At 71.6% G+C, this 110,741-nt stretch carries 112 protein-coding genes and 5 pseudogenes (1 of these 117 running past the window's edge); 49 read left to right on the forward strand and 68 right to left on the reverse strand.

Annotated features, from left to right (window positions below; genetic code table 11):
• Positions 1–1,185: pseudogene (locus HN013_RS14025) on the reverse strand (hypothetical protein); the annotation flags it as partial.
• Positions 1,186–1,600: 415 nt separating this feature from the next.
• On the opposite strand from HN013_RS14025, the gene radA reads away from it, so the two are divergent.
• Together radA and disA are read left to right on the forward strand one after the other, a co-directional pair.
• Complete coding sequence (gene radA / locus HN013_RS14030) at positions 1,601–3,067, forward strand: DNA repair protein RadA (protein WP_171166457.1); 1,467 nt, start codon at positions 1,601–1,603, stop codon at positions 3,065–3,067.
• 97 nt (positions 3,068–3,164) lie between these two features.
• Positions 3,165–4,298: a DNA integrity scanning diadenylate cyclase DisA gene (gene disA / locus HN013_RS14035; protein WP_171166458.1), complete on the forward strand. Its 1,134-nt coding sequence runs from the start codon at positions 3,165–3,167 to the stop codon at positions 4,296–4,298.
• Positions 4,299–4,377: 79 nt separating this feature from the next.
• Here disA and HN013_RS14040 read toward each other — a convergent pair whose 3' ends face one another.
• From HN013_RS14040 to HN013_RS14050, 3 genes are all read right to left on the reverse strand, one after another.
• The gene (locus HN013_RS14040) at positions 4,378–5,220 is read right to left on the reverse strand and encodes a hypothetical protein (protein WP_171166459.1); all 843 of its coding nucleotides are present in this window, start codon (positions 5,218–5,220) and stop codon (positions 4,378–4,380) included.
• A gap of 192 nt (positions 5,221–5,412) precedes the next feature.
• Complete coding sequence (locus HN013_RS14045; protein ID WP_171166460.1) at positions 5,413–5,973, reverse strand: pyridoxamine 5'-phosphate oxidase; 561 nt, start codon at positions 5,971–5,973, stop codon at positions 5,413–5,415.
• Between the two features lie 113 nt (positions 5,974–6,086).
• On the reverse strand, positions 6,087–6,533 hold the full coding sequence (locus HN013_RS14050; RefSeq protein ID WP_171166461.1) for a hypothetical protein: 447 nt from the start codon (positions 6,531–6,533) through the stop codon (positions 6,087–6,089).
• Here HN013_RS14050 and HN013_RS14055 point away from each other — a divergent pair.
• The 6 genes from HN013_RS14055 to HN013_RS14080 all read left to right on the forward strand — a co-directional run bounded on the left by HN013_RS14055 (position 6,532) and on the right by HN013_RS14080 (position 11,911).
• Positions 6,532–7,500 (forward strand): A/G-specific adenine glycosylase, encoded by a 969-nt coding sequence (locus HN013_RS14055; protein ID WP_171166462.1) that lies wholly within the window; start codon positions 6,532–6,534, stop codon positions 7,498–7,500. The two genes, HN013_RS14050 and HN013_RS14055, sit on opposite strands and share 2 nt — an antisense overlap.
• A gap of 217 nt (positions 7,501–7,717) precedes the next feature.
• Positions 7,718–8,266 (forward strand): SigE family RNA polymerase sigma factor, encoded by a 549-nt coding sequence (locus HN013_RS14060; RefSeq protein ID WP_171166463.1) that lies wholly within the window; start codon positions 7,718–7,720, stop codon positions 8,264–8,266.
• Positions 8,254–8,934, forward strand: coding sequence for a hypothetical protein (locus tag HN013_RS14065; protein ID WP_171166464.1), 681 nt, complete (start codon positions 8,254–8,256; stop codon positions 8,932–8,934). The genes HN013_RS14060 and HN013_RS14065 overlap by 13 nt, the downstream gene beginning before the upstream one ends.
• Before the next feature lie 16 nt (positions 8,935–8,950).
• A complete protein-coding gene (cseB, locus tag HN013_RS14070) occupies positions 8,951–9,658 on the forward strand; it encodes a two-component system response regulator CseB (RefSeq protein ID WP_171166465.1) in 708 nt (235 codons plus the stop codon).
• Positions 9,659–9,702: 44 nt separating this feature from the next.
• Complete coding sequence (cseC, locus tag HN013_RS14075) at positions 9,703–11,001, forward strand: two-component system sensor histidine kinase CseC (RefSeq protein WP_171166466.1); 1,299 nt, start codon at positions 9,703–9,705, stop codon at positions 10,999–11,001.
• A 70-nt stretch (positions 11,002–11,071) separates the two neighbouring features.
• The gene (locus HN013_RS14080) at positions 11,072–11,911 is read left to right on the forward strand and encodes a hypothetical protein (RefSeq protein WP_171166467.1); all 840 of its coding nucleotides are present in this window, start codon (positions 11,072–11,074) and stop codon (positions 11,909–11,911) included.
• 77 nt (positions 11,912–11,988) lie between these two features.
• On the opposite strand, the gene HN013_RS14085 is transcribed toward HN013_RS14080, so the two are convergent.
• Positions 11,989–12,714 (reverse strand): M23 family metallopeptidase, encoded by a 726-nt coding sequence (locus tag HN013_RS14085; RefSeq protein WP_171166468.1) that lies wholly within the window; start codon positions 12,712–12,714, stop codon positions 11,989–11,991.
• A 343-nt stretch (positions 12,715–13,057) separates the two neighbouring features.
• On the opposite strand from HN013_RS14085, the gene HN013_RS14090 reads away from it, so the two are divergent.
• Both HN013_RS14090 and HN013_RS14095 read left to right on the forward strand, forming a co-directional pair.
• Positions 13,058–13,408: a trypco2 family protein gene (locus tag HN013_RS14090; protein ID WP_171166469.1), complete on the forward strand. Its 351-nt coding sequence runs from the start codon at positions 13,058–13,060 to the stop codon at positions 13,406–13,408.
• Positions 13,405–16,656 (forward strand): serine protease, encoded by a 3,252-nt coding sequence (locus tag HN013_RS14095; protein ID WP_171166470.1) that lies wholly within the window; start codon positions 13,405–13,407, stop codon positions 16,654–16,656. Before HN013_RS14090 ends, HN013_RS14095 begins: the two co-directional genes overlap by 4 nt.
• Positions 16,657–16,731: 75 nt before the next feature.
• On the opposite strand, the gene HN013_RS14100 is transcribed toward HN013_RS14095, so the two are convergent.
• Positions 16,732–19,257 carry an ATP-dependent Clp protease ATP-binding subunit gene (locus HN013_RS14100; protein WP_004949520.1) on the reverse strand — a complete coding sequence of 842 codons (2,526 nt, stop codon included), beginning with the start codon at positions 19,255–19,257 and terminating at the stop codon, positions 16,732–16,734.
• Between the two features lie 500 nt (positions 19,258–19,757).
• Between HN013_RS14100 and HN013_RS14105 the strand changes: the two genes are divergently transcribed.
• The gene (locus HN013_RS14105; RefSeq protein WP_171166471.1) at positions 19,758–20,474 is read left to right on the forward strand and encodes an SCO3374 family protein; all 717 of its coding nucleotides are present in this window, start codon (positions 19,758–19,760) and stop codon (positions 20,472–20,474) included.
• On the opposite strand, the gene HN013_RS14110 is transcribed toward HN013_RS14105, so the two are convergent.
• The 11 genes from HN013_RS14110 to HN013_RS14160 all read right to left on the reverse strand — a co-directional run bounded on the left by HN013_RS14110 (position 20,405) and on the right by HN013_RS14160 (position 28,753).
• On the reverse strand, positions 20,405–20,743 hold the full coding sequence (locus HN013_RS14110; RefSeq protein WP_171166472.1) for an Lsr2 family protein: 339 nt from the start codon (positions 20,741–20,743) through the stop codon (positions 20,405–20,407). The two genes, HN013_RS14105 and HN013_RS14110, sit on opposite strands and share 70 nt — an antisense overlap.
• 165 nt (positions 20,744–20,908) lie before the next feature.
• Positions 20,909–21,445, reverse strand: a complete 537-nt coding sequence (locus tag HN013_RS14115) for an amino-acid N-acetyltransferase (protein ID WP_171166473.1) — start codon at positions 21,443–21,445, stop codon at positions 20,909–20,911.
• A 9-nt stretch (positions 21,446–21,454) separates the two neighbouring features.
• Positions 21,455–21,850: a BlaI/MecI/CopY family transcriptional regulator gene (locus HN013_RS14120; protein WP_171166474.1), complete on the reverse strand. Its 396-nt coding sequence runs from the start codon at positions 21,848–21,850 to the stop codon at positions 21,455–21,457.
• Between the two features lie 123 nt (positions 21,851–21,973).
• Positions 21,974–22,159 (reverse strand): hypothetical protein, encoded by a 186-nt coding sequence (locus HN013_RS14125; RefSeq protein WP_171166475.1) that lies wholly within the window; start codon positions 22,157–22,159, stop codon positions 21,974–21,976.
• 49 nt (positions 22,160–22,208) lie between these two features.
• A complete protein-coding gene (locus tag HN013_RS14130; RefSeq protein WP_249375005.1) occupies positions 22,209–22,961 on the reverse strand; it encodes a hypothetical protein in 753 nt (250 codons plus the stop codon).
• An 86-nt stretch (positions 22,962–23,047) separates the two neighbouring features.
• Positions 23,048–23,845 carry a type III pantothenate kinase gene (locus HN013_RS14135; RefSeq protein ID WP_171166476.1) on the reverse strand — a complete coding sequence of 266 codons (798 nt, stop codon included), beginning with the start codon at positions 23,843–23,845 and terminating at the stop codon, positions 23,048–23,050.
• Entirely contained in the window at positions 23,845–24,834 is a 990-nt protein-coding gene (gene nadC, locus HN013_RS14140; RefSeq protein ID WP_171166477.1) for a carboxylating nicotinate-nucleotide diphosphorylase, read from the reverse strand. Before nadC ends, HN013_RS14135 begins: the two co-directional genes overlap by 1 nt.
• Positions 24,831–26,519: an L-aspartate oxidase gene (locus tag HN013_RS14145; protein WP_171166478.1), complete on the reverse strand. Its 1,689-nt coding sequence runs from the start codon at positions 26,517–26,519 to the stop codon at positions 24,831–24,833. Before HN013_RS14145 ends, nadC begins: the two co-directional genes overlap by 4 nt.
• The gene (panC, locus tag HN013_RS14150; RefSeq protein ID WP_171166479.1) at positions 26,516–27,394 is read right to left on the reverse strand and encodes a pantoate--beta-alanine ligase; all 879 of its coding nucleotides are present in this window, start codon (positions 27,392–27,394) and stop codon (positions 26,516–26,518) included. Before panC ends, HN013_RS14145 begins: the two co-directional genes overlap by 4 nt.
• The gene (locus tag HN013_RS14155; protein WP_171166480.1) at positions 27,391–28,365 is read right to left on the reverse strand and encodes a Rossmann-like and DUF2520 domain-containing protein; all 975 of its coding nucleotides are present in this window, start codon (positions 28,363–28,365) and stop codon (positions 27,391–27,393) included. Before HN013_RS14155 ends, panC begins: the two co-directional genes overlap by 4 nt.
• Positions 28,366–28,498: 133 nt before the next feature.
• Positions 28,499–28,753, reverse strand: a complete 255-nt coding sequence (locus HN013_RS14160) for a hypothetical protein (protein ID WP_171166481.1) — start codon at positions 28,751–28,753, stop codon at positions 28,499–28,501.
• A gap of 99 nt (positions 28,754–28,852) precedes the next feature.
• Between HN013_RS14160 and HN013_RS14165 the strand changes: the two genes are divergently transcribed.
• Both HN013_RS14165 and HN013_RS14170 read left to right on the forward strand, forming a co-directional pair.
• Complete coding sequence (locus HN013_RS14165) at positions 28,853–29,971, forward strand: DUF5937 family protein (protein ID WP_171166482.1); 1,119 nt, start codon at positions 28,853–28,855, stop codon at positions 29,969–29,971.
• Positions 29,972–30,046: 75 nt separating this feature from the next.
• On the forward strand, positions 30,047–30,544 hold the full coding sequence (locus HN013_RS14170) for a tyrosine-protein phosphatase (RefSeq protein ID WP_171166483.1): 498 nt from the start codon (positions 30,047–30,049) through the stop codon (positions 30,542–30,544).
• Positions 30,545–30,722: 178 nt separating this feature from the next.
• Here HN013_RS14170 and HN013_RS14175 read toward each other — a convergent pair whose 3' ends face one another.
• On the reverse strand, positions 30,723–31,400 hold the full coding sequence (locus HN013_RS14175) for a response regulator transcription factor (RefSeq protein ID WP_171166484.1): 678 nt from the start codon (positions 31,398–31,400) through the stop codon (positions 30,723–30,725).
• Between the two features lie 45 nt (positions 31,401–31,445).
• Entirely contained in the window at positions 31,446–32,651 is a 1,206-nt protein-coding gene (locus HN013_RS14180; RefSeq protein WP_171166485.1) for a sensor histidine kinase, read from the reverse strand.
• 121 nt (positions 32,652–32,772) lie between these two features.
• On the opposite strand from HN013_RS14180, the gene HN013_RS14185 reads away from it, so the two are divergent.
• Both HN013_RS14185 and HN013_RS14190 read left to right on the forward strand, forming a co-directional pair.
• Positions 32,773–33,792, forward strand: a complete 1,020-nt coding sequence (locus tag HN013_RS14185) for an SAM-dependent methyltransferase (protein WP_171166486.1) — start codon at positions 32,773–32,775, stop codon at positions 33,790–33,792.
• Between the two features lie 12 nt (positions 33,793–33,804).
• Positions 33,805–34,947 carry an NADH-quinone oxidoreductase subunit D gene (locus tag HN013_RS14190; RefSeq protein WP_171166487.1) on the forward strand — a complete coding sequence of 381 codons (1,143 nt, stop codon included), beginning with the start codon at positions 33,805–33,807 and terminating at the stop codon, positions 34,945–34,947.
• A 191-nt stretch (positions 34,948–35,138) separates the two neighbouring features.
• Here the strand turns inward: HN013_RS14190 and HN013_RS14195 are convergent, their stop codons facing one another.
• The 4 genes from HN013_RS14195 to HN013_RS14210 all read right to left on the reverse strand — a co-directional run bounded on the left by HN013_RS14195 (position 35,139) and on the right by HN013_RS14210 (position 39,042).
• Entirely contained in the window at positions 35,139–36,269 is a 1,131-nt protein-coding gene (locus tag HN013_RS14195; protein ID WP_171166488.1) for a hypothetical protein, read from the reverse strand.
• A gap of 187 nt (positions 36,270–36,456) precedes the next feature.
• Complete coding sequence (locus HN013_RS14200) at positions 36,457–37,443, reverse strand: ABC transporter substrate-binding protein (protein WP_171166489.1); 987 nt, start codon at positions 37,441–37,443, stop codon at positions 36,457–36,459.
• 130 nt (positions 37,444–37,573) lie between these two features.
• Positions 37,574–38,305, reverse strand: a complete 732-nt coding sequence (locus HN013_RS14205) for an ABC transporter permease (RefSeq protein ID WP_171166490.1) — start codon at positions 38,303–38,305, stop codon at positions 37,574–37,576.
• Complete coding sequence (locus HN013_RS14210; RefSeq protein WP_171166491.1) at positions 38,305–39,042, reverse strand: ABC transporter permease; 738 nt, start codon at positions 39,040–39,042, stop codon at positions 38,305–38,307. Before HN013_RS14210 ends, HN013_RS14205 begins: the two co-directional genes overlap by 1 nt.
• Positions 39,043–39,181: 139 nt before the next feature.
• Between HN013_RS14210 and HN013_RS14215 the strand changes: the two genes are divergently transcribed.
• A complete protein-coding gene (locus tag HN013_RS14215) occupies positions 39,182–40,351 on the forward strand; it encodes an ABC transporter ATP-binding protein (protein ID WP_171166492.1) in 1,170 nt (389 codons plus the stop codon).
• A 147-nt stretch (positions 40,352–40,498) separates the two neighbouring features.
• On the opposite strand, the gene HN013_RS14220 is transcribed toward HN013_RS14215, so the two are convergent.
• From HN013_RS14220 to HN013_RS14245, 6 genes are all read right to left on the reverse strand, one after another.
• Positions 40,499–40,987, reverse strand: coding sequence for a DUF3180 domain-containing protein (locus tag HN013_RS14220; RefSeq protein ID WP_171166493.1), 489 nt, complete (start codon positions 40,985–40,987; stop codon positions 40,499–40,501).
• Between the two features lie 50 nt (positions 40,988–41,037).
• On the reverse strand, positions 41,038–41,631 hold the full coding sequence (gene folK / locus HN013_RS14225) for a 2-amino-4-hydroxy-6-hydroxymethyldihydropteridine diphosphokinase (RefSeq protein ID WP_171166494.1): 594 nt from the start codon (positions 41,629–41,631) through the stop codon (positions 41,038–41,040).
• Complete coding sequence (gene folB, locus HN013_RS14230; protein WP_171166495.1) at positions 41,628–41,996, reverse strand: dihydroneopterin aldolase; 369 nt, start codon at positions 41,994–41,996, stop codon at positions 41,628–41,630. Before folB ends, folK begins: the two co-directional genes overlap by 4 nt.
• 374 nt (positions 41,997–42,370) lie before the next feature.
• Complete coding sequence (locus HN013_RS14235) at positions 42,371–42,880, reverse strand: nuclear transport factor 2 family protein (RefSeq protein WP_171166496.1); 510 nt, start codon at positions 42,878–42,880, stop codon at positions 42,371–42,373.
• On the reverse strand, positions 42,877–43,758 hold the full coding sequence (gene folP, locus HN013_RS14240) for a dihydropteroate synthase (protein ID WP_171166497.1): 882 nt from the start codon (positions 43,756–43,758) through the stop codon (positions 42,877–42,879). The genes HN013_RS14235 and folP overlap by 4 nt, the downstream gene beginning before the upstream one ends.
• 108 nt (positions 43,759–43,866) lie before the next feature.
• Positions 43,867–45,720 (reverse strand): phosphatidylglycerol lysyltransferase domain-containing protein, encoded by a 1,854-nt coding sequence (locus tag HN013_RS14245; protein WP_171166498.1) that lies wholly within the window; start codon positions 45,718–45,720, stop codon positions 43,867–43,869.
• A gap of 171 nt (positions 45,721–45,891) precedes the next feature.
• Here HN013_RS14245 and HN013_RS14250 point away from each other — a divergent pair, with 171 nt between their 5' ends.
• The gene (locus HN013_RS14250; RefSeq protein ID WP_171166499.1) at positions 45,892–47,004 is read left to right on the forward strand and encodes an esterase family protein; all 1,113 of its coding nucleotides are present in this window, start codon (positions 45,892–45,894) and stop codon (positions 47,002–47,004) included.
• A 60-nt stretch (positions 47,005–47,064) separates the two neighbouring features.
• Here the strand turns inward: HN013_RS14250 and folE are convergent, their stop codons facing one another.
• The 6 genes from folE to dacB all read right to left on the reverse strand — a co-directional run bounded on the left by folE (position 47,065) and on the right by dacB (position 54,833).
• Positions 47,065–47,673, reverse strand: a complete 609-nt coding sequence (folE, locus tag HN013_RS14255; RefSeq protein ID WP_171166500.1) for a GTP cyclohydrolase I FolE — start codon at positions 47,671–47,673, stop codon at positions 47,065–47,067.
• A 171-nt stretch (positions 47,674–47,844) separates the two neighbouring features.
• Entirely contained in the window at positions 47,845–49,848 is a 2,004-nt protein-coding gene (gene ftsH / locus HN013_RS14260) for an ATP-dependent zinc metalloprotease FtsH (protein ID WP_171166603.1), read from the reverse strand.
• A 289-nt stretch (positions 49,849–50,137) separates the two neighbouring features.
• Positions 50,138–50,677, reverse strand: a complete 540-nt coding sequence (gene hpt / locus HN013_RS14265) for a hypoxanthine phosphoribosyltransferase (RefSeq protein WP_004940393.1) — start codon at positions 50,675–50,677, stop codon at positions 50,138–50,140.
• A gap of 118 nt (positions 50,678–50,795) precedes the next feature.
• Positions 50,796–51,824, reverse strand: a complete 1,029-nt coding sequence (gene tilS, locus HN013_RS14270; RefSeq protein ID WP_171166501.1) for a tRNA lysidine(34) synthetase TilS — start codon at positions 51,822–51,824, stop codon at positions 50,796–50,798.
• 184 nt (positions 51,825–52,008) lie between these two features.
• On the reverse strand, positions 52,009–53,157 hold the full coding sequence (locus HN013_RS14275) for a zinc-dependent metalloprotease (RefSeq protein ID WP_171166502.1): 1,149 nt from the start codon (positions 53,155–53,157) through the stop codon (positions 52,009–52,011).
• Positions 53,158–53,390: 233 nt separating this feature from the next.
• Positions 53,391–54,833: a D-alanyl-D-alanine carboxypeptidase/D-alanyl-D-alanine-endopeptidase gene (gene dacB, locus HN013_RS14280; protein WP_171166503.1), complete on the reverse strand. Its 1,443-nt coding sequence runs from the start codon at positions 54,831–54,833 to the stop codon at positions 53,391–53,393.
• A gap of 86 nt (positions 54,834–54,919) precedes the next feature.
• Between dacB and HN013_RS14285 the strand changes: the two genes are divergently transcribed.
• Positions 54,920–55,417 (forward strand): inorganic diphosphatase, encoded by a 498-nt coding sequence (locus HN013_RS14285; protein WP_049716339.1) that lies wholly within the window; start codon positions 54,920–54,922, stop codon positions 55,415–55,417.
• Positions 55,418–55,443: 26 nt separating this feature from the next.
• On the opposite strand, the gene HN013_RS14290 is transcribed toward HN013_RS14285, so the two are convergent.
• Positions 55,444–57,105, reverse strand: coding sequence for a threonine/serine exporter ThrE family protein (locus HN013_RS14290; protein WP_398979699.1), 1,662 nt, complete (start codon positions 57,103–57,105; stop codon positions 55,444–55,446).
• A 121-nt stretch (positions 57,106–57,226) separates the two neighbouring features.
• Positions 57,227–58,102 (reverse strand): VTT domain-containing protein, encoded by an 876-nt coding sequence (locus HN013_RS14295; protein ID WP_171166505.1) that lies wholly within the window; start codon positions 58,100–58,102, stop codon positions 57,227–57,229.
• 225 nt (positions 58,103–58,327) lie between these two features.
• Here HN013_RS14295 and HN013_RS14300 point away from each other — a divergent pair, with 225 nt between their 5' ends.
• Positions 58,328–58,696: a YbjQ family protein gene (locus HN013_RS14300; RefSeq protein ID WP_171166506.1), complete on the forward strand. Its 369-nt coding sequence runs from the start codon at positions 58,328–58,330 to the stop codon at positions 58,694–58,696.
• A 61-nt stretch (positions 58,697–58,757) separates the two neighbouring features.
• On the opposite strand, the gene HN013_RS14305 is transcribed toward HN013_RS14300, so the two are convergent.
• Complete coding sequence (locus tag HN013_RS14305) at positions 58,758–59,516, reverse strand: MerR family transcriptional regulator (protein WP_171166507.1); 759 nt, start codon at positions 59,514–59,516, stop codon at positions 58,758–58,760.
• Positions 59,517–59,680: 164 nt separating this feature from the next.
• Between HN013_RS14305 and HN013_RS14310 the strand changes: the two genes are divergently transcribed.
• Entirely contained in the window at positions 59,681–60,307 is a 627-nt protein-coding gene (locus tag HN013_RS14310) for a Uma2 family endonuclease (RefSeq protein ID WP_249375008.1), read from the forward strand.
• Positions 60,308–60,342: 35 nt separating this feature from the next.
• Complete coding sequence (locus HN013_RS14315) at positions 60,343–61,758, forward strand: glutamate decarboxylase (protein ID WP_171166508.1); 1,416 nt, start codon at positions 60,343–60,345, stop codon at positions 61,756–61,758.
• A gap of 17 nt (positions 61,759–61,775) precedes the next feature.
• Here HN013_RS14315 and HN013_RS14320 read toward each other — a convergent pair whose 3' ends face one another.
• The 4 genes from HN013_RS14320 to HN013_RS14335 all read right to left on the reverse strand — a co-directional run bounded on the left by HN013_RS14320 (position 61,776) and on the right by HN013_RS14335 (position 65,091).
• Positions 61,776–61,991 (reverse strand): DUF4287 domain-containing protein, encoded by a 216-nt coding sequence (locus tag HN013_RS14320; protein WP_171166509.1) that lies wholly within the window; start codon positions 61,989–61,991, stop codon positions 61,776–61,778.
• 38 nt (positions 61,992–62,029) lie between these two features.
• On the reverse strand, positions 62,030–62,581 hold the full coding sequence (locus HN013_RS14325) for a DinB family protein (RefSeq protein WP_171166510.1): 552 nt from the start codon (positions 62,579–62,581) through the stop codon (positions 62,030–62,032).
• 98 nt (positions 62,582–62,679) lie between these two features.
• On the reverse strand, positions 62,680–64,146 hold the full coding sequence (locus HN013_RS14330) for an aldehyde dehydrogenase family protein (protein WP_171166511.1): 1,467 nt from the start codon (positions 64,144–64,146) through the stop codon (positions 62,680–62,682).
• Between the two features lie 81 nt (positions 64,147–64,227).
• Positions 64,228–65,091, reverse strand: a complete 864-nt coding sequence (locus HN013_RS14335) for a helix-turn-helix transcriptional regulator (protein WP_171166512.1) — start codon at positions 65,089–65,091, stop codon at positions 64,228–64,230.
• A 317-nt stretch (positions 65,092–65,408) separates the two neighbouring features.
• Between HN013_RS14335 and HN013_RS14340 the strand changes: the two genes are divergently transcribed.
• Positions 65,409–65,897, forward strand: coding sequence for an ATP-binding protein (locus tag HN013_RS14340; protein WP_171166513.1), 489 nt, complete (start codon positions 65,409–65,411; stop codon positions 65,895–65,897).
• Positions 65,898–65,910: 13 nt separating this feature from the next.
• Here HN013_RS14340 and HN013_RS14345 read toward each other — a convergent pair whose 3' ends face one another.
• The 3 genes from HN013_RS14345 to HN013_RS14355 form a co-directional block, all read right to left on the reverse strand.
• Positions 65,911–66,150, reverse strand: a complete 240-nt coding sequence (locus HN013_RS14345) for a DUF397 domain-containing protein (RefSeq protein WP_171166514.1) — start codon at positions 66,148–66,150, stop codon at positions 65,911–65,913.
• Positions 66,151–66,512: 362 nt separating this feature from the next.
• Complete coding sequence (locus HN013_RS14350; RefSeq protein ID WP_171166515.1) at positions 66,513–67,397, reverse strand: NAD(P)-dependent oxidoreductase; 885 nt, start codon at positions 67,395–67,397, stop codon at positions 66,513–66,515.
• A gap of 236 nt (positions 67,398–67,633) precedes the next feature.
• Entirely contained in the window at positions 67,634–67,957 is a 324-nt protein-coding gene (locus tag HN013_RS14355; protein ID WP_171166516.1) for a UBP-type zinc finger domain-containing protein, read from the reverse strand.
• A 307-nt stretch (positions 67,958–68,264) separates the two neighbouring features.
• Here HN013_RS14355 and HN013_RS14360 point away from each other — a divergent pair, with 307 nt between their 5' ends.
• Complete coding sequence (locus HN013_RS14360) at positions 68,265–69,299, forward strand: rod shape-determining protein (protein WP_171166605.1); 1,035 nt, start codon at positions 68,265–68,267, stop codon at positions 69,297–69,299.
• 134 nt (positions 69,300–69,433) lie between these two features.
• Positions 69,434–69,889: a tellurite resistance TerB family protein gene (locus tag HN013_RS14365; protein WP_171166517.1), complete on the forward strand. Its 456-nt coding sequence runs from the start codon at positions 69,434–69,436 to the stop codon at positions 69,887–69,889.
• A gap of 91 nt (positions 69,890–69,980) precedes the next feature.
• Here the strand turns inward: HN013_RS14365 and HN013_RS14370 are convergent, their stop codons facing one another.
• From HN013_RS14370 to HN013_RS14390, 5 genes are all read right to left on the reverse strand, one after another.
• The gene (locus HN013_RS14370) at positions 69,981–71,099 is read right to left on the reverse strand and encodes a type III polyketide synthase (protein WP_171166518.1); all 1,119 of its coding nucleotides are present in this window, start codon (positions 71,097–71,099) and stop codon (positions 69,981–69,983) included.
• 11 nt (positions 71,100–71,110) lie between these two features.
• Complete coding sequence (locus HN013_RS14375; RefSeq protein WP_171166519.1) at positions 71,111–72,319, reverse strand: cytochrome P450; 1,209 nt, start codon at positions 72,317–72,319, stop codon at positions 71,111–71,113.
• A gap of 505 nt (positions 72,320–72,824) precedes the next feature.
• Entirely contained in the window at positions 72,825–73,097 is a 273-nt protein-coding gene (locus HN013_RS14380) for a DUF1876 domain-containing protein (protein ID WP_171166520.1), read from the reverse strand.
• 69 nt (positions 73,098–73,166) lie between these two features.
• Entirely contained in the window at positions 73,167–73,409 is a 243-nt protein-coding gene (locus tag HN013_RS14385) for a hypothetical protein (RefSeq protein ID WP_171166521.1), read from the reverse strand.
• Positions 73,410–74,050: 641 nt separating this feature from the next.
• Positions 74,051–74,323, reverse strand: coding sequence for a DUF1876 domain-containing protein (locus tag HN013_RS14390; protein ID WP_171166522.1), 273 nt, complete (start codon positions 74,321–74,323; stop codon positions 74,051–74,053).
• Between the two features lie 154 nt (positions 74,324–74,477).
• Here HN013_RS14390 and HN013_RS14395 point away from each other — a divergent pair, with 154 nt between their 5' ends.
• A complete protein-coding gene (locus HN013_RS14395) occupies positions 74,478–75,566 on the forward strand; it encodes a helix-turn-helix domain-containing protein (protein WP_171166523.1) in 1,089 nt (362 codons plus the stop codon).
• A gap of 16 nt (positions 75,567–75,582) precedes the next feature.
• On the opposite strand, the gene HN013_RS14400 is transcribed toward HN013_RS14395, so the two are convergent.
• Both HN013_RS14400 and HN013_RS14405 read right to left on the reverse strand, forming a co-directional pair.
• A complete protein-coding gene (locus HN013_RS14400) occupies positions 75,583–75,729 on the reverse strand; it encodes a hypothetical protein (RefSeq protein ID WP_171166524.1) in 147 nt (48 codons plus the stop codon).
• Positions 75,730–75,947: 218 nt separating this feature from the next.
• Positions 75,948–76,310, reverse strand: coding sequence for a DUF4180 domain-containing protein (locus HN013_RS14405; protein WP_171166525.1), 363 nt, complete (start codon positions 76,308–76,310; stop codon positions 75,948–75,950).
• A gap of 517 nt (positions 76,311–76,827) precedes the next feature.
• Between HN013_RS14405 and HN013_RS14410 the strand changes: the two genes are divergently transcribed.
• Together HN013_RS14410 and HN013_RS14415 are read left to right on the forward strand one after the other, a co-directional pair.
• Entirely contained in the window at positions 76,828–77,325 is a 498-nt protein-coding gene (locus tag HN013_RS14410) for an N-acetyltransferase (RefSeq protein WP_171166526.1), read from the forward strand.
• Positions 77,326–77,648: 323 nt separating this feature from the next.
• The gene (locus HN013_RS14415) at positions 77,649–78,827 is read left to right on the forward strand and encodes a Cmx/CmrA family chloramphenicol efflux MFS transporter (protein ID WP_171166527.1); all 1,179 of its coding nucleotides are present in this window, start codon (positions 77,649–77,651) and stop codon (positions 78,825–78,827) included.
• 81 nt (positions 78,828–78,908) lie between these two features.
• Here HN013_RS14415 and HN013_RS14420 read toward each other — a convergent pair whose 3' ends face one another.
• The gene (locus HN013_RS14420) at positions 78,909–79,352 is read right to left on the reverse strand and encodes a GNAT family N-acetyltransferase (protein WP_171166606.1); all 444 of its coding nucleotides are present in this window, start codon (positions 79,350–79,352) and stop codon (positions 78,909–78,911) included.
• Positions 79,353–79,626: 274 nt separating this feature from the next.
• On the opposite strand from HN013_RS14420, the gene HN013_RS14425 reads away from it, so the two are divergent.
• From HN013_RS14425 to HN013_RS14445, 5 genes and pseudogenes are all read left to right on the forward strand, one after another.
• Entirely contained in the window at positions 79,627–80,031 is a 405-nt protein-coding gene (locus tag HN013_RS14425; protein ID WP_171166528.1) for a peptidase inhibitor family I36 protein, read from the forward strand.
• Between the two features lie 209 nt (positions 80,032–80,240).
• Positions 80,241–81,005, forward strand: a pseudogene (locus tag HN013_RS14430) (ABC transporter ATP-binding protein); the annotation flags it as partial.
• A 207-nt stretch (positions 81,006–81,212) separates the two neighbouring features.
• A pseudogene (locus HN013_RS14435) lies at positions 81,213–81,935 on the forward strand (ABC transporter permease); the annotation flags it as partial.
• 14 nt (positions 81,936–81,949) lie between these two features.
• Positions 81,950–82,741, forward strand: coding sequence for a MerR family transcriptional regulator (locus HN013_RS14440; RefSeq protein WP_171166529.1), 792 nt, complete (start codon positions 81,950–81,952; stop codon positions 82,739–82,741).
• A gap of 112 nt (positions 82,742–82,853) precedes the next feature.
• Positions 82,854–83,333: pseudogene (locus HN013_RS14445) on the forward strand (WHG domain-containing protein); the annotation flags it as partial.
• Between the two features lie 56 nt (positions 83,334–83,389).
• On the opposite strand, the gene HN013_RS14450 reads toward HN013_RS14445, so the two are convergent.
• Positions 83,390–83,620, reverse strand: a complete 231-nt coding sequence (locus HN013_RS14450; RefSeq protein WP_171166530.1) for a hypothetical protein — start codon at positions 83,618–83,620, stop codon at positions 83,390–83,392.
• A 182-nt stretch (positions 83,621–83,802) separates the two neighbouring features.
• Positions 83,803–85,173 carry an ankyrin repeat domain-containing protein gene (locus HN013_RS14455; protein WP_249375009.1) on the reverse strand — a complete coding sequence of 457 codons (1,371 nt, stop codon included), beginning with the start codon at positions 85,171–85,173 and terminating at the stop codon, positions 83,803–83,805.
• A gap of 1,223 nt (positions 85,174–86,396) precedes the next feature.
• Here HN013_RS14455 and HN013_RS14460 point away from each other — a divergent pair.
• The 4 genes from HN013_RS14460 to HN013_RS34130 all read left to right on the forward strand — a co-directional run bounded on the left by HN013_RS14460 (position 86,397) and on the right by HN013_RS34130 (position 88,079).
• A complete protein-coding gene (locus tag HN013_RS14460) occupies positions 86,397–86,702 on the forward strand; it encodes a hypothetical protein (RefSeq protein WP_171166531.1) in 306 nt (101 codons plus the stop codon).
• A gap of 73 nt (positions 86,703–86,775) precedes the next feature.
• A complete protein-coding gene (locus tag HN013_RS14465; protein WP_171166532.1) occupies positions 86,776–87,057 on the forward strand; it encodes a hypothetical protein in 282 nt (93 codons plus the stop codon).
• Positions 87,058–87,256: 199 nt separating this feature from the next.
• Positions 87,257–87,517: a hypothetical protein gene (locus HN013_RS14470; protein WP_171166533.1), complete on the forward strand. Its 261-nt coding sequence runs from the start codon at positions 87,257–87,259 to the stop codon at positions 87,515–87,517.
• A 145-nt stretch (positions 87,518–87,662) separates the two neighbouring features.
• Positions 87,663–88,079, forward strand: coding sequence for a Tn3 family transposase (locus tag HN013_RS34130; protein ID WP_398979703.1), 417 nt, complete (start codon positions 87,663–87,665; stop codon positions 88,077–88,079).
• Positions 88,080–88,137: 58 nt separating this feature from the next.
• Here HN013_RS34130 and HN013_RS14480 read toward each other — a convergent pair whose 3' ends face one another.
• A complete protein-coding gene (locus tag HN013_RS14480; RefSeq protein ID WP_171166535.1) occupies positions 88,138–88,629 on the reverse strand; it encodes an SMI1/KNR4 family protein in 492 nt (163 codons plus the stop codon).
• 85 nt (positions 88,630–88,714) lie between these two features.
• On the opposite strand from HN013_RS14480, the gene HN013_RS14485 reads away from it, so the two are divergent.
• The gene (locus HN013_RS14485) at positions 88,715–89,242 is read left to right on the forward strand and encodes a transposase family protein (protein ID WP_171166536.1); all 528 of its coding nucleotides are present in this window, start codon (positions 88,715–88,717) and stop codon (positions 89,240–89,242) included.
• 68 nt (positions 89,243–89,310) lie between these two features.
• On the opposite strand, the gene HN013_RS14490 is transcribed toward HN013_RS14485, so the two are convergent.
• Positions 89,311–89,742, reverse strand: a complete 432-nt coding sequence (locus tag HN013_RS14490) for a VOC family protein (protein WP_171166537.1) — start codon at positions 89,740–89,742, stop codon at positions 89,311–89,313.
• 693 nt (positions 89,743–90,435) lie between these two features.
• On the opposite strand from HN013_RS14490, the gene HN013_RS32985 reads away from it, so the two are divergent.
• Entirely contained in the window at positions 90,436–90,585 is a 150-nt protein-coding gene (locus HN013_RS32985; RefSeq protein ID WP_249375025.1) for a hypothetical protein, read from the forward strand.
• Here the strand turns inward: HN013_RS32985 and HN013_RS34135 are convergent.
• A complete protein-coding gene (locus tag HN013_RS34135; protein WP_398979641.1) occupies positions 90,560–90,772 on the reverse strand; it encodes a DUF6255 family natural product biosynthesis protein in 213 nt (70 codons plus the stop codon). The two genes, HN013_RS32985 and HN013_RS34135, sit on opposite strands and share 26 nt — an antisense overlap.
• Entirely contained in the window at positions 90,769–90,984 is a 216-nt protein-coding gene (locus HN013_RS14500) for a hypothetical protein (RefSeq protein WP_171166538.1), read from the reverse strand. Before HN013_RS14500 ends, HN013_RS34135 begins: the two co-directional genes overlap by 4 nt.
• 98 nt (positions 90,985–91,082) lie before the next feature.
• On the opposite strand from HN013_RS14500, the gene HN013_RS14505 reads away from it, so the two are divergent.
• From HN013_RS14505 to HN013_RS14530, 6 genes are all read left to right on the forward strand, one after another.
• Entirely contained in the window at positions 91,083–91,895 is an 813-nt protein-coding gene (locus HN013_RS14505) for a helix-turn-helix transcriptional regulator (RefSeq protein ID WP_171166539.1), read from the forward strand.
• Complete coding sequence (locus HN013_RS14510) at positions 91,892–92,080, forward strand: DUF397 domain-containing protein (RefSeq protein ID WP_171166540.1); 189 nt, start codon at positions 91,892–91,894, stop codon at positions 92,078–92,080. Before HN013_RS14505 ends, HN013_RS14510 begins: the two co-directional genes overlap by 4 nt.
• A gap of 228 nt (positions 92,081–92,308) precedes the next feature.
• Positions 92,309–93,391, forward strand: a complete 1,083-nt coding sequence (locus tag HN013_RS14515; RefSeq protein ID WP_171166541.1) for a hypothetical protein — start codon at positions 92,309–92,311, stop codon at positions 93,389–93,391.
• Between the two features lie 483 nt (positions 93,392–93,874).
• Complete coding sequence (locus HN013_RS14520; RefSeq protein WP_171166542.1) at positions 93,875–94,822, forward strand: hypothetical protein; 948 nt, start codon at positions 93,875–93,877, stop codon at positions 94,820–94,822.
• Positions 94,823–95,018: 196 nt separating this feature from the next.
• The gene (locus HN013_RS14525) at positions 95,019–96,128 is read left to right on the forward strand and encodes an acyl-CoA/acyl-ACP dehydrogenase (protein ID WP_171166543.1); all 1,110 of its coding nucleotides are present in this window, start codon (positions 95,019–95,021) and stop codon (positions 96,126–96,128) included.
• A gap of 517 nt (positions 96,129–96,645) precedes the next feature.
• Positions 96,646–97,143, forward strand: coding sequence for a cupin domain-containing protein (locus HN013_RS14530; protein ID WP_171166544.1), 498 nt, complete (start codon positions 96,646–96,648; stop codon positions 97,141–97,143).
• 56 nt (positions 97,144–97,199) lie between these two features.
• Here HN013_RS14530 and HN013_RS14535 read toward each other — a convergent pair whose 3' ends face one another.
• Positions 97,200–98,834, reverse strand: coding sequence for an IucA/IucC family siderophore biosynthesis protein (locus HN013_RS14535; protein ID WP_171166545.1), 1,635 nt, complete (start codon positions 98,832–98,834; stop codon positions 97,200–97,202).
• Positions 98,835–98,876: 42 nt separating this feature from the next.
• Here HN013_RS14535 and HN013_RS14540 point away from each other — a divergent pair, with 42 nt between their 5' ends.
• Positions 98,877–100,394, forward strand: coding sequence for an IucA/IucC family protein (locus HN013_RS14540; RefSeq protein WP_171166546.1), 1,518 nt, complete (start codon positions 98,877–98,879; stop codon positions 100,392–100,394).
• Positions 100,395–100,401: 7 nt separating this feature from the next.
• Here HN013_RS14540 and sigJ read toward each other — a convergent pair whose 3' ends face one another.
• On the reverse strand, positions 100,402–101,313 hold the full coding sequence (sigJ, locus tag HN013_RS14545) for an RNA polymerase sigma factor SigJ (RefSeq protein ID WP_171166547.1): 912 nt from the start codon (positions 101,311–101,313) through the stop codon (positions 100,402–100,404).
• 87 nt (positions 101,314–101,400) lie between these two features.
• Here sigJ and HN013_RS14550 point away from each other — a divergent pair, with 87 nt between their 5' ends.
• Positions 101,401–102,177 carry an SDR family oxidoreductase gene (locus HN013_RS14550; RefSeq protein ID WP_171166548.1) on the forward strand — a complete coding sequence of 259 codons (777 nt, stop codon included), beginning with the start codon at positions 101,401–101,403 and terminating at the stop codon, positions 102,175–102,177.
• Positions 102,178–102,464: 287 nt separating this feature from the next.
• The gene (locus HN013_RS14555) at positions 102,465–103,451 is read left to right on the forward strand and encodes a pentapeptide repeat-containing protein (protein ID WP_171166549.1); all 987 of its coding nucleotides are present in this window, start codon (positions 102,465–102,467) and stop codon (positions 103,449–103,451) included.
• Positions 103,452–103,456: 5 nt separating this feature from the next.
• Here HN013_RS14555 and HN013_RS32990 read toward each other — a convergent pair.
• Together HN013_RS32990 and HN013_RS14560 are read right to left on the reverse strand one after the other, a co-directional pair.
• Positions 103,457–103,615: pseudogene (locus HN013_RS32990) on the reverse strand (ATP-binding protein); the annotation flags it as partial.
• 637 nt (positions 103,616–104,252) lie between these two features.
• Positions 104,253–104,789 carry a hypothetical protein gene (locus HN013_RS14560; protein ID WP_249375010.1) on the reverse strand — a complete coding sequence of 179 codons (537 nt, stop codon included), beginning with the start codon at positions 104,787–104,789 and terminating at the stop codon, positions 104,253–104,255.
• A gap of 395 nt (positions 104,790–105,184) precedes the next feature.
• On the opposite strand from HN013_RS14560, the gene HN013_RS14565 reads away from it, so the two are divergent.
• Positions 105,185–106,366: a GDSL-type esterase/lipase family protein gene (locus HN013_RS14565; RefSeq protein WP_171166550.1), complete on the forward strand. Its 1,182-nt coding sequence runs from the start codon at positions 105,185–105,187 to the stop codon at positions 106,364–106,366.
• Positions 106,367–106,611: 245 nt separating this feature from the next.
• Here the strand turns inward: HN013_RS14565 and HN013_RS14570 are convergent, their stop codons facing one another.
• From HN013_RS14570 to HN013_RS14580, 3 genes are all read right to left on the reverse strand, one after another.
• A complete protein-coding gene (locus tag HN013_RS14570; RefSeq protein WP_171166551.1) occupies positions 106,612–107,160 on the reverse strand; it encodes a hypothetical protein in 549 nt (182 codons plus the stop codon).
• A gap of 99 nt (positions 107,161–107,259) precedes the next feature.
• The gene (locus tag HN013_RS14575) at positions 107,260–107,469 is read right to left on the reverse strand and encodes a hypothetical protein (RefSeq protein WP_171166552.1); all 210 of its coding nucleotides are present in this window, start codon (positions 107,467–107,469) and stop codon (positions 107,260–107,262) included.
• A gap of 164 nt (positions 107,470–107,633) precedes the next feature.
• On the reverse strand, positions 107,634–108,302 hold the full coding sequence (locus HN013_RS14580) for a DUF4097 family beta strand repeat-containing protein (RefSeq protein ID WP_171166553.1): 669 nt from the start codon (positions 108,300–108,302) through the stop codon (positions 107,634–107,636).
• Positions 108,303–108,525: 223 nt separating this feature from the next.
• Here HN013_RS14580 and HN013_RS14585 point away from each other — a divergent pair, with 223 nt between their 5' ends.
• Positions 108,526–109,278, forward strand: coding sequence for a helix-turn-helix domain-containing protein (locus HN013_RS14585; protein WP_171166554.1), 753 nt, complete (start codon positions 108,526–108,528; stop codon positions 109,276–109,278).
• Positions 109,279–109,529: 251 nt separating this feature from the next.
• On the opposite strand, the gene HN013_RS14590 is transcribed toward HN013_RS14585, so the two are convergent.
• Together HN013_RS14590 and HN013_RS14595 are read right to left on the reverse strand one after the other, a co-directional pair.
• Positions 109,530–109,838 (reverse strand): hypothetical protein, encoded by a 309-nt coding sequence (locus HN013_RS14590; RefSeq protein ID WP_171166555.1) that lies wholly within the window; start codon positions 109,836–109,838, stop codon positions 109,530–109,532.
• A gap of 4 nt (positions 109,839–109,842) precedes the next feature.
• A protein-coding gene (locus HN013_RS14595; RefSeq protein WP_171166556.1) for a hypothetical protein crosses the window boundary here: on the reverse strand, positions 109,843–110,741 show its 3' portion. 679 nt of this gene lie beyond the right edge of the window; 899 of the gene's 1,578 nt are visible here — the last part of the coding sequence; the start codon falls outside the window, past its right edge — the gene reads right to left on this strand; the stop codon is at positions 109,843–109,845.

Raw genomic sequence — 110,741 nt, forward strand, 5'->3', positions numbered from 1 at the left:
CGGGCGTCCGCCCGGCGGGGTCGCCCGGCACGCCGCCCACAGGGCCAGGGCGGGCGCGGCGGCGACCGTCGCGACGACGGTGGTCGTGACGGCCCGGTGCCGCAGGCGGCTGAGCCGGTCCGCGCGGTCCGGGGGCGGCAGGGGGAACCCTTCCCTGTCGTAGCGGGGGCCGCCGGTGACGCCCGGGAGCCGCTGAGGACCCGGGTCGGCCCGCCGCAGGGCGGCCCGGACGGCGGCGAGGGGCGCCCCGACGAGCGGGAGCCCGTCACGGGCGGCGGCCGTACCCGGCCAGGGCGCGCCCGCGGTGACCCGCTCCGCCGTGCGACGGCACTCGGCGCAGTCGTCCACGTGCCGGACCAGCTCGCCGCGGACGGACGCTCCCAGTGGCGCCCCGGCGTCCCCGCCGCCCGCCGCGAAACGGGCGACGACCGGGCAGCGGCCCGAGGCGACGACGGCGAGCGCCGTGCGCGTCCGCTCCACCTCACAGGCCGCACCGGCGAGCAGGGCCCTGGCGGCGCCAAGGTCGAGCCGCAGGACCATGGCCACGTCGTCCGGGGCGAGTCCGTGCCGCACAGCCAGTTCGAGCGCCTCCCGCTGCGCACCGTCCGTCCCCGCCGCCTCCGGCCAGACCAGCCTTCCGAGCTCCGCCCGCTGCCGCGGCCCGGGGCAGCCCGGCGGCCGGACCTGACCCGCGGCAAGCCGGCGCTGACACGCCCACCGGGCCAGCGCGTAGCGCCACGGCCGAAGCCCATCGGCCGCCGGCGCGCGGTCCGCACGGCGCTCGGCGAGGACGAGGGCCTCGACGAGGGCCGCGGTGGCCGCCTCGGGGTCCTGGAGGAGGGAGAGGCAGTACGTGTAGAGACCGTCGAGGTGGGTGGCCGGGAGGGGCGGGCGGGTCGGGCCGGGGGCGGTGCCTGGGTCGGCGTCGGGACCAGCGTCGGGGCCGGGGTCATGGACGGAGTTGAGGCCAGGTCCGGAGCCATGGTCGGAGCGGCGGTCCGGGCCGGGGTCGGGCTCAGGGTTGGGGTTGGGGTGAAAGCCGGACCCGGAGTCGGGGTCGGAACCACGGCCCGCCTCGTGGCCGGGGGGCGTGACGGCCGGGGGCCGGGCGGCGCCGTCCGCGCGGTGGGGCGGGCGGGGCCCGCCGGTGGCGTGCGGGGGCTGCTCGTGCCTGCTCGTCATCATCCCGGCGACCGTAGGGCGACCCGGATGGGCGCTTCGCGATGCTCACCCGGGTTTACCCCGTACGGGGGAGCTCATCCCGGGAAGGGCGGCAGGAACCGTACGTCCCGGGCGACGTGACGGCGCGGAGCGCGCCGGGGCACGCCGGGGCGGCCCGGTGCGCGCCGTGGGCGGGACGCGCCGGGCGCGCACTGCGGGAGCCCTGCCCCATCCCCGCCCTTTCACCGTTTCCCGGGAGGGCCCGGCCCCCTGAGCCGCGCTGCGCGCGGCGTCCTCAAGCGCCGGACGGGCTGGATCCCGGGCGCTGCCCCGGCGGTCCCCGTGAAAGCGGCTTCGCCGCTTGTCCTCCAACTCCCCCAGAGGGGCCCCCGGCCCGGAACAGACCGCGTTGTCAGTGGTTGCCGCTACGGTGACCCGCATGGCTGCCCGTACCTCTCGCTCGTCCGCCAAGGACCGGCCCTCCTACCGCTGCACCGAGTGCGGCTGGACCACTGCCAAGTGGCTCGGCCGCTGCCCGGAGTGCCAGGCGTGGGGCACGGTCGAGGAGTACGGCTCGCCGGCCGTGCGCACGACCGCGCCCGGGCGGGTGACGTCGGCGGCGCTGCCCATCGGGCAGGTGGACGGCCGGCAGGCGACCGCGCGGGGCACCGGGGTGCCGGAGCTCGACCGGGTGCTGGGCGGCGGGCTGGTGCCCGGCGCGGTGGTGCTGCTGGCGGGCGAGCCGGGCGTGGGGAAGTCGACGCTGCTGCTGGACGTCGCGTCGAAGTCGGCCTCCGACGAGCACCGCACGCTGTACGTGACGGGCGAGGAGTCGGCGAGCCAGGTGCGGCTGCGCGCCGACCGCATCGGCGCGCTCTCGGACCACCTGTACCTGGCCGCGGAGACGGACCTGTCGGCCGTCCTGGGCCACCTGGACTCGGTCAAGCCCTCCCTCCTGATCCTCGACTCGGTGCAGACGGTCGCCTCCCCGGAGATCGACGGCGCTCCCGGCGGCATGGCCCAGGTGCGCGAGGTGGCCGGCGCCCTCATCCGCGCCTCCAAGGAGCGCGGGATGTCAACGCTCCTCGTCGGCCACGTCACCAAGGACGGCGCGATCGCCGGCCCCCGCCTGCTGGAGCACCTGGTGGACGTCGTCCTGCACTTCGAGGGCGACCGGCACGCCCGCCTGCGCCTGGTGCGCGGCGTGAAGAACCGCTACGGGGCGACGGACGAGGTGGGCTGCTTCGAGCTGCACGACGAGGGCATCACCGGCCTGGCCGACCCGAGCGGGCTGTTCCTGACCCGCAGGGCCGAGCCGGTGCCGGGCACCTGCCTGACGGTCACCCTGGAGGGCCGCCGCCCGCTGGTGGCCGAGGTGCAGGCGCTCACGGTGGACTCCCAGATCCCCTCGCCCCGGCGCACCACCTCGGGCCTGGAGACCTCCCGGGTCTCGATGATGCTGGCGGTGCTCGAACAGCGGGGCCGCATCAGCGCCCTGGGCAAGCGCGACATCTACAGCGCCACCGTGGGCGGAGTGAAGCTCTCCGAGCCCGCCGCCGACCTGGCCGTCGCCCTGGCCCTGGCCAGCGCCGCGAGCGACACCCCGCTGCCGAAGAACCTGGTGGCCATCGGCGAGGTGGGCCTCGCGGGCGAGGTCCGGCGGGTCACGGGCGTCCAGCGCCGGCTGGCGGAGGCCCACCGGCTCGGTTTCACCCACGCGCTGGTGCCGTCCGATCCCGGGAAGGTGCCCGCCGGAATGCGGGTGCTCGAAGTCGCCGACATAGCCGATGCGCTGCGCGTACTCCCCCGTGGACGGCGCCGCGGAAGCGCGGCCGACGACGGCGGGGAGGCTCCGGCGCGGGCCCGGCCGGAGGACGCCCCTCTTCAATCGGCTCGACGCCAGTAGACTTTCCCCTGGTCCCGCCCTCCCCCAGCACGCGACCGGAAACGGGGGCGCGGGGGCGGTCCGCGGCCACCGTTGACCATGCGACCGGAGGAGTGCAGTGGCAGCCAACGACCGGGCATCGGGCCCCGGCAGGGCCGGGGGCGGCTCCGGTGGCTCCCATGCCGACGGCCTGATGCGCGCTTCGCTGAGCGCCGTCGCGCCCGGCACGGCCCTGCGCGACGGCCTTGAACGCGTTCTTCGCGGCAATACGGGCGGGCTCATCGTCCTCGGCATGGACAAGACCGTCGATTCGATGTGCACCGGCGGTTTCGTCCTTGATGTGGAGTTCTCCGCGACCAGGCTCCGCGAGCTGTGCAAGCTCGACGGCGCGCTGATCCTCGACAAGGACATCACCAAGATCGTCCGGGCGGGTGTGCAGCTCGTGCCGGACGCGTCGATCCCCACCGAGGAGACCGGCACCCGGCACCGCACGGCGCAGCGGGTCTCCATCCAGTGCGGCTTCCCCGTCGTCTCCGTGAGCCAGTCCATGCGGCTGATCGCGCTGTACGTGGGCGGGGAGCGGCGTGTGCTGGAGGAGTCCGGCGCGATCCTGTCCCGCGCCAACCAGGCGCTGGCCACCCTGGAGCGGTACAAGCTCCGGCTGGACGAGGTGGCCGGCACGCTCTCCGCCCTGGAGATCGAGGACCTGGTCACCGTCCGGGACGTCACGGCGGTCTCCCAGCGCCTGGAGATGGTGCGGCGCATCGCCACGGAGATCGCGGAGTACGTCGTCGAGCTGGGCACCGACGGCCGTCTCCTCTCCCTCCAGCTGGACGAGTTGATCGCCGGCGTGGAGCCGGAGCGGGACCTGGTGGTCAGGGACTACGTCCCCGAGCCGACCGCCAAGCGCACCCGCACGGTCCCCGAGGCGCTCACCGAGCTCGACGCACTCACCCACACCGAGCTGCTCGAACTGCCCATCGTCGCCCGGGCCCTGGGCTACAGCGGCTCCCCCGAGACGCTGGACTCGGCCGTCTCCCCCCGGGGCTACCGCCTGCTGGCCAAGGTGCCGCGGCTGCCCGGCGCCATCATCGAGCGGCTGGTGGACCACTTCGGCGGGCTCCAGAAGCTGCTGGCCGCGAGCGTGGACGACCTCCAGGCCGTGGAGGGCGTCGGCGAGGCCCGCGCCCGCTCGGTCCGCGAGGGGCTGTCGCGCCTGGCCGAGTCGTCGATCCTCGAACGGTACGTGTAGCCGGTACGACGGGAAAGGGGCCCCGAGTGGGGCCCCTTTCCCGTCGTCTCTCGTCGTCCGTGCTCTCGCGGAGGTCTCGTCAGCCCTTGCCCAGGACGAACTGCACCCGGTCGGTGACCCCCGCCACCTTGACCTCGACCCGGTAGACGCCTGCTCCCGCCGCCGCCCCGGCCCCGGCCGACGGGGCCGCGCACTGGGGGGCGCTCCGCTTGCGGTCCCACTCCAGCGTGCGCTTGGTCTCGCCCGACCCGGGCACCTCGACCAGCACCTCGCCCCGCCCACGCGGGCAGTCGTCGGAGGCCCACACGTGCTGCGCACCGGACTGGTCGGTGATCTTGAGGGTGGCGGTCGGCGACCCGAGGTCGACCTTGCAGGCGCCGCTGCCGGAGTTCTTGACCACGATCTCGAACTTGGGCCGTTCGCCCGGCCCGTAGGAGCCCTTGACGCTGCGCACCGTCAAGTGCACCGACCCTGACGTGCAGTCAGGCACCGGGGTGCCCTTGGCCAGGACCTTGCCGTCACCGGCCCCCAGCACCCCCGCGGCAGGACCCGCCCCGGAGCCGCCCGCGCCCCCGGAACCGCCCGAGCCACCCGCGCCACCGGAACCACCGGCGCCACCGCCCGTACCGGCACCGCCGCCACCGCTGCCGCCGCCGACCGTGCCCAGGCCGCCGACGCTGCCACCGCCCGCACCGGCGCCGCCACTGCCGCTGCCGCCCGAGCCGCCCCCGGCGCCGCCCGACTCGTCACGGCCGCCGGGGCGTTGGCTGTAGTGCGTACCGGAGGGCGTCGGACCGGGGGTGATGGTGGCGCCGCCCGAGTCCCCGCCGCCCTTGGAGGCGCCGTTCTTGCCGTCGGACGAACCGTCCTCACCGCCGAGCGTGAGCAGCCACACCACCAGCAGGGCGAGAAGGCCGAGCACGGCAAGCGCAACTCCCCTCCGTCGCCAATAAATGGAGGAGGGAAGCGGCCCGATCGGATTGCGCAGTGATCCCACGCGAAAACTCTACGAGAGATCCGGCTGGGCTCCACCCCGTACCCGCCGTATGAGTGCCTACTTTTCTCATCATCTGCCCGGCGGCGCCTGGCTCCATGCCGTTTGACGCAGCAAATTTCACGCCGTTTCAGGAACCGGCGGCGGACCGGCGGCGGGCCGGCTCCACTCGGACTTGTGCCCGAACCCCCGCCCGTTGTCGACGAGTCGGAGCCAGTCGGGGCGCAGCTCCCACAGTTCGGCCCGCTCCAGCGCCTGGCGCAGCCGCTCCGAACCCTCCACGTAGGGGAAGCGGGAACGGTAGGCCGCCCAGGCCACCTCGCGGTCCGCGCCCTTGAGGGGGCGGCAGGTGCCGCGCCCCTGAAGTCCGGTGAGGGCGGTCCACTCCTGACCGTCGCGCTGCGCGGTGAAGGCGACACGGGCGCCACCCGCCGCCAGGGCGCGGCCGTGACGTGTGGTGGTGGAGGTGACAAAGAAGAGGGAGATGTCTTCAGTGTTCGCACCGTTGCCCGAAACATTCGCTCCCTCCGCCGCCCTGGCACCACTCACCGCGTAGAACACCGCGCACGCCTGCGGCCCCTCGTCGTCGGTGTAGGCGAGGGTGAGCGTGGTGTGCGCGTCGAGGGCCGCGCGGAGGTCCGGCGGGAGTCCTGCGGCCGGTCCGGTCTGCGTCTCCGTCATGATTCCATTCCACCGCGCCCGCCCGGGCGGGACCAACCGGGGCCCTTTCCCGAGCCGTTGCGCTCGTCGAAATCCCGTCGAATCCCGTCGAGTCCACCGGCCCGGCGACCCATTCAGGACCGGTGACAGACGAAGCGGCGGCTCCCGTTGCCCGCCGTCTCCACGATCGCGCTCGGACAGCCCTCGGGGCACACCGGCGCCGCGGCCGCGGTGTTGCGGTACCGCTCCGGCGGGTGCTTGCAGGCGGAGCAGAACCAGCCCGGCGCGAGACCGGGCACGGGCGTCATGTCCCACCACAGCGGGTTCGCGCACGCGCGGCAGCGGACGAGGGGCGGGGCTTTGCGGCGGCCTTCCACGCGGTCCATGGTCGGGCGCCGGTCCGTACGACGGGCCTCCCCGCCGGACGGGATCACCCGTACGAGGTCCCCGCACGTCCCGTCGTCACCACCGCCGACGCCGCCGTTGTCACCCCCGTCACCCCCGTCGCCACCCCCGCACGGGCCCGTGAAGTCGGCGTTTTCCCGCCCCGGGCACCCCCGTGCCAGGATCGGAGGCGCCATGACTACGACTCCCGCCCTGCCTTCGCAGGCCCAGGCCGCAGACTCCTCAGCCCCCGGGACCCACGAGGCCCCCGGGACCGACAAGGCCCCCGCAGCTCCCACCCTCCACACCCCCGTCATCGCCTGGTTCGAGGCCAACGCCCGCGACCTGCCCTGGCGGCGCCCGGAGGCCGGCCCCTGGGGGGTGATGGTCAGCGAGTTCATGCTGCAGCAGACGCCCGTCAGCCGCGTCCTGCCGGTGTACGAGGAGTGGCTCGCCCGCTGGCCGCGCCCGGCCGCCCTGGCCGCGGAGCCGCCGGGTGAGGCGGTCCGCGCCTGGGGCCGGCTCGGCTACCCGCGCCGGGCGCTGCGGCTGCACGCCGCCGCGACGGCGATCACCGAGCGGCACGGCGGCAAGGTTCCTGACGACCACGCGGAGCTGCTGGCGCTGCCGGGCGTCGGCGAGTACACGGCCGCCGCCGTGGCGTCCTTCGCGTACGGGCGGCGCCACGCGGTCCTGGACACCAACGTCCGCCGGGTCTTCGCCCGCGCCGTCTCCGGGGTCCAGTACCCGCCGAACGCCACCACCGCCGCCGAGCGCCGGCTGGCCCGCGAGCTGCTGCCCGGCGAGGAGGCGGTGGCCGCCCGCTGGGCGGCGGCGACCATGGAGCTCGGCGCGCTGGTGTGCACGGCCCGTACGCCGGTGTGCGGCCGCTGTCCGATCGCCGCCCGGTGCGCCTGGCGCGCCGCCGGCTCCCCGGCCCACGACGGCCCGCCGCGCCGCGGCCAGACCTACGCGGGCACGGACCGCCAGGTGCGCGGCAAGCTGCTGGCGGTGCTGCGGGAGGCCGTGGCGCCGGTGCCGCAGGGGGCGCTGGACGCGGTGTGGGACGAGCCGGTGCAGCGGGCCAGGGCGCTCGACGGCCTGGTCGCGGACGGCCTGGTGGAGCCGCTGGAGGACGGGACGTACCGGCTGCCCCTGACGTGAGGACGCCGGGGCGGACCGGACCCGGAGGCACCCTCCGAACCGGACAGAGCCGCTCTTTCCCCCCTCCTGTTACACAACCTATGGACAGCTGTGCACCATCCGCAGTGCTGCTGCACACCGCGTCGCAACAGCTCGTCCGTAGCGTCCTCTCCGTGCTGGAGAACTGTCCGGCGCACCAGGCAGGCACGGGGACGCAAGCGGAATGGAGGCTGCGAGTATGGCCAGCAGCGGCAAGGTTCTGGACTTCGAAGAGTACGTTCGCAACCGTCAGGACGCCCTCCTGCGCAGCGCGCGACGGCTCGTTCCGGACCCCATCGACGCTCAGGACCTGCTCCAGACCGCCCTGGTCCGCACCTACGGCCGCTGGGACGGCATAGCGGACAAGTCCCTCGCCGACGCCTACCTCCGCCGTGTCATGATCAACACTCGTACGGAGTGGTGGCGCGCCCGCAAGCTCGACGAGGTGCCCACCGAGCAGCTCCCCGACGCCTGCGTCGAGGACGGCACGGAGCAGCACGCCGACCGTGCGCTGCTGATGGACATCCTCGGAGTCCTCGCACCCAAGCAGCGCAGCGTCGTGGTGCTGCGACACTGGGAGCAGATGAGCACCGAGGAGACCGCGGAGGCGCTCGGCATGTCGACCGGCACGGTCAAGAGCACCCTGCACCGGGCGCTGGCGAGGCTGCGCCAGGAGCTGGAGAACCGGGACCTGGACTTCCACGCTCTCGATCGCGACGAGCGGGGGCAGGAACGGTGCGCGGCCTGAGAAAGGCGATCAGGGACGAGGCCGACGGTACGGACCCGGCCGCCCGCCCCGCACGACCCGCGTTGATCGCCAGTGGCGCGGTCACCGCGCTCGCCGCCGTCGCCGGACTGCTGCTCGTCGGCTGCAACGCGAGCAGCGAGGGCGTCCGCAAGGAGGGCCCTGCCCAGCCCCAGTCGGCGGCGAAGGCCGAGAAGCCCTCCGCGGCCCCCTCCGCCTCGGCCACCCGGCTGAAGGTCGACGCAGCGGCCCTGATCAAGTCGGATCCCAAGATCAGCGACGCGGTGAAGAAGAACTTCAAACCGTGCGTGAAGGACCAGTACCCGGTCGACGTGATCTACGGCCGGATGACCGACGGGTCCCGGGACGACGTCGTGGTGAACATCCTGACGTGCGCCGATGCCATCGGCATCGGTTCGTATGTGTACCGTGCCAAGGGCGACTCGTACGAGAATGTGTTCTCGTCCGAGCAGTCACCCGTCTACGCCGACATCGATCGCGGTGATCTCACGGTCACCACGCAGATCTACGGTTCGGGCGATCCGGTCGCCGACCCGTCGGGCGAGGACGAGGTGACGTACCACTGGTCGGACGGCAAGTTCCGGGAGACCGGACGCACGCACACCGACTTCAGCAAGGTGGGCGGCACCAAGAGCGAGAATTCGGGCTAGGAGGGCTGGGAGCGGCGTGGCCGATACGCATGTGCTCTTCGTCGAGGACGACGACGTGATCCGCGAAGCGACGCAGCTCGCCCTCGAACGGGACGGCTTCGTCGTCACCGCGGTGCCCGACGGGCTGCTGGGTCTTGAGCGGTTCCGGGAGCAGCGCCCGGACATCGCCCTGCTGGACGTGATGGTCCCGGGCCTGGACGGCGTCAGCCTGTGCCGGCGCATCCGCGACGAGTCCACCGTCCCCGTGATCATGCTGTCCGCGCGCGCGGACTCCATCGACGTCGTCCTCGGCCTGGAGGCCGGCGCGGACGACTATGTGACCAAGCCCTTCGACGGCGCCGTGCTGGTCGCCCGGATCCGGGCCGTGCTGCGCCGCTTCGGCCACGCCGGCGGCGCGGCGGGGGCCGGGGGCGACGAGCACGGCGGGATCGAGGGCGGTGGCCTGCTGCGCTTCGGCGACCTGGAGGTCGACACGGAGGGCATGGAGGTCCGCAAGGGCGGCGAGCCCGTCGGCCTGACCCCGACCGAGATGCGGCTGCTGCTGGAGTTCTCGGCGGCCCCGGGCACCGTGCTCTCCCGGGACCGGCTGCTCGAACGCGTCTGGGACTACGGCTGGGGCGGCGACACGCGCGTGGTGGACGTCCATGTGCAGCGGCTGCGCGGCAAGATCGGTCAGGACCGCATCGAGACGGTCCGCGGTTTCGGTTACAAACTCAGAGGCTGAGACTCCGTGACCCGCCCCCACCCGGTCGAGGAGTTCTCCACGCCATGGTGAAGCTCGCCCTCCGCAGCGGACTGCGCTGGAAGGTCAGCCTCGCCATCGCGGGCGTCGGCGCGCTGGTCGCCGTGGCGCTGAGCCTGGTCGTGCACAACGCCGCCCGCGCCTCGATGATCAACAGCAGCCGTGACGTGATGGACCAGCGCATCCAGCTGGCCGCGCGGTACTACGACTCCAACAACCGGACGATGCTGCACGCCAGGGTCGACGACCCGGCGCTCCCCAAGCAGCTGCGGGAGGCCGCCTCGCTCGGGCAGCGCGCCACCTACGTCCAGGACAGCGACGGCTCCGCCCCGCAGGTGTGGGCGGCCGTCACGGTGCGCAACGGCAAGATCCTCTCGATCCACCAGCCGTTCCAGGACCGGCTGAAGATCCTCGACGAGATGGACCGGGCGCTGATCATCGGCTCGGTCTCGGTGGTCCTGGGCGGCTGCGCCCTGGGCATCCTCATCGGCGGCCAGCTCTCCCGGCGGCTCCGCAAGGCGTCCGCCGCCGCGCGCAAGCTCGCCGACGGCGACCGCGAGGTCCGGGTGCGGGAGGCCATCGGCGGGCGGGTCCGCGACGAGACCGACGATCTGGCCCGGGCCGTGGACGGCATGGCCCAGGCGCTCCAGGACCGGCTGGAGGCGGAGCGGCGGGTCACCGCCGACATCGCGCACGAGCTGCGCACCCCCGTCACCGGCCTGCTCACCGCCGCCGAGCTGCTGCCCCCGGGCCGGCCCACCGAGCTGGTCAGGGACCGCGCCCAGGCGATGCGGACGCTGGTCGAGGACGTGCTGGAGGTGGCCCGGCTGGACGGGTTCGCCGAGCGGGCCGAGATGCAGGAGATCGAACTCGGCGAGTTCGTGGTGCGCCGGGTGCGGACCTTCTCGCCCGACGCCCGCGTCACCGTCGTCCGCCACGCGTACGTCTCCACCGACCCCCGGCGCCTGGAGCGCATCCTGGGGAACCTGCTGGCCAACGCCGCCAAGCACGGCAGGCCGCCCATCGACGTCACCGTCGAGGGCCGGGTGCTGCGGGTGCGCGACCATGGCCCGGGCTTCCCCGAGGATCTGCTGCGGGAGGGGCCCAGCCGCTTCCGCACGGGCAGCGAGGACCGCGCGGGCAAGGGCCACGGCCTGGGCCTGACGATCGCCTCGGGCCAGGCCCGGGTGCTCGGCGCCCGGCTGAACTTCCGCAACGCGGACCCCGAGGCGGAGGGCGGGGGCGGCGCGATCGCGGTGCTGTGGCTGCCGGAGTCGTCGCCGACGAGCACCGGGAGCTTCCCGGTCATCCGGGTGCCGGACTGACGGAGAGCCCCCGGCGGTCCCCGCTAGAGTTCCGTGCCGCAACTGAAAGCACGGAGGAGCAGGGGGATTCATGGGGCTCAAGGGACGGCTCGGGAACGTCGGCGGGGCGCTGGGCCAGGCGGCGAGCGCCGGCCGGGCGGCCGCGGAACGCGCCGCGACGGCCGGGCGGGAGGCGGCCGGCCGGTCCACGACGGCGGGGAGGGCGGCGGCGGACGCGGGACGCGACCGGATGGCCGCCGGCGGGGACTGGGTCATGGAGGCCCTGGCGCGCATCGGCGCCCCGCAGGCACCGGCCACCGAGCCCTGGGAGGTCTCCCTCGGCAAGCTGATCAGCAGCCACCCGCTGGTCCCGGACGCGCTGGCGAAGCCGCTCAAGCTCCTCAACCGGTTCGGCGCGGTGCGCGTCGGCCCCGACTCCGTCGGCTTCGACAGCGACGACATCCCGTGGGACAAGGTCACCGAGATCCGCATGATCGGCGGCTACCGCTCGCTGACGAAGGAAGTGATCGACGGGGCCTTCGACGGCGTCCGGCGCGTCCTGATCGCCGTCCCGGGCCGCGACTGGGTCCTGGACCGGGTCTCGGAAGCCCTCACCTCGCTCCTCTTCCGCCGCCTGCGCGGTGCGGACGAGTCGGGCACGGTGCAGGACGTGCTCGTGCCCGGCGAGATCGTGTACCGGGGCTCGCTCGGCCGGAAGAAGACCTGCCCCGCGAGCCTCTACCCCATCGCGTTCCTGCTCGGCAGCCCCGAGGTCGTGCACGGCCTCCTCACCACGGCCGAGGCCCACGGCGTCACGGTCGTCCGCCCCGAGGGCGGCCTGGACGTCGTGGAGCTGGCGGTGCTCAGGGAGCTGGAGGCGCGGGCCGGCGGCCAGGGCAAGACCCTGTCCCCGGCCGGCGGCGCCGAATGACGCCCGCCCCCTGAGACACCGCGGGCGGGGAACCCGCATGGGTTCCCCGCCCGGGGGTCACGTCGGCTCGGCCGACGTCAGAGCTTCTCGCCGTGGGCGCTCAGAACGCCGAGCGGCTCGACGGAGGTGCCGTAGTTCGGCGTCGTCCGGATCTCGAAGTGCAGGTGCGGACCGGACGAGTTGCCGGTGGAACCGGACAGACCGATCTGCTGGCCGGTGGTCACGGTCTGGCCGACCTGCACCGCGACGGACGACAGGTGGGCGTACTGCGAGTACGTGTTGTCGTCGTGCTTGATCACGATCGCGTTGCCGTAGGCGGCGCCGTCGCCGCCACCGTTCGCACCGGCCTTGACGACGGTGCCCTTGTGCACGGCCTTCACGGCGGTGCCGCTGGGCACGACCAGGTCCTGGCCGCTGTGCTTGTTGGCCCACATGGCGCCGTCCTTGCCGAACGGCTGGCCGATCACATAGCCGTCCACCGGCTTCACCCAGGCGTCGGCCAGGTTGCGGACCTGGGAACGGTCGGCCCGCTCCTTGTCGGCCGCGCGCTCGGCCTGCTTCGCCTTCTCGGCCTCGGCGGCCTTCACGGCGCGCTCCTTGTCGGCGACCTTCTTCTGCGTCTCGGCCTGTGCCTTCAGCGACTCCCCGAGGGTCGTCGCGGAATCGGCGGACAGTGCGGACATCTCGTGCACGACGGGCTCCGCGGCCAGCGCCACGCCCGCACCCAGTGCCAGCGACGCCCCCAGGCCGACGGCCAGAGTGGTGGCGGTGCGGCGGGTACGGAAAACGGTGCGCTTCGACATAAAGAAAAACCTCCAGGCAGGGATCGATCCCGGCTGCGGACCGGGATCGCCCTACCTTGATAGCCGCCGCTTCCCGCCCCGGCCAAGTGCCCTTTCTACGGCCATTCCTAGTAGTGACCGGGAGGGTATTCAGTCCATTGCCCCCCGGAATTCCGGGACCGCTCCCCGCGATTCCGGAGAACACTTCCCTGCTAATTCGCTTAGTACTCCCGAAATCCCCTGTGTGCCTTGTCACCGGCCCGGGACCTCCGCCTCGCCCGTTTCGGGACCAAGGACCCCCCGCCGCCGGTACGCTCCCGGTCAACACCCGTGTACGCACCGCGACGACCAGGGGGCCCAGGACATGACCGACGCATCTCCCTTCGAAGGCATCGAGCTCGCGGAGGCCGTCGAGGCCATCCGCACCGGCCTCACCAGCGCCGCCGCCACCGGCGCCGGCAAGGACCTGGGCTTCGAGGTCGGCGACATCACCATGGAGTTCGGCATCGAGATGCGCCGCGAGCACAAGGGCTCCGGCAAGGTCCGCGCCTGGGTCGTCGACGCGGGCGTGGACGCCACCCGCGGCTCCTCCCGCACCCACAAGGTGACCTTCACCCTCACCCCGAAGGACATGCGCACCGGCGACGGCTGGAAGGTCGGCAACCAGCGGCCCGGCGGGGTGTCGAACTTCGGGACGGTGGAGCCGGGACAGTGACGCCCGAGGACCGGGTGGTCGCGGTCCTGGGCGTGCGGCAGGGCAGCGGGGTGCTGCTGACGCCGGAGCTGATCCTCACCAGCGGCCACGTCGTCTCCCCCGGGACCGCCACCGAGGCGATAGCCCTGGGCAACCGTGAGCCCACGGCCTGCACCGTCGTGTGGTCCGGCGCGGCCGAGCAGTGCGACGCGGCCCTGCTGCGCGCCCACCGCCCCCTCGTCGACCCGGACGCGCTGCCCCAGCTGCGCTGGGGCGTCCTCTCCACCCGCGAGCCCGTCCCCGGCTGCCAGGCCCTCGGCTTCCCCGACGTCGAACGGTCCGCCGCGGACGACCTCGACATCGCCCAGGTCCCCGGAACCCTCCTCCCCGGCGCCGCCCGCGTCCGCGGCCGCTCCGTCCTGCGCACCGACCACCACCCGCCGGCCCCCGTACGCCCGGGCGCCTCGCCCTGGTCGGGCCTCTCCGGCGGCCCGGTGTACGCCGGGCCGCTGCTGGTGGGCGTCGTCGCCGAGGACCGCGAGGGCTGGCAGCACTCCGCCATCGAGGCCGTCCCGCTCTTCCAGATCCTCGGCAAGCCCGGCTTCACCGCCGCCCTCCGGAAGCACTGGCCCGACCGGCCCGAGGCGATCCCCCTGCACTTCCCGCGCGTGGACGACTTCGCCTACGAGGCGCGGTACGCGGCGGCGGTCAAGGCCCGCTACAGCCGCCTGGAGGTGTTCGGCCTCGACGACCTGGGCGAACACGAGAAGCGCTGGGACCTCGACACGGCGTACCTGAGCCTCCAGGCGGAAGCCGCCCCCGGCCGCGACCGGCTCCCGCAGGAGCCCCGCCGCGTCGAGGACCTGCTGGCCATGCACCCCCGCGCGATCCTCCGCGGCGAGGCCGGCGCCGGCAAGACGACGCTGGTGTGGTGGCTGGCCTCGCACGCCGCCTGCCAGACCCTGCCGAGGAAACTGGCCGCCCTGAACGGCCTCGTCCCCTTCGTCGTCCCCATGCGCCGCCTGGCCGCCCTCGGCATCACCGGCCCCTCCCCGGCCCAGCTGCCCGCCATCGCCATCCAAGAGGACGGCATGCCCGACGGCTGGGCCGGCCGCATGCTCGACTCCGGGCGCGTCCTCCTCCTGGTCGACGGCCTGGACGAACTCCCCCGCACCGACCGCGCCCCCGCCCGCCAATGGCTCGACGAATTCCTCCGCCGCTACCCGCAGACCCGCTGCCTGGCCACGGTCCGGCCGCGCGCCGTCGAGGACGGGTGGCTGGAGTGGCAGGGCTTCGAGGAGCTACGGCTGCTGCCGATGAGCGACGCGGACATCCAGGAGTTCGTGACGGCCTGGCACAACGCGGCGCGTCTGGGCAGACACGGGGAGGAACGCGACCGTCTCGACGAGCTGGAGCGCGACCTGAAGCTGGAGTTCCAGCGCAACAAGGTACTGCGCGACCTGGCGCGCACCCCCCTGCTGTGCGCCGTCATATGCGCCCTGCACCGCCGCCGCAGCGGCCTCCTGCCCCACACCCGCTGGGCCCTCTACCGCGCCGCCCTCGCGATGCTCCTCGGCAACCGCGACGTCCGCCGGGGCATCGGCAAGCCCGAAGGCATCCAGCTGGAGGCCGAGGACGGCCAGCTCCTTCTCCAGCACATCGCGATCTGGCTCGTCCGGAACGGGCAGACGGAACTCACCCGCAAACAAGCGGTCCGCCAGATCGAATTGGCCATGCGCGGCATGCGGCAACTCCGGGCGCATTCGCCCGACGACCTGATGGACCACTTGCTCAACCGCAGTGGCCTCCTTCAGGAACGCACGGCGGATTCCATCCAGTTCATCCACCGCACGTTCCAGGATTTCCTGGCGGCGAAGGAATTCCAGGATTCCGACTCGCTGGAGGAATTGCTCAGCCACGCGGCGGAGGAGCAGTGGCGGGACGTCATCCGGCTGGTGATCGGCCACTGCAACCGGCGCGAGGCGGAGAAGGTGATCCAGAACCTGATCGGGGCGGGTGACACGGCGACGGGGCGTGCGACGCGGTGGGCGCTGCGCACGCTCGCGGCGGAATGCGCGCAGGGGGCAGGGACGCTGGACGATTCGGTGTACGAGGAGGTGTGGGCCGGGGTGCGGGAACTGGGGCCGCCGGACACCTTCCAAGAGGTCATGACGCTGTCCTCGCTGGGCCGGGAGGCGCTCACCGTCATTCCCGGGCCCGACGGCCTGAACAACGGAGCGACGTCCGCCTACGCCGTCGTTCTGGGGCTTCTCGGCCCTGAGGCGATTCCCATGCTGCATCGCTACGGGAAGGCCGGTTCGGGGGAGGTCCGTGGACATGTGGTCGACGCCTGGGGGCTTATGCCCGCGGCACGGTACGCGGAGGACGTCCTGGCCCGCATGCGTCTCGACGACGTCGAAGTGGCGGTCAGCTCACCCAAGCAGGGCGCGCTGCTGCCGGCTCTCGGTCCCATCGGGCAATTCCGCTTCACCGGGAATCTCTGCGAGGAAACCCTCCGCTCGGCCTTGCGGGGCCGGACGGTCAGGAAGGTGTCCGTCGTCGGCAACACCGGGCTGACACATCTCGGCTTCCTGGACGAGTGTCCGGAGATCGAGGAGGTCTCCGTGACGCGCTGCCCGGCACTGCGCGACATTTCCGCACTGGCGGGCCTGCCGCTGAAGCGCCTCAGCCTGTTCGGTCACGGCCTCTCCCGCACAGCGCTGGGCGTACTGGCGGGCCTTCCGGAACTCGCCAGGCTCCAACTGGACAATCCCGGGGACGTTGGCGGAAGGATTCCCGCACCGCTCCCCCGCGTCACGTTCCTCCACGTCAGGGAGACCGTCCACGATCTGTGGCTCGACGGTATCGAAGCCTGGACCGAGCTGCGCAGCCTCGTCGTTTACGACCGGCTCGCCGATCCGGACGACCTCGGCCGACTCGGCGGCATCCCTCACTTCGAGCATCTGATCCTGTCGGACGACGCTCTCGGCGACCGGGAGCCGACCGTTCGGCTGCACCGCGTCCGCAAGGCGACCCTCCGCATGGAGAAAGCCGTCCTCACCGTGCCTCTCCACGAGCTCCTCCCGGAACTGGAGGAGCTCACCCTGCACGTCGCGACCCCCTCCCGAATGCCCGTCCTGGACCTCGACGTCCTCCACCGTCTCCCCGGCCTGGCCGTCACCGTCCAGACCGTCAACGGCACCGTGGGCGTCCGCGACGCCGACCGGTTCGCCGGACGCCTGGGATTCGACGTCAAGCGGATCTGGTGACGCGACCGGCCCCGGAACCGTCACACGGTCCCGGGGCCGGCAGCCCTGCTCAGCAAGCGCTACGCGCGAGCCACCTCACGCGTCCTTGGACAGATTCGGCCCGGCGCCACCGGCCGCCTGCTCCACCGGCGGAGTGTCCGGCAGAGCCGACTTCTCCTCGCCGCGGAAGGTGAACTTCTTCTCCTCGCCCTCGCCCTCGGTGCCGACGACCACGATGTGGCCGGGCCGGAGCTCACCGAAGAGGATCTTCTCGGAGAGGATGTCCTCGATCTCGCGCTGGATCGTCCGGCGCAGCGGACGGGCGCCCAGGATCGGGTCGTAACCGCGCTTCGCGAGCAGCTGCTTCGCGTCGCCGCTCAGCTCGATGCCCATGTCGCGGTCGCGGAGGCGCTCGTCGACCTTGGCGATCATCAGGTCGACGATCTGGATGATGTCTTCCTGCGAGAGCTGGTGGAAGACGACCGTGTCGTCGACACGGTTGAGGAACTCGGGCCGGAAGTGCTGCTTGAGCTCCTCGTTGACCTTGGCCTTCATCCGCTCGTAGCCGGTCTTGACGTCGCCCTGGGCGGCGAAGCCCAGGTTGAAGCCCTTGGAGATGTCCCGGGTGCCGAGGTTGGTCGTCATGATGATGACGGTGTTCTTGAAGTCGACGACCCGGCCCTGGGAGTCGGTCAGGCGACCGTCCTCCAGGATCTGGAGCAGCGAGTTGAAGATGTCCGGGTGGGCCTTCTCGACCTCGTCGAAGAGGACCACGGAGAACGGCTTGCGCCGCACCTTCTCGGTCAGCTGGCCGCCCTCTTCGTAGCCCACGTAGCCGGGGGGCGAACCGAAGAGACGCGAGACCGTGTGCTTCTCGCTGAACTCCGACATGTCGAGGGAGATCAGCGCGTCCTCGTCGCCGAAGAGGAATTCGGCGAGCGTCTTGGACAGCTCGGTCTTACCGACGCCGGACGGGCCGGCGAAGATGAACGATCCGCCCGGACGCTTCGGGTCCTTGAGGCCCGCACGGGTGCGCCGGATGGCCTGGGAGAGCGCCTTGATGGCGTCCTTCTGGCCGATGACGCGCTTGTGCAGCTCGTCCTCCATGCGCAGCAGGCGGGAGGACTCCTCCTCGGTCAGCTTGAAGACCGGGATGCCGGTGGCGGTGGCCAGGACCTCGGCGATCAGCTCGCCGTCGACCTCGGCGACGACGTCCATGTCGCCGGCCTTCCACTCCTTCTCCCGCTTGGCCTTGGCGGCCAGCAGCTGCTTCTCCTTGTCGCGGAGGGAAGCGGCCTTCTCGAAGTCCTGCGAGTCGATCGCGGACTCCTTCTCCCGGCGCACGTCGGCGATCTTCTCGTCGAACTCGCGGAGGTCCGGCGGCGCGGTCATCCGGCGGATGCGCATCCGGGAACCGGCCTCGTCGATCAGGTCGATCGCCTTGTCCGGCAGGAAGCGGTCGGAGATGTAGCGGTCGGCGAGGGTCGCGGCCTGGACCAGCGCCTCGTCGGTGATGGAGACGCGGTGATGGGCCTCGTACCGGTCACGGAGACCCTTGAGGATCTCGATCGTGTGCGGCAGCGACGGCTCGGCGACCTGGATGGGCTGGAAGCGGCGCTCCAGCGCGGCGTCCTTCTCCAGGTGCTTGCGGTACTCGTCGAGCGTGGTCGCGCCGATGGTCTGGAGCTCGCCGCGGGCCAGCATCGGCTTCAGGATCGAGGCCGCGTCGATGGCGCCTTCCGCGGCACCCGCGCCGACGAGCGTGTGGAGCTCGTCGATGAACAGGATGATGTCGCCGCGGGTGCGGATCTCCTTGAGGACCTTCTTCAGGCGCTCCTCGAAGTCACCGCGGTAGCGGGAGCCCGCCACCAGGGCGCCGAGGTCGAGGGTGTAGAGGTGCTTGTCCTTGAGGGTCTCGGGCACCTCGCCCTTGACGATGGCCTGGGCCAGCCCCTCGACGACGGCGGTCTTGCCGACGCCGGGCTCGCCGATGAGGACAGGGTTGTTCTTGGTACGGCGGGACAGCACCTGCATGACCCGCTCGATCTCCTTCTCGCGCCCGATGACCGGGTCGAGCTTGGACTCACGGGCGGCCTGCGTGAGGTTGCGGCCGAACTGGTCCAGGACGAGCGAGGTCGAGGGCGTGCCCTCGGCCGGGCCGCCGGCGGTGGCGGCCTCCTTGCCCTGGTAGCCGGAGAGCAGCTGGATGACCTGCTGCCGCACCCGGTTCAGATCGGCGCCCAGCTTCACGAGGACCTGGGCGGCGACGCCCTCGCCCTCGCGGATCAGGCCGAGCAGGATGTGCTCCGTACCGATGTAGTTGTGGCCGAGCTGGAGGGCCTCGCGGAGCGACAGCTCCAGGACCTTCTTGGCACGGGGGGTGAAGGGAATGTGCCCGGACGGGGCCTGCTGGCCCTGGCCGATGATCTCCTCCACCTGCTGGCGGACCGCCTCGAGCGAAATCCCGAGGCTCTCCAGGGCCTTAGCGGCGACACCCTCACCCTCGTGGATCAGGCCCAGGAGGATGTGCTCGGTGCCGATGTAGTTGTGGTTGAGCATCCGGGCTTCTTCCTGAGCCAGGACGACAACCCGCCGCGCACGGTCGGTGAACCTCTCGAACATCGTTAATCGCTCCTCAGAGCGGTCAGGCAGTAAGGGGTCGGTCCCCTCCCTGTCCTTCCGCATGCTAGTCCCGCGGGACGGGACAGCTCATTCCAACTGCCGACATCCGTCCGGATCACCCCCGCGCCGGCGGGGAAACCTGCTGCCGAACAGCCGACAACTCCTCCAACCCGATGGTGGGAGACGATGTTCCCGCAGGCCAGGCATATACGCTCACCGCCACTACGCCGATGGCGAACGCACGCTTGGCCCGGCCGGGCCGGCCGCACCCCCGGATCTCCCCGGCGGATACGCCCCGGGCCCTGCGGTACCGCCTCTCCCCACGGTGAAAGTCCTACCCCCGGGGGCGGACACTCCATGCGGCGCGGGCCCCTGCGCTCCGCTACGGGCGAACACCCTCGCACCACCGGGAGCGCCTGTGCGCCCCGTACACCTTGTACGGAGCGTGCCCGATTACGGACAGCGCGTAACCTCCGGGGGTCGGCTCAGTTGCACCGTTCATGGCCCCTGTCTACCCCGGCGTTCCCCGCGGCGCCCTCCCCGGCCCCCGGGCCCCGCAGGACGCCGTACCGCGGTCACCGGCCGGGCCGGAGGCCCGTCGGCGCCACTGGTACGAGCACGAGCTGGGCTGGCCCACGACGGACGGCGAGCCGCTGGGGCTGCCGACCGGGGTGCGCTTCGACGCCCTGGGCCTGCCCGCCGGCGCGGGCGCCGCGGTGCTCGCGCGCGTGCGGCCCACGGGGCCGGTGGCGCTCGACCGGCGGGCCGGGACGCTGTGGTTCCTGACCGCCGCGGGCAGCGCGGACGAGCTGCCGGAGCTGCTGCGCTGGCTGGAGTGGGACGGCATCGCCCTGGACCTCACGGCACGGGGCGACGGCGGCCGGATCCCCGCGCCGGTGCCCGTGGGCATCCGGTCCCGGCGGGGCGGGACGCCCGCGGAGAGCGGCCCGTCGGATCCGCGGGAGGCCGTGTGGTTGCGGCCTCCCCGGCCTGGGTGCGAGGTGGAGCCGACACTTCCGGTGACCGGCCTCGGGGGCGGCGGACGCGCCCCCGATCTCGTACGGCTGGTGAGCGCGGCGGCCACGGAGTGCCACCGTGCCCGGCTGCTGCGCGCCGGACGGTCGCGCAGGGGACGGCCGACGGGGGTTCAGCCGTTGGCCTTCTCGTACGCCTCACGAATGTCGGCGGGGACGCGGCCCCGGTCGTTGACGTTGTAACCGTTCTCCTTGGCCCACGCACGGATCTTCGCGGTGTCCTGGCTCGCACCCGCGGAAGCGGCACGGCCACCACGGCTGCGGCCGGCCGACCGGCCGCCGGTCCGACGGCCGTTCTTGGCGTACGGCTCCAGCAGCCCGCGCAGCTTGTCGGCGTTGTCGGTGGTGAGGTCGATCTCGTAGGTCTTGCCGTCCAGAGCGAACGTCACCGTCTCGTCCGCCTCGCCGCCGTCGAGGTCGTCGACAAGAAGGACCTGAACCTTCTGCGCCACGGGGGGATTCCTTTCATCAGCAGAAAAGGGATTACGGAGGAATAGCAAACCGCCTTTCCCGGAAAAACACAAACCCCCGGGGAAGGTTCAGTCGCCGTTCCGCACGGGAACGACGGCTTCCAGGACGGCACGATAGGGGCGCGATTCGGACATAGGGACCGGCGATCACAGATGCAGAAGCATCCGGCTGTTGCCAAGGGTGTTCGGCTTCACCCGTTCGAGACCGAGGAACTCGGCAACACCCTCGTCATAGGAGCGCAGCAGCTCGCTGTAGACATCACCGTCCACCGGTGTCTCACCGATCTCGACGAAGCCGTGCTTCGCGAAGAACTCGACTTCGAAGGTGAGGCAGAAAATACGCCGCACCCCCAGCCAGCGGGCCGTCTGCAGGAGCTTGCCGAGTACCGCGTGGCCGACTCCGCCGCCCTTGACCGCGGGGTCGACGGCCAGCGTGCGGACCTCGGCGAGGTCTTCCCACATCACGTGCAGTGCGCCGCATCCGATGACCGTACCGTCTTCGTCCCGTTCCGCGACCCAGAACTCCTGGATGTCCTCGTAAAGGGTCACCGTCGCTTTGTCGAGCAGGATGCGGTCCCGCGCGTAGGTGTTGATGAGCCGGCGCACGGTGGGCACATCGGAGGTCCGGGCCCTGCGGACCGTGACGACTTTTGCGGGGGCGGGGCTGTCAGATGCTGCGGGCATAAGCGGACGCTATCGCCCTGGCGGTGGCGTGCCCTCCCCGGGCTGGTCGAGTTGGACGACGCGGATCGCGTCGCGGAGGGCTTCCCGTTGTTCGGCCGACATCATGCCGAAGAAGGCGACGAGAGCGGCCGCGGGGTTGTCGCTGACGGACCAGGCTTCGTTCATCAGTGCGGCCGAGTAGGCGGCCCGGTTGGACACCGCCTCATATCGATAGGCACGGCCTTCGGCTTCCCGGCGCAGCCAGCCCTTCTGATACAGGTTGTCCATTACGGTCATGACGGTGGTGTAGGCGATCGACCGTTCCTGCTGAAGGTCTTCGAGGACTTCTCGAACAGTGACCGGCCGGTTCCACTCCCACACACGCGTCATGACGGCGTCTTCCAGATCACCGAGGCGTCGAACCACACGCGAATAATAGTGGGAGATGTCTCGAATGCCGGTTTATCGGGCCGCGAAAAGGGCGTGCGGCCCGGGAAATATCCACCCGGGCCGCACGCCCCGTACGCCGCCGGGTTTCCGGCGGGCGGTTCAGGCGCCGGCGGTCTTGGCCTCCGCGGAACCGGTGGCGGCTTCGGCGCGGGCCACGGCCGCGTCGACGATCGCGTCTTCCTTCGCCTTGTTCGCACCGCCTTGGCTCTTGACGATCGTCACGACCAGCGCGGTGAAAGCGATCGCCATCACCACGGGCGGGACCAGCGCGGCGACATAGTCCATGGCCGTCGGCTCCTTCTGGGTCTGGATTCGATTGGGCGACCCGTCCAGATTACGCGCGCGCCATCGGCGGCCCGTGACGGACCTCCGTATCGCCCCTCACGTGGCCCTCCGGAGCCCGGCCCCCGGCGGGCGGCGCCGGTTTGCGGCGGGGCGGGAAGACCTCGCCCGGGGTGGGGATGGGGCGGTCGGGCCGCGGGCCCTTGGGCGCCGGGGCGGCGGGCGGGGTCTTCGGCCGGTCCGGGGCGGCACCGGGTTTCGCGGGGGGCTTGGCGCCCGGCTTGGGCGCCTCGGGGCCGGCGACGGGACGGAGTACGCCGTCGTGGTCCCGGAGCCCCGGCCGGGCGGCCGGTACGGCGGGGGACGACGGCGGGGCGAGCGGCGCGCAGTCGGCGAGCCGGGCCCGTACGGCCGCCTCCGTGAGCCGTTCACAGCGCTGGAGGAGGGCCCGGCGGCGGCCGGTCTCGGCGGCGCCGGCCGGGACGGCGCACAGGGCGCGCAGGGCGGCCAGGTCCTCCGCCCCCGGGCGGTGGCCGGACGCCAGGGCGTCCTGGAGGCGTTCCACGTAGCCGGGCGCGGTGCCGGGCAGGGCGGCGCGGTAGCGGGCGAGGTCCGCGCGGAGGAAGGCGCGCAGCCTGCCGCCTTCCCTGGCCGCTTCGTCCACGGCCTGCGCGAGCCGGAGGCACTTCTGCTTCTCGGCGTGTTCGGTGCGGGGCTGGAGGGCGATGGCGAGGGCACGGCGGAGCACGCGCAGCTCGTCGGCGCTGAACGCCATGCCGCCGTGGGATCCATAGGGCGTAGGCATGGGCTGACTTTAAGTGCTAAACGGACAATTTTCGCTTAGCGCGGCCCGTGCGGCGTGGCTCAGACACCCCTCCGCCGACGGGCCCCCTACGTGCGCGCCACGTTCCGCTCGTACACCAGCCGCAGGCCGATCAGCGTCAGCCAGGGCTCGTGCTCGTCGATCACCGTCGCCTCGGCGAGCACCAGCGGCGCCAGGCCGCCCGTCGCGATGACGGTGACGTCGTCCGGGTCGTCCGCGAGCTCCCGCGCCATCCGGTTGACGACGCCGTCCACCTGGCCCGCGAAGCCGTGGATGATGCCGGACTGCATGGCCTCGACCGTGTTCTTGCCGATCACGCTGCGCGGCCGGGCCAGCTCGATCTTGCGGAGCTGGGCGCCCTTGACGCCCAGCGCCTCGACGGAGATCTCGATGCCCGGCGCGATGACGCCGCCCACGTACTCGCCGCGCACGCTCACCGCGTCGAAGGTGGTGGCCGTGCCGAAGTCGACGACGATGCACGGGCCGTCGTAGAGCTCGACGGCGGCGACCGCGTTGATGATGCGGTCCGCGCCGACCTCCTTGGGGTTGTCCATGAGGATGGGCACGCCGGTCTTGACGCCGGGCTCGACCAGGACGGCCGGGACGTCGCCGTAGTAGCGGCGGGTCACCTCGCGCATCTCGTGCAGCACCGAGGGGACCGTCGAACAGATGGCGATGCCCTCGATGCCGTCGCCCAGGTCGTCCCCGAGCAGCGGGTGGCGGCCCATGAGGCCCTGGAAGAGCACGGCGAGCTCGTCGGCGGTGCGCCGGGGGTCGGTGGAGATGCGCCAGTGCTCGACGATCTCGTCCCCGTCGAAGAGGCCGAGGACGGTCTGGGTGTTGCCGACGTCGATGGTGAGCAGCATCAGACGTCCCCCTCCCGCAGGTCCAGGCCGATGTCGAGGACCGGCGAGGAGTGCGTGAGGGCGCCGACGGCCAGGTAGTCCACGCCGGTGGCGGCGTACTCGTGGGCGTTGGCCAGGGTGAGGCGGCCCGAGGACTCCAGCCGGGCGCGGCCGGCGACGAGGGCGACGGCCTCGCGGGTCCGCTCGGGGGTGAAGTTGTCGAGCATGATCAGGTCGGCGCCCTCGGCGAGGACCGGCGGGATCTGCTCCAGGTGGTCGACCTCGACCTCGATGGGCAGGTCCGGGAACCGCTCGCGGACGGCCTTGAACGCCTGGGCGACGCCGCCCGCCGCGATCACGTGGTTGTCCTTGACCAGCGCGGCGTCCGAGAGGGACATCCGGTGGTTGACGCCGCCGCCGCAGCGGACCGCGTACTTCTCCAGGGCGCGCAGCCCGGGCGTGGTCTTGCGGGTGTCGCGGACGGCCGCGCCGGTGCCCTCCAGGGCGTCGGCCCAGGCGCGGGTGGCGGTGGCGATGCCGGAGAGGCGGCAGAGCAGGTTGAGCATGCTGCGCTCGGCGGTGAGCAGGTCGCGGGTGCGGGTGCGGACGGACAGCAGGCGCTCCCCGGCCGCGACGCGGTCACCGTCCTCGACGTGCCGCTCGACCTCGAAGTCGTCGGTGCAGACCACGGAGAGGATCGCCTCGGCGACGCGCAGGCCGGCCACGGTTCCGGCCTCGCGGGCGGTGAAGTCGCCGGTGGCGACGGCGTCCTCGGGGACGGTGGCGACGGAGGTGACGTCCACGCCGCCGTCGAGGTCCTCCTCGACGGCCATGTGCGCGATCTCCTCGACGAGCACCGGGTCCAGCCCGGCGTCCGCGAGCAGCGCCGCGAGGCCGCTGTCGAGCCCGCACTCGTAGGCCGCTCCCTCACCGCAGGCGCAGTCGCCGCCGCAGCCCGGTTCGTCGGTGAGGGTGGTGAGCCGGTACTGGAGGTTGTCGGGGGTGGTCACGCGGTGCTCCTCGGTGCGGAAGGCGGGGAAGCCGGGGGGAAGGCAGTCGTCTCCGTGGTGGAGACCGCAAGCGTACGGTCCGGGCGGAGGGTGACGAGGAGGTGGCGGCGCCACCCCTCGTCGTCCCGGTCGGGGCGGTCCTCGCGCCAGTGGCTGCCGCGGGTCTCCTCGCGGCGGAGCGCGGCGGCGACCAGGACGCGGGCCACGAGGAGGAGGTTGGTGGCCTCCCACGCCTCGGTGCCGGGCTCGGCGCTCTTGCCGTCGGTGTGCGCCGCGCTCCGCACGGCGTCGAGCCGGCCGGCCGCCTCGGTGAGGCTGTCGGCGGACCGGAGGACCCCGGCCCCCCTGGCCATGACGCGCTGGATCGTGTGGCGGTCCTCGGGGGCGACGAGGGGGTCGCCCGGTCCGTCCGCCGGCACGGGCTCGCCCGGGGCCGCCGGGTCGGCCACGACGGCCGCCGCGATCCGCTCGGCGAAGACCAGGCCCTCCAGCAGCGAGTTGGACGCCAGCCGGTTGGCGCCGTGCACGCCGGTGCAGGCGACCTCGCCGCACGCGTACAGGCCGGGGACGGTCGTCCGGCCGTGCAGGTCGGTGCGGACGCCGCCGGAGGCGTAGTGCGCGGCCGGGGCGACCGGGACGGGCTCGGTCACCGGGTCGATGCCGTGCGCCCGGCAGGCCGCCAGGATGGTCGGGAAGCGCTCGGCCCACATGGTGGCGCCGAAGTGCCGGGCGTCCAGGTACATGTGCTCGGCGCCGGTCTCCTGCATACGGCGCGTGATCGCCTTGGCGACGATGTCGCGCGGCGCCAGCTCGGCGAGCTCGTGCTGCCCCAGCATGAAGCGGGTGCCGTCGGCGTCCACCAGGTGGGCGCCCTCGCCGCGCACCGCCTCGGAGACCAGCGGCTGCTGGCCCTCGGCGTCCGGGCCGAGCCAGAGCACGGTGGGGTGGAACTGGACGAACTCCAGGTCGGAGACCTCGGCGCCGGCGCGCAGCGCCAGGGCGACGCCGTCGCCGGTGGAGACGGCGGGGTTGGTGGTCGCGGAGAACACCTGGCCCATGCCGCCGGTGGCGAGGACCACGGAGCAGGCCCGGACGGCGCCGACGCCGTCGTGCTGGCCCTCGCCCATGACGTGCAGGGAGACGCCGGCGGCCCGGCCGTCGGCGTCCTTGAGGAGGTCGAGGACGAGGGCGTGCTCGATGATCCGGACGTCCGCGGCCCGGACCGCCTCGACCAGCGCGCGCGATATCTCGGCGCCGGTCGCGTCGCCGCCGGCGTGGGCGATGCGGCGGCGGTGGTGGCCGCCCTCGCGGGTCAGCAGGACCTCGCCGGTGGCGGCGTCGGTGTCGAAGCGGGCGCCGGTGGCGATCAGCCGGCGGACGGCGTCGGGGCCCTCGGTGACGAGGGTGCGGACGGCCTCCTCGTCGCACAGGCCGACGCCGGCGACGAGGGTGTCGGCCAGGTGCTGCGCGGGGGTGTCGCCCTCGCCCAGGGCCGCCGCGATACCGCCCTGGGCCCAGCGGGTGGAGCCGTCGTCCAGGCGCGCCTTGGTGACGACGGCGACCCGTACGCCGGCGGCGGCGCAGCGCAGCGCGACGGTGAGGCCGGCGACGCCGGAGCCGATCACGACGACGTCGGCGTCGACGGACCAGCCGGGGCGCGGAGCCGTGAGTCGTATGCCGGTCATGACCGTTCCCCCGGGGTGAAGTCGAGCACGATGTTGTCGATGAGACGGGTGGTGCCCACCCGGGCGGCGACCGCGAGGACCGCCTGGCCCGTGTGACCGGTGGACACCTCGGTGAAGTCCGCCGGGTCGACCAGGGCCAGGTAGTCGAGGACGACGGGCGGTTCGAGGGTCGCCGCGCCGTCCAGGACCGCGTGGGCGGCCTCGCGGACGGCGGACGGGCCGTCGCCCGCAGCGTCCTCCGCGGCGCGCAGGGCGCGCGGGAGGGCCAGGGCGGAGGCCCGGTCGGCGGCCGAGAGGTACCGGTTGCGACTGGAGAGGGCCAGGTGGTCGTCCTCGCGGACGGTCGGGACGCCGACTATCTCCACCGGGAAGTTCAGGTCCCGGACCATGCGCCGGATCAGCGCCAGCTGCTGGGCGTCCTTCTGGCCGAAGAGGGCGACGTCCGGCCGGCTGAGGTGCAGCAGTTTGGCCACGACCGTCAGCATGCCGTCGAAGTGACCGGGCCGGTGGGCACCTTCGAGGCGGCCGCCCATGGGACCGGCGCTGATCCGTACCTCGGGCTCGCCGCCCGGGTAGACCTCGGCGACGGAGGGGGCGAAGACGGCGTCCGCGCCCGACCCCTCCGCCAGCGCGACGTCGGCGTCGAGGGTGCGCGGGTAGCGGTCCAGGTCCTCGTCCGCGCCGAACTGCAGCGGGTTGACGAAGACGGTGACGACGACCTGGCCGTCCGGCCCGACGAGGCGGCGGGCCTCGCGGACCAGGGTGGCGTGGCCCTCGTGGAGGGCGCCCATGGTCATCACGACGGCGCGGCGGCCCGGCCCGGTGCGCGGGAGGGCGTGCAGCTCCCCGGTGTCCCGTACGAGCTGGATGGTCACTGGTCTCCTCCGTCCGCGCGGCCGGTGCCGGTCGCTCCGCCCGCTCCGTCCACCCCGTTCGCTCCGTCCGCGAGGACGCCGAGCAGGTCTTCCGCCAGTTCCGCCTTGAGCAGGCCGTACGCGAGGGCGCGGTCGGCGGTCGTCCTGGCCATCGCCAGGTACCCGGCGACGGCCTGGGGGGCGTGCGTGCGCAGCTCCGCGATGTGGGCGGCGACGGTGCCGGCGTCGCCGCGGGCCACCGGGCCGGTGAGCGCGGCGTCACCGCTGCGCAGCGCGTTGTCGAGGGCTGCGCCGAGCAGCGGGCCCAGCATCCGGGCCGGGTTGCCGACGCCGGCCGTGCCCAGCAGTTCCATGGCCTGGGCGAGGAGGGTGACCAGGTGGTTCGCGCCGATGGCCAGCGCCGCGTGGTAGAGCGGCCGGGCGGCCTCGTCGATCCACTCCGGTTCGCCGCCCATCTCGATCACCAGCGCCTCGGCGGCGAGCCGCAGTTCCTCGGGCGCGGTGACGCCGAAGGAGCAGCCGGCCAGCCGCTGGACGTCCACCGAGGTGCCGGTGAAGGTCATGGCGGGGTGCAGGGCGAGCGGCAGGGCTCCGGCCCTGGTCGCGGGGTCGAGCACGGCGGCGCCGTGCCGGCCCGAGGTGTGCACGAGCAGCTGCCCGGTCCTTACGGCGCCGGTCTCGGCCAGGCCCGCGACGAGCCCCGGCAGGACGTCGTCGGGGACGGTGAGCAGGACCAGCTCGGCCCGGGCCAGCACCTCGGCCGGCGGGACGACCGGGACGCCCGGCAGGATCTCCGCCGCGCGGCGCAGCGAGGCGTCGGAGACGCCCGAGACGGCGACGGGCCGGTGCCCGGCGAGCTGGAGCGACGCGGCGAGGGCCGGGCCCACGCGGCCCGCGCCGACGACGCCGACCGTCAGGCGGGCGGGCCGGTCCTGCGGGCTCGGCCGGTCGGGGGTTGGTTGTGCGTTCACGCGGCGGGGTGCCTTCCGTTCCAGTCCGCGGGGGTACCGGACGATTCCGCTGCCATGCTACGCGCTCCGTGTGCGCCACAAGGGGGACGGAGGGAGTGATGCCTGCCCCTCCGTGGAGGCCCCCGGGCCGGCCTCAGCACCCCGCCTTCTGCCGTCCTCGCTCCGCCCCTGCCGCCGGGCGCACCGGCGTCTCCGCGGGGCGCCGGAACCAGCGCCGCCACCGGCCCCGCCGCCGTACCGCGCGTCCGTCCACCACCGCCAGGAAATCCCGCCACGTACGGAACTCCCGGACGGCCTGCCAGTCGTGGGTGCCGGGCGCCGGCGGGGCGGGAGTCCCCTGCTGAGCGGCGCGGAAGGTGTCGAGCATGTACTGCTGCATCGCGTCCATGTCCCCACCGTGCGCCGCGCCCGCACCGCCGTGCGCGTCGATTGACGAGGTACGTCAATTGATCATGCCCGGGGCGCGAGGAGGCTCAGAATGAGTCATATGAGCGTGACGATCGACATCACGGGCCTGCCGCCCGAGCGGGTCCTCTTCGCGGTGTCGCCCCTGGCGGAGCTGGGCCACGCGCTGCACGTGCTGACCGAGCCCAAGCACCACCCGGGACTGAACGGCTGGGTGACCTCGACGGCCGCCGGGCTGAAGCCGGACCTCGCGGACCGGCTCTGCGACGCCGACTTCCTGTGGACCTCCGTCATGTCCGACATCTTCCTGCCCTTCGCCGCCCTGCCGGAGGTGTCCGGCCGGCCGGGGGCCACGCTCGCCGAGGACCTGGACCTCCTCGACCGGCTCGACGACGAGCAGTTCGTCTCGGCCGCGCTGGAGGTCTCCTGCTCCAACTACTACGCCCCCGGCACCGCCTCGCCGCTGGACAACCCCGCCTCCCGCGCGGCCGCCCTGGACCGTGCGTCGGCCCGCGGCCCCCGCCAGCTGCAGTTCGCCCTCCGCGTACTGGACGACCCGGAGGGCGTCCGGGCCTGGCTGCGCCGCCTGTTCGAGGACTGCGAGCAGGCGTTCTTCGGCGACGTCTGGCGCCGGGTGGGCGTCCAGCTCGCGGCCGACGTCCGGCACAAGTCGGAGGTGCTGCGCCGCAAGGGGCTGCGGGACGCGCTGGCCGAGGTGTCGCCGGCGGTGACGCTGGACGAGGACGGCGCCCGCGTCACTGTGGACAAGCTCAACTCCGGCCGCGCCACGGCGGTCGACCCGGCGGCCGGACCCGGCGTCACCCTCGTCCCGTCGTCCCTGGGCTGGCCGCACCTGCTGGTGCTGTCCGCTCCGCGCTGGCGGCCGGTGATCCACTACCCGGTGGGGGCACCGGAGGTCGCGAACCCCGCCTCGCTGGACGTGCTCAAGCTCCGTATGGAGGCCCTGGCCCATCCCATGCGGCTGCGGATGTGCAAGTGGCTGGCGCGCAGCGCGTGCACCACCGGCGAGCTGGCCGCCGAGCACAACATCAGCGCACCGGAGGCGTCCCGGCACATCGGGGTGCTGAAGAAGGCGGGACTCCTCACGACGCGGCGGCGGGGGCGGTACGTGCTGCACCAGCTGGACCTGACGGTGGTGGCGCGGCTGGGGAGCGACTTCCTGGAGGGAGTGCTGCGGTAGCTCGCTCGCAGGCAAGGGAGTTGAGGGGCGAAAACCCGTTGGCCCGGCGGGGTACGCGCCCCTACCGTCCGCTCCATGACCCTGGAGCCGCACATCTCACCGGTCCGTGTCGGGGCGGGCGCCGTCGCGGTCGTCCACCGCCCCAAGGTCAAGCTGCTGCCGGCCTTGAAGACCGCGGGCGTGACACACCTGGTCACCCTGCTGTCCAAGCGCGAGGGCGCCCTCACCATGAGATCGGCGGCCCGAGCGGCGGGGCTGGAGTGGATCTGGGTCCAGCTCGCCAACGGTCAACGGCCCCCGCCGCGGCAGCACCACGAGATCGTCACGGCCTTGACGACCCTGGCCCCTCTCGTCCGCGACGGAGCCACCGCGGTCGTCCACTGCTCCGCCGGCATCCACCGGACCGGCATGTTCACCTACGCGCTGCTGCGCGCCTGCGACCTCGACGCACCCGAGGCGCTGTCCGCCCTGACCCGCATGCGCGCCGCCACCGCCGAGGGCGTCGGCGGGCAACGCCTCGCCTGGGCCGAGGAATTGGCAGCGGCGGCCCGCCACCGGCTGGGCCGGCCCTGAAGGGCTGGTACCCGACCCGGAACGTCTGCCCCGTCAGCCTCCCTGCGGCCGTCGGGCGCGCGGGCCGCGCTGGGGCTGGCCGTCGCGGGCGCGGCGACGGCCGGGGCGCACGCGGCGGCGCAGCGGCTCCTGCCGCCCCGCGCCCGGTGAACCCCCGCCCGGGGCACGGCGGCCGCGACTACACCGCCCCGCCCCCGGCCCGCACCAGGCCGCTCTCGTAGGCCATCACGACCACCTGCACCCGGTCCCGCAGGCCGAGCTTGGTCAGGATCCGGCCCACGTGCGTCTTGACCGTCGCCTCCGACAGCACCAGCCGCGCCGCGATCTCCCCGTTCGACAGCCCCTGTGCGACCAGCAGCATCACCTCGCGCTCGCGGCCGGTCAGCCGTTCGATCTCGCCGCCGGCGGGCTCCCCGCCGGAGCCCGGCAGCATGGGGGTGAACCGGTCCAGCAGGCGCCGGGTGGTGCTGGGCGCCACTACCGCGTCACCGCTGTGCACGGAACGGATCGCGCCCAGCAGTTCGGCCGGGGGCACGTCCTTGAGCATGAAGCCGCTGGCCCCGACCTTGAGCGCCGAGAACGCGTACTCGTCGAGGTCGAAGGTGGTCAGGATCAGCACCTTCGGCGCGCCCTCGCCCTGGGCGCAGATGCGGCGGGTGGCCTCCACGCCGTCCATCCGCGGCATGCGGACGTCCATCAGCACCACGTCCACCTTCGTGGCGGCCAGCACCTCCAGCGCCTCCGCGCCGTCACCGGCCTCGGCGACGACCTCCATGTCGGGCTGGGCGGCCAGCACCATGCGGAATCCGGTGCGCAGCAGCACCTGGTCGTCGACGAGCATCACGCGGATCGCCATGCGGGGGTCCCTTTCCAATGATCAAGTTTGGGTCGAAAGCGCTGGTCAGCGTCCCGGCTTAGCGGGCAGGAGCACACTGATCCGGAATCCTCCGCCGGGACGCGGCCCCGCGTCCAGCGTGCCCCCGACCATGCCTACGCGCTCGCGCATCCCGATGAGGCCGTGCCCCATGCCGTCCGCGCCGCCGGTCTCGTACAGCTCGTGCTGCGCGCCCCGGCCGTCGTCCTCGACGAGCAGCCCGAGCCCGTCGTCGAAGTAGGTGAGCCGGACACTCGCGCCGACGTCGGGCCCGCCGTGCTTGCGGGTGTTGGTCAGCGCCTCCTGCACGATGCGGTACGCGGTCAGCTCCACGCCGCTGGGCAGCGGCCGGGCGCTGCCCTCGACCCGGTAGACCACCGGCAGCCCCGCGCCGCGCACCTGCTCGACGAGCTCCTCGATCTGCTCCACGTCGGGCTGCGGCACATACTCCCCGCCCGGCTCGGAGCCCTCCTCGGTGCGCAGCACGCCCAGCAGGCGGCGCATCTCGGCGAGGGCCTGGCGGCCGGTGCCGGAGATGGTCTCCAGCGCCTGCTTGGCCTGCTCGGGGGAGGAGTCGAGGACGTACGCGGCGCCGTCGGCCTGCACGACCATGACCGAGACGTTGTGCGCGACGACGTCGTGCAGCTCGCGGGCGATACGGGCCCGCTCGGCGGTCACCGCCATCTTCGCCTGCTGCTCGCGCTCCTTCTCCAGCCGTTCGGCGCGCTCCTCCAGCTGGTCCCAGTAGGCGCGGCGGGTCCGCATCCGGTCGCCGAGGACCCAGGAGAGGAGGAAGGGGAACGCCGCGAAGGCGAGACCGAACAGCTGATGGCTGAGCGAGTCGCCCGAGGTGTCGGGCCAGCGCCAGAAGTACAGGACGGGCGCCGCGAGGCAGCCGCCCAGCGCCACCCGGGAGGCCCAGCGGCGGGTACCGGACGCCACCGTGTAGACGATCACGAGCATGGGGACGTCGTAGATGTTGGGCTCGACGTCGAAGGCGAGTTGCGCCAGCCCGCCGAAGATCGCCAGGAGGAGCATCTTCTCGGGCATCCGGCGCCGCAGCGCCAGCACCGTGCACATGAGCAGCACGACGGCGACGACGGCGACCTGGTGGGCCGGGCCCCGCACCGGCTCTTCGGTCATGGTCAGGGCGCACAGCCCCAGCAGCAACACGGCCCAGAAGCTGTCCACACCTGTGGGGTGTCTGCGGAGGAATTCGTAGAGGCGGTGCACGTCACCCAGCGTAGGCACGTCGCCCCGGTGCCGGGGTCCCTCCGGCGATCGATCCCGGCCCGCCTCGCCTACTCCCCAAGGTGGAGGGATGGGAGCCACCGGAGGCGCATAGCGTGTGTATATGACATCCGGGACGCGCACCTGGCGGGCGGCGGCGGAAGCCGCCCTGTACGGACCCCACGGCTTCTACCGGCGCCCAGAGGGGCCCGCCGGCCACTTCCGCACCTCCGTGCACGCCTCTCCCCTGTACGCCGGGGCGGTCACCGAGCTCCTGCGGAGGGTCGACCTCGCCCTCGGGTCGCCGGAGGAGCTCGCCTTCGTCGACGTGGGCGCCGGCCGCGGCGAGTTGACCCGCGGGGTGCTGGCGCAGTGCCCGCCGGACCTGGCCGGGCGGCTGCGCCCGTACGCCGTGGAACGCGCCGACCGCCCGGCCGGCCTCGACGAGCGCGTCATCTGGCGGGAAGCGCCACCCGAAGGGGTGACCGGTCTCCTCTTCGCCAACGAGTGGCTGGACAACGTCCCGGTGGACGTCGTCGAGACGGACGGCGGCGGGACCCCGCGCCAGGTGCTCGTCCAGGAGGACGGCGAGGAGCTGCCCGGCGACCCGGTCACCGGCCCGGACGCGGACTGGCTGGCCCGCTGGTGGCCGCTGGAGGGCGCGCCCCCGGGCAGCCGCGCCGAGATCGGCCGGACGCGGGACGAGGCGTGGTCCCGGGCGGTCGGCACCCTGCGGGCCGGGCTGGCCGTGGCCGTCGACTACGCGCACGAGCGCGCCACCCGCCCGCCCTTCGGCACCCTGACGGGCTACCGGGAGGGCCGCGAGGTCCGCCCGGTGCCGGACGGCACCTGCGACATCACCGCCCACGTCGCCCTCGACTCCTGCGCAGGACCCGGCTCCACCCTGCTCAGCCAGCGCGCCGCCCTCCGGGCCCTGGGCGTGGACGGCCGCCGCCCGCCGCTCTCCCTGGCCTCCTCCGACCCGGCCGCCTACGTCCGGGCCCTGGGCGCGGCCGGCGAGGCGGGCGAGCTCACCTCACCGGGCGGCATGGGCGGCTTCCGCTGGCTGCTCCAGCCGGTGGGTCCGGAGTGCGCGCACCTGCTGTCGGAGGACACGAGCGCGCGACCGTCCTCCCCCGGCTGAGAAACTGTTCCCATGACGGAGACGACAGTCGGCATCGGCGGCGCCGCGGAGAGCACCGACATGGTGCTCAACATCGGCCCTCAGCACCCCTCCACCCACGGGGTGCTGCGGCTGCGCCTCGTCCTCGACGGCGAGCGCGTCCGCAGCGCCGAGCCGGTGATCGGTTATATGCACCGCGGCGCGGAGAAGCTCTTCGAGGCCCGCGACTACCGCCAGATCGTCATGCTCGCCAACCGCCACGACTGGCTGTCCGCCTTCTCCAACGAGCTCGGCGTCGTCATGGCCGTCGAGCGCATGCTGGGCATGGAGGTGCCCGAGCGCGCGGTGTGGGCCCGCACCCTGCTCGCCGAGCTGAACCGGATCCTCAACCACCTGATGTTCCTCGGCTCCTACCCGCTGGAGCTCGGCGGCATCACGCCCGTCTTCCACGCCTTCCGCGAGCGCGAGGTGCTCCAGGCGGTGATGGAGGAGGTCTCGGGCGGCCGGATGCACTACATGTTCAACCGCGTCGGCGGCCTCAAGGAGGACCTGCCCGCCGGCTGGCTCGGCCGCGCCCGGCAGGCGGTGGCCGACGTCCGCTCCCGCATGGACGTCCACGACCGCCTCGTCCTCGGCAACGAGATCTTCCGCGGCCGGACGCGCGGCATCGGCGTCCTGTCCCGCGAGGCCGTCCACGCCTACGGCGTCAGCGGCCCCATCGCCCGCGCCTCCGGCGTCGACTTCGACCTGCGCCGTGACGAGCCCTACCTCGCCTACGGCGAGCTCGCCGACGTCCTCGAGGTCGTCACCCGCCAGGAGGGCGACTGCCTCGCCCGCTTCGAGTGCCTCCTCGACCAGACCCACAACTCCCTGGCCCTCGCCGACGCCTGCCTCGACCGCCTCGCCACCCTCCCCCCCGGCCCCGTCAACCAACGCCTCCCCAAGGTCCTCAAGGCCCCCGAAGGCGCCACCTACGCCTGGACCGAGAACCCCCTCGGCCTCAACGGCTACTACCTCGTCTCCAAGGGCGAGAAGACGCCCTACCGGCTGAAGCTGCGGTCCGCGTCCTTCAACAACATCCAGGCGCTGGTGGAGCTGCTGCCGGGGACGCTGGTGGCGGACATGGTGGCGATTCTGGGGTCGTTGTTCTTTGTGGTGGGGGACATCGACAAGTGAGGCGGTCCCCGCACCCCCGAGCGCGCCTGCGGCGCGCGTCCTCAAACTCCCCCAGAGGGGGCACCCCCAACGGGCTGAATAGCCCGTCCGGCGTTTGAGGACAACCGCGCGGAGCGCGGTTTCAGGGGGCGCGGGGCCCTCCCCGCAGAAACGGTGAAAGGGAGGGACCGGGGCACCCCTCCCCAGAGCACTCAGATCGCGTCCCGCAGCTCCGCTACATCGATCTGCTCCGTCTCGTCATGAGCCGTCAGATCAATGACAGCCAGCGCCTCCTCGCCCACCACATCAGCAAGATCCTGCCCCTCCACAGCCGCCTTCGCCGCGGCAGCGGCCTGCTTCGCACCATGCTGCGTCCCGAAGAAGTCAAACCCCCCGGTAGTCCGCTTCACAGGCGGAGAAGGCCGCCGCACCGGCATGGCAGGCCGGGCATCCGCCACCGGCGCGGGAACCACAGGACGCGCCTCACGCACGGCAACAGCCGCCTCCGGACGCACCTCCGGCTCGCGATTCTCCACGGCCTCCACGGCCTCCACGGCCTCCACGGCCTCCGTGGCCTCCGTGGCCTCCGCCGTCATGCTCTCAACAGGCTCGAACACAGCCGGCGCCAACGCCGCAGGCTCAGGAACAACCGGCGCCGCCGCCCACGCGGCAGCCGCAGCCGGCACCACGGGCGCATCGGACGCCGCGGGAACGGCCGGGGTCTCCACGGCCGAGGACTCCTCAGCCGAGGCGCGCTGCTCAGCCGAGGCCCGCTCCCCCGCCTCCCGCTGCGCGGCACCGTTCCGCTCAAGATCCCGCAGAGCGTCCGCCGCCCGGCGGAACGCGGTCGCGCCGACCCGTCCCTCAGCACGGGCCTGCACCACCGAGCGGGCGTGCATGGCGGACTCCAGCGCCCGGGCCGCCTTGGGCACCCCGGCCTTCTCACTCTTCTCGTCGCGCTCGGCGAGCGCGGCAAGCTCCGCGAGCTCGCCGCGCGACGTCTCCAGCAGACGCCGCCCCTCCAGCGCACTGGCCCGCTCGGTCTCGGCGGTGGCGTAGCGGCGCAGCAGGTCGGCGTGTTCGGTGCGGAGCCGCGCCAGCTCGGCGCGCTTGCCGCGGAGCTTGATCTCCAGCCGGGCGCGGGCCTGGCGGGTGTCCTCCAGGTCCGTCTCCAGCTCGGCGAGGCGCTCGTCGGTCTTCCACTCGTCGCGCACGCGGGCGGCGGTGAGCTGGGCCACCCGCTTGCCCGCCGACCGGTCCCAACGGCGCATCAGCACCGAGCCGACGACGGCCGCCGCGGCGGCACCCGCGGCGAGCCCGCGTATGACAAGTGATTCGTCCACCGTCCAGGCCCCGGCCGCGCAGGCGACTGATGTCGCGGCGATCAGCGAAGAGGGAAGAAGCCGGTGCAGGGATGTGGAATGGCGGTGGCGTCCTCGTGGCATGGCCAGAAACTTACCGTGCGTTGCGGCGAAAGTGTGACTCCACCACCAAACCGTTCCCTTGATCTTACTTCTTCCCTACCGACCCCTACTTGCTCAGCAGACGCTTGTCCTTGAGGTACTGCGCGGCCACATCCGCCGGCTTGAGCCGCTCGGCGTCCACCTTCTTGTTGAGTTCGGTGAGATCTTCCGTGGTCAACACCTTGTTGAGTTTGGCGAGCGCATCCACGACCTGCTGCGAACCCGCCTTCCGCGCATTCACCACCGGCAGCACGTTGTCGGAGTTCTGCAGCTTCTTGTCGTCCTTGAGCACGACGAGACCGAACTGTTCCAGCGTGGCGTCCGTGGTCGTGGTGAGGACCATCTGGTCCTTGCCGTTCCTGACCGCCTGCTTGGCCTGGGTGCTGCCGACCTCCAACGGGTCTATGCCCGTGACGCGGATGCCGTAGGTCTTCTCCAGACCCGGCTTGCAGAAGGGCCGCTGGGTGCACTCGTCACCGGCCGCCAGCTTGACCGGCTCCTTCGACGCACCCAGGTCCGAAAGCGTCTTGAGCTGGTGTTTCTTCGCGAACTCCGCCGAGACGGCGAAGGCGTTCTGGTCCACGGCGCGGCCGGCGTCGAGCACCTTCAGTCCCCGCGGTTCGGCGAGTTTCCGCAGGGCCTTCAGCGTGGTGTCCGGGTCGGCGGAGGCGACCTGGGGGGCGTCCTTCCCGTTCTGCTTCTTGTTCAGGAATTCCGCGAGCGTCGCCGCATACTCGGGGACGACATCGATCTGCCCCTTCTCCAGTGCCGGTTCATACAGCTCACGCGCGTCCACGGTCTTGATCGACGTGGAATATCCGGCGTCCTTCAACAGGCCCGCGTATATTTCCGCGAGCACCTTCGACTCGGTGAACGAGGCGGACCCGATCACCAGCGATCCGCGGCCCGACGCACTGGCCCCGCCGTCGCCGTCTCCGGACTTCTCCAGGCTGTCACCGCCGCACGCGGCCAGGCCCACCGTCAGGGCGGCGGCTCCTGCCGCCGCGAACGCGGCGCGGACTGCCCGCGCGCGGCGCGGGGTGGTGCTGGTCATGCGGCACTCCATCCATGTCGTCGGACGTCCGGCTCCCACCGGTCCGGCGGCGCGGACGTCCTCGGGTATGACGTTGCATCAACTGACGATGCGTCAACTACACATCTGCCGTGGGCATTCACGACCCGGCTCAGGCGGCGCTGCCCGCGGCGGGAAGCGCCTCGGCGGGCGCGTCGGGTATCCGTCCGGCCCGGGCCCTGCGGCGCCGCTGCCGGCTCATCCAGCGCTCCAGCGCCACGAACGCCCCCTCCACCACGAGCGCGAGCGCGGCGACCAGCAGGGCCCCGGCCACCACCTGCGGGGTGTCGGTGAGCCGGAAGCCCGCCGTGATGATCCGGCCCAGCCCGCCGCCGCCGACCATCGCGGCGATGGAGACGGTGGCCACGACCTGCACGGCGGCGGACCGCACGCCGGTCATCACCAGCGGCATGGCCAGCGGGAGTTCGACCCGGCCGATGACCTGGCGGCCCGACATCCCCATGCCGCGCGCGGCCTCGACGACGTCGCGGTCCACCTCCCGCATGCCCACGTAGGCGTTGGTCAGCAGCGGGGGTATCGCGAAGAGCACGAGGGCGATGACGGTGGGCCATGAGTCGTACGTACCCAGCGGGCCCAGGGTCAGCAGGACCAGTACCGCGAAGGTGGGCACCGCGCGCCCCGCGTTGGACAGGTTGACGGCCAGCGCGCCGCCCCGGCCGGTGTGGCCGAGCACGATCGCGAGGGGCAGGGCGATGGCGCAGGAGAGGACCAGGCAGACCACGGTCAGCTGGAGGTGCTCGGCGAGCCGGTGCCACACCCCGTCCGCCCCGGACCAGTGCGATCCGGTGGAGAGCCAGGTCCAGGTCCTGGAGACGACGTCCATCAGGCCACCGCCCTCTTCCGTTCCTCACGCACCGCGCGCGTCCGCCTCGCCCCCCGCTGCCGCCGCGCCCCGCGGGTCCAGGGCGTCAGCAGGCGCTGGAGCCCCAGCAGCAGCACGTCAGCCACCACGGCCAGCAGCACGCACAGCACCGACGCCGTGAGGACCTGGGCCTTGAAGATGCTGTGCAGGCCCTCGTAGATCAGATTGCCCAGGCCTCCGTAGCCCGTGAGCGCGCCGACGGTGGTCAGCGAGACCGTCGACACGGTGGCGATCCGCACGCCCGCCATCACCGCGGGCAGGGCGAGCGGCAGCTCCACCCCGAACAGCAGCCGCACCGGCCCGTAGCCCATGCCGCGCGCGGCCTCCCGGGCCTCCTCCGGCACGGCGGCCAGCCCGGCCAGGATGTTCCGCACGAGGATCGTCAGCGAGTACAGCACCAGGCCGGTGACCACGACGGCCGCCGAGAGCCCGAAGACCGGCACGAGCAGCGAGAACATCGCCAGGGACGGGATCGTGTAGAGCACCGTGGTCAGCCCGAGCACCGGGCCCGCGACACCCCGCCAGCGGCGCGCGGCCAGCGCCAGCGGGAACGCGATGATCAGCCCTATGCCGACGGACGCCAGCGTGATGCCGATGTGCTGAACGGTCGCGTCGACCAGTTCATGGCTCCGCGTCCGCACATACTCGCCACAGATCCAGTCGTTGTCGATCAGGCAATTGCCGCCCTGCCCCGCCATGCGCGCTCACCTCCCCCTTGGCCTTCACCGACGGTTACTGGCGACCCTAACGCCCACCACTGACAATCGCCTGTGGGCCGTCGCACAGCCGGGGCGCCAGGACGTCACGACAGCGGAGGATGTGGCAACAATGGGGGGCGTGATCCGATTCGAGCACGTCACCAAGCGCTACGCCGATGGCACGACCGCCGTGGACGACCTGTCCTTCGAAGTGGCGGAGGGCGAGCTGGTCACGCTCGTCGGGCCGTCCGGCTGCGGCAAGACCACCACGATGAAGATGGTGAACCGGCTGATCGAGCCGACCGAGGGCCGGATCCTGCTGGACGGGCAGGACATCGCGGAGACGGACCCGGTCGCCCTGCGGCGGCGCATCGGCTATGTGATCCAGCAGGTCGGGCTGTTCCCGCACAAGACCGTCCTCGAGAACACCGCGACCGTCCCGCACCTGCTGGGCTGGCAGCGGAAGAAGGCCCGCGACCGCGCGGCCGAGCTGCTGGAACTCGTCGGCCTCGACCCCGCCCTGCACGGCGACCGCTACCCCGACCAGCTCTCCGGCGGTCAGCGCCAGCGCGTCGGCGTCGCCCGGGCCCTCGCCGCCGACCCGCCGGTCCTGCTGATGGACGAACCGTTCGGAGCGGTCGACCCGGTCGTCCGTGAGCGCCTGCAGAACGAATTCCTGCGACTTCAGTCACAGGTGCGCAAGACCGTGCTCTTCGTCACCCATGACATCGAGGAAGCCGTCCGCCTCGGCGACCGCATCGCGGTCTACGGCCATGGCCGCATCGAACAGTTGGACGCGCCCTCGGCGGTGCTCGGCGCCCCCGCCACCCCGTACGTCGCCGATTTCGTCGGCGCCGACCGGGGCCTGAAGCGGCTCTCCGTCACCCCGATCGAACGCGGCGACCTCGAACAGCCCCCCGTCGTCCATCTGGACGACCCGGTGGGAACGGCCACCAGCCGGCTCGCCAGGGAAGGCGCGGACTGGGCCGTCGTCCTGGACGACGGCGAGAAGCTGCACGGCTGGGTGGCGGCGGACGCGATCCTCCACGCGACCGACGGGACCGTGCGGGACCACGCCCGGCGCATGGACGCGTGGCTGCCCGTGGGGGCGCCGCTGAAGCAGGCGTTCAGCACGATGCTGCAGCACGACGCGGGGTGGATCGCGGTGCTCGACGGCGACGGCTCCGACCACTTCCTCGGCGTCCTCACCCCCGCGGGTCTGCACGAGGCGCTGAGGCGGTCGATCGGGGCGGACGCGCAGGGGGCGGAGCGGGCCGACATCGACCTGCGGACGGTGTCGCGGCGGTGAGCTACGGGACGCGGCGGCGGTGACCACGGAGCGGACCGGGCGGGCCGGATGCGGCTCGCCCCGCCTCCCGTCACCCCCGCCAACACCGGACGGCCCGTTCGGCCATCCGGTACAAAAAGCCCTGTCCGCCGGCGGAGCGGCAGCGCCCTACGCCGGCTTCCCCTCGCCCGGCCCCTCGTCCTCGTCCTCCGGCAGCTTGCACACCCGCTCCATGAAGAACGCGGCGGCCACCACGCACGCCCCGGCCAGCACCGAGGCCCCCGCGTAGATCGTCTGCTCCCGCCGGGCGTCGGTCTCCATGCCGTCCAGCAGCAGGAAGACACCGACCCCGCCGTACGCGCCGGACACCAGCGCCGCCACCAGGGCGCTCGCCTGGCCGAAGACCACGGCACGGGCCGCCAGCAGCGGGTCGACGCCCTTGGCTCCGGGGCGCCGCTCGCGCTGGGCGCGGAGCCGGGCGCGGAGCGAGATCGCCGTCGCGAAGAGGACGACGGCGATGACGGCCAGCACGATCGGCGCCGCGACCGGCACGCTCGGCAGCGTGCCGAAGGCGTCCCAGAGCCGGGCACCCGCCCAGGACAGCACCCCGGCCGCGAAGAACAGGCCGAGCAGCACCCCGATCCGAAGTTGCTTCACCGAGCCGTCAGCCCCTCGTCGTCGTCATCCGTACGTATCTCGCCCAACGGCTACTCGGGCAGCCTGAGTTCCAGGTCCACCCGCGGCCGCACGCCCTCACGGACGATCCCGGCCAGCAGGTCGGCGACCGGTCCGCGTCCCGGAACAACGGCCTCCGGGTCCACGTCGTACCACGGAACCAGCACGAAGGCACGCTCGTGCGCGCGCGGATGCGGCAGCGTCAGCAGCGGATCGTCGGAGATCACGTCCTGATAGGTGACGATGTCCACGTCGATCGTCCGCGGCCCCCAGCGCTCGTCGCGCACGCGCTCGAACGCCTCCTCGATGGCGTGGCCGCGCTCCAGCAGGGAGGCCGGCGGCAGCGTGGTCTTCACCAGCACCACCGCGTTGAAGTACGTCGGCTGGGAGCCGGGGTCGACGCCCCAGGGCTCCGTCTCGTAGACCGGGGAGACCGCCTTCACCCGCAGGCCGGGCGTGTCCTCCAGGGCGTCGATGGCGCCCTGGAGCGTCTCCAGGCGGTTGCCCAGGTTGCTGCCGAGCGACAGCACGGCCCACTGGGGGTTGCTCAGGGTCACATCGGCCGCGTCCACCTGCTCCACCACGGAGGCGGGCACCGGCTGCACGGTCGGGTCGCTGCTGCTCATACTCGGCTCCGGGTAATCGTGATCGTCACATCGTCGAAGGGCACGGTGATCGGGGCGTCCGGCTTGTGCACGACCACCTCGACCTCCTGCACGGCGTCGTGCTTCAGGCACTGCTCGGCGATCCGCTCGGCAAGGGTCTCGATGAGGTCGACGGGCTCGCCCTGCACGATGCCGACGGCCTCCTCGGCCACGATGCCGTAGTGCACGGTCTTCGTGAGGTCGTCGTCGGCCGCGGCGGGCCGGGTGTCCAGGCCCAGCACGAGATCCACGACGAAGGTCTGGCCTTCTTCGCGTTCTCGGGGGAAGACCCCATGGTGCCCGCGAGCCTTCAGGCCGCGCAGCGCGACACGGTCCACACGAATCACTCCTGCTGGTCGTCGGTGACGGGTACCTCCCGCGCCCTCGCGGCCACGGGGGGAGGGACCTCCGGCGGCGGCCGGTACGTCACCCGTCCCCGGCCTTCGACCGGGATACCCAACGTCGAATCTACCTGCGAGCACCGACAGCGTCCGGCCACGGGTGCCCCGGCCCGGGAACGGCTGTGATGCAGGTCACCGGCGTCCGCCGCGTTCCCCGGCCGGCGTATGAGCACCCATACCCGCCGAGGAAGCACCTCGAACGAGTGGCCACAGATCCATCACACTGACGCAGGGCGGTGACGCCCCGAGCGCCCGTCCTCAGCCCCCCGAGCGCCCGTCCTCAGCCCCGCCCGCCCGTCCTCGGCCCTGCGCACCCGTGCTCAGCCCAGCGGCCCGACCGGCCCCGGCCCGCCGTCCAGGTCCTCCGGGCCCTCCTCGTGCTCCCCGTACTCCTCGTCCTCCCGGCCCGCCAGCACCGGCGAGCCGTGGTGGGACCACACCTTCCACTCCGATCCCGCCCGGCGGAACACATTGGTCGCCACGACCAACTGCCCGACCAGGGGGCCCAGCTCGCCCTCCGCCTCCGCCGGCGCCCCGCTGAGGATGTTCTCGGTGCAGGTCACCAGGGCCGTGTCACCACCCACCGACACCTCGACGTCGGTCAGGAAGAACTGGATGTAGTCGGTGCTCGCCATGATCAGCGCGTACGAGCGGAGCACCTCGCCCCGGCCGCGCAGCACCGGCCAGCCGGGGTGCACGCACGACACCTCGGTACCGGGGTCGTCCAGCCACATCCGCTGCAGCGCCTCGGTGTCGCCGCGCTCCACGGCCTCGTAGAGCGCCGTGTTGGCGAGCTCGACCCGCTCGGCGTCCGTCCGCGCCGAGCTCACACCGCCCCCTCGGGGGCTCCGGCCCGGGCGACGGCGCTCACGACGCGGACCGCGTCCGCGCTCGCGCCCACCTCGTGCACCCGCACCGCCCACGCGCCCTCGCGCGCCGCCAGCACCGAGACGGCGGCCGTGGCCGCGTCCCGTTCCCTGGCCGGCGGCGGGGCGCCGTCGGGCGCGGCCAGCACCCGGCCGAGGAAGCGCTTGCGGGACGCGGCGACCAGCAGCGGGAGCTCCAGCTCCGCCCGCAGCCGGTCCAGCCGGGCGACCAGGGCCAGGTCGTGCCCGGCGTTCTTGGCGAAGCCCAGACCGGGGTCGATCACCAGCCGGTCCGGCTCGATCCCGCCCGCGACCACGGCGTCCACCCGCTGCCGCAGCTCGCCGATCACCTCGCCGACCACGTCGTCGTAGACCGCCCGGCTGTTCATGTCCTCGCTGAAGCCGCGCCAGTGCATCACCACGAACGGCACCCGGGCCTGTGCCACCATCGGCACCATCGCCGGGTCGGCGAGCCCGCCGCTCACGTCGTTGACCATCCCCGCACCGGCCTCCAGGGCCGCCTCCGCGACCGAGGCGCGCATCGTGTCCACCGAGACCACGACGCCCTCCCCGGCCAGCTCGCGGACGACCGGGACCACCCGGCGCCGCTCCTCGGCCTCGTCCACCCGCAGGGCCCCCGGCCGGGTGGACTCGCCGCCCACGTCGACCAGGTCGGCGCCGCCGGCGACGAGGTCCAGACCCCGCTTGACGGCCTCATCGGTGTCGAACCACCGACCGCCGTCCGAGAACGAATCGGGCGTCACATTGACCACGCCCATCACCGCACAGCGGTCCCACTGCGGCAGGCCGACGGGCCCGATACGACCGTGCAAGGTACTCATGCCCACCAGCGTAGGCCGTGGGCCCGGGACGCCGACGACCGGCCGACACGGCGAAAGCCCTCCCCGGAAACGGTTCCGGGAAGGGCTTTCCGCAGTGCCGGGCGGGGCTCACGCGGCGCGCGTGACCTCCGTCTGCTCCACCGCCGCGTCGTCGTCGACGAAGCTCGGCTTGGGCGGCGCAGGGCGGCGGCGCAGCAGCCGCGGCAGTTCCAGGAAGCCCTCCGCCTGCATCATCGCGAAGCCGATGCGCGGCAGGTCACGGCTGTTCGGGAAGACGATGAAGCGCGGCTCCCAGCGCGGCCGGAACTTCTCGTTGAACTTGTACAGCGACTCGATCTGGAACCAGCGCGACAGGAAGACCAGCACCCCGCGCTGGATACGGACCACCGGTCCCGCGCCCAGCTTGCTGCCGCGCTCCAGGGCCGAACGGAAGAACGCGAAGTTCAGCGACAGGCGCTTGATCTTCAGGTCGGGCGCCGCCTGGAGGAAGGCGACGATCAGCAGCTCGTTCATGCCCGGGTCGGCGCTGCGGTCGCGGCGCATGAGCTCCAGCGAGCTGCCGTCCTTGCCCCACGGCACGTAGTGCTGCATGGCCTTGAGGTCGCCGAACGGGGCCGTCTCGCCCTCCTCCGGGTCCTTGTGGGCGGTGGCGATGATGGCGTCCAGGTCCTTCGGGTCGCCGATGCGGCCCAGCGCCATGGAGAAGCCGCGCTCCTCCTCGGTGTCGCGCCAGGCGTTGGCGGCCTTCTGGACGACCGCGAGCTCCTCGGGGTCCAGGTCGCCGACGCGACGCACCTTGGTGGTGTAGCCGTTGCGCTCGATGCGCTTGACCATCTGGCGGACGTTGCGCATGGCCCGGCCGCTGAGGCTGAAGTCGGCGACCTCGACGATGGCCTCGTCGCCCATCTCCAGGGCGTCCAGGCCGGTCTCGCGGGTCCAGACCTCACCGCCGGTCTCGCTGCACCCGTTGACGGCGGGGGTCCAGGAGTGGCGCTTGGCGAGCTCCATGAACTTCTCGATGGCGCCGGGCCACGCCTCGACGTCACCGATGGGGTCGCCGCTGGCCAGCATCACACCGGAGACCACGCGGTAGGAGACGGCGGCCTTGCCGGACGGGGAGAAGACGACGCTCTTGTCGCGGCGGAGCGCGAAGTGGCCCAGCGAGTCGCGGTCGCCGTGCTTGGCGAGCAGCTCGCGCAGCCGGTCCTCGTCCTCCTCGGTGAGGACGGCCGCCGGGTACTCCGGCCGGAAGGCGAGGAACGCCGTGGTGGCGACGGTCAGCAGGCCGAGGGCGCCGAGGGAGTAGCCGACGATGTAGTCGACGCCGCCGGTGTAGCGGATCGAGCCCTCGAAGCCGAACAGACCCCAGAGGACGTGCTCCATCTGCTCCAGCACCGGCGGGTCGCCGACCATCTGGTCCGGGTGCGAGCCGACGATCACCCAGCCGAGGGCGAAGCTGGCCCCGCCCATGAGGATGAAGTTGGCCACCGCCTTCCACCGGCTGCGCGGGTCGGGCAGCGCGGTGAACGCGTTCCGGTGCCGCACCAGGTAGGCGAAGAGCAGCAGCGAGAAGATCGCGCCGGGGATGGAGTGGCGGTAGATCAGGTGCGCGGCGGCACCGACCGGCAGCACGACGACGGCGGCCCACCAGGCACGTGACTTCGCGCGCTTGAGGCCGTGGGCGAGCATCAGCAGCAGGATGCCGACGACGATGGAGGCGGCGGCGGCCAGCTGGGTGACGGCGCCGGGCAGTACCTCGGCCAGCGTGTGGATCCGGCTGAAGCGGAACCGTGGGATGACGCCGGCCGCGATGTCCATCAGGCCGATGACCGCCGCGACCGTGCCCACGACGGCGGGAACACGCTCCGGCCGGGGTCCCTTGGCCATGCGCGCAAGCACCGACAGCCACTTCGGACCCGAAGGAACCCCATCGGACCTTTTGCCATCTTCCCTGACAGACATCTCTTCCCGTCGTCCATGTCGAGTGGGCATACGGCATCTGGCCGTACCGCTCCGGACAATGTGCGCCCTGTAGGACGACGGTTTCGGGGCGGAGGTTCCGCCGGCGGCGGGCCCGGATAGAAGTAACCATTCCGCGACCCGGCCGCCGGGTCGCTCGGCAGAAAGCACCTCATGGGTCTCACCAGCAAAACAGTTCTGCTGCTGGCCGCCGTGCTGGCGGTAGTGCTGTTCGCACTGACCGTCTGGCTCTGGCCGCGGCTCGGCAAGCGGAGCGTGGGCTCCATTCTGGGCCGGATCGGCATGCTGCTCGTCACCCAGCTCTCCCTGTTCGCCGCGATCGGTCTCTACGCGAACTTCTCCTTCGGTTTCTACGCCTCCTGGGCCGACCTCTTCGGCCAGGAGCAGGACCAGGGTGTCGTCGTGGACCACAGCGCGGCCGACCGGCGGATCCAGGTCGTCGGGACCCAGCAGGTGAACGTCGCCCGTGCCTCGGTGCCGCGGGTCGCCGGCCGGATCGAGAAGGTGAACATCCAGGGGCCCGAGTCGAGGATCGCCAGCCCGGCCTACGTCTATCTGCCGCCGGAGTACTTCCAGCCCGAGTTCGCCAAGCGCACCTTTCCGGCCTCCGTCGTGCTGACCGGCTACCCGGGCACCGCCGAGGCGCTGATCAAGGGCCTGCACTACCCGCAGACGGCGCACAAACTGGCCAAGGAAAAGAAGATGCAGCCCACCATCCTGGTGATGATGCGGCCGACCGTCGCCCCGCCCCGGGACACGGAGTGCATGGATATACCCGACGGCCCCCAGACCGAGACCTTCTTCACCAAGGACCTGCGCAAGGCGCTGTCGCAGCAGTACCGGATCGGCGACAAGGCCGCCAACTGGGGCATGATCGGCGACTCGACCGGCGGCTACTGCGCGCTCAAGCTCGCCATGCGCCACCCGGAGGCGTACGGCGCCGCCGCCTCGCTCTCCGGCTACTACAAGGCCCCGCAGGACCCGACGACCGGTTCCCTCTTCGGCGGCAGCAAGAAGCTGGAGCAGGAGAACAACCTGATCTGGCGGCTGAAGCACAAGCCGCTGCCCAAGATCTCGATGCTGGTCACCACCAGCAAGCAGGGCGAGCACAACTACAAGGACACGATGAAGTTCATCGACCTCGCCGCCAAGCACCCCACCCGGGTCTCCTCGATGGTCCTGGAGAGCGGCGGTCACAACTTCAACACCTGGCGCCGTGAGATCCCCGGCACCCTGCAGTGGATGGGCAGCCGCCTCAGCGCCTGACCCGAGGCGGGCCGCCCGTCGGTCAGCGGGCGGCCATGACGCGTCCCGGCGCCCGGACGGTCAGCGTCCGGACATGATGAGGCTCATCGCCTCCGCGCGCGACGCCGGATCGCGCAGCTGGCCCCGTACCGCGGACGTGATCGTCTTCGCCCCGGGCTTCCGGATGCCCCGCATCGACATGCACATGTGCTCGCACTCGATGACCACGACGACGCCCCGCGCCTCCAGGATCTCCATCAGCGAGTCCGCGACCTGCGTGGTCATCCGCTCCTGGACCTGCGGCCGCCGCGCGTAGACGTCCACCAGCCGGGCCAGCTTCGACAGGCCCGTGATCTTCCCGTTGGTCGCGGGGATGTAGCCGATGTGCGCCACCCCGTGGAAGGGCACCAGGTGGTGCTCGCAGGTGCTGTACACCTCGATATCCCTGACCAGCACCATCTCGTCGTGCCCGAGGTCGAAGGTCGTGGTCAGCACGTCCGCCGCCTCCTGCCGGAGGCCCGCGAATATCTCCTTGTACGCGCGGGCGACCCGCGCCGGGGTCTCGCGCAGGCCCTCACGGTCCGGGTCCTCGCCGACGGCGATGAGCAGTTCGCGAACGGCCTGCTCGGCCCGCTTCTCGTCGAAGGGCCCGACCGGACGCTCGCCGTCCAGGGTCACCGGATCGATCATGGAGTTGCCTCGTCCTCTCGTGCGTACGCGCGGTGCGGCGGCCCTTTCCCCGTTCATGATCCGGAAAAGACCGGCAGGGAAGGGAAGCCCCCATCGCGCGCACAAATGCGCGATGCCGCGCCACCAGGCTAAAACCTGGGTGACGCGGCATCCATTCCGGGCCCGACCGGATCACTCCGGGCGGATGTCCTCCGGGAGCTCCACCGAGTCCACGGCGGTGACGCCGTTGTTGCTCGGGGCGAGCTCCTTGGGGGAGAGCACCGGCGGGCGGCTGGAGGGCGTACGCCGTGAGGAGCCGGTCCAGGCCGGGCGGGCCGGGCGCTTCACGATGTGCTTGAAGATCTCGGCGATCTCCTCCTTGTTCAGCGTCTCCTTCTCCAGGAGCGCCAGAACCAGGTTGTCGAGGACGTCGCGGTTCTCGACCAGGATCTCCCACGCCTCGTTGTGCGCGGTCTCGATGAGCTTCTTGACCTCTTCGTCGACCAGCGCGGCGACCTCTTCTGAGTAGTCCCGCTGGTGCGCCATCTCACGGCCCAGGAAGGGCTCGGAGTTGTCGGAGCCGAACTTGATCGCGCCGAGCCGCTCGGTCATGCCGTACTGGGTGACCATCGCGCGGGCCGTGGCCGTGGCCTTCTCGATGTCGTTCGCGGCGCCCGTGGTCGGGTCGTGGAAGACCAGCTCCTCGGCCGCCCGGCCGCCCAGCATGTAGGCCAGCTGGTCGAGCATCTCGTTGCGCGTGGTCGAGTACTTGTCCTCGTCCGGCAGCACCATGGTGTAGCCGAGCGCGCGGCCCCGGGACAGGATGGTGATCTTGTGCACCGGGTCGGAGTTCGGGGAAGCCGCCGCGACCAGGGCGTGACCGCCCTCGTGGTACGCGGTGATCTTCTTCTCCTTGTCGCTCATGATCCGGGTCCGCTTCTGCGGTCCGGCCACGACGCGGTCGATCGCCTCGTCCAGCATGTGGTTGTCGATCAGCTTCTTGTCGCTGCGGGCCGTCAGCAGGGCGGCCTCGTTCAGCACATTGGAGAGATCGGCACCGGTGAAGCCGGGGGTGCGACGGGCGACGGCCGAGAGGTCGACGTCCGGGGCGACCGGCTTGCCCTTCTGGTGAACCTTGAGGATCTCCAGGCGGCCCTGCATGTCCGGACGGTCCACGGCGATCTGCCGGTCGAACCGGCCCGGGCGCAGCAGCGCCGGGTCGAGGATGTCCGGCCGGTTGGTGGCCGCGATCAGGATCACGCCGCCCTTGACGTCGAAGCCGTCCATCTCGACGAGCAGCTGGTTGAGCGTCTGCTCGCGCTCGTCGTGACCGCCGCCGAGGCCCGCGCCGCGGTGCCGGCCGACGGCGTCGATCTCGTCGACGAAGACGATGGCCGGGGCGTTGGCCTTGGCCTGCTCGAACAGGTCACGGACCCGGGAGGCACCGACACCGACGAACATCTCGACGAAGTCCGAGCCGGAGATCGAGTAGAACGGGACCCCCGCCTCGCCCGCGACGGCGCGCGCCAGCAGCGTCTTGCCGGTTCCGGGCGGGCCGTAGAGCAGCACACCCTTGGGGATCTTGGCGCCGACGGCCTGGAACTTGGCGGGCTCCTGGAGGAACTCCTTGATCTCGTGGAGCTCCTCGACGGCCTCGTCGGACCCGGCCACGTCGGCGAAGGTGGTCTTCGGCGTGTCCTTGGTGATCAGCTTGGCCTTGGACTTCCCGAAGTTCATCACCCGGGAGCCGCCGCCCTGCATCTGATTCATCAGGAACAGGAAGACCACGACGATGAGGACGAAGGGCAGCAAGGACAGCAGCACCCCGATGAAGGGGTTCTGCTTGGACGTCGCCACGTTGTAGCCCTCGGGCAGGACGTCCTTGTTCTTCTGGTCGACCGCCTTCTGGAGCATCGCGGACAGCTGGACGCCCTGGTCGCCGATGTAGTTCGCCTGGACCTTACTGCTGCCCTTGATCTTCTGGTCGTTCTTGAGCTCGACCTTGATCTTGTTTTCGTCGCCCGTGGTCAGCTCGGCCGATTTCACCTTGTTGTCGCGGATCGCCGCGACGACCTGACTGGTGTCCACCGACTTGTAACCGCCGGACGAGCCGACGACCTGCATCAACACGACCACGGCGAGGACGGCCAGCACGATCCACATGACCGGCCCACGGAAGTAGCGCTTCACGTCCATCCATACGGGGCGCGAGCGCCCCGTCCCTCCTGCCACAGTGAGGCACGGTGCCCCTTGATCGGGGTGCCTGTGCGTACGGTGTTTGCTCGACCTTGCAGTACTTGACTGAAGAATGCTTGAAAAGACTGACCTTCGGACGGTACCCCAGCATTGTCACCCGACGCCGCCGCAGACGGTCAACAAATCCGTCTTCCCCTCCTCCAACGGCGGAAAACCGTGAAGGGTTCCCGGCGGCGTCGCAATGGCCGGGGCACCCGGGAGGATGAACATCCTCCCAGGTCGGGTGTGCTCAGCCGCCGTAGACGTGCGGCGCGAGCGTGCCCACGAAGGGCAGGTTGCGGTACTTCTCCGCGAAGTCGAGACCGTAACCGACGACGAACTCGTTCGGGATGTCGAAGCCGACCCACTTCACGTCGATGGCGACCTTGGCCGCCTCCGGCTTGCGGAGCAGGGTGACGACGTTGAGGGACGCGGGCTCGCGGGAGCCGAGGTTCGACAGCAGCCAGGACAGCGTCAGACCGGAGTCGATGATGTCCTCGACGATCAGGACGTGCTTGCCCTTGATGTCGGTGTCGAGGTCCTTGAGGATGCGGACCACGCCGGAGGACTGGGTGCCCGCGCCGTAGGAGGACACGGCCATCCAGTCCATGGTGACCGGGTTGGACAGCGCGCGCGCCAGGTCCGCCATCACCATCACGGCGCCCTTGAGGACACCGACGATGAGCAGGTCCTTGCCCGCGTACTCCGCGTCGATCTTCGCGGCCAGCTCGGCCAGCTTCGCGTCGATCTCTTCCTTGGTGATGAGCACCGACTTGAGGTCGGTGCCCATGTCCTTCTCGTCCACCCGCGCCACTCTCGTTCGATTGGGGCTCATCCGGCCGTCCGGGCGACTGCCGCCCGGCCAGGGTCCGGCCGGGCCTGCCCGCGATCACTCACGGTCGTTCGATTCAGCCCTGCCGGAGGACCAGTCTGCCACCATGCCGGTGGACCGCGACGCGCCCGGGGAGGTTGATGGCCCGCTGGCCGCGCCAGCCGGTGATCAGCCGGTCGACTTCCTCGATGTGCCGGGCGAAGAGCGAACCGGCCGGGGAACCGGCCTCGATGGCCGCCCGGCGCAGCACACGGCGGCGGACGGCGGGGGGCAGCGCGTAGAGCTTGGCGACCTCCAGGGCGCCGCTGTCGTCGCGGACGGACGGCTCCACGGCGAGGGCCCAGGAGTCGAGGGCGTCCGCGTCGTCCCGGGAGAGCTGGGCGGTCCTGGCCAGGGCCTCGACGACGCCCTTGCCCAGGGCCTTCTCCAGGACCGGCAGCGCCTCGTGGCGGACCCGGGAGCGGGTGTAGGCGGGGTCGACGTTGTGCGGGTCGTCCCAGACGGGCAGCGACTGCACCATGCACGCCTTGCGGGCCGTCTGCCGGTCCAGCCCCAGGAACGGCCGGCGGTAGCGACCGCCGACTCCGGAGGCGACGGCCATCCCGGACAGCGAGCGGGTGCCGGAGCCGCGGGCCAGGCCCAGGAGGACGGTCTCCGCCTGGTCGTCCCGGGTGTGGCCGAGGAGGACGGCGGCGGCGCCGTGCCGTTCGGCGGCGGCGTCCAGGGCGGCGTAGCGGGCGTCGCGGGCGGCGGCCTCGGGGCCGCCCTCCCGGCCGACGCGCACGGGGAGCGCTTCGACGGGGTCGAGGCCGAGGGCGAGGAGGCGGCTCACCACTTCGGCGGCGCGGAGGTCGGAGCCCTGCTGGAGGCCGTGGTCGACGGTGACACCACCGGCGCGGACGCCGAGCCGGGGGGCCTCGAAGGCGAGGGCGGAGGCGAGCGCCATGGAGTCGGCGCCACCGGAGCAGGCGGCCAGGACGAGCGGGGGCCTGGGGTCGCCGCTAGGGCTTCCGGTTGCGGATTCGGACGGAGCGAGGGTGAGGACGTCGTGGAGTACGCGGCGGACCGCCAGGCGTATCGCCGCGACCGCGGGGTGTGGACCCATGTCCGAGTGTCCAATCGTTCCAAGGGCAGGGGGTGTGGGGACGGGCGACCCGCGCCCGTCACGCTGTGTGCGTAGATGGTGACAGAGACGAGCCTTTACCCGAGCATCGCACGCCCACCCCTGGCACACGGTCCCTCGGACGGGTGATTACGGGAGCGTTCATCCGTCATGGGGCGTGGCGCCGTCACCCCTCGGTGCGACTGTGCACCCGTGCGACCCAGTCCGCGGGTTTGGCGATCTCGGCCTTGGTCGGCAGGGTGTTCGGCGAGGTCCAGACCCTGTTGAAGCCCTCCATGCCGACCTGGTCCACCACCGCCCGGACGAACCGTTCGCCATCACGGTACTGCCGCAGTTTGGCGTCCAGACCCAGCAGCTTGCGCAGCGCCTGGTCCAGCCGGCCCGCGCCGCTCGCCCGCCGCTGCTGGAACTTCTCCCGGATCTCGGTGACGGACGGCACGACCTGCGGGCCGACCCCGTCCATCACATAGTCCGCGTGCCCCTCCAGCAGCGACATCACCGCCGTCAGCCGGCCCAGGACCTCCCGCTGGGCCGGGGTCTGGACCAGCTCCACGATGCTCCGCCCGCCGCGCGCCGCCGCGTCCTCGGCGGCCTCCGGCGGCCGGCCGCCGCCCAGCGACTGGACGGCCTCCCGGAACCGTTCCAGGAGCGTCGCCGGGTCGATGTCCGTCTCGGCGAGGAACGACTGCACCTCGCCCTCGATGTGGTCCCGCAGCCAGGGCACCCCCGTGAACTGCGTGCGGTGCGTCTCCTCGTGCAGGCACACCCACAGCCTGAAGTCGTGCGGCGCCACGTCCAGTTCGCGCTCCACATGCACGATGTTCGGCGCCACCAGCAGCAGCCTGCCGCCGCCTGCCCCGCCCGGCAGCTCGCGCGTGGGCGGCGCGAACGTCTCGTACTGCCCCAGGACGCGCGAGGCCAGGAACGACAGCAGCATGCCCAGCTCCACGCCGGTCACCTTGCCGCCCACCGCGCCCAGCACGGCCCCGCCCGGCACATTGCCCCTGCGGTCCTGCATCTTCTCCAGCAGCGGCCCGAGCACCGCCCGGAAGCCGGCGACGTTCGCCCTGATCCAGCCCGCCCGGTCCACCACCAGGACCGGGGTGTCGGCACTCGCGTCCCCCTCGCCCCCCGGTGGCATCATCCGGGTGAACCCCCGGACGTGCTCCTCCGACGCCTTCGCATGCCGCCGCAGCTCGGCGACCACCTCGCGCGCCTCGTCCCTGCTGACTTCCGGCCCCGGCCGCACGAACCGCGTCGCGGTCGCCACCGCGAGCTTCCAGTCGACCATCTCCGCACCACCGATGCTCGTCATGGCTTCACGGTACGTGCTACCGGCTCGCGGCGGTGAGGGCCGGGGCCACGCAGAAGCGCGCTGCGCGCGCTGTCCTCAAACGCCGGACGGGCTGGATTTCGCGCCCGGGCGCGAAATCCAGCCCGTCCGGCGTTTGAGGACAAGCGGCGAAGCCGCTTTCACGGGGTCCGGGGCAGCGCCCCGGGAAACGGTGAAATGGGGGTGCCCCCTCCGGGGGAGGGACCGGGGCACCCCTACCGCGCCGCCGCCACCGCGACGGCCAGCGCGTCCAACGCCCGCTGCGCGCCCTCCGGATCCGACGTCCCGTCCGCCATGAACGCGAACGCCACCAACCGCCCGCTCCCCGTGACAGCCGTCCCGGCCAACGTGTTCACCCCGGTGAGCGTCCCGGTCTTGGCCCGGACGACCCCCCGCCCGGCCCCCGCGTCACCGGCGCCGTACCGCCCCTGAAGCGTCCCGCTGAACCCCGCAACAGGCAGCCCGGTCAGAACAGGCCGCAGCTCAGGAGCCCCCCGCTCACCGGCACGAGCGAGAAGCCGTGCCAGAAGACCGGCGGAGACCCGGTCGGAGCGGTCCAGACCGCTGCCGTCGGCGAAGCGGGCCCCGTCGGCGGGGAGGCCGAGCTTGGCCACGCGGGCGGCGACGGCCCGGCCCGAGCCCTCGAAGGAGGCGGGCTGCCCGTCCGCGAGGGCGGTCTGCCGGGCGAGGGCCTCGGCGATGTCGTTGTCGCTGTTGGTGAGGGCCCGCTCGACGAGGTCGGAGAGCGGGGCGGAGGCGACGGAGGCGATCCGCCGGGCCCCGGCGGGCGAGCGGCCCTCGGCGGGGTCGCCCTCGACGCGTACGCCCCGGTCCGCCAGCAGGGCGGCGAACTTCCGTGCGGCGTCCCCGGCGGGGTCGGCCGTCCGCTCCGCGGGACCGTGGTCGCTGTCGTCCAGCCGCCCCTCGTCCACCATGAGGGCGCTGACCGGCGCCAGGTTCTCGTTCGGCCCTATCGGGTGCTGCGCGGGCCCGGTGTAGCGCGAGACGTCGTACGAGAGCTTCGTACGGTCCGTGCCGCGCGCCTTGAGGGCGCGGGCGGTGGCGTCGGCGAGTGCGGGGAGGCTGGCGAAGCGTTCGCCGGAGGGGGCGGGGCGGGCGGTGAGGGTAGGGTCGCCGCCGCCGACGAGCACGATCCCGTCAGTCCCGAGCGTCACGGTGGTCTCGATGCGGTGATCCGCGCCGAGGGCGGAGAGCGCCGCGGCGGAGGTGACGAGCTTGACGGTGGAGGCGGGAGTGACGGCGGCCCCCTCGTCCGAGCCGAACAGACGTTCTCCCGTCGTGGCGTCCAGGACGGCGGCGGAGACATGCGGACCCAGCGCGCCGTCGCGGAGCAGCGGCTCCAGCGCGGCGGCGACGCCGGCCGCGGCGGGCGCCCGGCCGCCCGCGCCGATGAGCACCGGTCCCGCCGGGGGCGGCCCGGAAGGGGCGGGACGTGCCCGTTCCGCCCGGTCGGCGGCTGCGGCGCGGGTCCGTTCGGCCGTACGCTGTCCGCCGTCCCAGGGGCCGGTGGCCGCCACGGCTCCGGCCGCGACGAGCAGGCCCGCGACGGTGGACACCGCGACGAACCGCGCCGTTCCACGCTGCGCCGCCGTCGCGTCACGCCACCGTCCGGCCTGCCACCGCATGCTTCCGGGCATGACGGACCAGCCCCTTTCGCCACCACACACCTGCGTAAGGGACACTTAATCACCAGACGTATGTGTTGATCATGAAGGAGCCACTCGTGGAGTTCGACGTCACCATCGAGATTCCGAAGGGTTCGCGGAACAAGTACGAGGTGGACCACGAGACCGGTCGCATCCGTCTGGACCGCCGTCTCTTCACGTCCACCAGCTACCCCGCCGACTACGGCTTCGTCGAGAACACCCTCGGCGAGGACGGCGACCCGCTGGACGCGCTCGTCATCCTGGACGAGCCCACTTTCCCGGGCTGCCTCATCAAGTGCCGCGCCGTCGGCATGTTCCGTATGACGGACGAGGCGGGCGGCGACGACAAGCTGCTGTGCGTCCCGGCCAACGACCCCCGCGTGGAGCACCTGCGCGACATCCACCACGTGTCGGAGTTCGACCGCCTGGAGATCCAGCACTTCTTCGAGGTCTACAAGGACCTGGAGCCGGGCAAGTCGGTCGAGGGTGCCGAGTGGGTCGGCCGCGCCGAGGCGGAGGCCGAGATCGAGGCTTCGTACAAGCGCCTTGAGGCCGCGGGCGGCTCGCACCACTGAGCCGGTGAGCGGGACGCGCGGCTCCGCTAGAAGCCGCGCGTCCGCTTGGCCGCCCGCCGCGACGCCGCGGCGCCCGGCACCACCAGGAACATCCGGGCCATCTCGGACCCGAGGTTCACCCCGATGGCGATGGCGAGCGCCAGGGCCGCCGCCTTGGTGAGGCTGGCCATTCCGGTGTCCAGTTCGTTCTGGGCGAAGTTCAGCAGCGCGAAGTACACCGCGCTACCGGGCAGCAGCGGCCCGATCGCCGCCGTGACGTACGGCAGGGCGGACGTGTACTGGTAGCGCGAGAGCAACTGGCCGAAGAGGCCGACCAGCCCGGCGGCGATGGCCGTGGCGGGCACCGGGTCGAGGCCGCCGGTATCGGCGAGCGCCCCGTAGACCACCCAGGCGACGCCCCCGTTGAGTGTGGCGTACAGCACGGTGGAACGTTCCTGCTGGAGCAGCACGGCGAACGAGAACGCCAGCAGCATCGCCGCGACGATCTGCAGGGCGGGCCGTTCCTGGCGCTGCAGCACCGCTTCCGGGTCGAGGGTGGTGCCGCCGATCCGCACACCGCCGTAGAGCACCATCATCACGCCGCAGACGATGCCGACGATCAGGTACATGACCTCCAGCAGGCGGGCCGAGGCGGTGATGTAGAAGCCCGTCAGGCCGTCCTGGACGCCCGCGACGAGCGCCCGCCCGGGGATCAGCGCGAAGAGCCCGCCCGTGATCACGGCGGACGCCTGGACGTGGACGACGTCCTGGGCGGTACTGAGCGCCACGCCCATCGCGGCGGGCGGCATCGCGGCCACCACGAACTGGTAGAACTCCGGCAGCCCGCGCCCCGAGGCGAGCCAGGCCAGCCGGTCGCCCAGCATCGCGCCCGCGGCGGCCGCGAGGAACACCACGACCCCGCCGCCGACCAGCATGCTCGCCGCGCCGGCGAGCAGCCCGGCGGCCAGGGTCAGCCCCCAGCCGGGGTACGGGTGCCGGTTGCGGCGTATCTCGGCGAGGCCGCGGTACGCCTCCTCCAGGGTGAGCCCCTGCGACGTGATGTCGTGGACGAGCCGGAAGACGGCCGAGAGGCGGGTGTAGTCGGTGCCCCGCCTGCGCACGGTGCGGCTGGCGGTGACGGGATCGTCCACGAGGGACGGCTGGTAGCTGACGGACAGCAGGGTGAAGGTCACATTGGGCTCGCAGCGGTGGAGCCCGTACGCGTGCGCGACGCCGTACATCGCCGCCTCGACGTCCTCGGCGCCCTCGCCGCCCGCGAGCAGCAGCTCGCCGATGCGCAGGGTCAGGTCGAGGACGCGCGGGACCGGAAGTCCGGCCTCCTCCTCCTTGGCCGGCCGCTCCGGGACCGGCCGTTCGCCGACCGGCATCCGGACCATGGTGCGCATCCGGTCCTGCCAGGGCGCGTCCTTGGTGAGGCTGACGAGCGGGGTGCCGAACGGCGGGGTGATCTCGGGGTACGCCATGGCGCCCGCGGGCCGGCTGAAGGCCGAGCCCTCCGGGCGCCGGTCCTCGGGCTCCGCGACGCCCTCCGGGACGGCGAACTCCGACGTCGGGTGTTCGTCCTCCGGCGGCGCCGGCAGAGGTACGCCGAGGGGCGGTGTGAAGGCGCTGTGCGCCTCGTCGCTCTGCGGCTTGCGGTCCTCTCCGGGATCCGGCTGCCCGCCGCCCCGCTGCCGATCAGCCACCACGAGCTCCTCCACGCCTCCTGTCCGGGTCAACCATGCCCGATCAGGAGTACGAGTGCCCAGTGGGGGTCGTGGGACTCAGGTGAACTTCGGCCGAACCCTGTGAGCGGCCCGCAGGCCCGTCTCAGCGCCGCGCGTGCCGCCCGCGCGGCGGGCGCTGCTGCGGCTGCTGCGGGTCCCCGGGCTGCCGCGCGTCCTGCGCCGCGCCGGGCTGCCCGTCCACCGGGGGCAGCGGGTACGGCTGCACGTCCTGGTAGTGCGGCGGCACCTGGGAGTACTCGCGCGGCGGCTGCGGCCCGCTGGGCACCCCTCCGGCGGGAGCGGGCCCTGTCGCGGCAGGCCCGGTGGCGGCCGGCGGGCCGGCCTTCTTGGACCTGGAGCGGGCCTTCAGGAACTCGATCACGACCGGCACGACCGAGATCAGCACGATCGCCACCAGCATCATCTCGATGTTGGTCCGTACGAACTCGATCTTGCCGAGCACCGCGCCCAGCAGCGTCACCCCGGCGCCCCACAGGACGCCGCCGATGATGTTGAAGGTCAGGAAGGAGCGGTAGTTCATCCGGCTCACGCCGGCGATGATCGGCGTGAAGGTCCGGATGATCGGCACGAAGCGGGCCAGGACCAGCGATTTCGGGCCGTACTTCTCGAAGAACTCGTGCGCCTTCTCGACGTTCTCCTGCTTGAAGAGCTTCGAGTCGGGGCGCCGGAAGAGCGCGGGGCCCACCTTGCGGCCGAAGAGGTATCCCGCCTGGTCACCGAGGATGGCCGCCAGCACGACCAGGGCGCACACCACCCACAGGGGGTAGTCGTCCAGCTTGCCGGTGGTCACCAGCAGGCCCGTGGTGAACAGGAGCGAGTCGCCCGGGAGGAAGAAGCCGATCAGCAGGCCGGACTCGGCGAAGACGATCGTCAGCACACCGAGCAGGCCGAACTGACCGATCAGGTAATCCGCGTCCAGCCATTGCGGGCCGAGCGCGAGAGTGGTCGCGGGGGTCACGGGTGACAGCTCCTGGGTCGGGGGCGCAGGCTCGTGCGAGGCCCGGGCACAGGCGGGGGAGAGGGTGCGTGCCGCTCAAAGGTAGCAACGCAGCCGGGGACCCCCCGGTTCCAGCCGTCTCCCCGGATCGCTCCCCCGGCCGGCGCAACCCCGCGGCCCCGGCGTGCGTCCCGCTCCACAAGCGGAAGAATTTCCGTTAAACCGCACAATCGAAGGTGGACGCAGATGAGTATCGACGAGTTCGGCGGCGGTCAGCACGAGCAGGCCGATGTGCTCGTGGTCACCACGAACGACGTGCCGGGCTACCGGGTCGAACGCGTCATCGGCGAGGTCTTCGGCCTCACCGTGCGCTCGCGGCATGTGGGCAGCCAGATCGGCGCCGGCCTGAAGTCGCTGATCGGCGGCGAGCTCAAGGGGCTCACCAAGACCCTCGTCCAGACCCGCAACCAGGCGATGGAGCGCCTCATCGAGCAGGCGCGGGCACGCGGCGCCAACGCGGTCCTGATGTTCCGCTTCGACGTCACCGACGCGCAGGACGTCGGCACGGAGGTCTGCGCCTACGGGACGGCCGTGGTCATCGCGCCCCACCAGTGACCCCGCCCGCCCCGGGGGCGCCGTACGAGCCGCACGGCCCCTACGGCGCCCCCGGCGCGCGTCAGGCCCTCCGTGCCGCGTTGGCGACGATCGCGTCGCGGAGGAACGCCGCCATCCCCGGCCGGATCGCGTCGTACGTCGCCGTGAACCGCTCGTCCGCGACGTACATCTCGGCCAGCCCGAGGTGGATCTCGTAGGTGCAGTCGTACCAGTGGGCGCCGATCAGCCGCCGGTGCTCCTCCGCCAGATCCATGGCCGCCTCCGACCCCGGCGCGGCCTCCTCGGCCATCAGCGCGGCGATCCGGGCGTTGAGCGCGTCCGTCTCCTCCTTGATCCGCAGCCAGTCCTCCTTGCCGTACCCGGCGGTCCTGCGGCGCGACTCCTCGTAGAGGTCGCAGTCGCCCCAGCGCCGTTCCACCTCCTCGGTGTACGCGTCGGGATCGAAGTCGCCGAAGACCTCGAACTTCTCCTCGGGGGTGAGGGTGATCCCCATCTTCCGTGCCTCCATCGCGTGTTCGACGGCGGCGGCCATCTCCCGGAGCCGGTCGATCCGCCCGGTCAGCAGCCCGTGCTGGCGCCGCAGGTGTTCCGTCGGATCGGCGTCCGGATCGTCGAGCAGCTTCGCCACCTCGTCGAGCGGGAACCCGAGCTCCCGGTAGAACCGGATCTGCTGCAGCCGGTCGAGATCCGCCTCCTCGTACCGCCGGTGCCCCGCCGGACTGCGCCCGCTCGGGACGAGCAGCCCGATCTCGTCGTAGTGGTGCAGCGTCCGCTTGGTCACACCGGCGACGGCGGCGACCTGTCCCACGGAGTAGCTCACGTTCCCGTTCCCTTCTCTGTCCGCCTCCCACGGTGAGGGGTCACGTTGCGTGAGGTGCAAGCGGAGGGCGCGCGGAGGGGAAAAACGGTACGCCGTCACCCGCATGGGTGGCGCTACGGTCGAGAACGGGGAGGATGTCCAGAACACCCGACACGATCTCTGTCATGGGAGCAGTGATGGCCGCAGAAGCCAGGCATCGGCAGTGGGAGCAGGCCACCCCGGACAACTGGATGTACCCGCCCGAGGACGGCTGGACGTACGACCAGGTGAGGGAGCTGATCCTGCCGTTCGACTGGGAACTTCTGGATGGGAAAATCATGGTGCGAGGGGCCACGAAGTGGTGGCACAACCGAGTCCGGAACCAGTTGTTCATTCGACTGGAGGCGGCCCGAAGCGAGTCCTTCGCCGTGGACGCCGAACAGACGATTTTCCTCGACGAACGCAACGTCCCCAGGCCCGACATCGTAGTCTTCGACAAGACAGGGCTCGACATCCGCACTCTTGACTGCATCCCGGTCGAGAAGGCCGTCCTCGCCGTCGAGGTCGTGTCCCCCGGGTCGCGCAAGGAGGACCGCTTCCTGAAGCCGGGGGTGTTCGCCGAGGCCGGGATCGACCACTACTGGCGCGTCGAGCGGAGTGAGGACGACGTCCCCGTGGTCCATGAGTTCTGGCTGCACCACGAGGCGGGTGTCTACGCCCCGAGCCCCGACTGCCCCACGCACACCGGAAAGCTCCGGACCACCGTCCCCTTCCCCGTCGAGATCGACCTCGCCTCCCTGATCGACGTCTGAGCGTGGCGCCCCGCGCGACGTGGTACGCGTCCCGCATGGCACTCCACAAGGGCTCGCACGGCCGCGCCCCGCAGCGCGGCTACTCCGTCAACCCCTTCTACGGCGAGGCCGACCCCGTCGCCGGCATGGCGCTCGAACCGCCTCGCGGCCGGCTTCCCGACGGTCCGATGAGCCCGCACGCCGCGTACCGGTTCGTCCATGACGAGCTGATGCTGGACGGCAACGCGCGGCTCAATCTGGCGACCTTCGTCACCACGTGGATGGAGCCGCAGGCCGGTGTGGTGATGGCGGAGTGCACGGACAAGAACATGATCGACAAGGACGAGTACCCGCGGACGGCCGAGCTGGAGAAGCGGTGCGTGACGATGCTCGCCGATCTGTGGAACGCGCCGGATCCGGCGGCGGCGATCGGCTGTTCGACGACCGGTTCGAGCGAGGCGTGCATGCTCGCGGGGCTGGCGTTCAAGCGGCGCTGGGCGTTGCGGAACGCGGACCGGTATCCGTCGGCGGAGGCGCGGCCGAACCTCGTCATGGGGACGAACGTGCAGGTCTGCTGGGAGAAGTTCTGCAACTTCTGGGAGGTCGAGGCGCGGCAGGTGCCGATGGAGGGCGAGCGCTTCCACCTCGATCCGGAGGCGGCCGCCGCGCTCTGCGACGAGAACACCATCGGCGTCGTCACCGTCCTGGGCTCGACCTTCGACGGATCGTACGAGCCGGTGGCGGACGTCTGCGCGGCACTGGACGCGCTGCGGGAACGGACGGGGCTGGACGTTCCGGTGCATGTGGACGGCGCGTCGGGGGCGATGATCGCGCCGTTCCTGGACGAGGAGCTGGTCTGGGACTTCCGGCTGCCCCGGGTGGCCTCGATCAATACCTCGGGGCACAAGTACGGGCTGGTGTACCCGGGCGTGGGCTGGGCGCTGTGGCGGGACAGGGAAGCGCTTCCGGAGGAGCTGGTGTTCCGGGTCAACTACCTGGGCGGGGACATGCCCACCTTCGCGCTCAACTTCTCCCGGCCGGGCGCGCAGGTGGCGGCGCAGTACTACACGTTCCTGCGGCTGGGGCGCGACGGGTTCCGCGCCGTGCAGCAGAACGCCCGGGACGTGGCCTGTTCGCTCTCCGGGCGCATCGGGGAGCTCGGGGAGTTCCGGCTGCTGACGCGCGGGGACGAGCTGCCGGTGTTCGCCTTCACCACGGCGGAGGGCGTGACGGGCTTCGACGTGTTCGACGTGTCCCGCCGGATGCGGGAGAAGGGGTGGCTGGTGCCCGCGTACACGTTTCCGCCGCACCGGGAGGACCTGTCGGTGCTGCGGATCGTGTGCAGGAACGGCTTCTCGATGGATCTGGCGGATCTGTTCATGGACGATCTGGCGGCGCTGCTCCCGGAGTTGCGGAAGCAGCGGGAGCCGCTGGGGCGGCCGGAGAAGGTGGCCACGGCGTTCCACCACTGAGGCCGGGTGCCATCGAATCACCCCCGGCCGGAGCCCTCCGCCAGGGTGTGCGCGACGAGGGCGTTGGCGTGGCCGTGGCCCAGCCCGTGCTCGGCCTTGAGCCAGGAGACGAGCTCCATGTGCCGGGTCAGGGGCGAGGAACGGATGAGGTCCTTCCACTCGGCCACGGGACGGCCGTACTTCTTCTCGATCGACGGGAAATAGCTCGCGGGGCCCTTCACGGTTTCGGTCATGACGGGAGCATCCCACCCACCACTGACAACGGGCCGGATCAGCCCTCCCGCTGCGCCTCCTCCACCAGCTCGAAGGCGGTCTTCCCGTCGATCGACTCCCGGATGATGTCCGCGTGCCCGGCGTGCCGGCCGACCTCCTCGATCAGGTGCAGCAGCAGCCACCGCATCGACACCCGGGACTCCTGGGGGAACCAGGGCGCGGCCGGGAGCGCGAAGGTCTCCTCCAGGGAGGGCACCGCGTGGATGAACCGCTCCGTCTCCGCGGCGGCCTCGTCCCAGGTCGCGAGGAGCGCGGGAACGGTTTCGCGCTCCTCCGGGCGCCAGCCCGCCGCCCAGCGCTTCATCACCTCGTCGTCGAAGGCCGTTTCGGAGGCGTCGCCGCGCGCCAGCTCCAGCCAGTTCTGCTCCGCCTGGATGACGTGCTTGAGCAGCCCCGCCAGGGACATCTCGCTGGCGCTCGGCCGGGAGAGGGCCTGCTCGGCCGTCAGGCCGAGGAGCGCCCGGCGGACGCCGCCGCGCTGGGCGTCCAGGAAGGCCAGGAGGGTGCCGCGCTCGTCACTGACGTTCTTCTCGACCACATGAGTAGGCATGGACCTCACCGTTTCTTTCGCCGTCGCCTGCTGACGCATCAACAGTAGGAGCCCAGTAGGTCATAAGCTGACCTACTGGGCCCGGCAATACGAAAGCCTCAGAACGGGAATCTGCTCCGCCCGTGCTGCACGGAGATCCACTTCGTGGTGGTGAACGCGTCCACCATGGCGTCCCCGTTCAGCCGCCCGACCCCCGAGTGCTTCTCGCCGCCGAACGGCACGATCGCCTCGTCGTGCACCGTGCTGTCGTTGACGTGGATCATCCCGGTCTCCACCCGCTTGGCGAAGCGGACTCCGCGTTCGACGCTCGCGGTGTGGACGGCGCCGCTCAGCCCGTACGAGGTGGCGTTGGCGATCCGGAGGGCCTCCTCCTCGCCGTCGAAGGGGATGATCAGCGCGACGGGGCCGAAGATCTCCTGGCCGAGGACGGCGGAGTCCTCGGGGAGGTCGGTGAGGACGGACGGCTCCACCAGGGTGCCCACGGTCCTGCCCCGGACGAGGGCGGTGGCGCCCTCCGCGACGGTCTGCTCCACGAGGGCCGTGACGGCCTCGGCCTGACCGGCGTTGATGAGCGGGCCGATGTGGGTGGCGGGGTCACCGGGGTCGCCGACCTTGAGGGACTTCACTCTGGCCACGAACTTCTCGGTGAACTCGTCCGCCACGGACCGGTCCACGAGCACCCGGTTCGCGGCCATGCACACCTGTCCCTGGTGGATGAACCGGCTGAAGACCGCCGCGTCCACCGCGTAGTCGACGTCCGCGTCGTCGAGGACGATCAGCGCGCTGTTGCCGCCCAGTTCGAGCACCGTCCGCTTGAAGTGCGAGGCGGCGACGGTGGCCACATGCCGGCCGACCTTGTCGGAGCCGGTGAACGACAGCACCTTGGGCACCGGGTGCTCGATCAGCGCGTCCCCGATCTCGGCTATGTCGGTGACGACGACGTTGAGCACGCCGGGCGGCAGCCCCGCGTCCTCGAAGACCTTGGCGAGCAGCCCGCCGCCGCAGATCGGCGTGTTCTGGTGCGGCTTGAGCACCACCGTGTTGCCGAGCGCCAGCGCGGGCGCGACGGACTTCAGGGACAGCAGGAACGGGAAGTTGAACGGGCTGATCACACCGACCACGCCGACCGGCACCCGGTAGAGCCGGTTCTCGCGGGTGTCGTCCGGGGACGGCAGGATCCGCCCCTCGGGCCGCAGGGCCAGCTGTATCGACTCGCGCAGGAACTCGCGCACCAGGTGGAGCTCGAAGCCGGCCTTGAGCGCCGTCCCCCCGCACTCCGCCATGATCACCGCGGCCAGCTCGTCCTCGTGGTCGTCGACGATCCGCAGCGCGCGCTCGAAGACCAGCCGCCGGGTGTACGGGTTGGTGTCCCCCCACGGCCCCTGCGCGCGTTCCGCCGCCCGGTACGCCTGGTCGACCTCGTCCACGCCGGCCACCGTGATGGAGGCGAGCTTCTCCCCGTTGTACGGGTTGAAGTCGACGATGTCCCACGAGCCCGTACCGGCCCGCCACTGGCCGTCGATGTACTGGTACGCGAGATCCCTGAACGCGGAGGAGTAGGACATGCGTCATCCCTGTCTGCCGGAGCCCGGCCGAGCGGACGGGCTGGTTCAGACTTGCTGATTGGGCGTCATCGTACTGATGCGCTAGGCAAGTTGAAGCAGGCGCCGCATGAGGTCCCGGGTCCTGTCGGGTGAGAGGCTGTCCGCCCGCAGGCGGCCCATGACGCGTTCGTACTGGGCGACCTCCTCGGCCTTGTCCAGGTAGAGCGCGCCCGTGAGGTGTTCGAGGTACACCACGTCCGGCAGGTCCGACTCCGGGAAGCGCAGCACGGTGAACGCCCCGCTCTCGCCCGCGTGGCCGCCGTGCCGGAAGGGCATCACCTGGAGGGTCACATTCGGCTGCTCGGAGAGGTCGATGAGGTGCTGGAGCTGTCCGCGCATCACGGCGGAGTCGCCGTACGGGCGGTGCAGCGCGGCCTCGTCGAGGACAGCGTGGAAGTGCGGCGCCCGCTCGGAGAACAGCAGCTTCTGCCGCTCCATGCGCAGCGAGACCCGGCGTTCGACCTCGGCGGCGTCGGCCCTGGGCTGTCCCCGGACCACCACGGCGTGGGCGTAGCCCTCGGTCTGGAGCAGGCCGTGCACGAACTGCACCTCGTAGATGCCGATGTGCGAGGCCGCGCCCTCCAGACCGACGTAGGTCTGGAACCAGCTGGGCAGGACGTCGCCGTAGCTGTGCCACCAGCCGGTGACGTTGGCCTCCCTGGCCAGGCCCAGCAGGGCCTCCCGCTCCGTCTCCTGCGTGATGCCGTAGAGCGTCAGCAGATCCTCCACGTCCCGCGTCTTGAAGCTCACCCGGCCGAGCTCCATGCGGCTGATCTTCGACTCGGACGCGCGGATCGAGTAACCGGCCGCTTCGCGGGAGATCCCCCGGGACTCCCGCAACTTCCTGAGCTGGGAGCCAAGGAGTATGCGGCGTACCACGGAACCGCTCGACTCGCTCGTGGTCATCTCTGCGACCCTTCCTTCCGGTCTGGTCCGGCCTGCCTGTCCGCCGTCTTCCTCACCCTTCCGAGGGTGACCCCCGCTACCCCCGGCGCCGAAGTCTGCCACCTCCACGCTCCGTTGAGTGCACACCCGGTTACACATACCGGCCAAGGCCGGGAGCCGTACCGAAGGGGGCGTAGGAATAATTGCTCTCCAATCCCCCTGTGCGCCCCCAAATCCCCCACGTGCACGTGCATCTGCCCTTGCATCCGCCGTGCGCATTGGCAACCATGGACCACGCACACGTGCACGTCACGTCCACGATTGCAGGAGTGCCTCGGATGGGTACCGAAGGATCGACTGTGCTCTCCCCCGTCTGGCGGGGGCTGCCCCGGTTCGACTCATCCGCGGTGTCGAACTCCGCTTCCTGCGCACTGCCACCACGCTTCGAAGCCGTCCGGACGGCCCGGCGGTTCACCAGAGTCACCATGTCCCAATGGGGGGTCCACCAGATCTTCGACAATGTGGCGCTGGTGGTCTCGGAACTGGTGACCAATTCCCTGCGCTACGCCGTGCCGGCCGACCGGTTCGACGCGGGGTACGAGCCGCCCGTACGCCTTCATCTCATGCGGTGGACGACGCGGCTGGTATGCGCGGTACGCGATCCGAGTGAGGAGGGGCCGGTCGCGGGGGAAGCGGCCCCCGGGGACGAGCACGGGCGCGGACTGCTCCTGGTGGATTCCTTCAGCGACGCCTGGGGCTGGCACCCCTTGGCGGGCGCGCTGCACGGCAAGGTCGTCTGGGCGCTGTTCCGGCTGCCGCGCGAATAACCGCATTTCGCGGTCACTCGCCCACGAGGTAGTCGAATTCACCGTCCTTGACGCCCAACAGCATGGCCTCGATCTCCGCGGGGGTGTAGATGAGAGCGGGGCCATCCGGGTGGCGGGAGTTGCGAACGGCAACCCCGCCACCCGGCAACTTCGCGAACTCCACGCAGGAGCCCTGTGAGTTGGAGTGTCGGCTCTTCCGCCAGACGACGTCATCGATGCCCGATGCAACCATGCCGTTGTAGACGTGTGGCACTGGAGTCTCCCGGATCGCCGCAGGGGGCATCCCCATTCGTTTACGGGGATGGCAACTTCTTCGGATCATAGCCGCGGTTCACATTCCCCGGCACGAGCAGATGCACGTGCACTGAGGGTGTTGTCGCCACTACGTCACGAGGCCGTTTTTCAACGCCCATTTCCGCTTGCCCGGGACAATTGCCGCTGTCGCGGCCGTCATTGACGCAAATCCTCCGCTTACCGCGCGGAGTAAGGCAGTTCGGAGCCGGCACCCGACCCACGCGTATCGGGAACACCCTGCGGCCCCATACGGACCGCATTCACGCGGATTCCTGTGGATTCCCGGTCAGCGGCAGGGAGGTGGCGGGGCGGCGGCAGCCCTCACGCGCGGCCGGTCCACCGTACGTACTCGATCAGGCGCGCGTAGCTGTCGGCGCCGTGCCCGTCCGCCACCGCCCGCCCGACCAGCTCCCGGAGCGCCCGCGGCAGTCCGGAATCCACCCCTCGCAGTACGCAGGCGTGGTCCAGGAGGCCCGCCGTCATCAGATGGAGGTCCAGCGGGAATCCCTCGGCCGGGTACTCCCCCGCGTCGACCTGCCGGGCGTACCCGCTCATCAGCCGGCCGACGGTCGTCATCCAGCGGCCCGCCACCTCGGTGTACGCCGCCGCCGTCACACCGCCGCCCGGACCGTCGGCACCGGTGAGCGCCACTCCGTGCAGCCAGCCGGTCAGCGTGGAGCACAGGAGACCCAGCAGCGCGATGTCGTGCACGGCGGGCAGGGCCGGGTCGTCCCCGAGGTGTACCGGGTCGCCGAGGGCCGCCAGGGTCCCGCGGTGGGCGTCGAAGGCGGCCCGCGGACCCCCGTAGAGCTGGAGGGAGTCCGGCCGGCCGACGCCGGACGGCACCGTCAGGACCGCGCCGTCGAGGTAGCGGGCGCCGAGCCGTCCCGCCCTGCCGGCCGCCTCCCGCGCGTGGACCGGCGAGCCGGAGGTGACGTTGACGAGCGTGCGGCCCGCGAGCACGCCGGACGACGGCGCCAGCACCTCGTGGACGGCGTCGTACCCCGACAGGCAGACGACGACGAGCGGACTCGCCGCGACGGCCGACCCGGCCGAGGGGGCTCCGACCGCGCCCTTCTCGACGAGGGGCCGCGCCCTGCCGGGCGTGCGGTTCCAGACCGTCGTCGAATGCCCCGCGGCCAGGAACGCCCCGGCCAGGACGGAACCCATCGCTCCCAGACCGAGAACGGTCACTTCGGTGTCCATGCTGCCCCCCAAGCCCCGCCCCGTCGCACCGCACCGGGGACGCCCCCTTTGTGCCCGATTGTCGAGGTGGGAGGACTCCGTCCTCAACGGGCACGTTCCGGCCAGCCGTCCGGCCCGCGCCTTATATGGGTACTATATGGAAATGGTTTTCACTTCCATGGAAGGGTCCGGGGCATGCGCAAGGAACTGACCGTCGTCTGCTGCCTCTGCCGCCGGGCCCTGCTGAAGGCGGTCACCTACGACGGCAGGAGCAGCAGCTCGTCCGCGTAGCACCAGGCCCAGTCCTCCCCCGGCTCGAAGGACCGGGCGAGGTCGTGGCCCGGCGTCGCGTGCGCGTGGGCGCTCGCGTGCCGGTTCGGCGAGCTGTCGCAGCAGCCCACGAAGCCGCAGACGAGGCACTCGCGCAGATGCACCCAGGTGCTCCCGATGCGCAGGCACTCCTCGCACCCCTCCGGCGTGCTCGGGGACACCGTGCGGGCCTCGCCCAGGTGGGTACAGCCGCGGTCGGTCGGGCGGCCCTCGACATCGGCCGCCACCTGCCATGTCACTGGTTCGCTCATGTTCCGAGCGTAGGCCGGACGGAGTCCCGGCGCGCGCCGGCGGGAAATCCCGGGCGGATCGACGTCCCCGCAGGTCAGGGGCGTTGTCAGACCCCCCTGGCAGACTGCTTCGCATCGGGCCCGCGGAGGCGGGTGACGGGGGTGTCCGCCTCCGCGGGCCCCGGCACGTCCGTCCGCCGGCGGCGTCGCTCCTCCGAGTGGCGCACTCCGGCGGGCGGCGCGCCGCCCCGCGCCGCACGATGGCCGCAGGGCCGCCGTTCGGCGGTCCCGCGCCAGCCCACCGCACCGCCGCCGGGGAGAGCCCGTGATGACCCTCAGCCTCGCCCAGCTGAGCCGCTGCACCATCGCCGTCGACCTCGGCGCGTCCCGCACCCGTATCTACGCCCGCAACACCGGCCTGATCGTGGACGAGCCGAGCATCGCCGCGGTCAACACCAGGACCGGCTCGCTCATCGCCGTCGGCACCCTCGCCGAGGGCATGGCCGGCCGGACGCCCGCCCACATCCGGGTCATCCGCCCGATCTCCGGCGGCACGGTCGTCGACATCGACATGGCCCAGCGCATGCTGCGCCACCTCATCACCGACAAGGTCCGCCGCGCCTGGCGGCGCAAACCGCTGCTGCGCGCCGCGGTCTGCCTGCCGCACGACGCCGAGCCGATCGCCCAGCGGGCCGCGGTGGAGACCCTGACCGGGCTGGGCGCCCGCCGGGTCGAGCTGGTGGACACCCTCGTCGCGGCCGCCGTCGGCTGCGGGCTGCCGGTCGAGCTGCCCGAGGCGACGATGATCATCGTCTGCGGCGCGGCCTCCACCCAGGTGGCGGTGTTGTCCCTGGGGTCCATCGTGGCGGCCGAGAAGGTGCAGGTCGGCGGGGACGCGATCGACTACGCGATCGTCCAGCACCTGCGCAGCGAGCACGAGTTGATGCTGCCGACCCAGGGCCTCTACCCGCTCCACATGGCCCTCCGCGCGGACCGGATGGGCGGTGGCACGGAGACCGAGGTCCGCGGCCGCGACGTGGCCACGGGCCTGTCCCGCACCGTGCTGGTCAGCACGGCGCACGTGCGCAACGCCGTGCGCACCCCGCTCACCGTCGTCCTCGACGCCATAGGGCGCGTCCTGCGCGAGTGCCCGCCCGACCTCGTCGCGGACCTGGGCACGCGCGGCATGATGCTGGCCGGCGGCAGCGCGCTGATGCCCGGTCTGGACACGATGATCGAGGAGGCGACGGGAATGGTCGTCCACATCGCGGCCAACCCGGACCACTGCTCGGTGCTGGGGCTGGGGGCGATGATGGAGGGCAAGGTCAAGCCGATGGTGCTGGACCCGCTGGCGACGGGCTGAGCGTCCCGGCCGCGTTTCCTGACGACCACCTGCTGACGACCACCTGACGAATCGTTCCGCCCCTCCGGGAACTTCCATGCCTCCGGAGCAGTTCAGCCAGTGCTACCCCCGTTTTCACAAGGAGAGACACGCACATGGCGCTCTGGGACCGGCTCAAGGAATCGGCCACGACGATGCAGGGCCAGCTGGTCGCGAAGAAGAACGACCTCAAGAGCGGTGGATTCCGCGACGCGAGCATGGCGATGTGCGCACTGGTGGCGGCGGCCGACGGTTCGGTGGACGCTTCGGAGCGGCAGCGCGTCGCCTCGCTGATCGCCACCAACGAGGTGCTGCAGAACTTCCCGGCGGACGACCTGCACGCGCGGTTCACGGACTACTGCCAGAAGCTGGCCGCCGACTTCGACTTCGGCAAGGTCAGCCTGCTCCAGACCATCGGCAAGGTGCAGAAGAAGCCCACCGAGGCACGCGCCGTCATCCAGATCGGCATCGTCATCGGTGGCGCGGACGGTGATTTCGACAAGGAGGAGCAGGCCATCGTGCGCGAGGCGTGCTACGCGCTGGGCATCGCGCCCTCCGAGTTCGACCTGTAACAGCCGCTGCACCAGCCGACTGTCGTACGGCATGACGGCATGAGGAACGCGGGTCACCGAGAGGGAAGGTGACCCGCGCTCCCGCGCCCGCTCAGGCCGGCAGTGTCACGGAAGAGTTCCGGTCGGCGGACGTTTTCGCGGGACGGTGGCCGTTGCCGCCCACCGTGCCCGACCAGGTGCCCAGGGCGATCTCGGCGGTGATCCCCGGCCCGAAGCCGGCGATCACGCCGCGCGACGCGTGCTCCACGCCGCCGTCCTGGAACAGCCGCTCCAGCGCGTCGAAGACGACCGCGCTCGCGATGTTCCCCCGCTCGACCAGCGTCTGCCGGCTGTACCGGAACATGGACTGCTCCAGCCGCAGGTACTTGCCGAGGTCGTCGAGGATGCGCGGGCCGCCCGCGTGCACGATGTAGAAGTCGAGCCGTGAGACGTCCCACTCGTGCGGCTCCGCCATCTCCCGCATCGCCGGGGCGAGCATCGCCATCGTGCCCGGCACCCGTTTGTCCAGGATGAAGTGGAAGCCGGTGTCCTTCACCCCGTAGGAGATCCAGTCCTCGGTGTCCGGCACCAGGTGCGAGCCGTTGCGTTCGAGCTTCACTCCCGTCCCGCCGTCCCCGCGGACCACGGCCGCGGCGATCGCGTCGCCGAACAGGCCGTTGGACAGCAGATTGCCGACCCCGAGGTCCGTCGGCTGGTAGAGCAGGGAACAGAACTCGCACGCCACAATGAGCACATTGGCACCGGGGTAGGCGCTGCAGAAGTCATGGGCGCGGTTGATCGCCGCTCCTCCCGCCGCACAGCCCAGCTGGGCGATCGGCAGCTGCCGCGTCTCGTTTCTGAAACCCATGGTGTTGATGAGCCACGCGGTCATCGAGGGCATCATAAAGCCGGTACAGGACACATACACGATCATGTCGATGTCGCGGACGCTCAGCTCCGCGTGTTCCAGCGCCCGGTTCACCACATCGGGTACCCGAGCCTTGGCCTCCGCCTCATAGAGGTTGTTCCGTGCGGTGAAGCCCGGATGTTTGAGCGTGGCCTCGATCGGCTGCACCAAATGCCGTGTCTTGACACCGGTGTTGCCGATGAGCCGCAGCGCGAGCTCCAGCTGCGGATGGTCCGCGTGCAGGGTGCGCGCCAGCTCCAGGGTCTCTTCCCTGGTGATGATGTGCTCCGGAACGGCGATGGCCGGTCTGCACAGAGTCGCCATGGTCGGCCTCCTCACCAGGCGACCGGCAGGGTGAGGGGATAACGCCAGATCGACACGGTGTTCCACTGCACCTCCTCCGCCGGTACGGCCAGGCGCAGTTCGGGGAAACGGTTGATGAGCGTGCCGATGGCGATCTGGAGCTCCATCCGCGCCAGATGGGCTCCGAGGCAGTGGTGCGAGCCGTGGCCGAAGGTCATGTGCGGCGCCGGGTCCACCCGGTCGAAGTCGATCTCGTCCGGGCGCTCGTACATCGCTCCGTCGCGGTTGGCGCACAGGTACGACACGTGGACGACGTCCCCGGCCGGGATGGTCACGCCGTTGAACGTGACGTCCTCCAGCGCCACCCGGGGGATGCCGACCCCCTGCCGGAACGGGATGAACCGCAGCAGCTCCTCAAGGGCCTGCGGCATGATCTCCGGCCGCTCGCGCAGCTGCGCCAGGTGTTCCGGATGGGTGAGCAGGGTGTAGATGATGTTGCAGATCTCGTAGGTGCTGGTGTCGTGTCCCGTGACGAGCAGGAGCATGCCCATGACGGCCAGCTCCTTCTCGTCGAGCATCTCGTCGCCCACCCGCGCCGTGGCGAGGGAGCTGAGGAGGTCGCTGCCGGGGTCGCGGCGCCGTTGGGCGGTCAGCTCGGCGAAGTACCCGCGGAGCCCGGCCTTGGCCTCGGTCGCCGCCTCCTTGTCCGCGGGCTTCATGGACATCATGGCCATGGCCCAGGCGCGCAGCTGCGGCCTGTCCTCCATCGGGACGGCCAGCAGCTCGCAGATCGTCATCAGCGGCAGCTTCCCGGCCAGGTGGTGGGCGACGTCGGCGGGCGATCCCTCGTCCTCCATGGCGTCCAGCAGCTTGTCCACCACCTGCTGGGTCTTGGGCCGCAGCTCCTCGACCTGCTTGTTGCTGAACCCCGTGGTGACGAGGCGGCGGAGCCTGCTCAGGGCCGGCGGGTCCATCAGGTTGATCGCCTCCGACTGGGCGATCGGCGCCGGTGTGATGCGCGGAAAGTCCTTCCCGATCAGCGCGGCCCGGCTGAAGCGCCGGTCCTGCGTGACCGTACGCACGTCCTCGTACCGCGTCACCAGCCAGCACTCGCCCTCGCCGTACGGCATACGGACCTTGGCGACCGGGGCCTCCGTCCGCATCCGCTCCATGAACGGGTCCGGTTCCAGCGCTTCATCGTGACGGAAGGGACATGTCCGTTCGGATTCCTCAGTGGTCATGCGAAGCACTCCCCATACCCAAGGGCACGGCCTTGGCGGCGCGCCGATATCTACAGACCGATTCCGCAGGGGCAAGCACGCCACACCTGTACCCGGATGATTCACTCTATTTGTGGACTTACCCGTGTAAATGAAACAGCTTTCTGTCGAACACACCAGGCGTGTTCACCCAAGTAGGTGAACCTCGCCGGAAGCGCGGCGGGAGGACGCCGGGGGCGCGCGGGGAGCTTCCAGCGCCCCCCGCGGACCTCGGGCGTACGGGCTCCGGTACGGCTCCGGTACGGCCGCCTCCGGGTACGTCGAGGAGGGCGTCGAGGAGGACGCCAACGACGGGCCGGTACCTCCGGCGGCATGCGAAACCGCCCGGTAGCGGCCGGAAATCACCGGAACCGGCTGAATCCCACCACGGGTTCTGTCCGGGGTTCGCCGCAGCGGCTTTCGCGCGGCGCGCTCAGAAGCCGCGGCACGCTCAGAAGCCTCTGTGCACTCAGAAGCCTCGGCGCGCTCAGGAGCTGATGCCCCGGACGCGCTCGTGCGTGTGCTGCTCGATGTCCTTCACGGCGATGTCGAGCAGTTGGTCCGCCAGGACGTGCAGGGCACGGGAGGCGGCCAGTTCGTCGCCGATGTCGGGCACGTTCTCGTCCGCCGGGTGGCAACGGGCGGTCCCCTCGCCGACCATCGGGCCCGGGGCCTTGCCGGAGAGACGGGCCTCGGCGGTGACGACGTGGTCGTGCTCGGTGATGCCGACCGTCACGGTCCAGGACTTGTTGCCGCTCATGGACTGGCCTTTCTGCCGGCTGATTTCCCAGGCTGGCACGCACGCCCGCCCGTCGCACGCCGGGCAGGGTCAGACGGAGGGGCCCGGGCCGGCGGGCGGCGGATCGGGCGGATCGAGCGGGCCGGCGGGGGGCTGGGGTGGCTGCGCGGGTGGCCGGCCGGCCGTGCCGTCGCGGTCCCTTCGGTGGGCGCCGAGGCCGACGAGAGCCGTGATCAGCCCGGCCACGGCGGTCACCAGCCCCGAGACCCCCGTCATGATCGCGACGGCGTCGTTGACCGGCTCGGCGAGGGGCGGGGCGGTGGGGAGCTCCACGGGAGCGGAGGGGCCGGAGGGGGCAGGGGACCCGGAAGGGGCGCTCGGGCGGCTCGGTGACGCCGAGGGGGCCGGGAGCGGCGGGGCTGCCGTACGCGTACGTGGCGGGGGTATGGAGACCGGTGGGCGTTCGACGGGTGGGGCCCCTGTGGTCGGGGGGCGGTCGGGCGCCGAGGGGTCGAGCGTCCGGGCCGGGGGCGATGCCGGTCGCGTCCAGGGCCGCTGCGGGACGGGTGTCCGGGAGGCCGTGGGCGGGCTGCCTTCCCCCGGAGTCGCGGTCCCGGTCCAGCCGCCCGGGAGCGAGGTCGCGGCGTCGCTCGGGCGGCCCGTGGGCAGGGTGGTCGCCGGGGCCGCCGATCCCCTGTGGCCCGGATCCGTCGCCCGCAGCTGTGCCGTGGCCGCCAGCAGGACCACCCCCGCGGCGATCAGCCCGACACCCGTCCACACCCACCGCCGCGCGCGTCGCGGCGTCCACTTCCCGCGCGGAACCACACTCCGGGTTTCGGCCACACCTCAGGCTATGGACAGCTCCCGGCCGGAACCACGGACGCCGCTCCATCTACGCAGTTATGCGCAGCGGCGGCGTCCGCGTTTGCCATGGAAAAACGATCCGCTTCCCATCCGATTCCCAGGGTGATTTCTCAAACGGCAAGTCGCTCCACCGGCTTGTGCGTGTGCTGCTCGATATCCGAGGCAGCCGTGTGCAGCAACTGGTGCGACAACGACGACATGGCACGGGCCACCGCGAGCTCGTCGCCGATTTCCGGCACGTTCTCGTCGGACGGGTTGCACCGTGCGGTGCCCTCGCCGACGATCGTGCCCGTGGCGGCTCCGCTCAGCCTCGCCTCCGCGTTCACGGTGTCGGCGTTCTCCTTGATGCTGATCTGTACGTTCCAGCTCTTCATTCCGGTCATGGGAGCACCCTCTTCCAGCCGCTCAGCATGAACCATTTCTCTGTGGCCACACTCCCCCACTTACCATCGTCACACCGTGCCGCGCCGGTCGCACGCGGGCCGGAACCGGCACGCGCGCGCCCGGTGTTCCGGAACCCGTCGGTACCATCCCGGCATGCTGAGCGAGACCGTTTTCCGGAGCGCGGACGTGCCACCGGCCGACCGTTTCGACCTCTGGCGGAAGTACATCGCCGACAGCTATGTCCCCCTGGAGATCCAGGCACCCGGCACGGAGGGCTTCACCGCGACGCAGCGCATTCTGGAGCTGGGCGCCGTGCGTCTGTGGAAGGTCGAGCACTCGCCGATGAGCATGCGGCGGACCCCCGCGCTGATCCGGCGGTCCGACCCCGAGCTGTACCACCTCTCCCTGCCCCTGCGCGGCACCATGCGCGTCGCCCAGCACGGCAGGGCGCGCCACGAGGACCGCTACGGCGAGCGCGACCTGGTGCTCCTGGACACCTCGCGCCCGTACGCCATGGAGGCCGCCGCCGACCTCAGCCGGGACCGGATCTCCGGCACCGGGCTCTTCGTCCCGCGCGGTCTCCTCCCCCTCCCCGCCGCCCGCGTCGAGCGGCTCCTGAACCGCCGGCTGCCCGGGAACGAGGGCATCGGCGAGCTGCTGATCCAGTTCCTCACCCAGGTCTGGGACCGGGCCGGTGCCTGCCGCCCCGCCGACGGCCCGCGCCTCGGTACCGTCGCCGTGGACCTGCTGTCGGCCGTCCTGGCGCACATGCTGGATTCCCACGACCCCTGTACGCCGGAATCCCGCCGTCGCACCCTGGTTCTGCACGTCAAGGCACACATCCGCAGGCACCTCGCCGACCCCGCGCTGACCCCCGCGACGATCGCCGAGGCCCACCACATCTCCCTCAGCTACCTGCACCGCCTCTTCGAGACGGAGGAGGCCACGGTGGCCGCCTGGATCCGCCGCCGACGCCTCGAACACGCCCGCCACGACCTCGCCGACCCCGCGCAGCGCACGGTCCCCGTCCATGCCGTCGCCACCCGCTGGGGCTTTTCCCGCGCCGCCGACTTCAGCCGCGCCTTCCGCGCGGCCTACGGCCTCCCGCCCCGCGACTACCGCGCCACCGCACTCCGCGACGCCATCCTCCGCGACGCCTCCTTCCGCGGTGCCACCTTCCGCGACGGCGGGCACGCCCCGGGCCCCGGCGCCCACGGCCGCCCCCGCGGCCGGGACGCCTGAGGCGGAGCGACCGCCGTCAGACCCCGCCCGGAGCGGCCCGGGCGGGCGGGGCCGTCGCCCCGCCTCTCCGGCCGACGGTGATGACGTCGAGGCTGTCGATACTGTCGATGCCGTCGATGACGCCGACCGTGATCGGCATGACACACAGGCCTGTTGAGATCATGGGCACCTCCGGAGCGACAGTCAGTGACAGCGAGTGAACCTCTCGTAGTCTTCCCCGTCCGGAAGCCCCCGCGTCGGCGCGAAGGGGTTGTGCGGAGGTGCGCCACGAGCGCGCCAGGGGCATCCCAGGACGCCACCGCCACCCCGCACCCTGCCCGTCCCACCCGCCGGACGCCTTCCGCACCCGCCGGACGCGGCCCACATCCGCCGGCGGCCGCCCTACTTGCCGAACCGCTCGGCCAGCGCCTCTTCGTCGGCCAGGAACCACGTCTGCCGCCCTCGGTTGCATTCGCGCACGAAGTCACGGAGGGACGAACTCGCCGCCGTGTGACGGGAGATGTCCCCCAACACCACCAGACCCATCCGGTAGGTCACAAACTTCTGGATGAAGTCCCCGGCCACCCGCGTCTGCAACCGGAAGAACGATTCGTCGAACCGGTCGGCTGGTACGACGACCCACTCGGCGCCCTGGTACGAGGCATTACCCACGAGATCCACGGCGTCGCGTTCAGTGCCGATGCGTTCGCCCTCGGGGGCGCACATCATGACCGGGACGTCATGGATCTTCGTCAGAATGCTCATGGTCACAAGGCTAGTTCAGCTCCCCGCACGGGGCGCCCGCGAGCTGCCCGGCCGGGCAGGCGGCCGGGCAGGCGGCCGGGCGGGGAACGCCGGACCCCCGTCCCGGCGTTACCCCTGGCCCACGGCTCGGACATCGGGATTCCCGCCCGCCACCGTCACCCGCGCCTCACGGCCCCCGGCACGGCGGACGCGCCGTCGGCCGCGGGGACGACGGACGCCGGGTCGACGACCGCGACCACCCCAACCGGCGTGATCGCCGCGACCACCCGACCACCCCGAACCGCCCTGACCGCCCTGACCGCCCTGACCACCTTGACGCCGCATCCCTCCCATGCCGTTGCCCACCCTCCTCATGAGCGGCCCTCCCCATGGACGGAACCGCCATCCACCCTGCCGGGCCGCTCCGCCGGCTGTCGTCGGCGGAGAGTCCACAGCCTGTTGGCAATGCGTCCACCGGTAGCGGCCTGCGCCCGCCTGTTGGATCACTCCGCCCCGGCCGGTTGTAACCTCGGCCCTCATGACCTGGCTGCCTGAGGACTTCGTCCACCCCGTCCACGTGCCCGTCCCCGACACCGCGCTTCACCTGCGGCCGATCAGGGAGGCGGACACCGCGCTCGACTATCCCGCCGTGATGGGTTCCCGGGAGCGCCTGTGGGAGATCTTCGGCCCGGCCTGGGCCTGGCCCAAGGAGACGATGACCTATGAAGAGGACCGCATCGACCTGCTGCGGCACGAGAAGGAGATAGCCGCGCACCAGTCGTTCAACTACGCGCTGCTGAACGAGGAGGAGACGGCGATCCTCGGCTGCGTCTACATCGACCCGCCCGAGCGCACGGGCTCCGACGGTGAGGTCTCCTGGTGGGTCGTGGACGACCTCGTCGGCAGCGAGGTGGAGCGAGCGCTCGATGCCCTGGTGCCGCGGTGGATCGCCGCCGACTGGCCCTTCCGGCGGCCCCGCTTCCTCGGCCGCGACATCACCTGGCAGGACTGGCTCGCGCTGCCGCGCGCCTCGTGACCCGTCCGGGGCAGCGCCCGGACCGGGCGAACCATCCAACGGGGCACAGCCGTTGCGGGACATGGCGCGCAGGCCGACGCCTGTGAAAACCGAGGTGCCCCGGAGGGCATCGGTCGAGTAGCGTGCGTGCCATGTCGAGCCCCGAGTCGGACAAGGTGGGGGCTTTCGGTCACGCCGTCAGCCCCCTGAATCCCTGAATTTCTGAGTTCTTCGCAGCCCTGCCGTCCCGCCGCCCTCTGCGGCCGGACGAGTGTGCTCCTGGGTGCTGGCCGCGGTGACGAGACGCGTTTCGCCGTGCTTTTCCTCGCCTCGGAGCCCACTCGATGCCTCTTCCGCTGTACCTGCTCGCCATGGCCGTTTTCGCCATGGGCACCTCGGAATTCATGCTCGCCGGCCTCTTGCCGGACATCGCCTCCGACCTCGACGTGACCGTCGGGACAGCGGGCATGCTCACTTCCGCCTTCGCGATCGGAATGGTCACCGGCGCCCCGCTGGTCGCCGGGCTCGCCCGCGGCTGGCCGGCCCGGCCCACTCTCCTCGGGTTCGTCCTCGTGTTCTCGGTGGCTCACGCCGTGGGTGCCGGCACCACGAGCTTCGCGGTCCTGCTCGCCTCCCGGGTCGTCGCCGCGCTCGCGAACGCGGGCTTTCTCGCCGTGGCCCTCACGACCGCCGCCACGCTGGTCTCCCCCGGCAAGAAGGGGCGCGCGGTGGCCGTGCTGCTGTCGGGTACGACGGTGGCCACGGTCGCCGGGGTCCCCGGAGGATCGGTCCTCGGCACGCTGCTCGGCTGGCGGGCCACGTTCTGTGCCGTCGCCGTCCTCTGTCTGCCCGCGGCTCTCGGCATCCTCAGGGGAATCCCCGCACGGCCCGCACCGGAACAGAGGACCGGCGGACCGGCCTTGCGAGCGGAGCTCGCGCGGCTCAAGAGCCCACGCCTGATCCTGGTCATGACGCTCGGCGCGCTGGTCAACGCGGCGACCTTCGCCGCCTTCACCTTCCTCGCCCCCGTCGTGACCGACACCGCCGGGCTGGGCGAGTTGTGGGTCTCCGTGGCCCTGATGCTCTTCGGCGCCGGTTCCTTCATCGGTGTCACCCTCGCCGGACGGTGGTCCGACCGACGCCCCGGCCTGGTCGTCGCAGCCGCCGGGCCACCGCTCCTCATCGGCTGGCCCGCCCTGGCCGTGCTGGCCGGCCAGCCGATCGCTCTGCTCACCCTCGTGTTCGTCCAGGGCGCGCTGTCGTTCGCGCTGGGCAGCACGCTGATCACGCGGGTCCTCTACGAGGCGGCGGACGCCCCCACCATGGCCGGGTCCTACGCGACCGCCGCACTCAACCTCGGCGCCGCCGCCGGACCGCCCGTCGCCGCGACCACCCTCACCACCGCGGCCGGCGACCTGGGCCCGCTCTGGGCAAGCGGACTCCTCGTCGCTGTCGCCCTGCTCGTCGCGTTCCCCTCGCGCGGAGTGCTCGCGGCCGACCGGAGCAGCAAGACGCTCAAGTGACGCACGCGAACGGACCACGGGCAGCGGCGCGGGCAGACGGCCGGGGCACTCACGGCATCCCCCGGGAGCCGTGAACGGCACTCAGCCCTCGACGGGCCGCCACACGTACCGGACGTCGGGCTCGTTCTCCTCGTTGCCGCTGCCGTCGGTCCGCTCGACCGCGACGAAGCCGTGGCGCTCGTAGAAGCTCCGCGCCGCGTCGTTGATCTCGAACGTCCAGAGCGAAAGCCCGCCGGGCCGACGCTCCTTGGCCAGCCCGACGAGCCGGCCGCCGAGGCCGCGCCGCTGCCACGCCGGGGCCAGGTAGAGCTGGTCCAGGTCCTCGCCGTCGAGGACCATCACCCCGACGACCGCGTCGCCGGCGACCGCCACCCAGGTCTCCAGATGGGGCACCACCATGTTCCGGAACCACTCCCTGACCTCGTCGTCGGTGTGGGCCCGGACGACGGACGGCAGGGCCGTGGCGTGCGACGTGAGCCACACTTCGGCGATCGCTGCGGCATCGGCGTCGACCGCGCGACGCATCACTACGTTGTCTGTCTGCACAACAGCGCATCCTCACAGCAGCACAGGGCCATTGCACCCGGTCCGCCGCCGTGATCTTCATCGCGACGACGGGCGCACACGGGTCCCGGAGTCGAACACCCGAGGAAAAAGTAAGCCGTGGCGCAGTGTGACGATTTGACTACCCGAGCATCGCAATGGGATAGCTGAGCCCGCGCACTTCAGCTCCGCGGCCCCGACGGCTGGCGGAGCCGGCGTGCGCTTCCCCCCCACCGTTTCGAAGGAGACGCCCATCATGCTTCGACGCCTTGCCTCCACCGCTCTCGGCGCGGCCCTGGCGGTTGCCGGAACCGTCGGCTTCACCGCCCCGGCCCTCGCTGACGGCGTGGCCCACGACCAGTGCACCGCAGGAAACATCTGCTTCTGGTCGGAACCGGGCTTCAAGGGCGAGAAGACCGTCTACAAGTCCGCCCTGATCGAGTGCACCCGCATCATCAAGCCGTCCCAGGACGCCCCGGAACGCCGCATGACGGCCCGCTCGATGAAGAACCGCACGGAACGCACCATCGTCCTCGGCTACAACGACCCGCTGTGTCTGCTGCCGAACAGCACGACCCTCTCCCAGACCCCGCTCCACCTCAGCCCGCTGTCGGACAACGCCGACATGGGCGAGGGCATCCAGTACATCCGCACCACCTGACCTCCCGCCGGAGCACCCTCCCGTGGGCTTCTGACCAGGCAGGCCGGAAGCCCACGCCGCCGCCTGTCGACGAAGCCGGCCCCGACGGCGCGTACTTCTTCGGCGCTGTCGGAGCGGGCTTGACCTTGACGTCGGGTCAACCCTCCATCCTCCCGGAGGAGCTTCCTCGCAAGTCGCCTGGAGCAGCTCCGCAAAGGAGGCAGATGACCATGACAGCCCCATCGATCGCCGGTCCGGCGATTCGCGTGCAGGGTCTCAAGAAGTCGTACGGGAAGCTCGAAGTGCTGCGCGGCGTGGACTTCGACGTGGCGCCGGGCAGCATCTTCGCCCTGCTCGGCTCCAACGGGTCGGGCAAGACCACGACCGTGCGGATCCTCGCCACGCTCCTCAGGGCCGACGCGGGGACGGCGAGCGTCAACGGCTACGACGTCGCCGCGCGACCGGCGGAGGCGCGGGAGTCCATCAGCCTCACCGGGCAGTTCGCGGCCGTCGACGGGATCCTCAGCGGTCGGGAGAACCTCGTACTTGTCGCCAGGCTGCGCCATCTCAAGGACCCCGGCGCGATCGCGGACGACCTGCTCGACCGTTTCTCGCTGACCGAGGCGGGCGCGCGCAGAGTGTCGACGTATTCGGGTGGGATGCGCCGCCGGCTGGACATCGCGATGAGCCTCATCGGGAATTCGCCGGTGATCTTCCTGGACGAGCCGACGACCGGGCTCGACCCCGAGGCGCGCATCGAGGTGTGGCACGCGGTCAAGGAGCTCGCCGGCTGTGGAACGACGGTGCTGCTCACCACGCAGTACCTGGAGGAGGCCGAGCAGCTGGCCGACCGGATCGCGATCCTCCACCAGGGCCGGATCATCGTGAACGGCACCCTCACCGAGCTCAAGCGGCTCTTCCCGCCCGCCACGGTCGAGTACGTCGAGAAGCAGCCGACCCTGGAGGAGATCTTCCTCGCGATCATCAGCGGAGGCGGCGGGGGCGGCGGGGGCGACGAGGGCGACGAGGGCGACGAGGGCGACGAGGGCGACGAGGGCGACGAGGGCGACGAGGGCGACGGNCGACGAGGGCGACGAGGGCGACGAGGGCGACGAGGGCGACGGCAAGAGCGTCGCCACCGGCATGAAATCCAGGGGGCAAGGATGACCGCGTACTTCCTCGGCGACACCGCTGTTCTCACGAAGCGGACACTGCTCCATGTCACACGCAGCGTGGACACCATCATCACCACCGTCATCACGCCGGTCGCCATGATGCTGATGTTCGTCTACGTGTTCGGCGGCGCGATCGAGACAGGGTCGGCCTCGTACGTGAACTACATGCTGCCCGGCATCCTGCTCATCACGATCGTGTCAGGCGTCTCCTACACCGCGTACCGGCTGTTCACCGACTTGAAGAGCGGGATCTTCGAGCGATTCCAGTCCATGCCGATCGCACGGTCGGGCGTGCTGTGGGCACACGTCCTCACGTCCCTGGTCGCCAACCTGATCTCGCTCGTGATCGTCGTGGGCGTCGCTCTGCTCATGGGCTTCCGCTCGGGGGCGGGAGCACCGGTATGGCTCGCGGTCGTCGGCATCCTGCTCCTGTTCACTCTGGCGCTGACCTGGATCGCCGTGATTCCCGGGCTCTCGGCGGCGTCGGTCGAGGGCGCGGGGGCGTTCGCCTACCCGCTCATCTTCCTGCCGTTCCTCAGCTCGGCGTTCGTACCCACGGGGACCATGCCCGGCCCGGTGCGCTGGTTCGCCGAGCACCAGCCGGTGACGTCGATCGTCAACACGATCCGCGACCTGCTCGCCCGGCAGCCGGTCGGCGACGACATCTGGACCGCACTCGCGTGGTGCGCCGGCATCCTCGTCGTGGCGTACTTCTTCGCGATGGCCACCTATCGCCGGAAGATCGCCTGAGGCAGGCTGAGCCCATGCTCACGATCAGCCAACTCGCGGCGTACGCCGGGGTGACGGTGCGGGCTGTACGCCACTACCACGGGATCGGGCTGCTGCCGGAGCCCGAACGCGACCGGTCCGGGTACCGGACCTACGACGCCGCCGCGGTCGTGCGCCTGATCCGGATCCGCACCCTGGCCGACGCCGGCGTGCCGCTGGCCAGGGTGCAGGAACTCCTCGACGCCGGCCCGGAGGAGTTCGCCGAGGGCGTCCACGAGATCGACAAGAACCTGGGTGCCGAGATACGGCGGCTGCGGGACACGCGCGGACGGCTCGCCCGGCTCGCCGCCGGAGAGCACCTGGCGCTCCCCCGGAGCGTCGTGGACTACCTGGACCGGGTGCGCGGTCTCGGCGTCGAGGAGCGGTACATCGAGATGGAGCGGGATGCCTGGATCATGATCGCCGCCCAGGTGCCGCACCTGATCGACTCCGTGATCGCCAAGAAGCACGAGGAGCTGGACGACCCCGACATGGTGAAGCTCTACAGCCTTCTCAGCGGGGCACTCGACTGGCCGGCCGACGATCCCCGGGTCGTCGAGGTCGCCGACATCCTGGAGCGTCTGATGATTCGCGCCGTGGAGGCCGGCGAGGTGGGCGCCGACGGCTTCGACGACCAGTTCGTCGACCTGCTGGACTCGACCTTGGTCGAGTCATCACCGGGCGTCGTACGGTTGTTGGCGATCCTGCAGGGGCGTGGCTGGAGGGGCTGGACCCGCATCGAGCGCGTGCCCGCCGGCAGGCTCAACACCGAGCTGCCGTCTTCTTGAAGGGCACCTGTCCTCGGACGGTCCGCGGTCGCGTTCAGTATCCGGTGGACCGAGTTGCTGGCCCCGGGGGCCCGGCGCGATCACGCTGCGCGCCATCGCCCGCGAGACGGACATGACCGCCAACGCCATCCACGGCTGCTTCGCCACCCGCGACGACCTGGTCACCACGCTCATCAACGACGTGCACACCTCGCTCGCCGACGCTCTGGACGCGGCCCGGGACACCGTCCCCACCGCTGATCCGGCCGACCGGATCCAGGTATGGGCACGCACCTTCCGGGGCTGGGCACTGGCCCACCCCGACGGCTTCCGCCTCATCTACGGCGACCCCGTACCCGGCTGCACCGCCCCCGAGGGCGGCGCCGCCCCGGACGCCGCCCGGCGGCTCTGCACCGGCCTCACCGCCCTCGCGGCCACCGCCTGGCCGCACGCCGAACACCCCTGGACGGGCGGCGACTTCCAGTGGTCCGACTTCGACCCCGGCCTCCTCGACAAGGTCCGCCCGGCGCTCCCCGACCTCCCGCCCGCCGCCGTGGCCCTCGCCCTGCGCATCCGGGGCCACCTGCACGGCCTGGTGTCACTGGAGATCTACGGCCACCTGCGCACCCGGACCATGAACCCGGACAAGCTCTTCCGCGAGGAACTGGCTCAGCTCGTCCGGTCGTTGGGCATCGCGCCGAAGGGCTGCCGGCTTCCGGAAACCCCGAGCCCGCCCCTACAGCAGCGCAGGGCCGGCGCACCGGTCTGCCGTGAGCCGAACCGGAGCTCAACCCATGTCGCGCTCGTATTCCGGTGGCACCCCCGGGGGTTCGTCCAGCAGTCGTCGTGCTCCAGCCGGGCGCTGAACTCCCCGAGGAGGGCGCTCGCTTCGTCGCTCACAAGACCTTCTTCGTCATCGTGTTCTCAGGTTGGAAGGGCCGTCCAGTCGGCCCAACCGGGTTGCACATCCCGGGCAGTGGACCGGCGGGCACCTTCGGGACCAGGTCGTGGGCGGTGGAGGAGCGCAGAGCCGGGCGCTTCCTGGCCGCCACTCCCAGCTGTTCAAGCATTGAGCGGGCCCGTCAGATCCCGTCGGGCCGGTTGCGCCGGCGGTAGTCGGAGAGGGCGTGCACGCGGTGGTCCAGATCGAAGTCGGGGCCGAGCGGGCCGACGCGTTCGTAGGCCCACTCGGTACGCGGGTCGTCGCGGATGGCGAGGGCGTAGGCCGCCTCCAGTCGCACAAGCTGGTCCTCCTCGTCCAGAAGGGCAGCGAGGGCGTCCGCGACGGCGGCCGTCCGGTCGCGGGAGCCGGAGAGGGACTCGGCCGCACGGACCCGGACCCAGAGGTCGGGGTCCCGGATCAGGGTGAGCAGGGTCTCCCGGCCAACCGGGGTGAGATCGCCTCGGGTGGCGAAATACCCGGCGACGGCGACCCGAACCCCCGAGTCGGGGTCGCGCGACAGGGCGAGCACGGTGGTGACGACGACCTCGCTCGGCGGGGTCTCGCGCTGGATCAGGCAGAACACCGCCTCACGGCGGACGCGCGGGTCCGGGTGGTCGGCGTACCGGAGGCCGATGGCCCCTTCGTCGGGGTGGCCGTAGTCCGTGTAGACGTCCAAGACGCTGGCGAGCACCTCGCCGTCCGGCTCGTCGAGCACCCATTCCGCCACCAACTCAGCTTCCCGCACGGCGTCCTGGCGGTCGAAGACCTCCCCCGAGGAGTTCCGGGACCACAGGACGCCGGCGAGAAACCGGCGGTGGACGGGGTCGGGGTGGTGGCGCAGGCCCGCCAGAGCGGGCCAGTCCTCCGGATCATGGCGGGAGGCGAGGATGTAGCGGGCGGTGGACCAGTTGGCGTGCAAATCGTCCAGATACGGGACGGCTCGCGCCACAAGCTCCGCCACCGGCGTCAGAATGCCGAACTCCCGCTCCAGGTCCGTGAGAACGCCGCTGTGGCCCGCCCGGACGGTGAGCCCGCCGAGGGAGACCTCCTCGATGTCCGTGTACTTGTTGTCGTCCTTGACCAGGCGCCGGGTGGCCGGGCCCGCGGCCCCCGTGCGGCGGCGCAGCTCCTCGTCCTCCCCCGTCTCGTACCAGTGCCGGGCGAGGCCGAGCAGCCGCTTCCGGTCGGCTGCGGAGAGCCGCAGCCGGGGGTCCTTGCCGAGCACGGCGCCGACCAGCGCCGGGGAGCCCAGGTCGACAGCGCGCAGGAGCGGTGTCGTGCCGTCCGGCAGCTCGACGTCGGAGTCTGCGCCGCCCTCCGTCAGAGCATCGGCGGTCTCGTGGTCGAAGCCGGCCACGGCGGCGCAGAGCACCGGGAGGCCGTCGGGGCCCGGAGCGTCCGGATCAGCGCCGTCCCTCAGACATGCCCGTACCGCGTCGGAGTCCTTGGACGCCACGGCTGCCATGAGCCGGTCGTTCAGGTCGTTGAGGTCATGCTGCGGTGCTGTCATCTGCCCCCTCCTGATGCACCGTTGCCCAGCTTGTCGCCGGGCGACGGCCGACGAGTCCGAGCAGCCGCTCCAGGGCAGGTGAGCCCTCGGAGATCTCCACCACCGAAGCCAACGAACTCCTCAGCCGTGCAGTGTCCAGTCGGCACACGGCGTAGGAAGAGGAAGCTGGTCCGGGCCGACCTGCGCAATCACGGCTCCCGGGGTGGCGAGGGCACGGCGGTCCAACTCTCCGATGTCCGCGGCCGCGACACTAACTTCGGTCTCGCTTTTGGGCCACCCATTTTTTTTCCGGGGCGCATCAGCCATCCCGATGCTGTCGGGGGTGGAGGTTCCCGAAACGCACCAAGTAGCCGCAGCTGCTGCGGGTTTCGGTCCGGTACCGCAGCAAGCCCGGGGGCTCAGTGGTCATCCAGTAGCCGGTCGGGGCAGCCGGGGTGACGGCTGCCACTGCCATCCGGCGCGTGTTGGCTGCGTGTGTCGAGACGGGCACCACTCTCCCCACCGAGTGCATCTGCCAGTACGACGCCTAGGCGTCGGGGAGTTCGTCCGAGGGGTTCCCCTCCAGCGGCTCCTCAGGCGGCGCTTCCGGCGTCCGATCTCGGTCCGGTGACCCATCTCAGGTGGGTGTCGGAGATCTTGTGCTCATTGGCCGGCTTGCCCGGAGCGGGCGATACGACCATCACCGGGAGACCCTCACCGTGCGGCCCCCTGGAAGGGGTAGTGGTGGGCGGTGCGTGGACTGCTGTCCCCCTCTCGGTCCACCGGCGTGCACCCGGTACGCGGGCAGGTACAGGACAACGGGGTGCGGCTTTGAGGCGTGGAGCGCGGTTCCCCTGGTCAGGGGCATATCGGCGCTTGTTGCCGAGAGAGTTCGATCGGGTGGCCGGGATTCGCGGTTGACGGAATGTCGTGCCGCCCGGGCGGAATTCACCTCAAAGAAACGGAGGCGGCTGGTTTGCCGCCGGTTCTCCAGCACCTGAAGCCGACGGCTCCCGCCTCCTTGTCCGGGTCGGGAACACCCGTCGCCCACAGCCTTCCGGTCGGTTGTTCCGATGGTTTGACTTGCCTTCCATGCGTCTGTACTTCTCTCCTCGTCACCGCGAAGCTCCTGGCCTGCGGGGCTTCCAGCCGCCGGTGAATCGGTCGGCCTTCGCCCCACGTTGGGCCGGGGACGCATTCCTCGGAAGGGCCGGGACTCCTTCCCTGTTCGGAAAGGCACGTGCATGCGCTTCTCACCCGACCGGTATGTCCACGCGGGCGCGGGGGCGGGACTGAGACAAGCCGCCATGGCGCTCTGTGCAGCCACCCTGCTGGCGGGGGCCGGGGCGGCGCCCGCTGTCGCCGACACCAACTCCAGCACCGAGAAGTCCTCCCAAGTGCTGTGCAACGTGGTGCTGTTCTCGCCCGGCGCGCATCCTGACGGCTGCCACAACGTCCAGGTCGCCGACCAGGGCCTGGTCAAGACGGGCACCACCAACGCAGGTCTGATCGACTACCTCCGCGCCGACCTCCTCGGGCTGCTGCCCTGACCTACCGGCTCCCGGCGCGACCTCGCCCTGCAGCCGCGCCCCCTGCAAGTTCGGAGAAAGAGTGCAGCCCCCGATGCCCAACTTCCTGACCCGCACCGCCGTTATCGCCGTGACGGTGGCCGCCTTGACCCCCGTCATGGCCGCCAGTGCGGACACCAACAAGAACCAGCAGGACTCCATGCGAAAGGGTCCGACGGCTTCGGTGCTGTCGCTCGTCGGCGGCAGCAGCAGTGGTGCGAGCGGGCAGATCGCTCACCAGGACATGGCCAAGGCTCACACCACCAACAACTCCCTCATCGACTACTGGGGCCAATCCGACGGAACCAGCGTGGCCAGTCATGGAGGCAAGAGCTAAAGAAGAGAGCCAAGTGAACGAAGTCTGAGGTTGATTGAGCCATCCGATGGGCGGGCCTGGCGCACTTGCGCGGCCACGGTCACGGTCTCGCCACCTGTGGGCGCCCGCCGTGCGGACCGGAGACCGGCGGGCGCGTGCATCGGCCTATCCCTCGTCACTGACCATCCGGCCCCGAACATCACCTGAAGGAGAAGCCTGAATGAGCGTCCTGACCCGAACCGCCGCCCTCGCCCTGGCCGTCGGCGCGTTCGCCCTGATCCCCGTCGGCTCAGCCTGCGCCGACACCAACAAGAACCTGCAGGAGTCCCAGATCAGCGGCGGTCTCGCCTACCTGCTCTCCCCCGCCGAGCCCGGCAACAACCTGCAAGTAGGCCGCCAGAACATGACCAAGACGCACACCGTCAACAACTCCCTCATCGACTACATCGAGCTCGCCGCCACCAAGGTCACCGCCCCCTGACAGGTTGCACGAACGCGCACCCCCGTCGGCCGTCCCGGATTCCCGACAACCGGCTGCCGGACGGGCACCCGCAGCGTGCTGGTCAAGGAAGTCGGGATGACGCCGGTCGTCAGGCCGGGCGTGGTGGCGCTGACCCGGGGCCCGGCTGGCTCAGGTCGATCAGGGCTACTTCCGGGCGGAGAACAACGCGGCGGGCAACGGCCTGTTCATCGAGGCCCAGGCGGAGATCGACGTCGTGCGGGCCTGGGGTGGCAACCTGATCGCGTCCGCAGACGGCGGACGGTTCACGCTCCCACCCCCGCGGATCGCCGGCATCTCCGACGCGAGGTTGTGGCGGACGAACACCGCGGCCGACTACGGGCCGTTTCAACCGGCCTCGAACCACACCATCCGCCTGGACCGCATGCGCGTCCACTGGGGCGACATGCTCCGCCTGGCAGGCTGCGGCGGCTGCGGGACCCGCGCGACGACGACGGGTCCGACGACGGTGAGGACGAACAGCCGCGGACCCGTAGAGTCGGAAGGCGCCGGCCTGGCGACGCCGGGCCGCGGCGACCTGTGATCAGTGGCCGGGTTGGTTCTCGATTCGTGCCCTGGCTGGGTGGCTGGTCACTTGCCCATCAGGTCCGAGGAGGCGCCGGCGGCGGCCCCCAATAGTCGTCGACCGCGTCGAAATGCCGCACCATTCGACTGAATTCATTGTCGGTGTAGACCGTTCCGGCGAAGTCGAACTCCGGCTCCTCTCCTTCGTCCCATTCAAGCTGAGGCATGGTGAACTCCTCATTGAACAGCATGTCCTCCAGCGTCACAATTCTGATGGCGCCGTCGAAGAGCCCGGAGTCCGAGATCATGTACGGGTCCCGTTTGGCTATGCGTTGACAGGTCTCCTCGTCGAGGCTTGATGTGAAGCACCAGTAGAGGTTGACGTTGCCGAGCGAGAGGTAGAACCGGCGCAGCTGCGTCGGCAAGGGCGTTCCGAAGCGGGCCTCCGCAGCCTTGATGGTGTCTTCGGGGACGGGATCGCCCACCTCGAATTCGACCAGTTCCAACAGGGGATCTCGCCGGATTTCCTCGGCCAGTTCTTCCAATTCCGCGCGAAAGTCGAAGTCCATGGCGGGTGATCCTCCCACACGGCGCCCGGGGCGATGAGCATAGAGGTTGTCCCGTAAACGATCTCACCCTGCAATGATCTAGATCGTGTCAGGTGTGATCACGGCGTCGGAACCGTCCTGGACAGCCCCGTTCACCGGGCTGAGCCCGCGCGTCCTCGGCCAGTTGGTGACCGCGCCTCGCCGCGAGGGCGCCAGCTCCCCGGGCCAGGGGCGGCCGTGGGGCCTGCCGCTGGAGGACCGGGTGCTGTTGGTAGTCGCTTACTGGCGCATGTATCTGACGATGCGTCAACTCGTTCCATGGTGCGGCATCTCGCAGTCGGCGGCCAACCGCATCATCGACCAGGCCGGCCCGCTCATCGCATTCCGGCCTCGGCGCCGGTTCGCCAAGGACACCGTGCCGGTAGTCGACGGCACCCTGGTGCCTGCCCGGGACCACAACACCGCTGAACGCGAGCACAATCGCTCGTACAAACAGGTCCGGGCCCGCGTCGAGCACGTTTTCGCCCGCATGAAGACCTGGAAGGTCCTCCGCGACTGCCGTCTCAAGGGCGACGGGGTCCCACACGCCATGCTCGGCATCGCCCGACTGCACAACCTTGCTCTCACGGGATAGCTTCTGCCGCATACGAGACCTGAGAGGTCCCCGGGAGACGGCTCCCCCCTCGCAGTCTCGGAGGAGAATCAGGCGAGGCAGAACTCGTTGCCCTCAATGTCCTGCATCGTGATGCACGACTCGTTGACGCCATCGGCGCGCTGCGTCAGCACGTGTTTCGCGCCGAGCGCCATCAGCCGTGCGCATTCGGCCTCGAGAGTGGCCAGGCGCTCGTCACCCACGAGCCCTGTGCCGACCCGCACATCAAGATGCACCCGGTTCTTGACGACCTTGCCTTCGGGAACTCGCTGGAAGAGCACGCGCGGGCCCACACCCGAGGGATCAGCGCACGCGAAGTAGACCTCGTCCTCAGGCGGCAGCGAGTGGTGGTACTCCTCCCACGTGGCAAAGCCCTCCGGGACTGTCGGTACGACGTACCCCAGCACCTCGCACCAGAAGGCGGCGAGGCGAGCAGGTTCCGCGCAGTCGAAGGTCACTTGGAACTGCTTGATCGTTGACATCGGCGCACGATAACAGGGGCCCTGCTCATCTCCCCGGGCGGGTGGATCCACACGTTGCCGGGAGGACGGCCCCTGCCATCCGCTGCTGTGTCGTGCGGTCACAGGGGCGAACCGAGGTCGGCGCCTCTTCCAAAGGGTGGGACCCAGGATCCGGTCTCAGCCGACCCCTCTCGTGCCAAAGGTCAGTCACGGGACAGCCCTTAGGCAGACGTTCAGTTGCATGCCCTTCGGCGAGGACACCCCGGGAGCGGACATTCGCATCAGCAACGCCCGCTGCTCACACCTGCCCCAGGAAACTCGACTCCCAGCTCGACGCCCGCACCACACACGGCATCCCCCTGGACAAGGTCTTCAGCGAGAAGACCAGCACCCGTGTCCGGGTGCGCTCGCAGTTCGAGCGGGCGCTCGCAGCCGCGCGGGAGATCAAGGCGCACGCCCCGCACTGCCGGGTCGCCCTGACGGTGTACGAGGTGAAGCGGCCCGGCCGCGACGCCGCCGAACTCACCGCGCTCGCCGAGCACGCCGAGCACGAGGCGTACCCCGAAGCCGTCGAACGGTCCCACGCCGTCCTGTCCGATGTGATCGACCCATCAGTCTCGGCTCAGTGCCCTGGGACCGCGAACGGTTTTCCGGACCGCACCCCGTGCGGCCACCCGTGCAGAACCCGTAGCCCGCCCTCACCGTCACCGACCGATGGCTCGCGCAGCGGCCGCCGCCCGGCCTCCGGCCGTAGCGGGCGACAGCGTCGCCCAGGCTGGTCAGGCGCCCGTCCCGGGCACCATGTGCCGGGAGATCTCCCGCGGCAGCCCCTACGCGGTCACCCTCCTGGAGAAGCGCCTCTGAGCGCCCCCGGCCCGGTCCGGCGACAGCACGGGCGCGGCGGGCACCGCGGCGCCCGGCCGTCCGGCGGCTCCACCGCCGGGCCCAGCGCCCGGTAGTCCACGACGCGCCGCAGCCCGCACCCACCGCACGTCGCGACGCCGTCCGCCACCGCCCATCCCGCCTCCGGGTGCGCACAGCCCTCACTCATCCCTCCGCCCTGCCATGCACCTCCAGCTCCGGCCGGTGCGCGTCCAGCCGGTGTCTCGCCAGCGTGTTGAGTGCCCGCTGCGTCGCCCGGACGTCCCCGAGCCGCCACGCGGCGGCCCGTTCCACGGTCAGTACGGCACAGGTCAGGCAGAACGGTTCCTGGTCGGGTGTGGCCACGGCGTCACCCGGGAGCGGGGAGTTTTGGTTACTCACGGTTCCACCCTGGTCACGGCCCCCTACTCTCGGAAGCCACGATTTAGGGACGGGGGTGTGGGTCACCCCTTGGTCGGCCACCGGGAGGGGTGCGGGTCATGGCAGCCGGCGCACAATTGCCACCGAACTGGCGGTACTGCGGCAACCAGGTCAAGCTGTGGCGGTTCCGAGCGGGCGTCAGCCGCGAGGAACTGGCCCGCGAAGCGGGCTACGAACTCGAAACCGTCAAGTCCATGGAACAGGGGCGGCGGAGGCCGACGCCCAGGCTTCTCCAGGTGGCGGATGACATGTGTGGGGCGGGCGGGTTGCTGCTCGCCGCGCTGGGCTATCTCAACCCCGAGGAGCAGAGCACCCACCTGCAGGAGTTCCTGGACGCCGAGGCCGAGGCCATCTCCCTGTCCTCATACGAACCGCTCCTCATTCCCGGACTGCTGCAGACCGAGGAATACACAAGAGCACTGATCTCGACCCACTGGCCGCCCGTGGAGGACGACGAGGTCGAGCTGCGCGTGGCGCGGCGGCTGAAGCGCCAGGAGAAGCTGGCCGCCAAGCCGTACGCACTGTTCAGCTTCATCATCTACGAGGCGGCCCTGCGCTCCGGGGTCGCCGGCCGCGAGGGCATGAAGCGACAGCTGCAGCACCTACTGGAAGCGGCCGACCGGCCCAACGTCTCCGTCCAGATCCTGCCCGCAGACCGGGTGCTCTCCATTGCCCTCACCGGTCCTTTGCTGGTAGTGGAGTCAGCAGAGCACCAACAACTGGCCTATGTTGAAGGCTTGAACACCCAGGTGTTGCACAGCAACCCGGGCACGGTCAGCTCGTTCGTGCAGTGCCTCGGGCGGCTCCGCATGCAGGCGCTGAGCGCGGAGGAATCCGCGCACTTCATCAGGAAGTTGGCTGACGAACTGTGAACGATTCAACGTGGTTCAAATCGAGTTACAGCACCGGATCGGGGAACAACTGCCTGGAGGCGTCGCGCCTCCCGCACGCGATCCACGTCCGGGACTCGAAGCTCGGCCCTGATCCCCAACTCGCATTCGACGGGCCCGCCTGGGCCACCTTCATAGCCGCCATACCCTCCGAGTCCGCCACCTGAGACTCGGGATCCGGGCGCCGAGACCCGAGCGCTCTTTCCAAGGAATGGGTGGTGGGTGAAAACCCACCCACCCTCCCAACTCGCGTATGCGCACGCGAAAATGACCATTTGTGATCGAGTCGCCACGGCGCGCCAGCGCCGTGTAGCGTGCGCAGCAACAAAGCGACCCCCGGCCGGTGTTAGCGCACCGAGCGGGGGTCTGACCACCAAGATCGACCAAGGATCTTCATGGCTGCCGCTCACCTTACCGCTGCCCCCTGCCCGCCCGCGCCGCACATGGCCGCTCCCGGGTACGGAAAGCGTTTCGCACCCGATCAAGCGCCCCGCTCTCGAACGGACTTCGCCCACCTGCCCGCCCGCGAGGCGGCGATCGCCGCGTACGTGGACCGGCTGCCCGAGGGCGCGGCCATGGACGTCAAGACGCTGGCGAAGAGCATCGCGGGCTACGGCCAGCAGGCGGTGGGCAAGGCGCTGAACCACCTCTCCGAGGCGGGTCACCTGCGGCGATTCCGGGAGCGGGTCAGCGAGGAGCGGACGCAGTGGGTGTCGCGGACGTTCTTCTCGCGGACGGCGCGGGACGACGCGTGGTGGTCGGCGTTCCTGGCGGAGGACGTCCCACAGGCCCCCGATGCGTCAACCTCCCACCCGGAACCGACACCGGAGCCGCAGCCGGAGCCGCAGCCCGAGCCGGAACCGACACCGGAGCCAGAGCCGGAACCGACCCCGGCCCCGGCCCCGGCCCCCGAGCCGGAGGAGGACCCGGCCCCGCGCCCCCCGGCCGTACCCGCCCCGTCCCCCGCCCGTCACCCCCGGCGCACCGCGCCGACGAGGCGCTCGCCCGCGTACGAGGCGCTGGCCTCGGTGGGCCGCACCGACCCCCGGATGACGCTCTCGGCGGCGGAGTGCGCGGCCCTGGAGCCGCTGGCCGCCGAGTGGCTGGCGCGGCGGGTGTCGGCCCAGGAGATCGTCCGGGAGCTCACGCGGGGGCTGCCGCCGGGCGTCCACAGTCCGGGGGCGTTCGCGCGCAGGCGGCTGGTCGACAAGCTGCCGCCGGAGCCGGTACTGGAGGCGGCGCCCGCGCCCGTACCCCGTCGGATCATGGAGTGCACGGACTGCCGCACCCCGGGGCCCCCGGCGGCGCTCCCCGGCGGACTGTGCCGCGTCTGCCGGGGCGTGGACCCGTCCACCCACACCACCCCGGAGACCCCGGAGGCCTCTGAGGACCCGGAGGCCGCCGCAGCCTTCGCCAACCTCCTCCAGGACCTGCGAAGCACCCTCCGCGACAACCGGACTGCGGCCCGACGGCGTTGAATTGCATGCCGTTACCACGACCGGCCCGACCTGTCTCCGGGGCAACCTGCCCGGCGGGTGATGCCGGGCCGCATCCGGGAGATGGGATGAGGATCACGAAGAAGTCCACGCGTGCGGTGGCCCTCGCCGCGGGAGGCGCGCTGCCGACCGGCGCCACGGGCCGGGCCACGGCAGGTACCGCCGCCGTGGACACGGGGTCCTGCTCCGGCGCGGTGCCGGCCCACACCGACGGCAACGCGTTCAATGACGGCCCGCAGCAGCTCAACAAGCAGCTCTTCGGGACCGGTGTGGACACCGCGACGTGCAGCATGCGGCAGTTCGACTCCGGCCTGAACGGCGCCGACGACACCACCGGTTCCCGAGGCAAAAGCCTGCAATCCGGTGGGCGGGGCCCCGGCCGACGCCCCGTACGCAGGACGGAGCGCCTGGGTGCTCCCGGAAACAACTGCGCGGTCGACCGCGAGCACCCTCTATCGTCTCGGCATGCGGCGCACGGACATCACTCGGGACGACGGCACGTGGACGGGCTTGTCCCTGGATGTGGAGTCGCGCCGCCAACCGGACCTGTGCCTGTTCAGCGCCGAGCGGCGGCTGCTTCTCGCCCAGCAGTCGCGGCCGGTGCTCCTTGCCGCTGTCGACGAGGACCAGTGCGGCGTCGAGTTCTGGCGCACTGACGCGTACCGCTCCGTCATCCCGCCGTTGCGTGCCGGGACGGCACGGGCTCTGGCCGGCCACCCGGACCGCTGGGCCTACCGCTTCGCGCAGCACCTGCTCGATTCACCAGGCAGCCGTCTGCACGACGGCCGATGGCTGCTCTCACAAGAGAGCCCGCTTCTCCGCTGGAACTACAACCGCCTGCCGCCGTCCGAGTACTGGACCTCCCTGCTCGTCGAAGGTCATCCGGACGGATACATCGACTGGTTCGAGCATTCCGGCTCGTGGGAGATCCTTCCGTTGCGGCGGATGCCCGACGTGGGCGACGCCCGCGTCAAGGCGTACCGCAAGCAAGTCCACGACGGTGTGCTTCCGCCCGTCCTGTTGTGGTGGGTCAGCGGCCTGGACTGCCATCTGATCCTGGACGGTCACGCGCGGCTCGCCGCGTCGATCTCCGAGTCGGCCGTACCGCCGCTGCTGCAGCTGCATCGCACCGCACCGAGCGACGAGGTGGCCGCGGGCACCCGGCTGGCAGTGCACGATTACGAGGCCGAACTGGCCCGCTTCGCCGGGCTCCGCGCCGTCCATGGCTCCGCGGTCCCGGACGGCGCCGCCGTCGCGGGACCGTCCCTTGCCCGCCGCCTCCGGGAACTGCCCACGGCGCCACGGCGCACCTGGGCCTGGCCGCTGCCGGGCGGAGAGGTGCGGTGGCGACGCGTCGCACGTGAGGTGACCGGTGACCGGAAGTGGGCCGCTGACGGTCGGCCGTCAGCCTGACCGTGACCGATGGCTGGGCGATCAGGCTCTCCCGGCCGAGACTCTGGGGTCCCACCGGTATTGCTCCAGGTTTGAACGCCAAGGGCGCATCCGGCGGCGGCCCGGCGCGGGTACGGACGGAACCGGGCACCCCGCCGGTTGAGCCCGAGTACATTGCCTTCCGGGGCCGCCCGGCCCGCAGGGGGTGGGGGAGGACATGCGTTTCCTGGAGCGCGAACGCGCCGTTGTGGCACGGCTGTTACCAGGGTTGGACGAGAGCCTGCGGGCGGTGCCGCTCGCGGAACTGGAGGGCGCGGACGGTCCGGGCCTCGTACTCTTCCGCGACAGCGGCTGCCCCGGGCTGCTGGTGCCGGCCGCCCGTCGGGGGCTGGGGGCCACCGCCGTGGAGGCTCTGCGGGTACAGCGCGCGCTGGGCGCCAGGGCGCCGTGGCTGGCCGCGGCCAGTGCCCTGCACCACTTCTCAACGGCCGCCCTGCTCGCTCAGGTCACCGGCGACCGTGACCCGGAGTGGATGCTGGTCGAGGGGGTGGCCGCCGACAACCGCCTTGTGGCGTTCGGCTTCGCCGAGGAGCGTCCCGGTGCCGGGATCCTCGCCCCTGTGACGACCGCGACGGTGGGGGCCGACGGGCTGCGGATCGGCGGGGTGACGCGCACGTGCGGCCTGGCCGGGGCGATGGATCTGCTCGTCGTCGGCGTGATGACGCCCCGGACGGACGGCGGCCCGGGCGAGGAACCGGCGGTGGCGCTGGTACCGGCGGAGAGCGAGGGGGTGAGCGTCGACGGGGCGGGGACGGACGACGAGCGGGTCACCCTGGACGATGTCCTGGTGGCCCCGGAGCTGGTGGTGACGGCCTCGGCCGCCGACGGGCGGCCGGATCCGCTGACCGCGGGTTTCGCCTGGTTCCAGTTGCTGGCCACGGGCGGGTGCCTCGGGGCCGCCTCCGCGCTGGTCGAGCGGGTGCTGCGGGACGACCGGGTGCCCGAGTCCGAGCGGGTCGGGCTGCTGGTGGAGGTCGAGGGCGCGATGTCGGCCGCGGAGGGCATCGCCCGCCACCTCGACGACGACGGCCCGGACGAATCCACGCTCGCCCACGCCCTGTACGTCCGGTACAGCGTGCAGGACGCCCTCTCCCGAATCGTCCCGCGCACGGTCGAACTCCTCGGCGGCCTCGGCACCACGGCCTCCGACGAGGTCGCCCGGCTCGCCGACCGCGCCAACGCACTGGAGCGGCATCCGGCGGCACGGAAGCCGATGACCGGCCCGCTGGCGGCGTACCTGGCCGGCGGGCCACTCGCCCTCGCCTGACCGCCGGGCGTTCCCGCCCGGACCACCACCTGACGGCGGCCGGCCGACGACGTCCGGCCGGCTGGCCGGCCGCCGTGCTTGCCCTTAGGGGTGGCGGCGCCGAGTCTTTCGAGGCCCCTCGCTCACCGCTGCCCGCCCCTCGCTCACCGCTGCCCGCCGCCCGCTGCCCGCTGCCCGCTGCCCGCTCTGAACTCTGCCAGTGCCCTTGGCGTTCAATCCTGGAGCACTACCGGCGGGACCTCGAACCGGTCAATCGGGGCGCAAAAAAGGGGCATTCCGGGCGGACGGGCGCCCTCATCCACCACAACGGAGTCACAACGGAGCCACACCGGACCCACCTCGCGCCCACCTCGCGCCCACGCCTCCCGCGCCCACGCTGCGCGCACCCACGCCGCGACCCTTGCAGATTGACCCACGATTCCGTTACGGAATTGCACCCTCCTCCAGGTCTTTCCACCTCATAGAGTGGTACTCACAACAAGGCAGACGCACCGCAGCACCAGGGAGAGCACCGCACATGACCAGCGACAACACCGACTTCACCCCCCTGCTCACCCGTGCCGCCGAGGCCGAGACCGCGAGTGACCCCAGCAGCGTCATGCCCCTGCTGGCCGACTCCGACACGACCGGCGGTCTGCTCACGAGCTACCGCTCCACCTTCGCCAAGGGCGCCGTCGGCGCACCGGCGCACTTCCACACCCGTGCGGCCGAGATGTTCTACGTCATCGACGGCTCGCTGCGCGTGCTGGTGAACGAGGACATCACGGTGCTGAACGCCGGGGACTTCCTGCTCGTCCCGCCGAACACCCCGCACGCCTTCGCCGCCGCTCCCGGGCACGAGGCGGACGTCCTGTTCGCGTTCACGCCCGGTATGGCGCGCTTCGACTACCTGCGGCTGCTGGGCCGGGTGATGCGCGGTGAGGCGAGCCCGCAGGAGATCAAGGACTCGTCGGAGCGCTTCGACAACCACTACGTGGACAGCCCGGTGTGGCGGGAAGCGCTCGCGGCGAGCTGAGCACCCACAAACCTCGCGAGCGCCCACAAGCCCACAAGCTCAACACCCGGGCAGGGTCAGACCGTCGGGACCCCCGGTGGGTCGGGTGCGGTGCGGGAGTGGTCGGCGAGGGGGTTGGGGACGGGGAGGTAGCGGGGGTCGGTGCCGTCGGCGCCGATCCAGCGGGAGAGCAGGTTGGCCTTGCCGGGAAGGGTGGGCGAGGCGAGCAGGCCGCCGGTCTCCGGGAGGGCCGGGAGCCCCTCGTACCGTTCGAACTCCTCCCGCGCCACGGCCCACAGGGCGGGGGCGGCCCAGGGGAAGCGGTGGGCGAGGGCGCCCGAGACCTCCGTGAGGTTGTTGACGACGAGGCAGTAGACAAGACGGCGCCAGGCGGCCGCGCGGGGCATGTCGGGGACGACCTTGGCCCCTTCCGCGTCGCGGAACACGGCCTGGACGGGTGTGCCCTGTGCGTCCACGGCGACCAGGGTGTTCTGGAGGTGGCACTCCACGACAACGCCGAACCGGGCGAACGCCTCCAGGACGGGCGGGACGACGCACCGTACGTACGCCGTCCACCAGGGCAGCGGATCGGTGATCCGGTCGAGGGGGTTGCCGTCGAAGCCCTCGGCGAGCGCGGCGGCCAGGACGGCGGTGGAGCCGGGGACGAGGTGGCGGGTCAGACCGTCCCGGACGAGGACGGCGCAGGTCTCGAAGAGGCCGTCGACCGTGCGGTACCCGCGCTCGCTGAGCCAGGCGGCCGGGCCGTCCAGGGCGGCGAAGGCGGCGGTGACCAGCGGGTCAGTGCGGCGGACGTGGTGGAGTTCGTGGCGGCGCATACGGCGGACGTCGTTGGTGATCTGGACTTCCAGGCTGAACTTCAGGAAGAGATCGGTGGCGGCCGGGGAACCGTTCCCCGGTACGTGCACCGTGCGCACCGAGGCCGTCGGCCGGGCCGGGAGGGGCGTGGTGCCCAGCCGGACGAGGCGGCCGTCGGCGAAGGCGGTGCGCATCTCCGGTATTCGGCAGGTCAGTTCGAACTGCCACGGGTGGGCGGGGAGCAGGCGGTAGCCGGGCGGGGCCTCGCCCAGGGCGTCCAGGGCGCGGGTGTCGCCGTCCTCGACGACCGCGTCCTCGCGCACGCCCAGCAGGACGAGCGGGAACCGGGCGTACGCCTCCGGCGCGTAGCGCAGCCAGGCGGCGGGCGGACCGCCGCCGCTGCGCGCCTTGGGCGCGGGGTGGAAGGGATGGCCCATGACCAGCGCCTGTTCGGACCGCATCCAGGGGTCGTCGGGCGGTGCCGCCCGGGCGCGGGCGGCGAGGACGGCCTCGACCGCGGCGCGGCTGTCGGCCATCTCGCCGGGCAGGGCGGGGTTGGGCAGTCCGGTGGCGGCGTGCATCTCCTCGACGGCGAGATCGACGAGTCCCGCGTGACGCAGGGGACGCCAGGTGCGGCCGGTCCACAGTTCGGGATCGGTGGGGCGGTGGCCGGGGCGGACGCGGAGCAGCCGGCCGCTGACGCGCAGCCGGTGGACGGCGCGTCCGGCGGCCGGCTCCCCGGTCAGTTCCCGGGCCAGTTCCCCGGCCGGATCGGCGGCCGGATCGGCGGCCGGATCGGCGGCCGGATCGGCGGCCGGATCGGCGGCCTCGCGGAGCAGGCAGTTGAGCAGCGGCGTCGTGGCCAGCGCGTCAGCGGCCCTGGTGAATGCATTCATCGACCATCAGTATGTGTGGAGGGTGTTCCCCTGCGGTAGGACATGCGCGTGTGCCGTACCACCGCCGAGCGGGCCCTCGCCGCCGAACTGGAAGCCGTCCGCCCCGCCTTGGTGCCGGCGTACACCGCCGCGCTCCCGGGCGCCCGGGCCGCGGTGCTGACCCGGCTCTGGCGCGGGTTCGTCCACGAGCCGCTGCCCTGGATCGCGGCCCGCACGGCCGACCGTGAGGGCCTGACCCTGCGCCTCGCCGACGGCCGCCGCCTGCACGGGCCGCCCTCCGACCCCTGGGCGACGTCGGCCTCGGTGACCGGGCTCGACCTGGACGGTTCGCCGTACGACCACCCGGCGGAGCTGCTGGCGGCGCTGGGAGTGCCGGGGGGCGGGCGGTTCGCCGCCGAACTCGACCACAGCGTCGCGTCGTTGGCCCTGTCACGGACGGCTCCCCCATGGCCCGTCGGGCCGCCACAACACCCGTGGGAGTGGGAGCAGCGGGCCACCGACGGCCATCCGTACCATCCCAACTGCCGTTCCCGGCCCGGCTTCTCGGCCGCCGAGCAGCTGGCGTACGCGCCGGAGCACCGGCCGGTGGTGGGGCTGCGGCTGGCCGCGGTGGAGGGTACGGCGGTGGCGGGGGCGTGGCCGCGCGGGCTGCGGGACGGGGGCGCGCTGCTGATACCCGTCCACCCGTGGCAGGCCGAGCACGTCCTGCCGGACCGGCCGCTCCGGGACGGTCCGTCCGCCCACCCCCTGCTGTCCCTGCGCACGCTCGACGTACCCGGGGTGGGGCGGGGCGTTCACATCAAGACGGCGGTGAGCGCGCAACTCACGTCAGCCGTGCGGGACATCTCGGCGTACTCCGTCACTCACGCCCTCGCCACGTCCGACTTCGTCGCCCGCGTCGCCGACCGCCTCGGCGGCCGTCTGCACATCGCGCGCACGCTGGCTGCCGCGGGGGCGGGGACGCCGGACCTGGCGGCGATGCTGCGCGAGTCGCCGTACGCGTACGCGGACGCGGCGGCCGGGGAACAGGTCGTTCCGGTGGCCGCCCTGCCCGCGCTGCTCGCCCCCTACGGGCCGCAGGAACGATTCTCCCGGTGCGTGGAGTTCGCACGGCTGGCCATCGGCGTCTGTCTGGACCTGCTCGATCTCGGGGTGGCCCTGGAGGCGCACGGCCAGAACCTCCTCGCCGTCGTCGGCCCCGACGGCCGGGCCCGGCGCCTCGTCTACCGCGACCTCGCCGACATCCGCGTCAGCCCGGCCCGGCTGGCCCGCCACCGCGTCCCGCCCCCGGACGTGACCGGCCGCCTGCTGAACGACGACCCGGCCGCGCTCCGCCGCCAGGTCGTCGGCTGCCTGGTCACCGGCGCCCTGGGGCCGGCGGCCGGGGACGCGGCGACCCTGGGCGCCGTCCTGGACGCGGCCACCCGGGACCTCCCCCTGACGCCCGAGGTCCGGGCCCTGCGCACCGAGCCGCTGCCCGCGAAGGCACTCACCCTGATGCGGCTGGAGGCGGGGGGCGGGGCCGCGCTGTGGACGCGGCTGCCGAACCCGGTCCCCTGACCCTCCGTCAACTACGGTCCCTGCTGCCCCCATCAACCTTCTCCAGACCCGCGAGGTCGAGGCGGCCGAGGCGGTCCGCGTCCATGAGCACGTCGATGGCGACGATCAGCCCGTCGGTGACCGTGAAGGCCATGACGGACATCGGACGCCCGTTCACGGCGACCACGACGCCGGCCGCGCCGTTGACCAGCGCCGGGCGGACGAACGGGGAGAGCTTCGAGAAGGTGACCGCCTGCGACGCCACGGTCCGCGCGCTGTGGAGGACAGCCGTCCGGCGGGCGCGGCCGACGCCGCCGTCGGAGCGCAGGACGACGTCGGGGTGCAGAACGGCGACCAGGGCGTCGAAGTCGCCGTCGCGCGCCGCGGCGAAGAACGCGTCGACGGCCTTGCGCTGGTGGGCGAGGTCGTGGTCGGGCGTCGGTGCCTGACCCTGGACGCGGCGGCGGGCCCGGCTGGCGAGCTGCCGGGTGGCGGCCGAGGTGCGTTCGATCAGCGGGGCGATCTCGTCGAAGGGCACGGCGAACATGTCGTGCAGGACGAACGCCAGCCGCTCGGCGGGGGACAGCGACTCCAGTACCACCATCAGCGCCAGCCCGACCGAGTCGGCCAGCAGCACCTCCTGCTCGGGGTCGACCACCCCTTCCCGCCTGACGATCGGGTCGGGTATCGGCACGTCGAGGGGGTCCTCGCGGCGCTGCTCCCGTGACCGCAGCCCGTTCAGGCAGAGGCGCGCGACGACGGTCGTCAGCCAGCCGCCGAGGTTCTCCACCTCGCTGACGTCGGTACGGCTCAGGCGCAGCCAGGCTTCCTGGACGGCGTCGTCGGCCTCGGCCACCGAGCCCAGCATGCGGTAGGCGACCGCCCGCAGATGGCTCCGGTGCTCCTCGAAACGGGCGGCCAGAAATTCGTCCTCGTCCACCTGTCACATTCCTTCCTCGGGGCGGGTCAGAGAAGTAGATCACCACAACCGGCCGACGCGACCGGACCCCGACCAACAGGAGCAGTCATGACGTCCCCCATCCTCGTCACCGGCGGCACGGGCACGCTGGGCACCCACGTCGTCCCCCTCCTGCGGGAGGCCGGCCGCGACGTACGCGTCCTCAGCCGGAACGCCCGCGAGACGGCGGACGGCGTCGAGTACGTGGCCTGCGACCTCCTCAAGGACGACGACGCGGGCCGGGCACTCGTCGCGGCCCTCGACGGCGTCGAGACCGTCCTGCACCTCGCGGGCGGGCCCAAAGGCGACGACGAGGCGACCCGCACCCTCGTACGAGCCGCCCGGCAGGCCGGCGTGCGGCACTTCGTCCACATCTCGGTCATCGGGGCGGACAAGGTCCCGCTCGGCTACTTCCGGTCCAAGCTGGGCGCCGAGCAGGCCGTGGCCGAGTCCGGGATCCCATGGACCACCCTCCGGGCGGCCCAGTTCCACGACCTGGTCCTGAAAGCGGTGCGCACGATGTCCAAGATGCCCGTGGTCCCCGTCCCGGGCGGCCTCCGGATGCAGCCCGTCGACGTGCGCGAGGTCGCCGAGCGCCTCGTCGAACTGACCCTCGCCGAACCCGCTGGCCTGGTGCCCGACCTGGCCGGACCGAAGGTGTACGGCATGGGCGAGCTCAGCCGCGGCTACCTCGCCGCGCGGGGCAAGCACCGCCTGATGATGCCGGTCCGGATGCCGGGGAAGGCCGGGCAGGCGTACCGCGCCGCGGAGAACCTGTCCCTGGAGGGGGCTGCGACGGGCGTGCGGACGTGGGAGGAGTTCCTGGCGGAGCGGGTGGCGGGCTAGGAGTTGTCTTCAGTTGCCACGCCTGCATCAGGAGTGATGCGACGGTGGCGGCCGCCTGTAGGACTCGGAAGTCTTGTCGTGGGGGGCGCGGGGCCGCGCCGTGGCTTCAAGCCGGCCCGGCTCGTCGCCCAGCGCTGCACGGCCCCGGTGAAGACGCCGGCGTCCGTGGCCCCGGGCTTCCGCCGCGTCGGTGCAGACGTGGCGGCGAAGAAGCGGACGATGGCCACGCATGCCCCCGCCGCGTCGGAATCGGCGGGAAGTGGATCAAAGAAAGGAGCAGGAGAAGGATGACGGGGCGTCAGGAGATGGTTGATCGGTGGTTGACACCGGAAGGTGAGGAGCTTGCCCGCTGGGCATTGTCGGCTCTGCTGGATCCTGACGGCGAGCTTGATGCGTTGCCTTTGCCTCGGCATGACGGACGGTTGGATCTTCGGGGTATACGGATCGGTGGCGGACCGGGGTCGCTTGCGGGCGTGAGTGCCGGTGGCCTTGCCGTGGAGGAGGTGTCGGAACTTCGAGAGGTGCGCGCCTGCGAGTGGAAGGGGATCGACTTCTCGGGTGGCGTGCTGGCCGATTTTAGGTTTATGGACTCTCGCATCGAGGACTGTCGATTCACTGATGCGCGATGCAAAGATTGGAGGGCGTGGAATCTCCGCGTCACGGACACGTCTTTCGAGGGGGCTATCCTTCAGGATTGCCATCTCGGCACATGGAACGAAGGGAAGGTCACTGCGTTCAGGCGTGTCGACCTCAGTCGGGCCGACCTCAAGACTTCCTTCTTCAGTTATTCGCAATTTGAGGGCTGTGACTTCAGCGGTGCAGATGTGGACGGTCTCGATTTCCGGTCCGCCCATTTTACGAAATGCCGTTTCGCGGGAGATTTGAACGGGACAATCTTCTGGTTTCTGCCACCGAGGAGTGACTCGGTCGAGCCGAACCCTATGGATCGAGTGGACATGTCGGCATGCATGCTCCGTTTCGTGGAGTTTCGCGGGCTGGACCTCAAGGGAGTTTCTCTGCCTGAGGGAAGTCAGTACATCAGAGTGTCGTGTTACCCCTGTGTCATGCGCACTGCTCCTGAACGTTTGAGACTTCTCCCGGGCAAGAACGGGAAGCGGGCGGCTGCACTCCTCGAAAGGCAGTCACGTTGGATCAATCCGGAGCGCGATGCCGGGATCTGGCATGAGAGTGACCTCGCGAGAAGCGAAGAGGAAAGCGAGATGATCAGGGCCGTTTTCCGTTCATGCGAGGAGGCATGCGGAGCGAAGCCCTGACGGCGCAGGTACTTGTCGATGACCGCCGCAAGGTTCACCGTGTACCGGTCCAGGCCCAGGTCCGCCGCGAGGACCTCCGCCGACATCGGCTTGCCCATGCCCGAGTCGCCGGCGAACAACGCCGCCACGCCCCCGCCCCGGCCGCCGCCCGGTCGCATCGGCCTGGCTCCGACAGCGCGGCATCCGCCACACCATCCCGAACGGTCCGACCAGCCCCACAACCACCTCCGGCGCACCAGCCAAGACGCCCGTCCGCCAGCCATCGACTGGTCCCTCCACAGGAGACGCAACGCGGTGGAACCGTGCGTCAACCGTTTGAAGAGCGCTACTTCGTCTGGCCATGCTGTGCGCGCTGGCACACACTCACACCTGGCCGGCGGCCACCTGCCGGTGTGGATCCGGAAGCTCGCCTGTCGGCTGGTGCTGCTGCAACGGTCCGGTGGGCCCGTCCTGTTGCGCGAGGTGGCGGACAACCTCTGGAGGCACGACCGGACTGGGACGACGTCGAGGACGAACTCTGTGCGCTCGCCGAGAGGTTGGAGGCCGGGGCCACCTGATCAGATCAGGTGGCGGGGCGGGGCGGGGCGACGTCATCACCTCCGCCGGCATCCCGCGGAGATCGACAGAGCCCTTGACCTCGTCCACCCGCCGCACCCGCCGGGTGCGGCGGGTGCGGCGGGTGCGGCGGGGCTTCCAGTACGACCCGCGGCCGCCGGTGTGAGACCCGGCCGGGCCGGGCCCCCGCAGCCAGCCCGGGCCAGTCCGGGCCAGTCCGGGCCGGGCCGGGCCGGGCCGGGCCGCTCAACCCTGGGGCCGGCGACGGCGCCAGTAGGCCCAGGTGAGGAGCAGCAGCAGCGGCCCCCACAGCATGCCCGGGGCGATGCAGACCCGGGCCAGGATCATCCACCCCGTGCTGTCATAGCCGGTACCGCTCCCGATCCCGCACCACGCGAGCAGCGTCGGCAGCCAGAACGCCGTTACGCCGATCCCGCCGATCACGGCCGGGATGACGGCCGCGTACCGCGGGATCCGCCTCCCGCCGATGCGCGGGACCCACGCGGGGACGACCTCGCCCCAGCCGCGCACCAGCCCGAAGGAGAGCAGGGCCAGGAGCTCGGTCATCACGCTCAGGGTCAGAACGTAGGGGACGGAGATCCAGTAGTTGGGCATGCTCCCGGGCTGGTCGAGCCCCATCTCGAAGCGGAGCGCGAACGGGAGCCGCCAGAGGCACTGCGGGAGCAGGAGGAGGGGAATGGCATGGGCGATGCGGACTGCCCACCGGGGAACGGGGCGTTCGGTGCGGTGGGGGGCCGGGGGCGCGGTGCTGATCGTCGTCACGTCTCAAGACTCCCGTGCGGCCGCGCGCCCGACCTCCTCCTGGCGGCGGTATCGCCTCCGCCGTGCGGCGGAGCGGCGAGAGGACCGGCAGGTGAGGGCGGGTAGCGTCATCCGTCATGACAGGCATATGGGCAGGTGCGCGGGACCGGGTGCAGCCCTCCGGGCGGCACCGGACGTGACGGACCGCGTCTTCGGCGCCGTCCGGCCCGACGGCGGACACCGCTTCGCGCTTCAACCGCCGCTCGCGGAGGCGGCGGAGCCGGACCACGTGGCGGACTGGGCCTGGACCGGCCGGCGCGGGCGGAACGGAAGGTCGGGGGGCCGCCCCACCCCTTGCCCTCTGTGCCGTCTTGCCCTCTTGAAACCTCTCTCGCCCTCTTGAGGAGACTGACGCCGTGACCGACTGGATCACCACCCCCATCGATCCCCGCATCCTGCGCGGCGCGCTCGACCTGGAACGCACAGAACACGGCGTACTGCCGCACCGGCTGCCCGCCTGGGTGCGGGAGCAGTTTCCCGACGCGGGCCTGGCACAGGCGGAGTCCCAGCCTTCCGGCGTCCGGCTGGCCTTCCGCACCCGGGCGACCGCCGTCGAGCTGGACGTCCTTCCCACGAAGCGGGTCTACCAGGGCCTTCCGACGCCGCCGGACGGCGTGTACGAGCTCGTCGTCGACGGCGTTCCGGCCGGCCGGGCCGGTGTGCCCGGGGGCAACGTCCGTACCGTCGACATGTCCACGGGTACCTCGGTGACCACGCCGGGTGTGCCCGGAACCCTCCGGTTCGACGGTCTTTCCGACACCGAGAAGGACGTCGAGATCTGGCTGCCGCAGGTGGAGACGGTCGAGCTGATCGCCCTCCGCACCGACGCCCAGGTGGACGCGGTGCCGGACCGCGGCCGCAGGGTGTGGCTGCACCACGGCAGTTCGATCAGCCACGGTTCCAGCGCGGACGGCCCGACCGGCACCTGGCCGGCGCTGGCCGCCGCGCGGGGCGGTGTGGAACTGGTCAACCTGGGGCTGAGCGGCAACGCGCTGCTCGACCCGTTCCTCGCCCGCACCCTGCGGGACACCCCCGCGGACCTGATCAGCGTGAAAATCGGCATCAACCTGGTCAACGCCGACGTGATGCGCCTGCGGGCCTTCACCCCGGCGGTCCACGGCTTCCTCGACACCATCCGCGAGGGGCACCCGGCCACGCCGCTGCTGGTCGTCTCCCCCGTCCTCTGCCCTCTCCAGGAGGACACCCCGGGCCCCCTCGCCCCCGACTTCGACGGCTCCAGCCTGCGCTTCAAGCCCCTCGGCGACCCGGCGGACCGCGCCGCGGGACGGCTGACGCTCAACGTCATCCGCGACGAGCTCTCGCGCATCACCGCGCAACGTGCCGCCACCGACCCGAACCTGCACTACCTCGACGGCCGTTCGCTCTACGGCGAGCAGGACTTCGCCGAACTGCCGCTCCCGGACGGGCTGCACCCGGATCCGGCCGGTCACCGGCGGATCGGCGAGCGGTTCGCGGAGCGGGTGTTCGGGGAGGGCGGGGTGTTCGGGGCGGAGGTTCCCTCGGGCTCCTTCCGGTAGATCAGGGCGCACTTACCGGACATTTCACACCGGGAGGCGCCCAGATCCACCACTTCCCGCAGACGCCAACCCAGGAACACCCACACGCAAGCCGGGCCCCGACGCACCCGCGGCAGACGCCCCGGCCTGCCCGCCCCCCGCTCACCGTAGCCAGCCGCTCCAGGCCCAACGGGCCCGATACGAAAGGGCCGGATGCCCGACGGCAATGCCGCCCCACGCACTCATGCCCAGGGCTACGTCAGCGACTACATCCACGTAGTGGCCGTGGCGACGACCGCGGCCTTCCGGGGCCGGTCCGGGTTCCCGTAGCGGACCTCGACGCGGGGGTGGGTCCGGAGGAAGTCGCTGTCGACCATGCGCACCTGGCGGGGGTCCTTGACGGTGCGCCGGGCGATGTCGGTGTCGAGGAAGAAGCCGAACTCGCCGGTCGCGGGCGCGTAGGTGAAGAAATCGCCGCCCTTGTAGGTGCGCTTGAGGCGGTCCTCGGTGAGGGCGAGGGACCAGTAGCCCACACAGTGGCCGGCCGGACACATGAACCGGTACTCCGCCTTCAGACCGTCCAGTTCCATGGCGCGGAAGGGATTGTCGTCGGCGGCGGGCGCGGAGGGAGCGGCAGTACCCGGCGCCGCGGACGCCGGTATCGCCGATGCCACCGATGCCGCCGTTACTACCGACGCTGTCGGCGCCGCCTGCTGCGACGCGGCGGACGCGGGCGCGCCCTGGGCGACGGCGAGGCTCAGGGCGGCGGTCGCCAGGGTGGTGGCGAGGGCGCGGTACGCGGTGCGGAATGCCATGTCCGGTCTCCAGTCCTCTGCGTGATCGGCTCGATACGAGACGTGATCATCGCCTGGACACCGGCCCCCGGCAACGGCCGGGGAAGGAAACCGGACGGCTCAGACAACCCCGTTCAACGGGTTGTTCAAGTTCACGAGGGTCGCCCCCAGAACCCGCACCTCTACGACACCGTTCATCCCGACAGTGGCGACACCGCCCAGAAGGTTCACATCGGCCTCCGCCTGGGCCGGGGCCGCCAGGGCGACTCCGCCCACTCCGAGCAGAACGGTGGCGGCGGCCGTGACCAGGACGCGGTGAACGCGCTTCATCGTGAACTCCTCCTGCGGCCGGGGCATTCGGAGCCTCCGATCGGGGTACCGCGCTGCCGGTCTGCCCCTGCTCGACAAGTGCCATTCCGCATGTGCGCGCGTGCGCCGCCTTCCGCACTCTCAACCGGCGCACGCGCCCCGTACGAGACTTGACGCTCCCGCCTTCAGAGGCTGCGGGCGGTGATGTTGCCGTAGGCGGTGGTCGCGTGGATGTCCAGGTCGACGGTGCCGTCGGCGTTCTTGAGCGCGTTGTGGATCCGGCCGTAGCCGGTGCCGGCGTCCAGGGAGGCGGAGACTCCGCGGGCGGCGCCGACCGCGATCTCACCGTGCTCGGTACGCAGCGCGACCGTGCCGCGCACGGCCTCGGCGATGTTGATGTCGCCCTTCTGGGTGCTGATCTCGGCAGACCCGCCCAGGCGGCCGACCGACACGTCGCCGGACAGGAGGACAAGACGGGCGCCCGCGGTCTCGTCGAGCTTCACCGAGGCCCGCGCGCCCTCGAAGGCGACGTCGCCGAGCCGTCCGACGCCCCGGAGTTCGGCGCTGGCCACCTTCGCTTCGACGCTGGAGCCGACAGGCAGCTGAATGGTCACCTCAACGGATCCGGAGCTGCCGACGATCCGGTTCTTCACCGGCGCGGCGTCGACCCGCAGGACACCGTCGCTGTACGCGACCGCGATCTCCTCCGCCGCCTTCATATCGCGGCTCTTCGAGGCGTCCGCGGGCAGGACCTCGACCGTGGTGTCGGCCCGGTCGGCGGCGATGAACCGGATGCGTCCGGCGGGGATGTCGAGGACGGCCGAGACGGGGGCGGAGGTGTCGAACTTCTGCATTGTGCTCTCCTTGAGCTCGTTGTTTCCGATGAGGAAAACGCTACGTTGCCTTCACAGATCTGACAACGCCACCGTTGCGTCAATTCATCGTTTCCGCAGGTAGAAGCCATAAATTCGTTGCAACGACTTCACGACTAACGCAACAACGCCACCCCACTTCGTTGCAACGACTCGAAAGTGAACGCTATGCTTGGCGACACCACGGACCACAAAGGAGCGCGCGATGCCGGGAGGCAGACTCACCCAGCAGGAACGCCAGCAGATCGCGCTGGGACTGGCCGACGGCCTCGCCTACGCAGAGATCGCCAGGCGCCTCGACCGCCCGACCTCGACCATCACACGCGAGGTCATGCGCAACGGCGGCCCCACCGCATACCGCGCCGACCTGGCCCACCGCGCCACCGAACGTCGCGCTCACCGCCGCAGGCAGCCCGCGCCCCGGGACCCGAAGACGCCCCCGCAGGCCCACGGGCGCGACGCCGAAGCCGTGCGGGAGTACGAGGAGACGTTCACCACCGTCCTCATGGCTTCGGGCGTGCCCAAGATGATGGCCCGGGTGCTGGCCTGCCTCACCCTCACCGACACCGGCAGCCTCACGGCGTCCGAACTCGCCCAGCACCTCCAGGTCAGCCCGGCGTCCATCTCCAAAGCGGTCGCGTTCCTCGAAAGCCAGAGCCTCGTCCGCCGGGAACGCGACGAACGCCGCCGCGAGCGCTACATCGTCGACGACGACATCTGGTACCAGTCGATGGTGGCCAGCGCCCGGTCCACCGCCCACCTCGTCGAGATCGCACGGCAGGGCGTCGGCACTCTCGGCCCCGGCACCCCGGCCGGCGTCCGCCTCGAAAACATCGCCCGCTTCCTCGACTTCGTCTCCGAGAGCATCACCCGCGCCGCCGAGCAGGCCCGCGACGTCCTCTACACGAAGCCCGGAACGGCCTCAGACGCCGCAGCCCGGCCGAGCTCGGACCGCTGACGGATAGGCCGGCCACCTCGGTGGTCACAGCCAAGGGACGATCTACCATCCGCTCTTCCAGCACTCGGGGGAGCCGGCCAGCGCCCCCAGGCAAACGCGGCCCGCTCCCAGCACCGACGACCCTGACGGCATGACCTCCTACCTGCCGTTGCTCGCCCGGGGCCGCTACGGGGAGCGGTGACGCACGCGTACGCCCGACGCCGCGTAACGACCGCTGCGCCCCTCCCCGTCCGCCCCCTGAGCCCCACAGCTCACTCGGACCCGGCAGCCCCCTTGGACCCCGCCTCCCGCTGCTGCCGCTGCTGCTGCCGCCGCGTCCGGCGGGCCACGCCCACCGTCACCCCGAAGCCGAGCCCCAGGGCCAGACCGAGGCCGATGTTGTCGAACACGAGCAGCCCCAGGCCGAGACCGATCGACAGCCCGAGGGACATACACAGGGCGAGATCGGTGTCGTCCGCCGACGCCCCCTTCTTCCCGCCCCCGCCGCTCGTACCGTTCACGCCGTCCGCCTTGCCGGCATCGTCCGCATCGTTCACGCCGTTCACCCCGTCTGTTGCCATGGGCTCATTGTCCTGGAAGCGCCGTTTCCCCTTCACGTCCCCTCCCGGAGAGCCGAGCCGCGACGAAGGAGGCGAGCAGCGCGAGGAGGACGCACGCCACGGCGGTCGGTACCGTCACGGACCACGGCACCCCACGAACGACGGGCACGGCAGCCCCGTCGACCCACCGGTTGCAGAGCCAGGCCGTCACCGTCTGCGTCACAAACGTGACGAACGTGCCCGAGGCAGCGGCCACCGACATCACAAGGACCGCCTTCCTGACGGACAGGCCCGCGGTGGTGGTGACGACGGCGATGAGCGCGGAAAGCACTGCCGGCCCGAGGAGCACGACAAGGGCGGTCCACAGATAGCGGTTGCGCGGACTGCCACTGCCGCCCGTCCACTCGTCGGCGGACATCATCCTGACGCCCCCCGCACCACTTTCACCGTGCTCCTCCATCCCGTACAGCACCGAGACGAAGGAGTTGGAATCGTGCGAGATGTAGGACGCGGTGGCCCGCATTGACCGGTCGTGATCCGCCACCACGGCCTGCGGGACGAGGACTTCGGACAGGACCAACGGGGTACGCACGACGGCGACCACCCTCAAACCGGTGGCAGTACCGTCCGCCAGCCGGACGGGAAGGCGGTCACCGACCCGCCAGTGCCGGGCCTTCGCCAGCCGGGTGGAGACGGCCACCGTCCCCGGCCCCTTGAGCTCCGCGAGAGAACCGGCCTCGACCGGCAGGTCCCAGGCCCGGGTGATGTCCCCGTCGACCGCCGTCGCCTCGGTCACCGGCCCTCCCCGCCCGTCACCGCGCTTCCCGAGGGCGGACAGCCGGGTACCGGCCACGGTGGTCGTGTGCAGCCCGCCGCGCGCTCCCCCCAACTCCCGCAACCCCTCAACAACCTCATCGGGCGGAA

This window comes from Streptomyces sp. I05A-00742, from assembly GCF_013055795.1.
Lineage (GTDB): Bacteria > Actinomycetota > Actinomycetes > Streptomycetales > Streptomycetaceae > Streptomyces.

Excerpts from the sequence above, each read along its gene's own strand:
- radA (WP_171166457.1), top strand. The coding sequence starts at position 1,601 with ATGGCTGCCCGTACCTCTCGCTCGTCCGCCAAGGACCGGCCCTCCTAC.
- HN013_RS14045 (WP_171166460.1), bottom strand. The coding sequence starts at position 5,973 with ATGACGGAGACGCAGACCGGACCGGCCGCAGGACTCCCGCCGGACCTC.
- HN013_RS14055 (WP_171166462.1), top strand. The coding sequence starts at position 6,532 with ATGACTACGACTCCCGCCCTGCCTTCGCAGGCCCAGGCCGCAGACTCC.
- HN013_RS14050 (WP_171166461.1), bottom strand. The coding sequence starts at position 6,533 with ATGGCGCCTCCGATCCTGGCACGGGGGTGCCCGGGGCGGGAAAACGCC.
- HN013_RS14060 (WP_171166463.1), top strand. The coding sequence starts at position 7,718 with ATGGCCAGCAGCGGCAAGGTTCTGGACTTCGAAGAGTACGTTCGCAAC.
- cseC (WP_171166466.1), top strand. The coding sequence starts at position 9,703 with ATGGTGAAGCTCGCCCTCCGCAGCGGACTGCGCTGGAAGGTCAGCCTC.
- HN013_RS14080 (WP_171166467.1), top strand. The coding sequence starts at position 11,072 with ATGGGGCTCAAGGGACGGCTCGGGAACGTCGGCGGGGCGCTGGGCCAG.
- HN013_RS14085 (WP_171166468.1), bottom strand. The coding sequence starts at position 12,714 with ATGTCGAAGCGCACCGTTTTCCGTACCCGCCGCACCGCCACCACTCTG.
- HN013_RS14090 (WP_171166469.1), top strand. The coding sequence starts at position 13,058 with ATGACCGACGCATCTCCCTTCGAAGGCATCGAGCTCGCGGAGGCCGTC.
- HN013_RS14100 (WP_004949520.1), bottom strand. The coding sequence starts at position 19,257 with ATGTTCGAGAGGTTCACCGACCGTGCGCGGCGGGTTGTCGTCCTGGCT.
- HN013_RS14105 (WP_171166471.1), top strand. The coding sequence starts at position 19,758 with ATGGCCCCTGTCTACCCCGGCGTTCCCCGCGGCGCCCTCCCCGGCCCC.
- HN013_RS14115 (WP_171166473.1), bottom strand. The coding sequence starts at position 21,445 with ATGCCCGCAGCATCTGACAGCCCCGCCCCCGCAAAAGTCGTCACGGTC.
- HN013_RS14125 (WP_171166475.1), bottom strand. The coding sequence starts at position 22,159 with ATGGACTATGTCGCCGCGCTGGTCCCGCCCGTGGTGATGGCGATCGCT.
- HN013_RS14130 (WP_249375005.1), bottom strand. The coding sequence starts at position 22,961 with ATGCCTACGCCCTATGGATCCCACGGCGGCATGGCGTTCAGCGCCGAC.
- HN013_RS14135 (WP_171166476.1), bottom strand. The coding sequence starts at position 23,845 with ATGCTGCTCACCATCGACGTCGGCAACACCCAGACCGTCCTCGGCCTC.
- HN013_RS14145 (WP_171166478.1), bottom strand. The coding sequence starts at position 26,519 with ATGACCGGCATACGACTCACGGCTCCGCGCCCCGGCTGGTCCGTCGAC.
- HN013_RS14160 (WP_171166481.1), bottom strand. The coding sequence starts at position 28,753 with ATGGACGCGATGCAGCAGTACATGCTCGACACCTTCCGCGCCGCTCAG.
- HN013_RS14165 (WP_171166482.1), top strand. The coding sequence starts at position 28,853 with ATGAGCGTGACGATCGACATCACGGGCCTGCCGCCCGAGCGGGTCCTC.
- HN013_RS14170 (WP_171166483.1), top strand. The coding sequence starts at position 30,047 with ATGACCCTGGAGCCGCACATCTCACCGGTCCGTGTCGGGGCGGGCGCC.
- HN013_RS14175 (WP_171166484.1), bottom strand. The coding sequence starts at position 31,400 with ATGGCGATCCGCGTGATGCTCGTCGACGACCAGGTGCTGCTGCGCACC.
- HN013_RS14185 (WP_171166486.1), top strand. The coding sequence starts at position 32,773 with ATGACATCCGGGACGCGCACCTGGCGGGCGGCGGCGGAAGCCGCCCTG.
- HN013_RS14190 (WP_171166487.1), top strand. The coding sequence starts at position 33,805 with ATGACGGAGACGACAGTCGGCATCGGCGGCGCCGCGGAGAGCACCGAC.
- HN013_RS14200 (WP_171166489.1), bottom strand. The coding sequence starts at position 37,443 with ATGACCAGCACCACCCCGCGCCGCGCGCGGGCAGTCCGCGCCGCGTTC.
- HN013_RS14205 (WP_171166490.1), bottom strand. The coding sequence starts at position 38,305 with ATGGACGTCGTCTCCAGGACCTGGACCTGGCTCTCCACCGGATCGCAC.
- HN013_RS14210 (WP_171166491.1), bottom strand. The coding sequence starts at position 39,042 with ATGGCGGGGCAGGGCGGCAATTGCCTGATCGACAACGACTGGATCTGT.
- folK (WP_171166494.1), bottom strand. The coding sequence starts at position 41,631 with ATGAGCAGCAGCGACCCGACCGTGCAGCCGGTGCCCGCCTCCGTGGTG.
- folP (WP_171166497.1), bottom strand. The coding sequence starts at position 43,758 with ATGAGTACCTTGCACGGTCGTATCGGGCCCGTCGGCCTGCCGCAGTGG.
- HN013_RS14245 (WP_171166498.1), bottom strand. The coding sequence starts at position 45,720 with ATGTCTGTCAGGGAAGATGGCAAAAGGTCCGATGGGGTTCCTTCGGGT.
- HN013_RS14250 (WP_171166499.1), top strand. The coding sequence starts at position 45,892 with ATGGGTCTCACCAGCAAAACAGTTCTGCTGCTGGCCGCCGTGCTGGCG.
- folE (WP_171166500.1), bottom strand. The coding sequence starts at position 47,673 with ATGATCGATCCGGTGACCCTGGACGGCGAGCGTCCGGTCGGGCCCTTC.
- ftsH (WP_171166603.1), bottom strand. The coding sequence starts at position 49,848 with ATGGACGTGAAGCGCTACTTCCGTGGGCCGGTCATGTGGATCGTGCTG.
- hpt (WP_004940393.1), bottom strand. The coding sequence starts at position 50,677 with ATGGGCACCGACCTCAAGTCGGTGCTCATCACCAAGGAAGAGATCGAC.
- tilS (WP_171166501.1), bottom strand. The coding sequence starts at position 51,824 with ATGGGTCCACACCCCGCGGTCGCGGCGATACGCCTGGCGGTCCGCCGC.
- HN013_RS14275 (WP_171166502.1), bottom strand. The coding sequence starts at position 53,157 with ATGACGAGCATCGGTGGTGCGGAGATGGTCGACTGGAAGCTCGCGGTG.
- dacB (WP_171166503.1), bottom strand. The coding sequence starts at position 54,833 with ATGCCCGGAAGCATGCGGTGGCAGGCCGGACGGTGGCGTGACGCGACG.
- HN013_RS14300 (WP_171166506.1), top strand. The coding sequence starts at position 58,328 with ATGAGTATCGACGAGTTCGGCGGCGGTCAGCACGAGCAGGCCGATGTG.
- HN013_RS14310 (WP_249375008.1), top strand. The coding sequence starts at position 59,681 with ATGGGAGCAGTGATGGCCGCAGAAGCCAGGCATCGGCAGTGGGAGCAG.
- HN013_RS14315 (WP_171166508.1), top strand. The coding sequence starts at position 60,343 with ATGGCACTCCACAAGGGCTCGCACGGCCGCGCCCCGCAGCGCGGCTAC.
- HN013_RS14320 (WP_171166509.1), bottom strand. The coding sequence starts at position 61,991 with ATGACCGAAACCGTGAAGGGCCCCGCGAGCTATTTCCCGTCGATCGAG.
- HN013_RS14325 (WP_171166510.1), bottom strand. The coding sequence starts at position 62,581 with ATGCCTACTCATGTGGTCGAGAAGAACGTCAGTGACGAGCGCGGCACC.
- HN013_RS14330 (WP_171166511.1), bottom strand. The coding sequence starts at position 64,146 with ATGTCCTACTCCTCCGCGTTCAGGGATCTCGCGTACCAGTACATCGAC.
- HN013_RS14335 (WP_171166512.1), bottom strand. The coding sequence starts at position 65,091 with ATGACCACGAGCGAGTCGAGCGGTTCCGTGGTACGCCGCATACTCCTT.
- HN013_RS14340 (WP_171166513.1), top strand. The coding sequence starts at position 65,409 with ATGGGTACCGAAGGATCGACTGTGCTCTCCCCCGTCTGGCGGGGGCTG.
- HN013_RS14350 (WP_171166515.1), bottom strand. The coding sequence starts at position 67,397 with ATGGACACCGAAGTGACCGTTCTCGGTCTGGGAGCGATGGGTTCCGTC.
- HN013_RS14355 (WP_171166516.1), bottom strand. The coding sequence starts at position 67,957 with ATGAGCGAACCAGTGACATGGCAGGTGGCGGCCGATGTCGAGGGCCGC.
- HN013_RS14360 (WP_171166605.1), top strand. The coding sequence starts at position 68,265 with ATGACCCTCAGCCTCGCCCAGCTGAGCCGCTGCACCATCGCCGTCGAC.
- HN013_RS14365 (WP_171166517.1), top strand. The coding sequence starts at position 69,434 with ATGGCGCTCTGGGACCGGCTCAAGGAATCGGCCACGACGATGCAGGGC.
- HN013_RS14370 (WP_171166518.1), bottom strand. The coding sequence starts at position 71,099 with ATGGCGACTCTGTGCAGACCGGCCATCGCCGTTCCGGAGCACATCATC.
- HN013_RS14375 (WP_171166519.1), bottom strand. The coding sequence starts at position 72,319 with ATGACCACTGAGGAATCCGAACGGACATGTCCCTTCCGTCACGATGAA.
- HN013_RS14380 (WP_171166520.1), bottom strand. The coding sequence starts at position 73,097 with ATGAGCGGCAACAAGTCCTGGACCGTGACGGTCGGCATCACCGAGCAC.
- HN013_RS14390 (WP_171166522.1), bottom strand. The coding sequence starts at position 74,323 with ATGACCGGAATGAAGAGCTGGAACGTACAGATCAGCATCAAGGAGAAC.
- HN013_RS14395 (WP_171166523.1), top strand. The coding sequence starts at position 74,478 with ATGCTGAGCGAGACCGTTTTCCGGAGCGCGGACGTGCCACCGGCCGAC.
- HN013_RS14400 (WP_171166524.1), bottom strand. The coding sequence starts at position 75,729 with ATGATCTCAACAGGCCTGTGTGTCATGCCGATCACGGTCGGCGTCATC.
- HN013_RS14405 (WP_171166525.1), bottom strand. The coding sequence starts at position 76,310 with ATGAGCATTCTGACGAAGATCCATGACGTCCCGGTCATGATGTGCGCC.
- HN013_RS14410 (WP_171166526.1), top strand. The coding sequence starts at position 76,828 with ATGACCTGGCTGCCTGAGGACTTCGTCCACCCCGTCCACGTGCCCGTC.
- HN013_RS14415 (WP_171166527.1), top strand. The coding sequence starts at position 77,649 with ATGCCTCTTCCGCTGTACCTGCTCGCCATGGCCGTTTTCGCCATGGGC.
- HN013_RS14420 (WP_171166606.1), bottom strand. The coding sequence starts at position 79,352 with ATGCGTCGCGCGGTCGACGCCGATGCCGCAGCGATCGCCGAAGTGTGG.
- HN013_RS14425 (WP_171166528.1), top strand. The coding sequence starts at position 79,627 with ATGCTTCGACGCCTTGCCTCCACCGCTCTCGGCGCGGCCCTGGCGGTT.
- HN013_RS14440 (WP_171166529.1), top strand. The coding sequence starts at position 81,950 with ATGCTCACGATCAGCCAACTCGCGGCGTACGCCGGGGTGACGGTGCGG.
- HN013_RS14455 (WP_249375009.1), bottom strand. The coding sequence starts at position 85,173 with ATGACAGCACCGCAGCATGACCTCAACGACCTGAACGACCGGCTCATG.
- HN013_RS14460 (WP_171166531.1), top strand. The coding sequence starts at position 86,397 with ATGCGCTTCTCACCCGACCGGTATGTCCACGCGGGCGCGGGGGCGGGA.
- HN013_RS14465 (WP_171166532.1), top strand. The coding sequence starts at position 86,776 with ATGCCCAACTTCCTGACCCGCACCGCCGTTATCGCCGTGACGGTGGCC.
- HN013_RS14470 (WP_171166533.1), top strand. The coding sequence starts at position 87,257 with ATGAGCGTCCTGACCCGAACCGCCGCCCTCGCCCTGGCCGTCGGCGCG.
- HN013_RS14480 (WP_171166535.1), bottom strand. The coding sequence starts at position 88,629 with ATGGACTTCGACTTTCGCGCGGAATTGGAAGAACTGGCCGAGGAAATC.
- HN013_RS14490 (WP_171166537.1), bottom strand. The coding sequence starts at position 89,742 with ATGTCAACGATCAAGCAGTTCCAAGTGACCTTCGACTGCGCGGAACCT.
- HN013_RS32985 (WP_249375025.1), top strand. The coding sequence starts at position 90,436 with ATGGCTCGCGCAGCGGCCGCCGCCCGGCCTCCGGCCGTAGCGGGCGAC.
- HN013_RS34135 (WP_398979641.1), bottom strand. The coding sequence starts at position 90,772 with ATGAGTGAGGGCTGTGCGCACCCGGAGGCGGGATGGGCGGTGGCGGAC.
- HN013_RS14505 (WP_171166539.1), top strand. The coding sequence starts at position 91,083 with ATGGCAGCCGGCGCACAATTGCCACCGAACTGGCGGTACTGCGGCAAC.
- HN013_RS14515 (WP_171166541.1), top strand. The coding sequence starts at position 92,309 with ATGGCTGCCGCTCACCTTACCGCTGCCCCCTGCCCGCCCGCGCCGCAC.
- HN013_RS14520 (WP_171166542.1), top strand. The coding sequence starts at position 93,875 with ATGCGGCGCACGGACATCACTCGGGACGACGGCACGTGGACGGGCTTG.
- HN013_RS14525 (WP_171166543.1), top strand. The coding sequence starts at position 95,019 with ATGCGTTTCCTGGAGCGCGAACGCGCCGTTGTGGCACGGCTGTTACCA.
- HN013_RS14530 (WP_171166544.1), top strand. The coding sequence starts at position 96,646 with ATGACCAGCGACAACACCGACTTCACCCCCCTGCTCACCCGTGCCGCC.
- HN013_RS14535 (WP_171166545.1), bottom strand. The coding sequence starts at position 98,834 with ATGAATGCATTCACCAGGGCCGCTGACGCGCTGGCCACGACGCCGCTG.
- HN013_RS14540 (WP_171166546.1), top strand. The coding sequence starts at position 98,877 with ATGCGCGTGTGCCGTACCACCGCCGAGCGGGCCCTCGCCGCCGAACTG.
- HN013_RS14550 (WP_171166548.1), top strand. The coding sequence starts at position 101,401 with ATGACGTCCCCCATCCTCGTCACCGGCGGCACGGGCACGCTGGGCACC.
- HN013_RS14555 (WP_171166549.1), top strand. The coding sequence starts at position 102,465 with ATGACGGGGCGTCAGGAGATGGTTGATCGGTGGTTGACACCGGAAGGT.
- HN013_RS14570 (WP_171166551.1), bottom strand. The coding sequence starts at position 107,160 with ATGGCATTCCGCACCGCGTACCGCGCCCTCGCCACCACCCTGGCGACC.
- HN013_RS14575 (WP_171166552.1), bottom strand. The coding sequence starts at position 107,469 with ATGAAGCGCGTTCACCGCGTCCTGGTCACGGCCGCCGCCACCGTTCTG.
- HN013_RS14580 (WP_171166553.1), bottom strand. The coding sequence starts at position 108,302 with ATGCAGAAGTTCGACACCTCCGCCCCCGTCTCGGCCGTCCTCGACATC.
- HN013_RS14585 (WP_171166554.1), top strand. The coding sequence starts at position 108,526 with ATGCCGGGAGGCAGACTCACCCAGCAGGAACGCCAGCAGATCGCGCTG.
- HN013_RS14590 (WP_171166555.1), bottom strand. The coding sequence starts at position 109,838 with ATGGCAACAGACGGGGTGAACGGCGTGAACGATGCGGACGATGCCGGC.